This window comes from Planococcus sp. CPCC 101016 (assembly GCF_007859295.1).
In the GTDB taxonomy this organism is placed as follows: Bacteria; Bacillota; Bacilli; order Bacillales_A; family Planococcaceae; genus Planococcus.
Genome location: NZ_VOHB01000002.1, coordinates 1,959,810 through 2,075,152 on the forward strand (window position 1 = coordinate 1,959,810; position 115,343 = coordinate 2,075,152).

The window sequence follows — 115,343 nt, forward strand, 5'->3', positions numbered from 1 at the left end:
AATCGCCTTTATGGATGTATTGGAAACAATAGCCGGCAGCGTATGGATTGCGGCAATCCTTTATGTATTTGTCAGCGAAGCGTTGGGAGCCAGCGAAAAATGGTGGGGCTTCATCAATGGATCGTTCTTTCTTGGAGTGATCGCGGGGAGCCTCGTATGCCTATGGTTCTCTGCCTGGATTCACCAAAAACTCGGTCCAATGATCTTTTTTGGTGCAATCTTCAGCAGTTTGGCAACCCTTTTCTTCGGAATAAATTCCGTGCCGGTTCTGGCATTGCTTCTTTCTTTCCTGGTCGGTATTTTCAGTCAACTGAAGAACATTCCGCAGCAAACAGTCATTCAGACAAGTGTTGCAAAAGCCGAATTGCCAACCGTTTTTACGACCCTAGGCGCAATTGGAACCGGAACTTTCGGAGTGGCATCCCTTTTGATGGGTGTTCTGGCAGATGTATTCGGAATACGTGCAGTCTTTATGTTGTCCGGTCTGTTATTGGTTGGGGTCAGTTTGATTGCCTTCACGGGATTGGTCTATTTCAGGAAAATCGTTCAACTGTAACCATCAAGAAAGAAGCAACCAATATAGGCGGTTGCTTCTTTCTTCTGTCAGCTGGGCATCTGAATATGAAAGTACAATCTCTGCTTTACATGAATTGAAAAGGAGGTGGTCAAATGGTTGATTATCGCGTTCGCACAACAAGAGCCTATAGCGAAAAAATAGGAGAACTTGTTGCCATGCTGAACTACACAAGGCAGACCACATTAAGTGAAATTGCCGGACTGACACAGGCTGAACTGGATCACCTGCCGGAAAAAAATTCGAACTCGATTGCTTCTCTTTTGCTGCATATCGCTGCAATTGAGTTTGTTCATCAAATTATCTCAAATGAAAATAGAGACTTAACTGAACACGAATATAAAAAATGGAGTATTGCTCTAGAGCTTGGAGATAGAGCAAGGGCAAAACTAACAAACCTTACACTCGAGCACTGTTTGCATGAGCTCCAGCAAGTCAGAGGTGATACATTAAACTTGCTGAAATCCAAACAAGACGCCTGGTTGTATAAAGAAAATAAATGGGACAACGGAATTTCTTACAACAATTATTATCTTTGGTTCCATGTACTCGAGGAAGAAATCAGTCATAGAGGACAGATTAAAGCTATTATTCGAGTGATGAGAAGTAAAAAATAATTTCTATTCATCTATTCACCTTTTCTATTCACAATTATTCATTCAGGCTATTTTCACTATAGTACAAAATTGAATATCAAAGAAATAATTATTCAATAAATGCTATTCAACAAAAAGTACGGAATGATAATAAATGGTGTTTAGGGTGAATAATATTCATAAAAGTTATTATATGCTGATTAACCAAAAGAAATTCTAGTCAGCTGACTACTCATATTCATCAGGATAATTAATCTTGCCAATAAAAGCAGTTGAAAGAAAGGAATAGTTTCATGCCAGATCTGATCTTAATTGTCATTGTTGTTTTTATAGCCATATTAATAATCAACTTTGCTGTGAGTTTCCTTCTTGGTCTTCATGGAAAAACCCACTGGGTGATTTCTACGGTCATCTGCTTTTTATTCACGTTATTATTCATTGTGATGTTAGGATGGTAGCTTTAGAAATGCAAAAAGAACGGTTAAATGCGAGCTTGCATTTAACCGTTCTTTAGTTTTACTTCATGAACTTATCCATTCACTTTCTTCGAACCGCTCCAGTACATCTCTCTTAAGCGGAATTTCTGAAGCTTTCCTGTAGCGGTTTTCGGTAACGCCTCGACAAATTCTACCGATTTAGGTGCTTTAAAATGCGCCATATTGTCACGGGTATAAGCGATTATGTCCTGTTCGGTGACAGTTGCTCCCTGCTGTAGGACAATGATCGCTTTTGGCACTTCTCCCCATTTCTCATCCGGAACCGCTATAACAGCCACTTCCAATATATCCGGGTGCTTGTACAAAACACCTTCAATCTCTGTAGAGGAAATGTTTTCGCCGCCAGAGATAATCATGTCTTTGATGCGATCCTGAATTTCGATATAGCCATCCGAATAAGTTACGGCCAAGTCGCCTGTATAGAACCAGCCGTCTTTAATTGCTTCTGCTGTCTTTTCTGGATCTTTATAGTAGCCGCTCATCACAACATTTCCGCGTGTAATAATTTCGCCCAACTCTTTGCCGTTCCATGCCACTTCTTTGCCATCCTCCTGATTAACGACTTTGGTTTCACCGTTAAATGCCAGCTCAATGCCTTGCCGTGCTTTGATGGTCGCTTGTTCGTCCGAAGATTTATCATCAAATTCCTTTTTCCATTCGTTGTAGAGGATAAATGGAGAAGTTTCCGTCAGCCCATAGACATGCATCATGTTCAGACCCAGCAATTCCTGCGCTTTGCCGATCAAGGCAGCTGCAGGCGGCGCTCCCGCTGTCCCCATACGCGGATTAGTAGTAATTTTGATGGTTTTCGCTTTTGGTTCATTGACCAACATGTTTATAACTGTCGGTGCGCCGCAGAGAACAGATATTTTATGCGTTTCAAACAGGTCCAATATTACTGGCGGATCAACTTTGCGCAGGCAGACATGGGTCCCACCCGCTGCGGTAATCGCCCATATGCCTCCCCATCCATTCGCATGGAACATCGGCAGGGTATGTAGATAGACATCGTCGTGCACCACTTTCAAATGATAAAGAAAGTTAGCTGCATTTAAATAATTGCTCCGATGCGACAGCATAACCCCTTTTGGATTAGAGGTCGTCCCGCTTGTGTAATTTAGCGTCAGCATCTGGTTTTCATCAATTCTAACTTCAGGTAGAATAAAACCACTGTCAACCTGTATGAAATTTTCATAAGAAACACCATCAATTTTTGAATCCTGCCCCTCCACTTCTACGACGATGTATTTCTCAATCGGTAACTTCTCTTGAATATCTTCAATTATCTTGCCAAATTCTGCGTCGACGATCAGTGTTTTTGCGTCGCTGTGGTTGATGATATATTCCAGGTCTTTTGCCGCGAGCCGGTAATTGAGCGGCACCATGACTGCCCCAATCTGACTGATTCCGTAAAAACATTCCAGCATATAATGGGTATTGGGCAACATCACTGCGACATGATCGCCTTGCTGGATTCCAGCCGAGTGCAACGCGAAGGACAGCTGGTCTGTACGCTCTCCAAATTCTTTGTATGTAAAGGTTTTCTGTTCATCGATGATGGCCACTTTTTCTGGGTAATACTTAATGGCTCTGCGTTTCCAATCGAGTGGTGTTAATGGTGCAATCATCTTTTGGCTCCCTTCAACTTGAAATTCACATTCCTGTTATATATCAAGTATAGGTAGCACCCGAATCTGTGTCAATACAGTTTTCGGAATCGATTGATAATTCAGGCAATCATAGAAAAAACCGGCAACTTCAATTAAGTAGCTGCCGGTTGAATGAGCTTGTAGGATTCAGCTCAACAATTGCTTTCTGGAAGGCCTTCTAGTACCAGTCCACCGTTCTTGAAATCGAGTGATACTTCTTCCACCATGGTGCTGACGCGCTCATCTAGCGCTACCTGGATGCCGTTGACTTCTTTTATGACGTCACCTTGTTCCGGCGCGTCCATCGACAGCCCAAATTGCGGTCCACAGCAGCCTTGTCCCGCAAAATAAAAGCGGATGCCTTGTGCTTCATTTTCTTTCATCGAATCAAGCAACATGTCTTTAGCTGGTTGTGTGATATTCATAAATAAATCCCCCTTAAGTGGTTACGAGTTTCTTCATCTTTTCATAGCCGATGCTATTCTGTGCCTGCCATGGAATCAAAGCAGTCCGCTCAGCCAGTTCACTGCTGACTTTATGGATCCATGGCAATTCACTTCTGGCTTTTGCTTGCAGAAGCGATTCAGTTGTTCCGGTCCCGGCAAGGCTTTGATTGATAATCCAGTTTTTCGGGTGGATGCCTGCCCGCTTCAAATCTTGTTGCAGACGTGCCGCTTCATAAACAGGCGTCGCTTCCGGCAAAGTAACAAGCAAGACATCGGTTTCTTTCGGATCTCGCAGACGCGGCAATAAATTTTGAACACTTTCCGGAACTTCTCCGGTTGAACGTTCCAGTTCCCGGTGGTAAGTTTGCGTTGCGTCCAGCAGCAATAAGGTATGGCCAGTTGGCGCAGTGTCGATAATGACGATTTCATTGTCCGCTTTAGCGACAACTTCCGCAAAAGCACGGAATACGGCAATTTCTTCTGTACACGGCGAACGCAGATCTTCTTCGAGATAAGCCCGTGCCTCATCATCCAATGGCCCTGCCGTTCCCATGACTTGTGCTTTGTACAGTTCAACTTCCAGCTGTGGCTCGATGCGGGATACCGTTAAGCGGTCACCCCCCGTTCCTTCAAAGCGGTCTGCCAAGTGCGCGGCCGGATCAGTGGTCGTCAAATGGACATGATGCCCTTTTTCAGCCAAGCCGACGGCGAGCAGCGAGGCGACGGTCGTTTTGCCGACTCCGCCTTTTCCCATTGTCAGAATGACACGCGTTTCCTGCATGGAATAATAATTCACTAAGTCCTTCACACTGGCCAGTTTAGCAAGTAAATGATCCGACTCAGGAGCAGGACACCATTCAGGGTTCTGGAACAAGCGCCGCAGGTTGGCGATGCCGGTCAATGAGAATGCAACAAATGGCAACTTGTAAGCAGGCAGATTTTTTAGCTCAGCAGGCATTGCAGTTAGCGCTTGCTGGTGCTGAGATGAAAATGCCCGTGACACGAGGTCTTCCGTTTGAACCGGTGAATAAACACCATTCAGAATCAGCACTTGATTGCCAATGCCGATGCTTTGAAGTTCTTTAGACGCACGGGCGGCTTCTTTGAAAGACGCCGTATCCGGACGCGCCACCAAAACCAGCGTCGTCTGATCGGAATCGGACAAAGCTTTTACCGTTTTGGCATAAAGATCTTTCTTGGCATCGAGACCAGCAAGCGGCCCCAGGCAAGATGCACCGTGCGTGGAATCGTCCAGAAAACCGCTCCAGGCAGTCGGCAACTTCAAAAGCCGCAAGGTATGGCCGGTGGGTGCCGTGTCAAAAAGAATATGATCGTAATCATCCATAACTTGTTCATCCGCCAACAGTTTGGTGAATTCGTCGAATGCGGCAATTTCCACTGTGCAAGCACCAGAAAGCTGTTCTTCCATTTGATCGACAACCGCTTCCGGCAGTTTTCCCCGGTATGGGCCTACTACTGATTCACGATAAGTACGTGCGGCTTCTTCGGGATCCAAATTGCAGGCGAACAAGTTGTGGATGCCGCCAATTTCTTGAGGCTCATTGGTCAACTCTACTCCAAATACGTCTTGGAGGTTCGAGGCAGGATCCGTACTGACCAGCAGCACCCGTTTTCCTGAATCCGCTAACGCAACAGCTGTTGCAGATGCAGTTGAGGTTTTGCCGACCCCGCCTTTACCGGTGAAAAACAGAAACGGCGTTTTGTTGACATCCGATGGATTAAATATTCTGCCGGTCATTTTGCACCGGGTGAAGCGATTTTGACGTCTAGGCCGAGGCTTGGTTGTTTAACCGTCTGCAATTCAGATGCTTCTACGCCAAACCATTCAGCAAATTCCTCTGCAGCGGGATAATCGCCTATTTTAGCAATTTCTCCATCCACCAGTACTACAGGAAGCGAGTCGACGCCTTTATCAAACAACAAGGCATTGACCGTTTTGTTTTCAACAAAAGCCGCAGGATCGTTTCCTAAATTAAAGCGTTTGATGTCAAATCCTTTTTTCTCCAATGAAAAAACGGCAGCTGCCACAGCAGTCAATTTCGGATCCACTACAGGTCCGCAAACGCCGGTATCGCAGCACATTGCCGGATCGTATATCGTCACTTTTGTCATGCTATCCATTCTCCTTTAACAGTCAGTTTCCTGTTTCAGCGAAAGTCTGTATGCGAGTTCCAATCGAATCGCGAACCGTTTGGAAGACCGTCCATTTCTCTTCATCCGTGCCTTGCGCTTTTGCCGGGTCTTCAAAGCCCCAGTGCTCGCGTCTAACATGAGGCGGAGTCATCGGACACTTATCAGCCGCGTCGCCACAAAGTGTGACAACAAAGTCTGCGTTGTTCAATAATTCACTGTCTATGATGTCCGAAGTCTGATTGGATATATCGATGCCCACTTCGTTCATGGCTTTTACTGCATTCGGATTTAATCCGTGCGCTTCAATCCCTGCGCTGTATACATCCCATTCATCCGCTAAATGCTTCTTTGCCCAGCCTTCAGCCATTTGGCTGCGGCAGGAATTTCCGGTACATAAAAAATAGATGGTTTTTTTCGGCATAATGAGTTCTCCTTTTTCTCAGCAACTTAGGCTAATAGCTTATTTTATTCGTTCGTTATCATTTAATCTTTTGTATGCGTTCGTGTTCTGTTTTTTAACAGCAATCCACAGGTGCTTCTTTCGCGCGCAAGGCAACAAGCTGCGGATCTGAATCTTCGATATGACTTAAAATATCGTGCACCAATGGCGCGTGGACAGAATCTTTATTCATGGAATAAAACCGCCATTGTCCTCTTCTGTTTTCCTTTACGAGTCCCGCGTGTTTCAGCTTGCGCAGATGCTGGCTGATGGCCGGTTGACTCATGTCAAACATTTCAACAAATTGGCAGACGCATAACTCATTCGACTCCACCAACTTCATCATTAATAAGCGGGTTGAATCACTGACAGCTTTCAGGCAAACCGTAACGTCAGATGCAGATTGTTTTGCTAAAGTCTCCATTCAAATCCACTCCTTTGCGATTTAGTATATAACGAATTTGTTATATAAGTCAATTGTGATGTAAATCAACTAATAAATCAACTTTTTTTGATTTATTAGTTGATTCACATCCCGTTTCAGGTTATATTTAATTCATCAAATAAAATTGATTTAATGGAAAGCAGGGATTGAAATGGCTCAACAGCTGGAGAAAGAACTGGATTTCACGTTAGCTTTCGAGCGCACTGCTCAAAAATTCAAAGCGTTGGCAGATCCTAAACGATTGGAGCTCTTGAAGTTGATTTGCGAGAAAGGGTCAGTCTGTGTCTGTGACCTTGTTGAGGAAATGGATATGCCTCAATCGAAATTGTCCTATCATTTAAAAATTCTGTTGAATGCTGAATTGTTAACAAAAGAAACAAAAGGCACTTGGAGCTATTATGCATTGAATAATCCTGAAATAAAGCGGCTGATCGCTGCAGATATTTGTCGCCTGATTGACCCATCGTGCAGAACTCATTAATCTAGCAGCCAAACAAAATAAGAAAAAGGAGTGCTTTGAAATGACTACCACATTACCAGTAGCAATTATTGGAGGCGGGCCTGCCGGGCTTGCTGCTGCAGCTCATCTTGTCCAGTACAACCAGCCATTCATACTCTTTGAGGCAGGCCCATCACTCGGCAGCCATTTTCTTGAATATGGTGATGTCCGCCTATTCTCCACTTGGCGCTACAATATTGATGCGGCGTCCAAAAAGCTGTTCGAACACAACGGAGTCACTTTACCGGACGCGGATAAATTGCCAGTTGGCCGGGATATCGCTGAGCAATACTTGCAGCCTTTAGGCGCATTGCCTGAGCTGCAGCCGCATATTCACTTGAACAGCCGGGTCGTTCACCTGCAGCGACAAGGCTTGGACAAAGTGAAAACGGCAGATCGCGACGAAAGACCGTTTGTATTGACGGTCGAAAATTCAACAGGCGCGCGGCAAACGATACAAGCACGTGCGGTCATTGATGCGACGGGAACCTGGAAAAATCCCAATCCAGTGGTATCTGGTGGAATAAAGGACACCGCAGTTGAGTTGATAGACTATGGCATCCCTTCTATTTTAGGGACCGATCAAAAACACTTCGAGAACAAACGGATTGCCGTAGTTGGCAGCGGACATTCTGCCTTCAATTCATTGCTAGAACTTGTAAAGCTAAAAGACAAGTTCCCTGCCACTGATGTTACATGGATTATCCGAAAAGCAGTGCCTGACGAAGCACTGGGAGGCGGCAAAGCAGACCAATTGGCGGAGCGTGGTGCTCTCGGCACTCGGATTAAGGCATTGCTCGACCAAGGCGATATTACTGTTGAAACTTCGACTTTCATCCAATCAGTTACTCCATTAGATGATCGTCAGCTCCTGCTTGGTGCTGAACAAAATGGGCAAACAATTGAACTTGGACCATTTGACCGAATTATCGCGAATACCGGTTCCCGTCCAAATTTCGACTACCTAAGTGAAATTCGTTATGCATTTGATCCGGCACTTGAAAGCGTTCAGGCTCTTGCACCGCTTATCGATCCGAATATTCATAGTTGTGGAACGGTACGCCCGCATGGCGAGCGCGAACTGCGGCAACCAGAAAAAAACTTCTATATCATTGGTGCGAAAAGTTACGGGCGGGCTCCTACATTTTTAATGGCAACCGGCTTTGAACAAGCGCGATCTGTTGTAGCCTACCTTTCAGGCGATTATGAAGCAGCTGGACGTGTGGAACTGGAACTACCCGAAACCGGTGTCTGCAGCAGCCGCCCGCTAGTCTTCACTATCAACAGCGCCAAAACCGGAAGCAATTGTTGTTGAATGGAATGAATAATTTATATTCATTCAACAATTAAATTCATAAAATGAATAATTAATTTTTTTATTGCTTCATTTAAAATAAAAAATCACTTAATTTTATTCCAAACAAATAACCATTGATATTCATTGCATATAAAAAAGCCTGCATTCTTGAAAATGTAGGTTTTTTTTTGATTATTCATTTTTTTACTATATGAATGTCATTTAGACTGATCATCAAGTCAACCATCTGCCCTGCTGCCATGTTTTTGGCTTGTTGACTGGAAAAAGAACATTCCAGTTGATGATTGGCCGTTTTCAGTTTGCCTATATAAAATCCATGATTGAATATAAGCTGCTGAATTTCTCCGCGAATATGCATAGCGTCTGCCCCAGGTATTACGCCTTCTGGCATTAGCTGTATTGCCTCGGGGCGAAGGATCAAAAAACAGGAACCCTCTTCTATCAAATGAGGTACCGGAATTTCAAACTCTTCTAGCTTCGAACTGAAATAGCCATTTGTAACGGTCCCTTCAATAAGGTTTTTTAAACCAAGAAAAGCGGCGACTTTTGTGGTGTCAGGGTGGTCGCGAAGGTTTTGTGCAGTCCCTACCTGCAGCAGCTCTCCCTCACTCATCACACCAATCCGGTCAGATAAATAGAACGCCTCTTCCCGATCGTGAGTCACAAACAAAACAGTGACGCGGAATTCTTTTTGAATTTGTCTAAGCAGTTCCCGCATATCTTCTCGCAAGCTCGGGTCCAAGGCACTGAAGGGTTCATCCATCAACAATAATCGCGGATGGGCAACCAATGCTCTTGCTAAGGCCACCCGCTGCTGTTGTCCACCGCTTAGTTCGTCTGGATGACGGAAACCAAATCCTTGCAATCCTACATGTTCCAGCATGTTCCTTGCCTGATCCAATCGCATTTTTTTGCTGACTTTCTGCATTTTTAAGCCAAACGCTACATTCTCTTCTACTGTCATATGAGGAAACAGCAAGGATTTTTGAAACACCATGGCAAATCTTCGGTCTTCTGGTGGGACAGCCGTTAAATCGAAGTCGTCCATCCGAATTTCTCCGCCATCGGCTCTAATCAAGCCCGCCACTAGTTTCAACAGCGTTGTTTTGCCACAACCAGACGGTCCCAGCAAAGAGAAAAACTCCCCTTCCTTTATGGTCAGCCCAATTGGCTGAAGAGTAAACGCCGAATCATTTTTTGGCAATCTTGAGTTGTATTTTTTTTCGATGTTAATGATGCGCAAATCGTTCATTTCCCCACTCCTTCAGGCCTTCCCTGTGGCTGTTTTCTTTTTTTGATAGTATTTTTTCAAAGCGGCGTCCATACCCAATAAAGTCAGAATGGCTATTCCTGCAAACAGCAAGGAATAAGCAGACGCTATTGCCGGATCTCCACCGCTGATGAATGGAAATAACAAAATGGGCAGCGTTACCACTTGTCCCGAGCCAATAATGAACGTGATCAAATACTGGCTAAGAGAGATTAATATACTTAAACTGGCACCCGCTGCGATTCCCGGCATTATGTGTGGCAGCACCACATGATAGAAACGGGAAATTGTTCCTGCTCCGAGCATGCGTGCCTGATCTTCCCAATCGACTGATAAGGTATTGTAGCTGATCACCACTGCACGTACCATATAAGGCAGTGTTGGAGAGAGATGTGCCAAGACCACGCCAAGGACAGTCTCTGTCAAGCCGAGGCGCAAAAACGTCAAATGGATGCCCATTACTGCAACGAAAGGCGGAATAACGATTGGCGCGAAAATGATAGCTTCAAACAGCCATTTCGCGCGGAGCTGATTGCGCACCAGACTTTTAGCAGCCGGCACGGCGAGCAGAATATTGACTGCTGTCACGGTAACGGCAATCAGCAAACTGAATCCCACTGCCCGCCAAGTGTCCGAACTTCCCGTTAGCACATATTCCCACGAGCGGAAACTGAATGACTCAGGCAGGATATTTGGCCACTGCCAGCCAAAGGAGATACTTGACAAGACGAGCAAAAGGAACGGCAAGCCAATGAACAGCATTAAAACAACCACTAATATGATTTTGGTCAACCAAGAGGTTTTATTCATCAATCCCACCCCTTTAAGACATTCCAGCGCTTACTGAAATAATAAACGACAATCCCCAATAAGATCGTTATGGCTGCCAGGATGATATTCAACGCCAATGCTTCCGGTCGATCTGCTAATGTTCCACTTGTATACAATTGATAGGAATACACCGGCAACACACTCGGATACGTGACACCCAGTAAAAACGGCACTTCGAAAGCTGAAAACGTAAAGACGAACACAATGAAGGTTGCAATGGTCCAAGCCGGCAAAATAGCAGGCAGAACGATTTCATGGACAAAATCCCAGCTTCCTGCACCGAAAACACGTGCCACCTCACGCCACGACCGGTGTATGCGTGCCAGCACCGGATAGATCATCAATGAAATAAAAGGCGCTTCTTTCCAGGCATAGGTTAAAATGATTCCCCAACCGAATGGGTCATTGACCAGCACTGGGAAATCAGTAATTTCATCGATTATCCCTGCAGTGGCCAAAATTTTCGACAAAAACCCACTTTGCATAAACAGCAGGACGATGATATAGCCTCCTACCAGATGAGGAATGGTTAAGGGAAGCTGAAACAGCCGGTGCCACAGTTGAGAAGTTCCTGATTTTGTTGATTCGTTCAGCAGAAAAAGGGAAATTGCGATAATTGCCCCTAATACTCCTGCGAACAAAGAAGACAAGGCAGCGATTCGCAGGGTTAAGACAAGTGAAGCCCAAAACTCCGAGGATTGAAGCAGTTCTGTATAGGCAGCGGCTTCAAAGCGGGTCTCTCCAATTGCCGGGAAATACCCAAAGCTTTTCAGAAGTCCATCAAAAAGTCCTCCAAAAAACAGGAGGACAATGGTGCCGATGGCGGGAAGCAGCAAAAGGTAAGGTTTACTCTTTTGCCACATTTTCCATCCATCCTTTTTCTATGATTTCGATATAATCTGCGGACAGTTCCGGTAATTGATGATTCTCCAATTCTTCAAAAGGCAAAGTAGCTTCTCCTAAATCTACGTCATTCATAGCTTGCTGCTGTTCAGAAGAAAGCTTTTCAAAATCCAATGCCGTTAAATCGCCCCAATTTTCAGGTGACAGTTTAGCAGTTTGAGCTTCCGGCGACATCAGTTCATTGATCGTTACCATGGCTCCTGCTTTGTCTACTGAGTTGAATGGAATTGACAGGAAATGTGTATTCGCAAGCGTTCCTCCGTCAAGCACAAAAGTGCGGGTCGAATCAGGAAATCTGCCTTTTAACACTTCACTGGCTGCAAGGGCCGGATCGTAACTCATTGTCATACCGATTTCACCGCTCGCAAACAATTGATCCTGTTTAGCCAGGCTTTCCGGATAGGTTTCACCTTCACGCCATAAAAACGGTTCGATGCTGTTCAAATACTGCCACATCGGTTCAAAACGTTCCTCAAGGTCCTCAATTTCTGCTGCAGGCTGTTGGTATTGCTCATAGCCTCCGGTGGTTTCGTACAGTACCTGACGGATAAAAGCACTCCCGGTGAAATCAGGCAAAGCAGGATAGGTGAACTGGCCTGGATTTTCCTCAACCCATTGGGCCAGCTCTTCCATCGATTTTGGTGGATTTTCCGATCTGTTTTCGTCGTGTACAAATACAAATTGAGCTTTGCCCCAGGGCGCTTCCAGTCCATTGACAGGTTCTCCGAAATCAGCAGCGATGTCCGGTGCCTCCTGGTCAATATAGTCGTTGAAATTCGGCAATTGTCCACTAAAATCTCCCCACAGCAATTCATTGTCTTTGGCTGCTTTAAAATTTTCACCATTGATCCAAATGATGTCCATGCTGCCGTCTTCTTTGCCGACAGATTTTTCATCGACCAGCTGATTAATGATGTCTTGTGAATCGTTCACCGGCACCCGGTTTAAGTCGACACCATGTTGTTCTTTTAACCGAGGAGCCACCCATTCATCAAGATAGCGGTTGATGTTATCATTGCCGCCCCACATGTACATGTTGACTTCCTGTCCCGTGGCTGCTTCCGAGATTTCGTCCCAGTCGCCTGTAAGCAGGTTACCTGCTGCTACCGAAGAACCACTTTCAGTTTCCCCGGAACATGCTGCCATGGCGAGCACCAGCATGCCCGGAGCTATCAATGAATATTTTTTCATTTTTATTCCACTTCCTAAACTCTTGATGAACTTCTTATTCCTTATCGCGCGGCTGTTTCTTATTCCATTGATTTTTTATAACAATCGGAACTACGGTCAAGACTATGAAAACTACTATAGCCAAAACAATGATTTTCGGATTTCCGGTGACAAAGCTGCTGCCCAAAAAGTTGTAGGCGAAAGTGCCGGGGATGATGCCAATCAGTGTGGCCAAAGCGAAAGAAGTGAAACGGACTTTTGCAAAGGCCGCTGCATAGCTGATTAAATCAAAATTAATGACCGGAATAAACCGAAAAAGCAGGACATAGAAAAACCCGTTCTGTTCCATTTGAGACTGAATATTCCCTGCTTTGCCGGTCCATTCTTTTCGGACCAGACTCTTTCCCATCGTTTTGGCTACATAAAAAGACAGCATGGCACCGAATGTTGCACCGATGATCGTATAAAAAGTACCCATCCACGCACCAAATGCCAAGCCGCCGGCAATCGATAGGACTGAAGCCGGAAAGAAAATCAGCGGCCTAACCGTATACACAAGAATATAGATCACGGGAGACCATATGCCGAATGATAAAATCCAGCTGCGGAGATCGTTGGCATCGCCTTGGAAAACCAAACGGCCGAGCCAAATGGCCAGACCGGCCGCTACAGCAACCAATACCCACTTTCCAATTTGGATGCTGACGTTCTGTTTCATGAGTTGCGGGTATGCGCTGAGATGCTGAAGTAACGGCTTCTCATCTCATCATAACGCTTTCGGTTAACGCCCGCATCTGAATAGCCTACTCGTGAAGCTGATCGGAATTCGATTCGTTGAGCGGCATCATTGAAAAAGAACTCGATATCGTCTTTGAATTTCATTTTTTTGGATTTGGCCACTGCATAAACGTAATTCTCGTCGTTTTGTATAATCGTGATACCTTCGAATCCCTTCAGCATGCCGATCAGGTTCTTTTTCGCCTCTTTTTTGCTGCCATTGTAAGGCCATGCAGGTACGTGCTTATCTATAGACGCGGCTTGGGATGAAACAGCATTCGGGGTCGAAGGCATCTCTTTTAGACGGCCGTTTTCCACACCAAGTTTCGGCTTGCTGTTGTTTTTGATTGCCATGTTGGCAATGCCGATCCCCGCGGCTGCAGCAGCTCCGTAAATGGCAATTTTATCTGCAGGCAGTTCTCCCGCTTTCGCTTTATTAAAGGTTTTTACAACCGGCTGGTTCAAGAGATTATCCACGTAGACTTTTTTACCGATTTTCACCAGCACTTCACTGTAGGTCGGGTATGGGTGAATAACGCCCGACAGTTTCCCCATATTAATGTGCAGAGACTTGATTGTCTGGATTTGGCTGATGATTTCGCCTGCGCGGTCACCGAGAATGCTTGCCCCTAAAATATAGCCTTTTTTATCAAGGATGATTTTCACTTTGCCGATACTGTCTTTTTTTGTATTGGCACGATCCAAGTCAGCATATTCATGCTCATAAATCCGAATGGAATCGCCGTATTTCTCGCGTGCCTCCTTTTCGGATAATCCCGATCTGCCAAGTTCAGGATCTGTGTATGTACACCATGTGACATGTTCATAATCCATTTTTTTGTTGATAGGCAAAATAGCGTTTTGAGTAGCTGTAATGCCTTGCGCATTTGCCATATGCGATAATTGATAAGGCCCTACGACGTCACCAATTGCATAGATGCCTTTCGCCGATGTTTCCAAATGATCATCTACTTTAATGCTCTTAGAATCATAATCTACGCCTGCTTGTTCCAGATTATAACCTTTAACATTCGCTTGGCGCCCAAGTGCGATTAGAAGGCCTTCACCAGAAACAGTTGTCCCGGAACCATCTTTTTCAATCGTCAAATCGATTTGCCCGCCTTTTTGAGCTGCTTTAACAGCAGTGGCACCTGTATGAATCGTTATGCCTTCGTCAATCAGCCTCTGCTGAATCATCAAGACCAGCTCTTCTTCGTCTTTTGGAAGAATTTGTTCAGATTTCTCCACAAGCGTCACTTTCACGCCTATGCGGTTTAGCGCCTGGCTCATTTCGACACCAATAGCTCCACCGCCGAGAATCGTCATGGTTTTCGGGAAAGATTTTTGGGTGAAGATGGTTTCATTTGTTAAATAAGAAACATTGTCCAAGCCTTCGATTGGCGGGACCATTGGTGTTGAACCTGTCGAAAGGATAATTTTTTTCGCTTCGATTTGTTTGCCTTCGACTTCCACGGTATGAGGACCTACAAACCTCGCATAGCCGTTAACGAAATCAATACCGGATTGCTTTAACACTTCCGGAGATTCGCCGGCATATACTTTCTGGATAATGTCCTGTATATCTTTCAGCACAACCGATGTATCGACCTCTAGATTCGGGGTGTATTTTTTAGCATGATGGACTTCTTTAGCGATATTGATCAGCGACTTGCTTGGAATGCAGCCTGACCATGTACATTCACCACCTGGCAGATTTTTATCGATCAACACCACTTTTTTCGAAAATCCCGCTGCTGTGAAAGCTGCTGTAAGGCCTGCGGCACCTGCACCAATTATTGCAATATCATATTTTTTTACCATATTTACCATTTCCTTTCTTTTGCTCAATTACCTACATCTTAACAAAGAGTATAAAAAACTACCCTCTAAACTCCCTCGGTCAAGTAAAATCTTTTTACTTTTAAAATCGAATAGGCTGACTTAAGGGGGATTACGGGTGAGAAATAGCAACATATTATATACTGAAATCATCTCGAAAACGAAAAGGTGAAACAGATGTTGGATACACATGCACGTAAACACGTACAACCCCTTGTCGAAAAAACGGCTGATTTCTTGTTGAAAAAGGGCTTTACTGCCAATGGCATAACGAAAATCGCTTTTGCCATCGGCTTGTCTTCTGGTATTTTTATTTATCTCGATCAACCATTTTGGGCCGTATTCGCGCTTTGGTTCTCTGGATATTTGGATGTAGTCGATGGGACAATGGCACGAAAAACCAAACCTTCAGCATGGGGTACCTTATTGGACATTAGCTTTGACCGTCTCGTCGAGATCAGTGTTATTTTAGGACTGGCTTTTCGCTTTCCTGATTCGATGTGGGCGCTGCTGCTCTTAAGCACTTCTATTATTATTGCGATGACCGTATTTTTAACAGTCGGTGCCTTATCCGATAAAGAAGGCATGAAATCTTTCTATTACCAGGCAGGATTGGCTGAAAGAACCGAAGGGTTTATACTCTTTACCCTAATGATTGTTTTTTCAACATACTTAACTGCATTAACTTTGATTTTTTTAGTTGTACAAATTATTACAATTTGTCAGCGCATGGCTGAAGCGAGGCGAATTTTGAAATAGAGGAGAATGATGCCTGATGAAGACCCTCATACTTGTGGGAGGTGGACATGCACATTTGCATTGCTTAGAACAACTGAAGGAGAAACAACCGAAAAACTTTCGGATTGTTTTAATCTCCCCCTCGTCTTATCAATATTATTCCGGTATGTTTTCTGGTTACACAGAAGGCTTCTATAACCTTGAAGAGATTCGAATTAACTTAAAAAAACTTTGCGAAAAAATCGGTGTAAAATTTATCGAGGATGAAATCATTTCCGTCCATGCAGACATGAGAAAACTGACAGGCAAAAACGGAACGGAATACCACTACGACCTGGTTTCGTTTGATATTGGTTCCCGTGCAGATTTGCCCACTTCAATAAAAGACAGAGCATCGTCCATCAAACCGAATTACCGTTTTGCCGAACAGCTGCAGCGGATACGGAGTTCGACTCATCCGGTTGTCGTTGGAGGCGGCGCTTCAGGTGTGGAACTGGCTTTTTCCATTCTGGCTTGGAGAAAGCAGCAAAATCTTCCTGAAAATGTGTTATTGTTCAGCTCGACTTCTCTTTTGTCTGGCCAAGGGGATGCAGCTTCGAAAAAAATTGAAGCCATTGCTTCTCGAAAGGCTTTGTCTTTTTACACAGGTGTTTCCGTCAGAACAATTGCCGGATCTCGTCTTTTGCTCAGTACTGGACAATTCTATCCACAATCCGATGTTTTGTGGCTGACTGGACCGAAAAGCTCGGACTTGTTCCGCCATTCGGGACTACCGACAGATGACTCGGGATACCTGCTGGTCAATGATGCATTGCAGAGCGTCAAGCACCCTGAAATATTTGGTGCGGGCGACTGCATAAACATTGACCGCTATCCGTCACTTCCAAAGAACGGCGTATATGCCGTGCGGCAAGGTCCGATTCTGTGGACAAATCTAAACAAATGCCTATCGGAAGACAAACTGAACGTGTTCAACCCGCAAAAACGCTATGTCTCTATTCTGTCCACCGGCGGAGGTGAAGCATTTCTATCCTATGGAACATGCGTCATTCACGGTAAGATTCCATGGAAGCTAAAACGGCGCATCGACCGAAAATTCATGAAACGCTATCAAGCTATCTATCAATAGACAAAAGTTGCTGAGTGGCGGCTTTTTTCATAAGGTATACCCCAGCTACAACATCACTTATAAGAAAAGACAGCATAAAAAGCCAACTGGTTTAAAGCCAATTGGCTTTTATTCGTTGATTGATAAGATAACAAAGCAATTAGCTCTAAATCAGCTAAATTCAGAATTGGCATTAGAAGAAACGATTCTGTTTTTTCATCTTCAACGGAATAAAATAATGGTTTTCGTCTTCCCATCCAAGCTCCTGCATCAGAATTTGAAAAGTGGAATGAAAAAATTCCTGAATGGTCCCAGATGGATCTGGTGAAGTGACGATACTCTCCAAGTCCAGAAAATATTCGCTTACAGCTTTATCAAAATACGCTTGAGAGGGTTTTAAGGACTTGTTATCTAACTCTTTAAAAATAAAAGGATAAGGTAAAACAAAAAATGTTGGTACGTCTACTTTTTCATCACCCAACCAGAATCCATATTCAATCATCTGCTCGTCAAAAGCCGCTTTTTCAATGACTTTATCTTCTGGAAATGGTTCCATTTTGTCCTTGATAATCAGTAAAGACACATCAAAAGTGCCCCAAAACAGCACCGGCTTCATTTTTCTGCATCGCAGCGGCCCCACAAACTTCATCTGCTCACGCAGCGCAAATTGAAAAAGCAGAAGTCCTCTCATTGCATCCTCGTGGTGAAAGCTTAAAGTCGTTGTATCTTCATTGAGATTTCTCTTGTAAGTCATTTCCTGTGGTTTAGGATTGATGGTTAGCTCAATACCATGTGAGATTAAAGCTCCAATGATTTCTTCGTAGTATATTTTGATTGATTTGGATGGTTTTAGTCTAAAAGATTGCACATCTCCATCGACATTCACTTGAATTTGACTGTTCCGTATATCCAAATCGATTTGAAAAACCGCATTTTTCACAAACAATGTGCCAGTCGTAAAACCATTAGCTGTTACAGTCAATCCGACATGCGCCCACTGTGGTTCCTGTTGAGCTGCTTCTAATTTGATCTTGCCCAATATCTGTGAAATCAAATGCAAAGTGAATTTGGTGTCTGCCCACTCCGAATGACGTATAACATCCAGCTCCATTACGTTCGCCCCCTAAAAGTAAGTAAGCTTCCTTTTGATAATTGCAGTCTTATTCTCCTTTCATCTACAAGGCTTACTATTAGACATCTATAGAAATTCTCCTGCAAGTGATTTCAGCAATCATCACATTTACAGAAACTTCAAAGAAATTGAAACAAATTTTTAAAGTTTAAAGAACCTTTGCGAGTTAAGACAGAAAGCATTTACACTTAAATACATCTGATGTGTTAATCTCCTATGGATTATGGGTATAGGGTATCAAAGACATCATACAAATTAGAGGAGGAAACAGCATGGATTCATCTATATGGCTGTACATAGCACTTGCAATCTTCGTCTTGGGGCTTATCATTGCAATCATTGGCGTAGTGGTGATGATCAAAGGAATTAAAGAACCATTGAAGGAAATAAAAGGTTCGGCGAACAATCTAAAAGAACGCGTCGATAAACTGAATTTAGAAGCGACGACGCTTTCACATCAAGCGAACGAACTAAAAGAAGACGTACAGATGAAATCTGAAAAAGTCACCGTATTCGTCGATGCTGCTAAAGGGACGATGAACTCAGTCATTGACTTAAATGCGACAGTTCGCTCGATAACCGGTGATATCTCGACAAGAGTGGATCGGGACAAACGCAATATTGCACAAGTCAATCAGTACAGTAATACAGCAATGGGTGTGGTTAATTTCGTGAAAGACCGGAAGTCACCAAAAAGCAGCAACCACACTTATGCTCCAACTCCTATTCCTGACGTGAAAGAATATTAAGGAACCCACTTAAAACAAAGCACGCCAGTATCAGTTTTATCTGATACTGGCGTGCTTTTATATTTGTTGCTGTTTAATTCCACGCATTCATTGTAATCACAATTTAAGCATTGTAGTAGAAAAAGGTATGAAACAACACAGCGGAAAGCGAAGCTGCTGCTTTGTCTATCGCTTGCACATGTATCACATCGAGTTTCGAATTGATGATTCGATTAGACATGGATACGGCCCCAATTTCTTTGCCGTTGCATTTGAGATGACCTGTTCCTGCAAAGTCTTTATCAAAATAGTAATCTTGCTCATTGAGCCGGAAAGAATAGGCTGTTTCCATTAATTGAACTCTGCTTTTTACAATTTTTACTGATTCTGAAGAGACATGGTCAACCAGTAAATAGCGGAAACCTGGAAACCGGCAATCGATAACATAGACAGCCTTTCCATCCGGCTCTGCAATGCTGTATGTATAGGGTAATCCAGAACGCAAGATGGCATTCAAAATTTGCGCTAAAATCTTATGGCTTTGACGATTCAAAAAAAATATCGTTTCTCCGTACTCATCTTTTATCAACATTTGTTTCGGCCGGTATAAGGTTTTGAAGACTTGATAAGTAAATTTCTGCATCCTCCTCTTCCTTTCACTTGTTCTATTATAAGTAACAGAAAATGTTCACTTCGCTATCAAATTTCATGTCTTTGTTTATTACCTTACTACAGAAATCAGCTAAATGTTAAAAACCTCCTTCTTTTTATATGCTGTCTTGCTCTATTCAGAGAGAAGGCATTAAAAAACATTTTACATCAAATCTTCCGAACTCTTTATTGGTAACTCCCATTAAATTGAAATAGTCTAAATTTTTTATTTATATTTCACATGACACTATCATGTTTAAGGCTAATCCATTAAACTGATAGTACTTGGAAAATTATAACTTTTTTAAAAGAGTAGAAATGATATATTTCTCATTTATGGCATAAATTTTATAGGAAAAACACAAGCTTTTATTGAGAGGAGATCCAGAATGATGAAACCTATTTCAGAAATAATTGGACAAGATATATTATCTTCTACCGCTCTGTTTGACTCCATTAAAGATTCGGTTTTTTTAATGGAGCAAGAACATGATTCCTATCGGTACCTTTACGCAAATGCATCCGCTCTATCTATACTGCCGACTCATGAAGTTATTGGAAGTCGAATCGATGAAATTTTGCCTCAGGAACAAAGCCGCAAGTTAAACCATTATTATCAAAAAGTGCAATCTACACGAAAACCATTAGAGTTTATAGAAAAAATTTCAACTGACAATAGAGAATTCATCGGAGAAACAATACTTAATCCCATACTGACTGAAGATCATCAATGTTTATACATATTAGCCATCGTAAGAGATGTCACTGCAAGAGAACAGAAGAAAAAAGAACTTCAAAATACCAAACAAGAAGTGGAAATACAACGAGAACGTTTGAATTCATTGGTCGAAAACAATGGAAATGCGGTTTTTGAATTTGACCAGCAAATGAACTTTATTAGCATCAATAAGAAAGTCACTGAAGTAACGGGTTTTAGCAAAGATGAACTGCTTGGCCAATCCATTGTCTCTCTGGTGGCAGATATCTATCTTGAAGAAACCCTCTCCTGTTTCAAAGAGGCATTGAATGGAAATGCAAATGAGTTCCATACAGCTATTTATACAAAAAATAACAAACTGTCCTACTTTCAAGTCAACACAATTCCAATTATTGTCGAAGAGCGGTTAATCGGAATTTATGCCATCGCCAAAGAAATTACTGAACAAAAAGAAATCAGTCGCCTTTTGAAAGAAAGCCAACAACGCTATAAATCGCTTTTTGATAACCATCCACATGGCATTTTCTCTTTTGATCGAAACGGGAATTTGGAGAGCGGAAACACCGGTGCAGAAAACATCACCGGCTATTCCATGGAAGAATTACTGGTAAAATCGTTCATGGCTATGGTCGCTGAACAAGACATTGAAAAAATGAAATATTACTTTTACAAAGCCATCAAAGAAAAACAACCGCAACGCTATGAATTTTCTATTTACCATAAAGCTGGACAGTTAATTGATTTAGAGGCGATGAACATTCCTATTATCGTCAATGAACATTTGGTAGGGATTCATGGGATTGTAACGGATGTTACTGAGAAAAAACGCGCCCAAAAAGAATTGACTGAGACCAAAGAAAATCTTGAAATTTTTTGGGAAAATTCCACAGACCCCATCTTCTATATTGATACAAATGGCGATATCCTAAAAGTGAATCCGGCTTTTGAAGCAACATTTGGATTCACGGAAGCTGAAATGATTGAAGGAAAAGGCACGATCATCCCACAACATATGAGAACAGATCAGCTTAAAATTGTAGAACAGATTGTAAATGGCGAAACTGTTAATTCCCATGACACGATTCGTATAACCAAATCAGGAAAACACTTGAATATCATTTCCTCTTACTCCCCGGTACGGAATGTAAACAAAGAAGTCACTGGGGCTACTATCATTTATAAAAATGTGACGAATCTTAAAGAGGCTGAAAGAGAATTGATGAAAAGTCAGGAAAAGTACAAGCTGATTACTGAGAGTACGTTTGATATCATTACCTTGATCAATCTTTCAGGACAGATTGAGTATGTCTCTCCTGCTAATGAGAAAATACTGGGATATTCTGATCAAGCCTATATCGGCAGTCCCTTTACAACAAACGCACATCCGGAAGATGCCTTTAAATTGATCGAGGGAGTCACTTCCCTTATTGACGGCGGCAGGCATTCCACAATTGAGGTTCGTTTTTTGCATAGGGATGGCCATTATATCTGGATGGAAGTCTCTCCTACTCCTGTGATGGCGAATGGAAAACTAAAACAATTCTTCATGATTGCCAGAGATATCACAGAGAGAAAAAGGCTTCAGGACAAAATTGCGAAAATGGCTTTTTATGATTATTTATCAGGCATACCAAATCGACGAACATTTGATGATCGGCTGCAAAAAGCAATTCAACAAGCAGAGCGATCTGATAAAAAAGTAGCAGTTCTCATGCTTGACGGCCGTAAATTCAAACAGATTAATGACCAATTCGGCCATGATGCTGGGGATGCCGTCATTAAAGAAATGGCCACTCGACTTCAAGCTTCCATCCGTCCGCATGATACGGCAGCCAGATTAGGCGGAGATGAAATGGGCGTTGTTTTGCCCGACATCACTTCGGTGGAGTTTGCGGAAGAAACAGCAAAACGAGTTTTGACCTCGTTTCAGCAGCCATTCAATTTCAATGGTTCTGATATTAAAATGGGCGCAGGCATTGGCATTTCGATTTATCCCGATCACGCTACAGATGAAAAGTATTTGATAAAGTACGCGGATTTGGCGCTTTACGAAGCCAAAAAATCAGATCATGATGAATTTAAAGTTTACAGCTAGAAATACAAAAGCCTGAGAAAACCTTTAAAAGAGGTTCTCAGGCTTTTATTCGTACTGCGATTTCATGGATAAAACAGTTTGGATTTTGTCCATTTGACTAGAGCGTAGAATTTTTTGAGAAATTTTCCAATTTCAAGCGCTTACACTTGTTATACAGGTTTTACTCTTTGTTCAAGTGGTAGATAAAGAAAGTAATCATCTATCACTACGAACTGAGGAGAGATTTCAATGACAAATATTCCAAACCCAAGAACTCAATACACTACAGAGGATTTCCCTAAACAATACCAAGAACCGCCTGCACTTCAAAATAAAATGAGTCCTCTACCCGACTGTGGTGAAACAAGCTACACGGGATCTGGCCGATTAAAAGGACGCAAAGCTTTAGTGACCGGCGGCGATTCTGGAATCGGACGGGCGGCAGCTATTGCTTATGCTAGAGAAGGCGCAGATGTTGCCATAAATTACTTGCCAGTGGAACAGCCTGATGCAGAAGAAGTCAAAAAACTCATCGAAGCTGAAGGAAGAAAAGCCATCTTGATTCCAGGAGATTTGAGCGATGAATCTTTCTGTAAGGAACTTGTCGAAAAGGCGAACTCGGAACTGGGCGGACTGGATCTTCTTGCATTAGTAGCCGGTAAACAACAGGCTGTTGAAAGCATCATGGATTTGTCTACTGAACAACTCGAAAAGACATTCCAAGTTAACGTGTATTCACTTTACTGGACCGTAAAAGCAGCATTGCCGCATCTATCTGAAGGGGCAACCATCATTACAACGACTTCAGTTGAAGGCTTTGACCCTAATCCGATCCTGCTCGACTATGCAGCTACAAAATTTGCGATTATTGGGTTCACAAAAGCTTTATCAAAACAATTAGCGGAAAAAGGAATCCGTGTAAACTCAGTTGCTCCAGGCCCAATATGGACTGCTTTACAAATCTCCGGCGGCCAACCGCAGGAAAACATCCCGGAATTCGGAAAAGGCACCCCGGAAACTCCGCTTGGGCGTGCAGGGCAGCCGGTGGAATTGGCATCTACTTATGTTTTCCTGGCTTCAACCGATTCCAGCTATGTGACCGGCCAAATTTACGGAATTACTGGCGGCATGCCGACTGCATAAATAATAATTCAACTGTGTATAAAAAAAGCTTACTCCACTATTATAATTCGGTGGGTAAGCTTTTTTGCTATGAAGTGTGAAGTTGGAAGTACTAATCTTTTTACTCGGAACAGCTGTTTTAAATCCAGTGAAATTTTGGAACGCTTTACTTTTATTTCGATTATCAACCTTTATAAATAGGAAAAATGAGTAGCTTATGCTAAATTTAGAGTGACCGTTATATCTATAGTTGAAAGGAGCATCTTATGAGCCACAAAAAAGAAGATTTACTGATTGCTGCAGAACGGCTGTTTTATGCCCATGGATTTCATGCCATTGGATTAAAAGCGATCGTTCAAGAAGCCGGCGTGGCATTAATGACCTTATACAACCATTTTGATTCAAAAGAGGAACTCATTTTAGAAATATTAAATCGGAGAGAAGAAACTTACTATACTTTTTTGGAAAAGGTCTGTACCAAGGAAACGGGGTCGATAGAAAGAAAGCTCGCATTGGGTCACTTACTATGGCTGAAACAGAATCCTTCCAATGGCTGCATGTTCCTTCGTGCGAAAGAAGAATTCGAAAATGAAGCAAGCAGCTTAATTGTTCAAAAAGCACAATCCCATAAAGAGAACCTGCTCCACTTTTTCGAATCACAAGGGCTTTCGCGTGCTAACTCCATTCAGCTTTCCCTTTTACTTGAAGGTTCTACTTCATTAGCTGAAATTATGAATCTCGATGAAATTGAAAATGCATTACTATCTATGGTTGCCTGTATAAAGTAAGCTTACCGCTTACTTTATATTAAAAATAGAGTGAACGTTCTATCTAAGGGGTGTTGAAAGATGTGGAAAATCGTATTACCTGGTATTGCAATGATTGGCGTAACTTATGCTTTTGCTCGATACAGTTTTGGCTTATTCTTGCCTGCCATAATTACAACTTTAAATTTATCTGAAAGCCAGGCAGGCTATATTAGTTCAGCTGCCTATGGTGCCTATACAATTGCTCTGCTGACAGCTTCTTTACTGGTACATAAGTTTAGCGCTCGTCATGTTGTACTGTTGTCTGGCGGAACAGCGTTTATCGGAATGCTCGGTATGGCTGCTTCCCCAGGTTTTTATACTTTGCTTTTAAGTTCTTTTTTCGCCGGTTTAGGAAGCGGCTGGATTTCTCCTGCTTTCAGTCAAGTAGTAGGACAATCATTGAATGAAAATGTACGTGACAAAGCCAATACATGGATCAATTCCGGAACCAGCTTCGGAATTTTCTTTACTGGTCCTGTAGCCCTCCTTTTTACAGGGCATTGGAGATGGAGCTATGTACTCTTTGCCCTACTTGCTTTTCTTGTATTGTGGTGGAATGCCTCTGCTATTAAAGAGGGAAAGCAAAGCTTGCATCCGCCGTGCAAGAAAGTGCCTGTTGCAGATTTTTTTGCAAAGGCGAAATTTCTAGTTTTCGCTTCGATTGGTGTTGGCTTTAGTTCTTCAATTTATTGGACGTTCTCAAGAAGCTACATCACTCAAATACATGGCTTATCGGCAAACGAAAGCATTATTTTTTGGATGGCTATGGGAGGAGCTGGAATTCTTGGTGGAATAGCCGGAACCCTGATACAGTCTATCGGTTTGTCTAAGGCCTATAGACTTGGGGTTATGGCAACAGCGGCTTCAATATTCGGGTTGACGATTTCTTTCCAGCCAGCAATCTATCTATCCGCTGTATTTTTCGGCATATCTTTTATATTTATGACCGGTCTGTTTATCGTATGGGGCACGCGCCAGTTTTCTGAATCACCATCCCTTGGCGTCAGCATCTCTTTTTTCTCATTGGGAATTGGCCAGTCTTTTGGTTCACTGATCGCTGGCATTTTAATAGAAAGAGGTTCTTATCCCTTTGCGTTTATTTTCTTTTCAATTATGGGTTTGCTTTTTCTTTTATGCAAAATCTCCATCGTTTCAGCTTCGGCCCATCAGGAATAGAAGGAATAACCAAAACTTTCTGCACTTAATGATTTGTTCTCAAAATTCTATGGCAATACCTTTGTAATAGAAAATCTATGGTTTTGTAAAAAGCTATGTTAAAAGTTAATTTATCAACTTTTAGCACAGCTTCTTCAGTGTCAGAATTAATAACTTTATTTAGTTTTTCTGCAATTCCAGGTTTTTATGGATATTGACTTGATGCGGGAACGGAATTTCAATTCCATTTGCATCAAGAGTTTCTTTAATGGCTTTACGCAATTGGCGTTCCACTGCCCATTGCTCTCCGTTTTTCGCTTTTGCAATGATTCGCAACGTAACATCTGATGCGCCAAATCCTTGTACCCCGATAACTTCGGGACCTTCAACGATGTTCGTATCTGCGGCTGCAAGCTGCTCGCATCTTGTTTGTAGAATGCCAATCGCTTCATCAATGTTTTCATCATAGGAAATACCGATATCTACAAGTGCACGTATATTACCGCGGGAATGGTTACTGACGGTAGTGATATCCCGATTTGGAATGTAGTTGAGCGTACCATCAAAACTACGGATTTGGGTCGTTCTCAAACCGACTGCTTCAACTATTCCATCCAAAGTTCCTACCGTTACGTAATCATTTACATCAAGCTGCTTTTCCAATAGTAAAAAGAAACCCGTTACGACATCACTGACCAAGCCTTGAGCACCGAATCCTATTGCAAGTCCAACAATCCCAGCTCCGGCAATTAAACTTGCGACTGACAAACCGAATATGTTAAATAAGGTCGCCACAAGGATAAAAATTAAGGCATACGAAAAAACATTTTCTGATAAACTCCGTAGAGTCAATGCGCGTCCTTTCGTAACATCGCCTTTGATCAATAATTTATCGAAGAAGCGGTCGATCAGTTTTTTCCCAATCATTCTTACTAATGCAAAGGCAATCAGGATTCCAATTACTTGAGCTGCAATTACTCCTCCCTCCAGAAGCAGAGCTTCCCAATTAAAATTCTCAAAATTAAACACAAAATCATCCTTCCATTTTTTTAGTAAACCAACACAACACTCTATTTGTCTTCAGTCCTGTTCCTTTATAACATATATCGCCGATAAATTTCATTCTTGGAAAGTATTCACACTCTTATATCCATGCACCGATTCGAAAAAAAGAGAAAGGCTTTTTTATAAGCCTCCCTCTTTTGATACTCCTTCTCTAGCAACTTTTGTTAAAGGTCTTCACCATTCGTTTGAATCACTTTTTTATACCATTCAAAGGAATCCTTCTTAGAGCGTTTCATGGATCCGTTGCCATCATTATCACGATCAACATAGATCATGCCGTAGCGTTTTTTCATTTCGCCAGTCGTAAACGAAACGATATCAATAATTCCCCACGGCGTATACCCCATCAAATCGACGCCATCGTAATTGACGGCTTTTTCTACTGCTTCGATATGCGATTTCAAATAGTCGATTCTTTGCGTGTCATGGATTGCTCCGTCTTCTTCAACTGTATCAATGGCCCCAAAGCCGTTTTCAACAATAAACAACGGAATCTGGTAGCGATCATAAAAACGGTTCAACGTGTACCTTAAGCCTGTCGGATCAATTGCCCAGCCCCAGTCGCTTGATTTGATGTATGGATTTTCTACGCCATTTGCCAATCCTCCGTTAATGATGCTGCCTTTGTTGTCAGTTAGAATATCGCTTTTCACAGTAGTCGACATATAATAGCTAAAACCTAAGTAGTCAACTACACCATTTCTTAAAATTGCATCATCACCCGGCTTAAATTGAATATTATAGCCTTCTCTTTCGAATTCTTTAAGTACATAGCTTGGGTAGTAGCCGCGCACATGGACATCTGGAAAGAAATAGCGCTGCCTCATCTCTTCTTCTGCCAGCATTACGTCGGTCGGATTTGAAGAATACGGATAAATTGGTACGTGTGAAACCATGGCGCCAATCTTAAATTCGGGATTGATGGCTTTTCCTTTTGAGACAGCTAAAGCGCTGGCAATCAACTCGTGATGGCCTGCCTGGTACATCACTTCTTTTGCGTTCTCGCCTTCTTCGACAACGACTCCTGAGTTTGTCCAAAGAAAGAGCGGATTATTGACATCCATTTTGTTATTGATTTCATTGAAAGTCATCCAGTATTTTACTTTGTCTTGATAGCGGTTAAAGCAGACTTCTGCGAATTTGACAAAGTGGTCCACGACTTTACGGCTTCTAAAACCGCCGTATTCTCTTGCCAGGTGCAACGGCATTTCAAAATGGGAAAGCGTAATGACTGGTTCAATGCCATGCTTCAGCAATTCATCAAATACACGATCATAAAATTTTAGCCCTTCTTCACATGGCTCTGCTTCGTCGCCTTTAGGGAAAATTCGGCTCCAAGCGATGGAGGTACGCAAACAGCTTAATCCCATTTCAGCAAATAACGCAATATCCTCTTTGTATTTGCTGTAAAAATCTATGGCTTCATGGTTCGGGTAAAACCGATCCGATTCAATTGTCTCTGTGATTTCTCTAGCTACCCCATGTGCGCCAGCCGTCATGACATCAACTACGCTTGGTCCTTTTCCACCTTGATTCCATCCGCCTTCAAATTGGTGAGCGGCTAAAGCGCCGCCCCATAAAAAATTTTTTGGTAATTTTGCCATGTTATCTCTCCTCATTTTCCAATTATCAGTTTTTCGTCGTCTGAATTTCTGTTAATAATCGCTTCTTTATAGAAAGGGATGCCATGTATTCCTTAACCCTTTAGTAATGCTTCCGGTTGAGAAAGTTCCAGAAAAATTCTCTACCCAAGTACGGTCTAGCACTTCCCACATTTTTTTACTTGTTAACTGCTTTAAAATTTTTGTAGTTGTTTTGGATAATCTCCTGCACTGCCTCTATTTAGATTATCAATTGTTAATACCCTCTCATCATAATTGTACCGGTACAATTAATCAAGTACCTAACAATTAATCCCGTTGTGTATTTTTGAGTAACTGAGCTCATAGATTCTCTATGATATAATTTAGGTAGTCGATCAGCCATAAAAGCAAAGAGGTATGCATATGTTAAAATATCAGCACATAGCGGATGAACTGGAGAATTACATCGAAGAGAATAAACTTCAACAAGGAGATAAACTCCCTGTTCTGCAAGAATTAATGAACCAATTCAAGGTAAGCAAAAGTACAGTTACTAAGGCTCTGGAACTATTAGAGAATAGAGGAGTCGTTTTTCAAGTAAGAGGAAGTGGTATTTTTGTTAGGAGGCATAAAAGAAGCGGTTATATCAGCCTTATTTCAAATCAAGGATTTAAAAAGATGTTGGAAGAATTTCACATAACCTCGAAAGTGATTGAACTTGATGTACGCAAACCTACTAAAGAAGCTGCGTTAAATTTGAACATGGGTCTTGACGAAGATGTCTACTATGTTAAAAGAGTTCGGTATATTCAAGGACAAACACTTTGCCTGGAAGAATCTTATTTTAATAAATCGCTCATTCCTTATCTGAACAATGAAATCATTACAGAATCCATTTTTAACTACATTACCAATGGATTAGGGTTAAACATTGGATTCGGGGATACTTTTCTCCATGTCGACAAGTTGACCGCTGAAGAAGCAAAGTATTTGGAGCTGACAGAAGGCGATCCAAAACTTTATGTTGAATCTATCTACCACTTAACGAACGGCCAGCCATTCGACTTTTCCAAAATAACCTATAATTATGTTCAATCTCAGTTTTTCGTTCAAGCGGTTTTATAAAACACAAAAAAAGTCTGACTTCTACCGGAAGTTTGGCTCTTTTTGTGTTTTCCCTGCAGCCTACTATGGAAATAGCTTCACGCGAAGTAAACATTAGGTAGGGGAACAAAAGGTTTATACTCACTGATTCTGAAACTTTCAGAATCCCAAAGCGTATACAATAAAGAAACGAACTAAACGTTATTTCAAAAAAAAATGGAGGCCAATATGAAAAACACACTGGTCATTTGCTTGACTCTCTTGATTCTTGCGCTCGGCAATTGGGCAGCTGCTTCTGCTCTTCAACTTGCTTTCTTAGATATCGCGATCCCTTATGCTGGCCTGGCCTTAGTTATCGTCTACTTTTTTAAATCTAAAGGAGGCATGGCAAGCCGCCGTTTGGATATGTCTATTCAAGGACAAACAGGAATACGGATGGAACAGGAAAATGTTGTGCCAGAAAGATCTTATGTATTGATCGGTTCTCTGTTGTATTTGTTCATGGTACTCGTATTCACTTTCTTTGCCTTTAGAGAATACTTTCTAAACTAGCTTCATGAGTTCAACAATTTGCTAGAAATGTCTTAGGATGCTTAGTTGAATTAATTTAGAATGTTTGAGCTATGACAGAAATAAAAAGAAAGTCCGCCAACTACTCAGTAAAAACAGAAAGGGGAAATCATCTTGAAAAAAGGATGGATTTCGACCATAACAGGCTTAATTTTAGGAGTAGTCATCTCTTGCTTTGTTTTAGATTACAACGGGTGGACTTTGGTTTCGATTGGTAGAGATGGAACTACTGCTAATACCCTCAACGAACTAGATTTTAATTTAATTACCAATGCATTTGTTATTATTTTAGTCTGTATTGGGGTGGTTTATGGAGGTTTGACACTCTTAATTAACAAAAATGACTCCAATGAATAGTACTCCAACCAACCGGACATAATAAAAATTTGAAATTTGTAATCTACACTTTTTTTACTTGGCTGCAGATTAACTTCACTATATCCGTTTTTGTCATCTGGCCAGTCAATATTTTTTCTCCTTCAACACCGAGATGATCTTTAGGGATCCACCAGGAACGTAAAGAATCTTTTCCGAACGATTCAGCTTGAGGTCGCGAATTATGACGGACAACCGTTTCTTCAAATGACAAATTAAAATAACAGACACAGGTATTCTCATTATAAAAATAGATCAACTGATTAAGCATCTCTTGGTAACGCTTTTTCATAAAAATTCCTTCTAAAATAACGACATTACATTTTCCTTTTCCGTATTCAGTGATTTGTCTAATTAGATCGATAGAAAGATTCTCTTCTCTATCGCGAACCATTAACATCTCCCGTCTCACTGTATCTTGAGAAACTAAAAGAGTTCCTTCTCCAAAATATTCTTGCAGACTTTTGGCTATCGTGGTTTTCCCGCTGCCCGAATTTCCTCGTAAAATTATAAGTTTTGTTTCTATGATCATCACTCCTATCCTGTAAGTCAGCCATTGGAAACATTGGCCATAGTTCCTTCTAAATACTATAGAATTTATCATGGTCTGCCTGTCTTAACTATTTCTAAAAACTGGTGCGCTTCTTTTGGTGATTTTAAAATAATCACTTTTTTATTTTCAGGCAAATTTTCAAGTCTCCTCATGACAATTGGTCTTATCTTTTTAGGATAGTCCCAAACCCACTTTATGAAATTGAAATCTAGTCTCTCGTTTACCCCTTCTGCCATATCCGGTCTTTTTCGATTATAGTATTTAATCGCCCGTTTCAAAACACGGTATGTGCAGAGCACTCGATTAAAATCCAGGAAAATAATTGTATCAGCTGCCTCTAATCGTATGTCCATGGTTCCGTTATAATTGCCATCAATAATCCATTGCTCTCTTTTGATCAATCCTAATTGAATCCTTTTCTGCTCTTCTTTTGTAGTTGGCTCCCAGTTCGGTTTCCATAACAATGTATCCAGGTGATATACTTCTATGTTTAATTTTCTCCCTAACTTTTGTGCCAAAGTAGACTTGCCTGAGCCACCTGAACCGATAAATGCAATTCTCTTCACCGAAACCCTCCTTCATTTATATACTAATCAAAAATACTGTCGAAATTCGCGAAATTTTAGGTGCCTATTAAAAAATAGAGGTATTCTGTCATTTCCGATCTAAATTCGCTCTATTTATTTTAACAACTGAACTTTTTGAAATGGTAAAATAAGGGGAGTTATTACAAAATGGTCACAATTATCAAGGCAGGCAACTGAGTAAACCTAGGAGGTTACAACATGAGCTTACAATGGCTGGAATGGGCTAAACGGATTCAAGCCCTTTCACAATCAGGATTAACTTACTCAAGGAGCGTTCATGATGTAGAACGGTATGAGGAGCTTCGAAGCATCAGCGTGGAAATTTTGGCTGAACATACAGGGATGGATATGCAACAGGTTAAAGAGCTGTTTGCTGTAGAACAAGGGTATCAAACTCCAAAAATGGATGTACGCGGCGCTGTATTCCAAAAAGGAAAGATTCTGATGGTGAAAGAAAATAGTGACAGCAAATGGTCATTACCCGGAGGTTTTTGCGATGTAGGGTTGTCACCCGCTGAGAATATTACGAAAGAGATTGAAGAAGAGTCAGGTTACATTGTCGTTCCCACAAAATTGTTGGCGCTCTTAGATATGAACAAGCACCCTCATCCACCTCAGCCTTTCCACTATTACAAGATCTTTATACAATGTGAAATCGTCGGGGGTGAAGCTAAAAATGGCGTAGAAACACAAGGAGTTGCCTTCTTTCCTGAAGATGGCTTACCGGAACTTTCCTTGAACCGAAATATAGAATCACAACTACAAATGCTGTTTGAATTTGAAAGAAATCCGACCAAAGCGACATTATTTGAGTAAGCCAATGAAATACCAAAACCAAGAAGCTTTAGGTTTATTGATGTAAACAGGCCATATGCGTGTGCTTTTACAGCTCCAACTTCGGTCTTTTCAGCAGAAATCTGGGCGGAGATCCAAATCCTTGTTCCGCCTCAAAATAGGCTAATTGACCGGGGATACAGAAAATAATGGAAGGCATTCCAAATCCGACAGCATGTTCCAATGCTTCATGGAGCGGCAGTTTTTTGCCATCTATATCAACGTTATAAGACAGCGAATAACACATTTTTTCAGCACCGTTTCTTTTCAGCAGTTCATAAATATCTGTTGGATCAGAATTGGGGGGCGGAATTTCAACCATGTATTTCTCCCTTAACAGTTTTGTGTACTGATGACATAGCCGATTTAATGCATGGTGCCTTTTCTCTGGGGAAAACAATTCGTGAAGCACCCTATCCTGAAACTGTTTTTCAAAAAACGACTTTACAATTAGCTGTTCTACGTCCTTTTCCATCAGCTGTACCTCTCTTCATTTCTAATGAATTTAATTTTAAGTATTCTTCTTTCTAAGAAGTACGCTATCTTTTAATTATCATAGGCAAAGAACCGCAAATCATAAAGACTAATAACGTTCGGACTGCCTACAGCAAACTATTCACTCAACAATTACTTCTGCAGGTAGAAAATAGGGAAAATCGTCTGGAACATCAAAAGGGATGACCCGTACTTTATCGCCTTCCTCCAATTCTTCGTATGTGCTAATGGATCCTTTAAATATTGTTCCGTCCGTAAGGTGCATTTCATGAAAAATTGGTTCCTCTTCAGAGTTGTCGGAAGGTACTTCTAACATAAAGGAAGTGTCTCTCTTTTCTGTTACTGTTCCCTCGTAGTCCCCGCATGCAGACAAAAAAAGCAGGAGCACCGCAAGAATACTAAGCAATCGCTTCATTTCCCTCCACCCCTTTCATTTAACTTTAGCCAACTTTTAGAGCAGCATTATTTAACCGGAGCCAAATAAAAATACGGGCTCACGCTAAAGACTTGCCCATCTATTGGTACCACTTTGGTGTTAACTGGCTGAAGTAATCATGGTCTTCTAAGAACATGTAAATCCTCTTCAGCGCGTTGTCCATGTCGTCAGGAATCGTATTCAAGGTCCATATTATCGATGAGAACACACACATTGCTAAATAAAGCGAATAAAGCCTCCAAAACGTCTCGTCAGGTTCTGCATTATCGAAATACCCTTTGATTTGTCCAATTGAAAATTGAGTGCTTATTCCCCTGCTGAACATACCGATTTTGAGAAACTCATGATAAGGATCTCCCCAATCGTATCTATCGAAGTCGATAACTCCTGCGAATTTCTTATTTTGAACAATAAGATTGCCTAAATGAAAATCATCGTGCTGAAATTTATTCGGCCGTTGTTTCATAAGATGTATATTGTCGTTGATGAATTTCATTATTTTTTCGTCATTTTTAATTTTTACCCCGCTTAATAAATAAGCTTTTACATACTTCTCGTGTTTATCCACTTTCCTCGAATACCACGAAGCCATATATTCTGGAGCTGTAAGTTGATGCATTTTCCGCAGCTCCTTGCCTGCTTTAAAACCAATCGCGAATTGATCTTCATAAGATAGGCTTAAGATTGCTTTCTCTGCATCGGCTCCTTCCAAATAGGAAAGCACCATATACCCTTTTTCTTTCATTTTGCCAATTGCAATTGGTTTTGGGCAAGCAACCTCATAGTCTTGCATCTTTTTTAAAATAGCATACTCAAGATTTTTAGATTCAAATTGATCCAAATCAAATGTACGGAGAAAGAACTTTTTATTGTCATCAGGCATGCAAATTAAATACTTTTTATCAGATGAAAATCCTTTATTTATTTGAACGATCTGCTTGGTCTTGCTTATCTCAGGTATTTGATTGATTTGTACATCATTCACTGAACTGCTCCTTCGAATCGCTTTTTCAATAACTCATTTCCAGTATATTTTTAAATCTCTCTTCGTTCACTTCTATCCCAATCTTTTCGCTCAAAACATGATGGAGTCGCAGGATTTCCGGAATCATGTTTTTCAGAGTTATCATAATTTCATCGGCATTCTTGCCGCATTCCCAATTTCCCAAAAGAGTCAGCTGCCTTATATTCAATATGCTTCTTTTCCCTTGGACTTTAGACCAACTTCCATAAGAAGCGTCGAAGTGTTCATCTATTTCTTTAAACCAACCTGAAACCACAAGCCAACGTAATCTATCCAGATTATATTCCGCATAGAGCATTTCTTCTCTCATGACGGCTCGATATATTTCATGAGCGAATGCAAGAACTTTTGCTTTCCAAAGTTCCACTTCAGCCGCTTCAAGCTTATAAGAAAGATTTGATGATTTCTGTAAGACCTCCTCTAAACTTCCGCTCGGGTCGTATAGCAACTTTAGGTTCTTCAACCAAATAGAAGGCAATAATTCATCAAAAGTATGATACCAACTGTCCACTTTAACAAAACTCACAAAATGACTGACAACTACGGGGCCTTGTGGATTAGGGTCTTCATGAAAAAGAACCTGTCCCCATTTTTCAGTCCGCCTGCGCTTGTTTCTGATAAAGTCCATTTTCTTTTCTGATTTCACAATCGTATGTAAGTCTATATCTGAATAAGCATCATAATTCTCTTTAGCCAATGAACCTCCCAAGTATATTGCAAGCACATTTGAATCTGAACTTAGATCGAACACTGCTTTATCCAATAGGTTTTTGCGGTGTTTAGGTAAAGTCAGGTCCCTTTCTGCATATCTGCTTTTGTATCTTCTACACATGACATCAGCCTCTTTTCTTAATTGATTAGAAGCAAAAATTATTGGTTTTCATTAGAATTAATTCTTTTTCGCGTCACAGTTAGTAGTTCGAATTATCATGTGGTTAGCAGCTATTATTGAGGATCTTCTTTCGAATCTATCGCTTTGCAAACAGCAAGCGCTTTATTCGTTGCTGCATTAAGATAATCCAGAATTTGAGGCACAGTATATACTTGTAACTCACTTACTAACTCATTTTCTGCAAAGGCAAAATCTTCAATCACCTCTTCTTTAAACAGCTTTAAATCTTTAGCCTGAATTTCCTTTATTGTGAGGGACGTATAAGCAGATTCTATTAGTTCTTTTTTCAAGTTGCCACAGTCAAACCAATCAATCAGTATTTTGTTTAGTTTTTTGAAGTCATCATGCCATCTTACGAGTAAGTCTGGATCCGTATTTAATCGGTTTTTGAAATCATTTTTAAAATAAACTTCTTTTAACCAAACATCATCCGCAATTAAATGGGTTAAATAACCGAGCCCAAAATCGCTTTGAACTTCAAAAGGATATTTTTCTATAAATTGCTTATAGTTCGAAGTTCTTGTTCCATCATCTAAACTTCCTTCGTAAAAATGTGACTTTGCCTTCTTTTTAACAGTAAACGCTGCATCCGGTGCAATTCCTCCCACAAGAAACCATGCCTTATTTTTGACATTAAGTTTCTTTGAGACTTTTGCTGCGATAATCAAATGCATAATTCTTGATCCCATACAAAGCCTCCTTTTGTTTCAATGCTAGATGTCGTTTATTATTACGCCAGTCGTTTTAGTTTTTCGAATGTACAGCTGATCCGTCCCTAATTGCGGAAAAAGCCCTAGCCTATTTTTCTACTGTAATAATTCCACCACAATGAGAAACTGGATGAAACTTACAATCATAAAATGTGTTTAATGACGATTGAAATTCTTCAAATACAAAATAAAACTCGTCTGGATCCCAGTAGGGTCTGCTTTCCGCTCTGCACAACTCCAGATTCTCCCGGCTTTCAAAAGCGATATCCCCAATAACAATTTTTCCGTTCTCATTAAGGAGCGAAAACAAGGTTTTTATCAACTCGGTTTTATCTTCATCTGTCAGGTGATGCAACGTATATGTGCTGATAATGAAGTCGTATTTACTTTGTTTTATAGTATTCGGTAACCCATTTGAAATATCCCATTCCATTAAATTAGCATTTGGCATTTTCTTTTCTTCTATAGCAAGCATTTCAGTTGAAAAATCCAAGCCATCTATTTGATGGCCATTTTCATATAATTTACTTGCCAATACACCTGTGCCGAAGCCAATATCCAATACGCTCGACTGTTTCTTTCCCATCACTTCATTAAAAATTAAATTTAAAATATTTTTATATCCAGCAAAAGGATACAAGTTATTTTCTTCACTTACTTGGACAGTCCTATCATAGTCGCCTGCCCATAGGTTAAAACCTCGATTATCCAGCATGGTTGATCCCCCTTGTGTACTTATACAAGTTTCTGTGACATCTTTTAGTTAACTACTTCATATTACAGACGCTGATAGGTCGATAAACTCTTTTGATTTTACCGGATTATATATACTTATATTACCATTTATACAAGCTCATCAACTGGATAAATTTACTTTTAACAGAATTTTTTGTTTTTTATTTATTTCTCTTTTAAACATTCAACTTACTAATCATAAAAATAATTGGTACTTCACGTTAAAATCAACTTAAAAGAAATAAAAGCCGTATGGTATTAAGGAGGTATAAGACAGTGGAAAAGATGCGTTTGATCTCTTCAAAATAAAAATTTGAGGAGGAAAAATAATGACTATTACTTACATTGAAGATAGACATATTGATAAGAAGGATTTAAAAATGCTGTACACTGACGTGGGATGGTATGCCTATACTCAAGATATACATCAACTGGAACAGGCGCTATTGAATTCATTATATGTCTTGTCGGCATGGGACGAGGACCGGCTAGTAGGATTAATAAGGCTTGTAGGGGATGGCCTTACGATAATTTATATACAGGATATATTGATTCTGAATAGCTATCAAAATAAAGGCATCGCAACTGAATTGATGATGCAGGTTTTTCAAGAATTCAACGAAGTACGCCAGAAAGTACTATTAACTGAAGAGGCACCAGCGGTCCGTCGTTTTTATGAAAGAAATGGTTTTCAATCATGTGATAAAGGTACACTAGTCGCTTTTGCAAACATGAATTAAGAGTAGTTAAATGGTTTTTTAATTGTTGAGTGTATTCGATACCATTTGAATGCACTCAATAATTTACCATATTAAAAAAGCCTTACAAGATCATTCTTTAGTTTTTCAAATAAAACAAATTCATCTGCTGTTACTTGTTTTACTAGAAATGCAGAGCACAGGATTTGCTGGTCATTTTTCTCGGTTATATATACTTAAGCATCTGGATCTTGATGTACTTTTACACTTTTAATTTATCCAGAGGAACCTGAAATTATGAACAAATCTTTCTGATCAAGTCCTCTACTGTTCCTATTACTTTTTCAACTTCTGGCAAGTGATAAAAAGTGCTAGTCAACTCGAAATCATTGATGTCACCATTAGGTGAATAAAGAAAAACTTTTTTGCCAGCAGCTAAAGCTATACCCAATTCAATGTGAGTTCCTTTTCCACCGGGCAGTAAAATAACTACAATATCTGAATCCAGTACAGCATGTTTCTCTTTAATACCTATCGCTTTTAAATCTGCTAAAGTTGTAGGCCGTTCATTTTTTGTCCAGTTATATGTAAGAATAAATCCACATCTAATCAATTCTCTACTAACATACTGTACATCCTTTTTGTTAAGAAAACCTGAGGCTACATAAAATTTCATAATTCATTCTCCTAATCTAAAAATATCATAAAGTCTTATATTACCAATATGCACATTTTTATAATCTTTTTTAGTGATCATTGTTAGATTGTTCTATTTAAAATTAAGCAGGTGTGCAGAAAATTATATAAACTCATTCTTTAATATTAACATTTGATTTCATCAAAAAAGCCACTCATACGAATGGCTTTTCCTTAAATTCTTAACTTCCTTCTTCGTCTTCTTCTCCTTCCTTCGGTTCATCTTCCGGAATAATTTCCTCTTCGTCTTCTTCCGGCGTCACATCGATGTCTTCGTCAACAGGTTGTTCCTCTTCTGCATCTCCGCAGGCCGCCAGCAGCCCCATAGAAAAAAATGCAGCTGCCCCTAGTTTCATCCATTTATGTTGCGGCATTACAAACCCTCCTTCCCTTTATATAGCTTACTTTCCAAATAATTGTTTCTTATCTTTTTACTCTATATCTCCTAGCTAAACACTTAAGCTCTTGATGATTTGGTCTTCTCTTCTCCTATTCCGTCTAACGCATCCTTTGACATGACGTCTTCTTTTTTTACGATAGATAGGGAACCATCTCCTTCAAGAACGATTGCTTCCACCTTCTCGAAAGAGCTTATTCCTTGTTGGCGTACTTTCGCTCTTAGATCTTCTATTCGAAGACGATTTTGCTTCATTATCTCTTCATTAAAGTGATTGCTGTGATATAGAAAAGTCGGAGAGGCTTTTATAAAATCTGAAAACCTTTTCGACTTTACTGATAATCTTGAAACCATGTACTGGAGTAGAGTAAGCATAAACAGAATGGCTGCGCCATCTGCAAAAGAGACTTTATCACTTGTGATAATACTGGATAAAGTGGCGCCGTATGTAACAGTAATGATGAAATCGAAAATACTTATTTCTGAAAGGGTCCGCTTTCCAAACAATCTTAGTAACAGAATCAAAAAAGGATAAGCTAATATACACATAAGGACTACACGAAAAATACTTTTCCACCCATCGAATAATAAAGTTTCCACTATTTGTTCGCTTCCCTTCTGAAGTGGATTTTTTAATTGAGTTTATACTCAAAAATACCCTTCAGACTTCTATCTAAACAGTGCCAGTTGCTATCATCAAACATGAACCAGATACAACTAAAACAGGAATATGTATGTTTTAAAATTTAACTCGAGACCAGTGTGCCTCTCCAAGAAAGTCTTCTCTGGTAAGCGGTTCTTCTAAAATAGTTTGGCGATAAGAGGTAATGGTTCCATCATGTGAAACGATGTAGATTTTTTCGCGTTTAAAACTTTTACAATACGCAATGAATTCTTTAGTTAGCTTTCGATATTCAGTTTCCGGTAAAACGTTTATTCCTTCTGACCATAATACGGAAGACAAATTCTCTGCCATTTCAAAAGTAGGGAAATCGTCTTTAAGTTTGTCTGTATCCATTAATTCATCGCAAGGAAGAGTTTTGGCAGCTGGACGTACTGGGAAAATGCGAGGTCCAACCAGGGGATGCGCAAATTTCAGGCAACATGCTTTTTCGCTCCAGATCCAGGCAGTTTGCAGGGTTCTAAGTGTAGGACTGACAATTAATACATCCTCAGAAGTTAACGGCAGTTTGGATCTCAACTGTTCAACCTGCTTTATTCCTTCTCTTGTTAAAGATGGATTCGTCTTCTGGAGACTATCTGGCATGCTTTCTGTATGGTCTCCTTGGCCGTGGCGAACGAATATCAATTCCATTATTTTTCCCCCTCGAGAAGATTTTCATCTTAGAGCTTAATTCTCGTTTATTAGTATCAAATTTTCTGTCTGTCCACCCCAGGTAATTTCCACTTTGATAGCCTCATCTTCTTGAATGACGGCACAACCACTACAAAAACCATTTCCGATTTTTCCAACTCCATCAATTAATGTGATTCCTGTACCTTCAGAACCTCCAGAATTCGTTTCAATTTTGTAATCCACTGTTTCCGGCGCCTCTTCTCCACCCGTAAACTTAATTGTTCCATTTTTTTCTTCTCTATCGCCATTGGAGATATTTACAATATAAAATACATCCCACTTGTCACTGCTGCCTGAAAAATTATACCGTGCGCTATTATTACCGCAACCGCTCAACATAACGATAACGCTGACTAATACGATAAATTTTTTCATGCCAATTCCTCCTTTGTAAAAATCACTTTTATGTCTCACCAATAATATACCAAATAAACCCAGTGGCATTGTAAATAAAAAGGAATTTTTTTAAAAAGACAAAAGGAAGAGCATTTGCTCTTCCTTTTTCTCTAAGCTATTCAAAGCTATTACGCCAATTCACCTATAAACCATAACTCTCGTTCGATAGATTCTTCCTCATCGATCAATATTTCTTTAAATCCAGCTTGCTGAAAATTTTCTGGAAGGACGAATCCCCATTCACGCTGAATATTTCTCTCATTCGGCAGTGGAATCCAGTTTTGGAAGTCGCTATCTCTTGTGAAAAAACTGTTAAAATAGGCATTCCCTTTAAATACGATGAGTTGAGATCTCCAATTAGATAAAGGGTTAATTAACACAACCACTCGATATGTATCACCGTCCTGTAGTTTCATTTGACTCAGATGATACGCACAGTTTATAAGAGTCTGAAAACAAAGCCGTTTGATTTTTATAGGAGTTTTAACAGAGTCAATAAATCCTTCAGAGACCGGAAGCAAAAGATTCCAATAGCCGTTATAAAAGTGAGTTGGAAAATCCAGCGTTTCTTCTTCAATACGTTTCACCATCATTTTGCTTTTACGTTTCATGCCGCGTACTTTTTTCTCTCGCATTCAATCTCTCCTTAAGAAATTAGCTGCTGCTTATCATGTATTTATTTCCTTAATATACTAAATAAAAAATTCGAAAGCCAGAGAATTTACCTGCTATTGCTCTTCTCAACTTACTATTTATACTGAGTACGATCTATCGTTCACAGTTACTCAAAAAAAGAACTGCATATTTTTATGCAGTTCCTGCCTTTAATTTTCTTCTGCTAATCTAAACGCTTTACGACTTCTAATGCTAAGCACGCCCCATAAGAGCCCATTGAAGAGGATGAAAAAAGCCCCGAGAACTGAAATGCTCATAATAAACGTTTCGGTTCCATATGCTGAAGACATCGATTCCCTGAATCCAAGAAGTGCATAGCTCATTGGAACAAAATCATGTACTTTCTGGAAAAACCCATTTGTCAGTTCAACCGGAAACATGCCTCCACTCGCTCCAAGTTGAAGGACCAATAGGATCATTGCCGCAAAGCGACCAGGGTTTCCAAAAGTTATCCCAAGGAACATGATCAGGAACATATAAGTTAGCGAAGTAATGATGGATACCGCGATAAACTCACCTATATGCTCTACTTGGAGATGAAAGCCGAACAGCATGATGGCATCAACGATCAGTGCAGCCGAAGTTGCCTGAACAAAGCCAAGCGAAAATTTACTGAGCCACCAGGCTGTTCCAGAAGTCGGACGCCCTGCTGGTGCATTGATCGGAAATACTAGGTTGAAAGACAAGGCACCGACGAATAACCCCAGCGACAAAATATATGGTGCCAACGCATGGCCATAATTCGGCACTTTGCTGCGTTGACTTTCTGTTGTAGTTGCTGGTGCAGCAATCATTTCAACATTAGCATCCGCTATTTGTGCACCATTCACTTCTTCTGCTCCGTCTGCCAAGTTAGCAGCCAGTTCAGCTGAACCTTTTGTCAGTTGACCTATTCCATTTTCCAGTTCGCCCGATCCGCTTGCAAGCTCATTTGACCCCTTATGAAGTTCGGCAGCACCGCCTGCCAGTTGAACGGTACCACGGGAAAGCGCAGGTATTCCTTCAACTAAGCGATTCGTTCCACCTGCTAATTCAGCGGCTCCGGAATTCAGTTTTTCAGAGTTTGCAACCAGTTGATTGGCGCCTTGTTGAAGAGCACCTGCTCCTTCTGCAGCTTTTGAAACTCCTGCTGTGTAGGAAGCGGCCCCTTGTTCAAGCTCCAATGATCCTTGCTGCAGCGCACTCGCTCCTTCGGCAAGTCCATGCGATCCTGTCGCTAGTGACGACATACCCTCATTCAATGCAGAACTGCCTTGTGCCAACCGGTCTACTGCCTCCGCAAGCTGCGGAAGGTTTTCTGCAGCTTTTTCAGTTCCTGCGAGCAATGTTTTACTGCCTTGTACGGCTTCCTCTGCTCCTGAATTTAGAGAAGCGGCTCCTGGGATAAGCTGGCCCTCCAGCGCATTGCGGACCATTGAATAGCCATCGAGGGCCTGTCCTGCTTGAGGATTCACTTGAGCGACAGCATTGTTCAATTCTGTGATATTCTCCGGTAGTGAACCTAAAGATTGGAACTCCGGAATGATTTTCTCATTCAAGTTGGCTGATACAGCTGCAAGGTTTCCTTGCAGTGTTTCAAGAGCCGCTTGCTGCACGGTCGCTTGCTGTTCTACGCTTCTGCTGACAGCAGCTGACAGCTCAGTCTGCTGTTCTTCCGTCAGACTGCCATAAGCTGGCGCTGCCTGCAAAGCTTCAACTGCTGTACTTGCGGAAGCCGTTTGCAGCTCCTCTAAGCTTTGCTGTGTGGCATTCAAGTTCGCTTGCAGGCTCGACGCATCTTGTACACCACCTGTTGCAGAAACTGCTTCATTCAATTTGCTGATGCTGTCTTGAATGCCGGTGAGACCTTGTTTTAAAGCTTCGATTTGATCGGCCGCAGGCAATTCGTTGTTCAATGAATTGAGTCCAGACTGCAGCGCAGCGCTGCCCGCCGATAGTTCAGCTAGGCCCTCGCCTAATGCAGCTTGACCAGAAGCTAATTGTTGAATACCTGAAGAACTGTCTGTCAGCTTGCTGGTTTGCGCCTGCAGCTCAAGCAGTCCGTTATTCAATTGGGCACTACCGCGCTCCGTTTCCGTGAGCCCAGCACTTAATCGTTCTGCTCCAGGGACGAGAGAGCCAATGCCTTCTGCGAGGTCTACTGAACCTTGGACAAGAACCGCTCCGTTATCATTCAACTCAGCGGTCCCTGCAGCCAGACCGGCAACTCCATTCTGCAGTTCGCCTACGCCTTCGGTATATTCAAAAATCCCTTTGTTTAACTGACTGGCACCTTGGTTTAAATCTGAAGCCCCGCCAGCAAACTGCTCGACGCCGACTTCCAATTGCTCGGCACCTTCCTGAAAAGTCAAACTGCCTTCTGAAAGTTCGCCTAAACCTGCAGTTAATTTAGTGTTTCCATCTTGCGCTTGTCTAGTTCCTGTATCAAGCTGTTCTGCGCCTTGAGCTGCTTCTTGTAACCCTTCTCCAACTGATTCGACTTGCGCAAAAATTGCTTTCACATATTCTTTCGTTACATTTTCGGCTACCTCTTCTTTGATGGTCATCGTTGCCTGCTTGCTGACAGCTTCAATAAAGAAACCGCGTCCAGGGTTTGTTTCATAGTGTAAATTCATGGGTTTAGGCTGATCATCCATAACAGAGGCGGCATTCGCCGAAAAATCCTCCGGTATGGTCAAAACCATAAAATACTTGCCATCGCTCATTCCACGCTCAGCTTGATTGGCATCGGTAAAATGCCAATCAAGCGTTTCGTTTTTCTTTAAATTCTCTTCCAGTTCCGCTCCAACTGCAAACATCTGCCCTTCATATTCAGAAGCGACATCTTCATTTACGACCGCTACTGGCAATCGATCTGTTTTGCCATAAGGATCCCATGAGGAACCAAGAAAAAAACCACCATAAATAATTGGTATGAACATCATGACAATCATTGTGCCCAATAAAAGCGGTTTAGCCAGCAATTGCTTCCATTCCTGTTTTAACATTTTCATTTCGCATCATCCAGTCCTTTATCCAGTACGTCACTCAATGTCTCTTGATTCCAGTTCAAGGTCGGCAATTTGGACGTTCCTAAACCTTCTTTTAGCAGATCCGCTGCAGTCATTTTGGAAAGATATTCAATCAACAGCCGATCTCCTTGGTTAAACACCTCGCGCAGAAGTTCTTGTCCTTTCTGCGCGTACTGCCCATCTTGGAACGCCAAACTGATCAGACCGGTATCCGGATACATTTGAATCGGCCCTTCCATTGCTTCGATCACATCAAGCATTGTAATTTCGGTAGCCGGTTTCGCAAGCGAAACGCCGCCGTTGTTTCCCGAAACCGAAACAGCAATTCCCTGGACAACCAGTTTTCTTATAATTTTTTTCATGTAAGAAGGTGAAACTCCCAACCTTTTGCTGATTTCATCTGAAGCAAGTGGAGCACTGCTTTCCTGTGTCGCAAGCAGGACAATGATACAAATCGCTTGCTCTACCCCTTTTGTCAATTGCATAAATAGCACCTCTTTTTATCTACTTACAACATCCATTATGGACATTGTATATCCAAATAAAAATACTACTCTTTTTTTCCGAAAATGCAAGAGGTAAAATGAGTATAAAATAAAAAAGCCAACAACTGGAAATCTTCAGCTGTCTGCTTTTAACTATTTCCTTTAGATTCAGTTATTGCGGCTTCTGGTACTATCTTCTATAAACTGCCTTTTTCGCAGCAGCATCTTATTTTTTCTTCCTTTTAACAATCCACCTTACAAGCAGTATGAAAAATAAAATCAGTGCACCATATATTAAGAATGTAACAAGTACATCTCCCCAGTTAATATAATTCTCTTCTAACAACAAAATCTCCGCCTTTCTTCCACCCTTGTCTTTTATTTTAATATACGGATTGCTTTAGGGAATTGCTACTTATTTATGGAAATATAAGTATATTTTCTTTCCTGCTACTCAAATAAGGACAGTTTATTTTATTTAATTTGTTTTAATGTCATGCGCCTGGAAAGCTGCGCTTAGGTGAACTCCTATTAAATGCCTTGCTTTCCACCAGATGCTTCAATTTCTATAGACAGTCGCAGCTATGAGTAAATCGACAGTATTCGGGTAGTCATTTAAGAGGATAAAATTTATCGAGGAGGATTAAGATGAAAATACAAGCTGCAGTTACACATGATTTAGGAGAAGATTTTAAATTTGAAGAAGTGGAATTAAGTGAGCCCAAAGCAAGTGAAGTGCTGGTAAGAATTGTCGCTTCCGGAGTTTGCCACACAGACGCAGTGGCAAGAGACTTAGGCTTATCTCCTTTCCCGGCAGTTCTTGGACATGAAGGATCTGGAGTAGTTGAAAAAGTAGGTTCTGCAGTAACGACTATTCAAGCCGGCGATCATGTGGTATTGTCATTCGCCTATTGCGGCCATTGCGAAAACTGTCTGACCGGACATCCGACCGTTTGCTTGAACTTCAACGATTTAAACTTCGGAGGAAAAATGCAGGACGGTACGAATCGAATTCATCACCATGATCATGCCGTGTCGACATTCTTTGGACAGTCGTCATTCGGAACCTACGCAGTGACAAATGAACGTAATGTGGTGAAAGTAGACCCGGATGTCGACTTGACATTGCTCGGTCCCTTAGGCTGCGGTTTTCAAACTGGTGCAGGTACGGTATTAAATCGATTCCAGCCTGAGTTTGGTTCTTCTATCGCCATTTACGGCAGCGGTGCTGTCGGCTTGAGTGCTATTATGGCCGCAAAAATCGCCGGCTGTCTTAACATTATTGCAGTGGACATCCATGATAACCGGCTGGAATTGGCCAAAGAATTAGGTGCAACGCACACGCTGAATGGAAAAAATGTTGACGTTGTTGAAGAAATAAAAAAAATCACCAAAGGCGGCACCCATTACGCAGTGGAGACGACTGGAGTCCCACCTGTCGTTAAACAAGCCATCCACGCATTGCGTCCATTGGGCTCATGTGCAATTGTCGGTGTAACCCCTGAAATCACTTTTGATGTCCACAATGACATTATGGCAGAAGGCAAAACAGTCATGGGCGTTATTGAAGGCGACTCGATTCCGCAGGTGTTCATTCCCCAGCTGGTGGATTATTACAAGCGCGGCATGTTCCCATTTGATAAATTGACCAAAGTCTATGATTTTGAGCAGATCAACGAAGCGTTCGAAGACTCCAAACAAGGAATTACCATTAAGCCAATCGTAAAAATTGGCCAGTAATAAATTATTCTACTAAATATAGGAACCAAGACTGCAAACAAACTCCATTAAATCGAGTTTGTTTGCAGTTTTTTATATGCGGAAACATTTATTGAAGTACATGTAAACTATCAATTAACTCTGGCTCTTTAGATGATCTTTAAAATTGATGAAACGAATAAGGATTTTTAACGTAAACAATACTACTAAGATAGAAAAGAACTTTTTTAGGCAACAGTTGATTTTGATGGTCGCAGACTTTGACAATAGTACCGCAATAATTGAATTATTTGAGGAGGAGATAGAATTGAAAAGAAAGCTGAACTTATTATTTTTTTCAATAGCAGCAATGCTCTTTTTAAATGCTTGTAGTTCTAGTTCAAATGCTTCGGATGCTGATTTGTTTCAGTACAAAGGTTCTTATGTGGGAGATAATAGTGCAATTGTTAATACAATTATCCACCTAAATGGAGCGAAACAATTTAAGAGCTTAGAATTGCAGACAAAAGAAGAACCCTATGGGATAACCGTAGAATATGACATGTCAGAATCACAAATAGATAAACAACAAATAGCTATCAACAATGCTGCTTATCTATTTACATTGATACAAAATTTAGATTGGGTGAGCTTCAATTTCCAAATGGCTGATGGGAAGGATGAGATTAAAATTACTAGAAAAGCATTGGAGAAATGGTATGAAATAGAGTTAAGCGAGATAAAAACTGAAAAAGACTTAAAAGAACTTATACAAGATCATTTTGAAGACGAACAAAAAGCAGTGCAGCTTATAAATTAAAAGCTGCACTGCTTTTCTACTGAAAGGATAATTCCTTCTACTGCTTCCCTACTTCAAAACTTGTAAATTATTAAAGAAATAATGTTTTACTTTCTTACCCCAGGCAGTTACTTGTGCTAATACTTATTGAAACCCTCTATAGCAGCAAAATAGGTTTAAGAAAAATAATAAAGTCGCTGAGTATTAATTTTTGATATTAATACTCATAATTTACAAAATAATGCTTTATTTTACTAGTGTTTTCCAGCATAATAAGTAGGAAATGATCAGATTCCCATTAAAATTAGCAGTCAAAAGGAGTACACACATGAAACAAGCTATTCATTTATTGGAACCGAGCTTATTGACACCAGATAAATACTTTAAAGTTTATTCGATGGATCCCTCTCTCCTGTTCGTTAAAATCGGAGGACAGTTTTACGATGAGACAAGTGATGATGAGGCGCCTCTTGTATTGGGACTTGTTATGATGCTGTTGAGGAAACTTTTTCTTAACAAGCTAAAAGATCAACGGGAGACGGAAATAGACAAACAAGTAAATGACGACCCCCAGGTGTTACGCAATAAAAAACAGAACTTTGATATTCCTTTGCAAGCCATCAAAAAAGTCGAGCTGAAAACGAAATCGACCAAACACACAAATGGGACTGACAACGGCGTGCTCTTTTTATACATGGAAGACGGAACTGAAAAAAAATATACAATTCCATCATTCGTCACTAGAAAAGCTGTCATCAACTTTTTCGAAAGCCAAGGCATCGTTGTAGCAACCGTATAAAATCCTTTGAATATACAAAAAGAACAAAAAACATCGTATTTCCTCTATATTTGTAGCAGAAAAACTAGACCTTCAAGCTTTTCGCTTCGGGTCTATTTTTTTTGTAATGGAATAGCTTCTTTCTCTTCCCCTTTTTGCATACTTGCAAATAACCAAAGTTACTCAATTCCCATTAAATAACCGTATCTTTCGCTGCATATTTGGAGCTATTCACATTAACTTAACTCCACGTCCATACTGCTGAAATGTTCTTCCTTTATCCTAAGACTGGGCAGTAGATCTTGCTTAAAAAATTTGAGGAGGAACAAGAACATGAAAAGCAGTTTTAAAAAGAAGGCCGCTGGAGTGTCAATCGCAGCCGCTGTTGCAATCTCTTCTTTCGGTTTTGCAGCGAATGGAACAGTAACAGAAGCAAAGGACAAGAAAAATGAGCCGACTAACGTCATCATGATGGTGATGGATGGAACAAGTGCCGGTGCTACTACTTTGGCAAGATGGTACAAAGGCGAAGATCTTGCTATGGATGAGATTCTTGTAGGAGGTATGCGCACACACTCTGCTGAATCTGCAATTACCGACTCTGCACCTGCAGCTACTGCTTTAGCGACCGGAAACAAATCGAACGATAAAGTCATCGGTCTTCTTCCGAAAATCGTCAATACACCAGGAGTCGAGCCGATTGATCCTCAAGATACATATAAACCAGTTGCCAACGTCTTGGAGGGAGCAAGATTACTAGGGAAATCAACAGGTATCATTTCCACTTCCGAAATTCAGCACGCAACACCTGCTGGTTTTTCTTCTCACGCAGTCCATAGAAGCAACTACCAGGATATTGCTGAACAGCAAGTTTATCAGGAAATCGATGTTGTACTAGGCGGAGGTAAAGAAGCGTTGGAATCAGGTACAACAAAAAATGCACGTGTTGATGGTGAAAATTTAGTAGAAGTAATTAATGAAAATGGCTATGATTTCGTGGAAACAAAAGACGAGCTTTTGAATTCAGACGCTGAAAAACTATGGGGATCTTTTGCTCCTTCCGCCCTTGCATATGACTTTGATCGTCAAACAACAAACCCTGAACAGCCTTCTCTTGCGGAGATGACGAAAAAAGGAATCGAGACCCTATCAAAAAATGAAGATGGATTTTTCATGTTTGTTGAAGGAAGCAAGGTAGACTGGGCAGCACACGCCAATGATACAGTAGGAATTATTAGCGATGTATTGGCTTTTGATGCAGCTGTGAAAGAAGCAGTAGACTTTGCAAAAGCAGACGGTAACACAATGGTAATTGCCGTTAGTGACCATGGGAACAGTGGTATTACGATGGGGAACTTGAATACAAATTCAAACTATCCTGAAATTCCGGTTTCTACCTACATCGATCCTTTGAAGAAAGCGACGATGACAATTGAAGGCGCTCTGAAGACATTGAAGTCCGATCGCTCTAACTTGAAAGAAGCGGCAGCACTTTACGGCTTGGATAACTTGACTGAAGAAGAAGTCAACACATTGAAGAAATCGAAAAACCTGCAGGCTGACATGACCAAAATGCTGGCACAACGCGCGAACATCGGCTTTACAACTGGTGGACATACGGGTGAAGATGTCTTCTTGTACGCTTACGGCCCGTCTAAACCGTTTGGTTTGGTCGATAATACGGATATTGCTGAAGCAATGGCTGAGTTCATGAACTTCGATCTTGAAGAAACAACCGACACACTGTTCGTCAATGCGAAAGAGGCTTTTGAAAAGAAAGGCTATAAAACGCGCATAGATGTAACAGATGTGAATAACCCAGTATTTGTTGCAGAAAAGAACAAGAAAGTAATTCAGTTGCCGATCAATAAAAATATTGCTAACATTACACAGAACAAAAAGTCATTTACTAAAACACTTCCAGGTGTAACGGTATACAACGGAGAAGATTTCTTTGTTTCGAAAGAAGCATTGAATCTTTCAAAATAAGAATGTCTTAAAATGCCTTTATCCAGTGTTTTCATCTGGACAAAGGCATTTTTTATATGAAAATTCTTTACTTTACAAGGATCTCCCTCATAGACCTAATAAGCTTCTTTCACCCCCCTCTAACTCGGACGTGAAACCCAACGGTAAAAAATAAATAAAAAATATGAGCCCGGTTGAGTATTGGACTCATATCTAGAATGCAGTTTATTTTTTGTTTAACTTTATCAAATCAGTTCATTGAAAAGCACAAGAGAGTCTTCCATTTCAAAATTTTTTATTTAACTGCTGTATTTTCATTTCTAGACAAATTGTTTATTAAACAGTTATAAGCACTATAAGTTTAAGATAGTTATAGCTAAAAGTTTGCTTCGCTCAAATAATGACTCAACTACTGCGTATTCGTGCGGAGTATGATTTCCTTCCCCTACAGGCCCTAGCGCACAAACAGTCGGAACTCCGGCTAGCGTGGAATAGGCAGAGTCCGAGCTTCCTTGGCTGACAAATGCATTTGGGGTGTCAATCTCCAGTTCTTCTGCTGTTGATTGAATGATACGAAACAACTCCTTATTTCCTTCAGTTACCTCCATAGGGTCAAAGCCCCCTTGATACGTTAGCGTCGTTTCTGTACCTTCAATAAATGTTTGGGAAGCAATTTCTTTCAACTTCTCATGCATCATGTCTTGCTGTGCCTTTGTTTGGCAGCGTGTCCCAATTGTCGCCTTCGCATAATCTGGACAGGTATTGACTGCAGAACCCCCTTCCACAAGCGTCACATTATATGTAAACCCTGATTCAAAGTCGGAAGCTGCATCGATTTCAATCATTTTATGAGCCAGTTCAATAATCGCATTCCGGCCGCTTTTCCAAGCAATCCCTGTATGGCTGGATATCCCTTGGACTTCCAATTCGTAAGCGGAACCGCCCGCCCGGCCAATTGCTAAATTGTTTTCCAGGTTGCCGGTCTCTGGATTGAATGCATACAACCCATTACGCATTTCCTCTAAAAGCATCGATTTAGCATCCGAATGGATATGCGCACTTTCTTCGTCTCCGACAATAATGACTTTAAGCGGGTGTTTATTATAGCCTGCTGCCCTTAGCGCTTTAACGACATAAAGGATGGCTATGACCCCACCTTTCATATCAAGAATGCCTGGTCCAAACGCTTTTCCATTTTCGATTTTAAAAGGATGCTCCTCCAGAAACCCTTTTGGAAAAACAGTATCTACATGTCCGATGAAAATGATCGGCTTGGCCTTTTCCACATCTCCGAATTCAGCTACCAATGCGTTTCCCGCCCGTTCATAGAGAACTTGCTTAGTAAGGAAGCCTTCCTTTTTCAAAATCTCTTCAATATCCGTAATTAATGCGTCGATTCCTTCTTTATGGTCTTTGCCGCTTTCTACGTTGACGAGCTCCCCCCAAAGAGTCAGCATTTCTTGTCTGCTAGTATCGATATAGTCGATTAATTGTTGTTTCATAGCTTCGCCCTCCACCTTCATTTCTACGAAGAAGTGAATCTCCTTTTTTTAAAATGGACCATAATCCATCCATACGGCCGCTGCGACAAACACACCGCCAAGGACTACCCAAATGAGCAATAATGGGAAAACGAACTTTACCCATTTCACATAGGAAACTTTCGCAATCGCCAGACAAGCCATTAATGTTCCGGACAAAGGCGTGATGATGTTTGTAACGGCATCCCCCATCTTAAATGTAATGAATGTTGATTGTCTGGTGACTTCAAGCATATCTCCGATTGGCACCATAATCGGCATGACAATCGCAGCCTGTCCAGTTCCTGATGTGATAATGCCATTGAATACTAGGTTAAACCCATACAACAACACCATTGAAACGACCGGGGTAAAGTTGATAAGGGCAGCTACCACTCCATTTACGATGGTATCTACCACTTGTGCTTGATCCAATAAAACAATAATAGCTCCGGCAACCCCGACAAGCAATGCCCCATACATGACCTGGCTGGCACCACCCATAAATACCTTAACAAACTGATTGGGCGTAATTTTTGCTACGAGCGCAACTGCAATACCCAGCATAAGAAAGACTGCTGAAAGTTCATTGATTGACCAGTCTAGCTGCAGAGCCCCGTATAAAAAACCACCAATCGTGACAAAGAACAACAAGATGATTACTTTATGCGCATTCGTAAAGCGGGCTGTTGCATCTATTTCCTTTTCTTCCGGATGATCCTTGAAAGAGTCTGCCCCCATTAAGCTTTTTGAAGGATCTTGACGGACCTTCTTCGCGTAAATACATATGTAGGCAATTGTGACTGAAAGAAAAGCTACAAAAATGACCATCCGGTAGAGTGCACCGGAAAACAGAGGAAGTCCTGCAATCGTCTGGCCCATTACGGTTACGACGGGATCAAACACACCACCGGAAAACCCAGCATACGCTCCTAAGAACACCATAGATACTCCGACAATTGGGTCCAGCTTCAATGTCCGAGCCAACATAATGCCGATCGGCACAAACGCAATCGCCAAGTTTGGCGCAACTCCCAGTGAGGAAATCAGCGCAAAAATCGAACAGAAAGTAAAGATCAGCAGATTGTGATTTCCTTTTGATTTTTGAATAAGGGAATGGATGCCTGAACTTATTGCCCCCGTATGCTCAATCACCCGGATAATTCCACCCACAATAATGATCAAGAAGATAATGCCTCCTGCACCAGCCAATCCTACTTGGATTGATGTGAACACATCCATGATTGATAAGGATTCTGTATCTATATATTGGAAACTATTTGGCACCACTTGCATAATCCCATTGACTTCTGCCCGTTCGTAAGTACCGGCAGGAAGAATATACGATGCGAGAAACGCCAGCAGTAAAAAACCAAATAAAATCACATACACGTCCGGCATCGCCATTTTCTTTTTACCTTCAGAAGTTTTCAGATTTTCTTTTTTCTCTGTTGAGTTGACATTTGACATATTTACACCCCTTTGTATAGTGATTCACTTCGGTCCGAGCCGCCAATCTCTTTAACTACTTAAAGACATTATAGTTTCGTTCTTAAATCCCACAACTCAGGGAAAAATCGTTGATCTAATACCTTCTTTAAATAACTAACACCAGATGAACCACCAGTTCCAACTTTAAATCCTATAATTCTCTCGATTGTCTTCATGTGTCTAAAACGCCATTGCTGTAAACGATCTTCCACATCTACTAGCTTTTCTCCAAGTTCATACAAGTCCCAATATTGATTTGGGTTTTGGTAGACTTCTATCCAGGCAGCTTCCACCGTTTCATCAGACTCATAGGCCTTTGTAATATCTCGATTTAAAACCGATTCAGAAATATGAAATCCTGCTCGATTTAATGCTTGTATGGACGCATCATAGATGCTTGTGGCATTGTATTCAGCTTCTAATTGTTTTAACAGCTCAGGATCTTTTTCATAAATTTTTAAAATGAATTCAGTTTTATATCCGAGTGCGAATTCTATCATTCTATATTGGTATGATTGGAAACCTGAAGAACTTCCTAACTTATCTCTAAACTCTAAGTATTCTGCTGGAGTTAACGTCGAAAGCACATCCCATGCTTGTATTATTTGGGACTGAATTTGGGAAACACGGGCTAGCTTCTTAAAGCTCATAGACAAGTCTCCCGTTTCAATGGCTTGTTTGGCAGCACTGAGTTCATGAAGAATTAACTTCATCCATAGCTCACTTACCTGATGGATGACAATAAAAAGCATTTCGTCATGATGACCCGATAATCTTTTTTGACTGGAGAGGATAGTGTCTAGATGCAGGTAATCGCCATAAGTCATCTTCTCCTGAAAATTCGTCTCAATATTCTTTTCTCCACTTGTTGGATTTTCCATTTCAACACTCCTAATTCATCTATTTTTTTAGTTGCAAATCCTCATTCAATAGCGTTCATCTCAAAGCAGAAACTTAGAAGTGTCTATCCTTTAGAAGAACCGCTCATTTATTTAAACTCTTTCCTACGCTATAACATCACGCTTATTAGCAAAGTTTTTGTACGTTTCCTCCGCCATAATGCGCTTCATCACTTGCACGGTTTTCCATATATCAGAGTAGGAATTGTACAAAGCAACAGGTCCAATCCTTATAAAGTTTGGCGCTCTAAAGTCTGGTGTAATACCTTCTGCCTTCAGCGCTTTGCATATACTTGCAGCATATGTATGCTGCACTAGCAAATGACCACCGCGTTTCTTATGTTCTAAAGGACTAGCGATGTTAAAATCATATTCACTTAATTCATGATTTATTAGCATGATCATATAATCGGTAAGCTTAAGTGATTTCTGTCTGATTTGATCGATTCCGGCTTCATTAAACATAGCCAGTGAACCAAGTAGCGGCGCCATACTAAGTATATGTGGAGTTCCTATTTCGTAAGCTCCTGCATCTACATCGGGAGTCAACTCATGGCTCATGTCAAACTGGACTTCTTTCTTTGAGCTAAACCAACCGGCAAGCCCAGGCTCTTGACCAAAATGTTTACTATTGACATAAAGCCCACCGACTGCACCTGGACCACCGTTTAAGTGTTTATAAGTACACCAAACCGCAAAATCAACGTCCCATTTATCAAGCTGGTGCGGAACCGATCCGATGGAATGACATAAATCAAATCCAATAATAATATTGCGTTTATGTGCTTCCGCAGTGATTCTTTCCATATCTAAGACTTGCCCACTTCTATAAAGTACGCTCGGTAAAAATATGAGTGCAACATCTTCACTCATACTACTAATAATTTCTTCCTCTGCAAGCATACCATTTTGGCTTTTGACTTTTACTAATGCACTTGATGGGTCATAACCTTTTAATTTCAACTGACTTTTCAATGCATAAATATCTGATGGAAACGTGGCATCATCGGCTAAAATCTTATATTTAGTTGCTGTTGGTTTATAAAACGTCGATACTAATTGATGAATATTTGTCGTCGTTGACCCAGTGACTATAACTTCTTCTTTTTTTGCCCCTATTAGTGAAGTCGTCATCTCACCTAATTGCTGAGTCATATAGAACCATGAGTTTTCTCCGTTAGTCCAACCATCTATTCCTAAGGTTTTCCAACTATTTAATACATCGATAAGTGTTTTTTCTGCTCTTTTGGAGAGCAAACCAAGTGAATTTCCATCTAAATAAATCATGTCGCCATTCAAATAGAACTCATCACGATAGGAATGTAATGGATCTTGGGCATCTCTCTCTTTTGCATAATCTGCTGAATACTCTTTTGTTTGTGTCATCTCAAATCACCCCTGTTTGATATTTTTATTTTTTCTGAATTGTTATTAAACTAATAATATCATTACTTGACACCATGTCAATGACATAGTGTCAACAAATATCTATCCTTTTTTACCCATTTTATGGTACGGTTATTATATTAAAGATTGTAGGGGAGTTAAAATGATTACTAACAGAAAACAACAAGCAAAGGAAACAAAGCAAAAATTACTTGATGCAGCTCGAGATGTCTTTTTTGAGAACGGATTTCAAAAATCTACAATCAGTCAGATCAATAAGAAGGCCGAGACAGGCCATGGCACAGCTTATGTATACTTTAAAAATAAAGAAGATTTTCTTATTGAGCTGATGAAGGAAACAATGGAATCCTTCTATCAAATTGCGACTATTCCTTTTCGTCCTGTATCGCAAAGTGAAGCACATGAACTCATTTCCCACCAAGTTAAACAATTTTTATCATTGGCACTTGAAAAGAAACAAGTTATGAAGATTTTTAAAGAAGCGATTGGTACTTCTCCTATTGTAGAATCGAATTGGCAAAACATTCGTAAGCAATTTATTGAAAGTATTACAAGAGATATCATCTATGCACAAAAACAGTTATTGGCAAATCAAAATTTAAACCCTTTTATAACTGCTAGATCATGGTTTTATATGAATGAAATGTTCATGTGGGAACTTGTTGGTGATCAATGTACAGATGATATTGAAGAGATTATCAAACACATGACTATTCTTTATACAAACGGACTGTATACAGAGAAATCCCACAAATAACTAGTCGTTTCCAAGTTAAGATATGCTTTATCTACTCCTCTTTGTGCTTTTGTGTGGCTTCTCCTTCAATCTTCCAACATGAATCTCACTAACAAAAAACCCTCACAAATGCTGCCGAATTTGCGAGGGTTTTTATTTTGTTAAAAGAACTCTGCGCACTATAGAAACAAAAAACTTTCTGGATATTTATCAATTTCTAAATTTTTTTATTATTCTTTTATAACAATATTTTTTAATCTGGGACCATCTACTGTTCGAAGCAGAATTGGTTTCTCTCCGGAGGCAAGGTATTCATTTAATAGAAAGGCGCCTTCTGATGTTTCGATTTGAATATCTACTCGAAACTGATTGTTTTTCAACTCAGCTTCTATCATTCGAGCAAAATTAAGGGTGAAGTTTTTCGAAAAACGAATCACTATATCTATATCACTCGTTTTTTTTGTTGTCTCTTTTCCACTCGCCAGTTCAAATCCAATACTTCCTGTAGGTCCCCATTCCAGTGAATGATAATCCAATACTTTTCCGATCTCTTCCAGACCCCTAAAGATTTCTTTAGACTTTCCATTCCATTTTCTCTCTCTTGTCAGCTGCTCTGGCGTTATTCGTCTTAAAATCCGGTCTACAGGTACGAAAGCAGCAAACCGCTCGTTCCTTTCTTTACCACGTATACCAACTGCGATCCACCCTTCACTTGCCCGGGCCCGCCTCACTACTACAAAAGGTGCTTCAGCAATAGAGGATTTCACCCACTCCGGAATATCAGAAAGGCTAGTCAATTCCTTTGCACTTTCAATTTCCAATAAATCGTGCGGATTTAGTTCCATTGCTCTTTTAACTTTTCTCTTACTAAAATTGAAGCCGCTCTGCCTCCGGACTTCGCATAAGCGGAGTTTAATCTGCTACTTAAATCTCTTGTATGATCAGTCAATACATCGTCAATTGCGCGGTCTATTTCTTTGTAAATAATATTTCTGTCTTTCTTCTCTGGAGAATTAGCTTCAACTCCATCTACTAACGAGAACAAAGCGCCTAACTTTTCGAAAGACTCAACATCGTAAGCCATTGCAGGCACTTTCTTTGCAGCGATTTCCAGTTCTTCCATGGTTCTTTGTGTAATTCTAGCAGCAGATTGCTTTGACATGACATGTACATTAACGCCTTCATCCCTTAATGCAATCAGTCGATTCGCTTGCATACCGTGGGACAAAAAAGCGCCGGAGATTGCATTCCCCGGTATAAATGAAATCACTGGGTGACCTTCCAATCTTGCAGATGCATATGCATCTACTGCGGCTGCACATGCTTGGTGAATGCCAAGCAGTTCCTCATGATAGCCGTAAGCCTGACTTGGAACATCGACAATGGCTACAATAGCACGCTTTTCACTATTTTGATCTGCTTTGATGGCTTCTCTGACATGCTTTGCGATTGACCAAGCTTCCAGCAAGCCAACCTCCCCTTTTCGTGCGCGTGGAAAACGATTTTGATTGTCCGGTACTACTGCAATAAAACGGACTTTCTTCTCGCCAATCATTCCATCTGCAACTCTGACAGAAGGTATATCGCCTATCTCCAAGAATTCCCCACGGAGCAAGTCAAACCATGTTTGTCCGCGCCCTGCAGAGTTATCTCTATTTAAAGAAGTCGTTTTTTCTTCAATTGCTGCATTTTCTGACTGTGCCCAAAGTAATCGCACCTCATCAGCAGATAGCCGCTCTTCTGGTTCGACTAAATTCAAAAGGGCGTCATACCTGTCTCCTTGAAGTGTTCGAGAAGAATAGACAGCGTCATCCGTCATCATAGAGAAAATTTCCTCTTTTATAGCATCTGCATCATCTGCAATCAATACATCTGCAAATCCAGTGACTGTACGCTGTTCTCCCCCAATTGTGCCCCAGATAAGCTGCTTGTCTTTTGAATCGAACTCTCGTATGCCCGCTTCCTGCTCTATTACCTCGGGGCCATTTAACCCTAACCGTGCTCCACGAGTCATAATGATTTTACTGCAGAGACCTGCTGTGATGGACATTCCTCCAAAAGTTCCAATCTTTCCTGGAATGACTGCAATAACTGGAACATGGCGCCGAAGAGCAACAATGGCTGCACCGATTTCAGCAATGGAAAGTACTCCATAATTCGCTTCTTGAAGCCTGACGCCTCCTGTGTCAAACACCAGTACTGGAATTGTTTTTATTCCAGATTCGCATTCTTTCAATGCCAGCTCCAGTGTACCGGCAATTTTCGCACCTGATACTTCTCCAATTCCACCGCCTTGAAAATTCCCTTCAATTGAAATGACAACTGCTGGATGTTCGTTAATTGTTCCTTTTGCAACAATCACTCCGTCATCACTTTGCGGAACAATTCCCTGTGGTTCCAAATGAGGGGATTCCATATTATCCTGAGGTCCAAGCAATTCTTTATATGAATGAGTGTCTAATATGCTGTGTGCCCGTTCACGTCCGCTCAATTCTACAAAACTGGTTTTCAATACTGTTCTACTCATCAGCAGCCACCTCCAGAGCTTGTTCAAGGCGCAGCTTTACTACACCTGGCGTTGCACCGAAATCATTGATTTTCACTTTCGCAGCAATATCATGCTGTGCGAAAAACCGCTGGATTAGAGATTCCCACGTAGCTCCAAATCCAATAATGCCTGTTCGAATGATCACTTCAGTCTGCAATTCACTTGAAGGTTCTATCAGAACTTCCAAGTCACCAGAGCCGACGACGCCGACATGTGCAAATCGATTAATTTGATTCGTTGCCGGAAATGTAAATGTGAAATTCTCCAAAAACCGCACCTCCATTTAGTATATAGATTGATATTTTTCTTTATCCTTAGCTAATATTTCTTTGTTTTGCAGTCTATCCAAAAATAACGTGGCCGCTAATAAATCGGCACTGCCTCCTGGTGAGATATTTCGATTGATAAACTGAGCGTCCAGTGCGTACATATCATCGGTCGATCTGTTTTTCAGCCAAAAAGTTGCCTCCTTTTTGGCAAATTCCAATGCTTCAGGACCACCACGGTGTAAGATACATGTATCATCCAAATGAGCAATCAATGCAAGAAGCGCATTTAATCTGGCTTCTTCTTCAGTTTGATTGGACATTCTTGAGTAATTGAGCATTGGCAGTGAGTATCGAAGAACATGTGGAAATCCTTGCTGCGCTTCGCCTCTTGCTCCAGAGACACCATACTTCGCTGCTACATTCATGCCGTTTGTAACGGTGCTAGGACTATGTCGGTCAGTATAGCCTGCTAATTCTCCTGCAGATGCTGTGACTTCTAATATAGTACCCTCGCCCCTTCCCATCGCTCCCGCGGAAACGAGCAAGCCTATCGCCCAAATTGCCCCTTTATGGGTATTCACTCCGTTTGTAACTTGAAGCATCCTTTTTTCTCCGGCACGGCCAATTAATGCAATTTCTTCCCGTAAAGACTGGGAGGGTCTACGTCCATAACTCACCAAAGCAATCTGCTCAAACGTATCTCTCAATGATTCTGCAGACGCTCTCATCAGCTGTATGGTTAAGTCTTGATGTGCCCCGGTATTTCTGCTGTCAACAAGACCAGGTTTTGGCGTAAGCTCTACTTCTTCTATTAACGAATGAACTGCTGTTAAAGCTAGTTCGCGGCTCAAAAACTGTTTTACTTTTTCCATTTCACTCCTCCTACTTACCAGCTTCTGAATTTTGCCGGAGGTTCATACAAACCGTCTGACCATTCGACGATTTCTTCAACATTTTTTGCCGCAAGAAGTGATCGCTTTGCATCTGATCTGCGAATTCCTAGATCTTCAGGAAACGCAACAAGGCCTTCCTTCCGTAGTTCTTCTGTTTTCTTTGGATCGTGCTTCAACCCGACAGGTGTGACTCCGGCAATTGCTGCAATCGCTTCTCTTCGTTTTTCCATATCATCTGTTTTATATAGATAGGCAATGCCTTCTTCTGTAACGACATGCGTAACATCCTCTCCATAAATCATGACCGGTGCTACAGCAAGCTCAGAATCATTTTTCACATCAATTGCATCGAGTGATTCCACAAAAACAGGCTTATTTCCTGTCTGAAAAGTTTCCACCACCTGCACTACCAGCTTTCTTCCTCGTACTAGAGGTTCATCCGAAGTCATCATATTTAACCAGGCAGGTGTTGAATGGCGGCGACCACCAGGATTATGTCCCATATTCGGTGCCCCTCCATAACCGGACAGCCGGCCTCTTGTTACAGTCGAAGAGTTACCATCTTGGTCGATTTGCAACGAGGAACCAACGAACAAATCAACTGCATATTGTCCAGCTAACTGCGATAGGGTCCGGTTTGAACGCAAACTCCCGTCACGTCCAGTAAAAAATACATCTCGCCGAGCGGCAACATACTTTTCCATACCGACTTCTCCCCCGAAACAGTGAATACTTTCAACCCAGCCGCTTTCTATCGCCGGAATCAATGTCGGATGCGGATTTAAGGTCCAATGCTTGCAAATCTTCCCCTTCAAACCAAGGGACTCCCCATAAGTAGGTAATAATAATTCAATAGCGGCCGTATTGTAGCCGATGCCATGGTTTAAAGATTGGACATTGTGTTTTTCATAAATACCACGGATAATCATCATTGCCTGCAAAATTTGAATATCGGTTATATGCCGGGGATCGCGTGTAAACAAAGGTTCAAGTTCATAAGGTCGGTCTGCCACCACAATGTAGTCAATCCACGATCCCGGGATATCAACACGTGGCAAATCATCTGTCAATTCATTCACTTGTACAATGACAATTCCATCACTGAACGCAGCAGCTTCTACAAGTGTTGGTGTCTCTTCGGTGTTCGGTCCTGTATACAAATTTCCGTAACGATCTGCTTTATCGGCCGCAACAAGTGCCACAGAAGGAATCAGATCTACGAATAAACGACCATACAACTCAATATAGGTATGGATTTCTCCCATCTCCAGTTGCTTGTCTTCAAGCATTTGAGACATTCTCAGGCTCTGTGGCCCTGCATATGCAAAATCTAATTTTTTTGCAGTGCCCCGCTCGAATAAATCGAGATGTTCCGGTCTTGATATACTGGACATTATCATATGTAAATTAAATAATTCCTTTGGATTAGTCTGAGCTAACGCTGCTGACAGAAACGAAGCCTGCTTTTGATTGTTTCCTTCTAATACGACACGGTCTCCTGACTGGATCAGCTTTTCCATTACTTCTACAATGCGTTCAGTCGGAATTACCATTCCTTCAACCAGGTCTTTGACGCTTTCTGTTCGCTTGTTTTTGGCATCGAAACGTTTTGTCCATGACTGTTTTGTTTTCGTGTTCTGGTTAATCTTTTCCAACATGCATGCCCCTTTCATTACTTTAATTTTTCACGTTTTGCTATAAACTGACAATCGTCAAAACCATTTTCTGCTACCGACAATACTCTTGCATCCGGAAATGCTTTTGCCGCTAACCGGGATAGCACTGCTCCAGGTGGCATTTCGATAAACAGGCGAACCCCTTTTTCGTACAATACAGTAGAAGCATCATGCCATTTTACTGGGGAAGAAACGCTTTCAGCGAGATCCTGTCGAATGTCGAACGGATTGGATAAAATGCGTGCATTCCGATTACCTGCATAAGGTATCGAAGGCGGATAAATTTTAACTTGCTGAAGTGCTTCTGCAAGTTTTTCAGCAACTGGCAAAAGCAATTGGCAATGGGAAGGTGTACTCACATTCAATAATTCTGCGCGGCGTGCTCCGTTTCGCCGGGTTTCAATCAGCACTTTCTGTATAGCCGATATCGCTCCCGATATTGTCAATTGATCTGGTCCATTTTGATTTGCTATAAACACTGGATATTCTTTGTCAAAATGCTGGTCAATAATCGATTGTACGTTATAAGAATCCATTCCAAGTACGACCCCCATACCGTATCCCGTCGGATATGCACTTTCCATCAATTCACCGCGTATTTTCACTATTTTTACCGCTTCTCCAAATTCGAGAACCCCTGCCGCAACGGCTGCACTGAAAGCTCCAACAGAATGACCTGCTACAAAATCCGGCTTTACTCCTTCAGACTCAAATGCTTTAAAAGCAGCTACTCCAGCACTCAAAAGAGAAATTTGCACTGCGGTAGTTGACCTTAGCGCATCTGGAGAATGGAAGTTGAAGATATTTTCATTCAATGATTCCGTCGCTGAATCAAGCACTTTTCGTGTGGCTTCAGATTCTGGCAGTTCACTTAAAAGACCAGGCATTTGGGAACCTTGGCCTGGAAATAAAAAAGCAAGCTTCAAAATAATAGCCTCCTACATTAAGTTTGTACCTAAAGCTTTTTTTGAAAGTTGGATACGACATCTTTATTATGATTTGATAATACAACTGTAAGTTCTGTCATATTTTGTTCTCTCAACAATTTAATTATAAGATTATGCTCCATAATTGATTTTTCAATATTTCCTTCTTGAGCAAAAGATATACTTTGAATCTTTAATAAGGGTAGACCTAGTCGTGAATACATTTCCATGATGATTTCGCTTTTACTCATTTTAATAAGACAAGAATGAAATGCATAATTTAATTGGGTATAAGAATAGACATCTTCAGCTTTTTTCATTTGGTTCAAAATTTGCTCCATTTCTTCCAATAATTCTGGATCAGGGGCATGCTTTGTAATTCGGTCCATACTCATTTTCTCGAATACATTCCTTATCTCAAGCAAATCAAGGATTTCACTTTTTGTATACTCTCTAACAATGGCCCCTTTTCTCGGAATTCTTTCAACCAGGCCTTCAACTGCAAGCAAATAAATTGCTTCACGAACTGGGGCTCTACTCGTGCCATATTCTTCAGCATAAATATGTTCTACTAATTTTTCACCGGTTTTAAGAGCTCCTGTCATAATCTGTTTCGTAATATCTTCTGCAATTAAATTAGGCAAAGCGTTATTCATGAGATTCGGTTTCATTTTATAATCTCCATTCAATTTACATTTGGTCGACTGTCGATTTTAATTATACGAAAGAAATTAAGTATTTTCAATTTTTTAAAAACAAAATTAGTTTTTTCGTTTTGGTTATTTTTGGTATAACCTTATTTTCTGAAAACTTATCGACCAGGTTTTTGAAAGCAGTGCTTTGTTATTTTCTTGCATTGACGTTAAATATGCGCGAAAGAGAGACTAACAAAAGTTTTAGTTCTTATTTACTTAAGGTGGACAAATTAAGAGACCCAGCAACTTATTAAAAAAAGTTGCTGGGTCTCTTAATTGATAGAACTAGTATATTGCAGAACTCAATAAATAATGACGTATAAGCTGTTTTTTCTTTCCATCTTAAAATCGGGAAAGTACATAGACGATAGCTATTTAATTATTGACCATTATATTGGTTAGTTGTTTCGGCTTCTGACTTCTCAAGCTCCGGAGTGCTCCATATGTTGTGCTAATTAAGAATTACTTTCTTCTTTTTGCCATATACCTCATAAGCAAAATAGCCGACAAGCAAACCTATTCCCGCTCCTAGACTTATAGCAGAAGAAAAAGTGAATGAAAAAATCATACTGATAATCATGCCAATAACACAACCAACAAGCATGCCAAGCGGGATTAAACTATCCAACAGACTTTGAGCAGCTGTTGATTTTTTCTTCCCCAATGTCCCTCGTTGATGGTTAAGTTTAAGTCTTGTCACAACAAATATTGCAATCCCCCAAACAATTAATAGCGGCAACACAATACGGGCAATTTCTATTGCTGATACCATTTGAAATCCTCCTTCCGTACTATAAATTTCCGCAAGATTTATTGGTCGGTTTAGGCAAGAAAAAGGAGCTGCCGCCCATTATTGCTCCTCCTATTACTGATAGTAAAGCGCCTGTTATAATCCATTTCGTTGATAAAAGAGTTGAAAGATAGACTCGTGAAGTCAACAGGATGGACCCCAGCATGAAACAAATGGTCCATTTTTTCATTTTTCTCCTCCAGACAAAGTTTTCTCAAAAAATTCATTGGTTGTTATCAGGACTTCATGAAAAAGTAATCCCTGGAATAAAGCAATCCAATCGCAAATAATAACAAAGCAATATAAGCCGGCAAAATATGTATGAACGTCGTATAGCCAATAATGTAATGAATGGTTATTGCCGCACTAAACGCTGGAATTCCCCCAAACAAGAACGTGTACCAAACCCACCTCTGCCCCTCTTGAAAACCCCAGAGGGCAAGCATCAAAACAAGCAAGCCCACACTGATCAAAGCGCTCCCTAATCCTGCACGATCATGTGCTATGACAGGAAGCAGCCGATTATTTATTTCTGTTAATTGTTCAGGAGTCATGCAAATATAAGCAATATCCGTTTGTACGAAAACACCCGTGATGCCTATAATGGAAATGACAAGTCCGCCGATGGCCAGTGCAAAACCGAGCGCTACGAATGCGAGTTGACCCCATAGACTTTTTTTCCAAGCCTTATGGTTCGATCGGTTACTGGAAACCGAGTGTTCATTGTAATTTTTAGTAGCCAAGTAGCCTTTCCAGAAAAACGGCAGTAAAATGAGCCAGAGGATTCCATGCAGCCAATCAAAATAACCGAATCCCAAAAATAAGAGAATACCAAGAAAGCCTATTACACCGGCAATGTGAACTGCTCTTTTCGCCCATTGCAACCCTTGCCGGACGCCATATCTGGCCAATTGCATATAAAGGGCTCCACCGGACATCATCGTTCCAGCAACTGTCATCCGGTCATGTTGCATAAATCGGTAGATATTCGGATTTATTGCAAGGATTTCTTCTCGCGTCAGCTTTAGAAACCACTCGTCATATGGCATGATGACTATGGTCATGCTGACCAGTAAGGTGATAAGCCCGCTGATCAACATGAAAAAACCGAATAACCAATACCAAACCCAACCGCTGTATGTGTTCTTCAAGTGCTCTTTGCTATCCAATAGACTTTCATTGATCCGTTTGGGTAAGCCTGGACCTGTAAATACATAACCCGCTGTCAACATGACTGCATCTGCGCCAGCCTGAAATAAAGCCAATGCATTCTTTGGTTCGGCAATGCCTCCAGATACAATAATTGGAATACTGCTTTGTTTTCTAATTTCCGATACTTTTATCGATAAACTGACTGTCTGGTCCTGTGAATATGCCCATCCTGCTTCGCTCTCTATTGCCGCTTCATCAATAACAATACCGTCTATAGAGCTGGCCGAAATTAACTGGCCGATATAACGACAGTCCATTTTATCCGAAGCACATGCATATAAAAAAGGCATGCTTATACTTAAACTCTTCACTAAATTCCATTCTTTCTCGCTGAGTCGATCTTCCAAAATAATTGCTTTGGCATGGACGGACAATGCTTTCACCAATGTTAAGGTTTCATCAAAACAATTCGCCTTTCCAATTCTGATAAAAATCGGCTTTCCGAATGCTTGTAGTTTCTGCAGCTGGTCGAGAGTTTGTTCAACACCAAGAGATTCCAACGGATAGGGGAAAATAAGATTATCCTTAGTTTGTGTGAACTTTGGAACGCCTGCATCCTTCGGTTTTGAAGTGATTGGCCCAACTTCAATAAAACCCAGTCCCAAATAGCTGAATGCTCTAGTACCTGTTAGCCTGGGATCAATTTTTCCGCTTAATCCAACCGGATTGGAGATCTTCAAGCCAAAAATTTCAGTTTCCAACTCGACAGACGGAGTGGTATGTCCGAGGTATTCGATTAATTTAGGTCCATATGGAACCGCAGAAACCATAGACATGGTTCTGTGGATAAATTCTCTTCCTACTGCCGCCGGCAATCGAAATAGGATCGGTTTGAATACGGGGTGGTAAGTCCAATCTGGCACAGGGATCACGTCCTAATTTTTCTTACTTTATTCAAGTATGTATAGATGTAGAATTTCATATCTATCAGGTTTTTTCATTCATAACGATCTCAGTTGGCTTAGGATAAAGCCAATGCTCTCCTTTTACCTCTATTTGAAAGGAACCTGCTAATTTTATTAGTTTAGAAGAAAAATCAATTATTTATTTTCGTACGATGTACAAAATAGTATTCTTTCTAATTGCTATCTTCATCGGGTAACTCCAGTAGGTTTTTACAAATGTATCCCACAATATATTCTTTCTTTGTAGTTGCTTCAATATCTTGATTTTCAATCAAGCGAACTTTTAAACAAAAGAATATTTACTACTAGACGAATGAAACCTCATTTCATCTTATCTGCCCCGGATCCTGCGCTCCAGGCGGACGCGTTCCACGGGCTCGCGCCGAACTAACTCGGACTGGCGCCCGAGTGGATTTCGGCACTTCGCTTTCCCGCAGGAGTCGCCGCCTTGCGCTCCGGATCCTCGAGTGAAGGGTTTTTTCACCAGCCTTAATCAGGCTCTATTTATCATGAGCTGACTAGCAAGCTTCTACCTTTGATTGAAACCATACGATCCCGACCGGTCTGGCCACGTAGACTCCTGTGGAGTCAGCGAAAGCTGAAGACCCCGCAGGAACGCAGTGACGAGGAGGCTGAAGCTGAGCCCACGGAAAGCGAAGTGGCCAGACCGGTTGGATTATACATCCTATTAATTTTAATTTGACTTTGTCTACAGTCTGTCTTGATTTTCAATCAAGCTTTCTATTAGTTGATTTACTTTTTTCCATAGTTCTGTATTTTCAAGTTCCTGATATGGATGAGCCACCATACGTACCTCCTTGTGTCTAAAAATGATCTTCTATATCTGATTACACTTGTTCAATAATGCAGTGCAAGCAAATCTACTTACTGGTCTATCGTATCAAGCCGAATTTATTATTCTGAATACTAAATCTCCATTTCATTCCTTAGCTGCAGCCCTTTTAGTAAAAAAAACTCGCTCAAGGAATAAAAAATGGAACCGCTGACTAAAATCCAGAACGATGCATTGAATTCAGATAAGAAAAAAATAGAATACACGGCGTGTCCAAAAAGAGCAAACGTATAAAATTCATGGCCTATCATTCTAGACTTATCTCTGGTTTCAATTTGGGTTGGTGTCATATTTTGAAAAAACATTGGTTTCTACCTCGCTTTTAATATTTTTATATGTGGAGGTATCGCCATGAAAGGCCCAATTCAATAAAACTACTTCTAGGACTGCTGTACTCGGAAATAGTTCTTTCCTGTGCTAGCTGATATCTTCCTCTTAAATATACTAATTGAAGTTAAAGATAGCTAGTTAATATTGGAAATAAAGTGAATAACTATACTCACTAAAAAAAGAGAAAAGAAACTTCAAACTCAGTTTCTTTTCTCCTTATACATACTTAATTTTTCTTTCTCTTCAGAAGTCGATAAGCGATAAAGGCAATCACAAGTAACGCAAGTACAAGAAAAACTGTAATCATTGGATTCCCTTTATCTTCCGAAGTTTGGACAGCTTTTTCTTCTTCTACTGGTACTTCTTCTATTGCTGGTTCCGACATTTCCGTTTCTGTTTCTTGTGTTTCCTCTGGCGTAATTTCGTCTTCAGCAGAGTCAACATTTAGTGTAAAAGCAACTTCCCCTTCGATCGGGTGGCCGTCTGCACCAATGATTTCCCAACGAACTGTATAGTCAGTGTTAGGCAACTCTTCTGTTATAGTTCCTGTCATGACACTATCCGAAACAACAATTTCGTTAAATTCGTAACTCGCATTTTCACTTTCAAGTGTCATTGAACTTCCTTGTTCAATGACAGTACCGAAAGTCAACACTACTTCTTCCAACGGTTCATCTACTATTGAGCCTTCTGCAGGCGTAGAAGAAGATAAGGTGGTATGCGCCTGTCCTATTAAGGGCATTAAAAAAATAGCGATTGCAAATAACACTATTATTCTTTTCATCCTTGCTCCTCCATTTCTTTTATTACTTTTTTTAGATACGTTTCGTCTTCTGATTCCAGATCAATTTCTTTCTTTAAGAACATTGCGAAGGACTAGGCTTAAAAACAATGCTGCCAGAATCGGCACGTAAGCTGTCTGTTTATGGAAGTTGTTCTGTTTCACGACGCAGCCTGACTCTTCGTCAAATACCATGGCCAATATCCTTGCTCTCATATCAGAGGAGAATGCTCTTGCATCTACGAGGTATGGAAGCTTACTCATTACTTCAAAAAATTCTTTGCGCTCCCAAAAATAGGCTAACTGTTTATCAACCGATTCTTCTCTTTTTTGTTCAAACGGCAGAGATCGATTGATGCCGTCCATCACAAGATCACATTGCCTTTTCATTACTGGTTCCTCCTACTATGCATTTTAAGAAATACTTACTTGCAACTCAAGCAAACATAAAAAATTAAATACTGCCTATGCCTAATTCGTTTAGTACTATTCACAGTGGTTGCGGCAAACAAAAAGCTAGCCGGCTAGGCTAGCTTTTTATTATCATCAGCGAAACTTACTGTTTGCGTGTACGAACAGCAACTGCAGTGGTAAGCGCCGCAAGCATCAAGCCAGCCAATACCCACATGAATGGGAATGAATCTGTATCCGCTGTACCGCCCATGCCTGTTGCTGGCATCTCAGATGGCATTTCCGTTGCACCGAATTCTTCTGGGAACTGGTCTACGATGGCCGCTGACAAGCCAGCTGCCGGCATCGTCATATGTGCATAGGCTTCACGAATCGAGCTGTACGCTGTTTCGTAATCGCCTGCTACGTAGGAATCAAATGCCGTCAATAATTGTTCAACATGCGCTGTTAACCCTTCTTCTAGCGCATCAGCCGGAACGCGTCCTTCTGTTGCTGAATCAAGAAGAGCCGCTTGGTCAACAATGTACTGGTCCAGTTCTGCACGTGCCTGTTCCTGTCCTTCAGCATTCTCTTCACCTGTCGCAACTACATAATCAACAAAGTAACCGATATGTGATTTCCATGTTTCATCAAACTGTGCACCCGCTTCTTCTCCGTAAACAGAAGTTACAGCAGCCGTCAGGTCATCTGCATTCGCTAACAATGCAGCAGACGCCTGATCAAAGCTTTCCGCACCATCTGCACCGTCTTGCATCGCCATGGCGGCTAATCCCGCATGCTCTGTAAATGTGGCATTCAACGTAGCGCGAAGATCGATTGCTGGTGTGTCCGGGTTGGTGTTGTCAAATTTCTCCGGGAATTGAGTCGTAATGGCAATTGATAAGCTTTCTGCAAACATGCTCATATGGTGGATCGATTCACGCTCCAGCGAATAAGCTGTTTCAAAATCGCCTTCTACATAAGCGTCAAAAGCTGAAATCAACTGATCGACGTGCATATCCAATCCTTCTTGAACTGCTGCAGCCGGAAGCAATCCACCCGTTGCGGTATCAAAGAATTCTGATTGTTCGACTTTGTATTCTTCCAATGCCGCTAAAGCCTGGTCTTTGCCTTCTTGGTTATCTTCAGCAGTAGCGGTTACATAATCTACGAAATAACCGATATGCGATTTCCAGATTTCATCAAACTGGGCAGCTCCTTCTTCGCCGTAAACCGAACCGACTGCAGCTGAAAGATCGTCAGCATTCGCCAATAATGCTCCAGAAGCCTGATCAAAATCTTCTGCGCCATCAACACCTTTTCTCATGGCTTCAACTGCCAAGAATGCATGCTCTGTCAATGTGGTATCTAGTGCAATGCGCAATTCCGCTGCCGGCGTTGCCGTGCTGGATTCCATCGCTGATTCGCTTGAAGCGGAATGGCCGCCGTGGCTGTCCGCCAGTGCCGCTGTTGGCACCAATAAAGATAGGCTAAGTGGTAAGGCTAAAAGACATTTGTTTAATTTCATAAATTATCGCTCCCTTTTTTTTGGTATACAGACATAACGCACATGAAAATCATTTAGATCACTTTATTTTAAAATTAAACAAATTTTTCAATTATCATAGAAAGTAAGCCCGCCTTTTGGTTCAAGTCCATATACAGACTAGTCTCCTTAAAAAAGATGACTTATATAGAAAGAAATCTAATCCAACTCTTTCACCTTTGTATGTTAAAAAAGATGGGACCATCAGCAGCACATATTGCCGAAATTGAATTCAATGCAGAAACAATCTGGACCAGCCTCAGCTCTATGGAGCAATTAAGTAGTACTCAAATTCAATAAGTAATAATTTCTACTATAAAAGCAGCACAGGCAATAATAAACTATGCCCGCGCTGCTATTTTTATTTATTGAAAAAATTATTGAATTTAGAGACACTCTGAGTTCATCTTCCAATCACATACACTAACTTGCTCTTGTACACCTGCTAGATTAACTATGACAATTTCCCCTAGACATAATCGTTATTTCTTCCTTGTCAGTTTTAATGTACTTTATTCCCTTAAACCACTATTAGGCGTTCTAAAACTGCAGGTTCACCTGTTCGAGTGCAATTTCTTTATCGCTATGGGGAAAATAGCGGCTGCCAATAAGGATCGTATTTTCATGTCCTTTATCCGTTAAGAGGACGATATCGTCTTTCGTTGAAAGATTGATGGCATGACGTATAGCTTCCGCCCGGTCGCCAATGCAGACATATCGGTCATGCTGCATACCTTTTTCAAAATCCTTAAGGATACCTGAAATCGGCTCTTTCCCTGGGTTATTGACAGTGATGATGACATAATCCGCGACGGATGCCTTTTCGGCCATCATTGGCCGTTTTAAACGGTCACGGAAATTCCCGCTCCCAATCACCACAATCAACCGTTTCTTTTTGAATGGCAACAAGCTGTTAATCGCTTTTTCGATTGCGTCAGGTGTATGGGAATAGTCAATATAAACAGCAGGTCCTTTCGAATTAGACAGTTTTTCCATTCGCCCTGCTGCAGGTTGTATATCAGCCGTATATGGCAGCATATCCTCTACACTCAACCCATATGCGTATAAAGCCGCAATCGCTGCAAGCATATTGTACACATTGAATTCTCCAATAAAGGATGTAGAAACTACATAATTATCCTGGGGGCTATGTAAAAGAAAGACGGTTCCATTTTCTCTATATTCAATTTGATCGGCATAAAAGTCTGCCTGCTCAGACAGCCCATATGTAATCGTTTCAAAAGGTGTCATTCGTGAATATGCTGCAGCCCATGGATCATCATGATTCAGCACAGCAAACTTTTCTTTTGCTATGTCCTGGCCGAGCTGAGCGAAAAGCAACCCTTTCGCATAACCGTAATGTTCCATTGTCTTATGATAATCGAGATGATCATGTGTTAGGTTCGTGAAGATCGCGATATCCAGATCAATCCCCCACATCCGGCCGTTAATGATTCCTTGTGAAGAAGTTTCAAAAACGATAGCCTCACAGTTCTGTTCTATCGCTCGTTGCATCATGTTCAAACTCGAGAGGATATCACTTGTAGTATTCTGTGTCGGTTCAGTGATGACATTTGTCCGAAAACCAAGCGTCCCAGATGCAGCAGATTTCCGTCCATTTGCCTCAAGCAAGTTGTAGATGATATGGGAAACAGTTGTTTTCCCGTTCGTCCCCGTCACACCAAAGATCGCCAGTTTGGAAGAGGGATAGCAATAAAAATGTTGAACGAAGCGGGACAAGACTTTCACCGAATTTTTGACTAGAACAAAACAAGCAGAGCCAGAAATAACTTCCTGCTTTTCGGCAACAATGAGTGATGCTCCTCGCCGGATAGCCTCTTCGATAAAGTTATGGCCATCCACATTACTTCCAACGACACAGATAAAACAGTTTCCCTGTTTAACTTTTCGTGAATCCATCTGGATTCCTGTAACTTTAGAAGGAATATCTCCATAAACTTTTTTTATTTTTAGCAGATCTAGCAATTCGATTGTTTCCAATGTCCTTCTTCCTTCCATTTTTAAATGACACCTTCTTTACTTTAAAATCAAATTCCGTAATTACCTATACCACAAAAAGATGATTATGAAGCGAGTAGGAGAACATCAAAATCAAACCTGCTATTATGTGTTTATATATTTTTATTCTCTCTTTGAATCACTATACAAATGGCAATACTAGAAAAACGCCTTTCCATAGAAAGGCGTTTTGATATTTTCATTATGGTTTTTCTTCATGATTTATGACCTTATTTCATTTTTTTCTGGCATACCAACACCAAGTTGTTCAATTGCTATTTTCAAAGTAGCTTCCATTCTTTCTCCCTTTAGAGAGTGTGCAAAATGAGGCACTTTTAAAGCAACTAACGGCGAAATTCCTGTAATGATAGGAGTAATTCCCATGATTTTCAGGGTTTTGATTAAATCGAGCAAATTTGTTTCAATTTGTGAATCAACTTGTGTGACTCCCGAAAAATCGATAATGAGAAATTCGATTTCCTGGCCTACTTTCTGAACCACGTCTTCTACTAGTTGTTGTGCTCGAACCAGAGTAATATTCCCAATAACGTTTAAGATAGAAATTTGTTCTGACAACGGCACAACGGGAGAAGAAAGCATTTGTATTTCCTTTCGGGCTTTTTCCAATTCGAGAATATAGGTTAACAGCGAGGACATCATCTCAAACATTTCCTGATGTTCTTCAGTGAATGTAAAAGGATGATTATCCAATCCACAGATAGTGCCATAAACTTTTCCGTCTTCATAATATATCGGTATACCCATGAATGATCCGTTTTCAAATTGAGAAGCAATTTCTAGTTTGGCTGCATCTTCATCAGTTGAAATTTTTTCTATTTTCAACGGCTTCTGGCCATACTGGATGGTGAGACTGCAAAATGTTTGATTGAGAGGCGTTAGGCTGTCTTCAGTTACCAATTCTTCATTTCGGTTAAAGGCTTTTTTGATGGTATTGGTCTCTCCATCATTCTGAGCTATGAATAATGTATTGATATCCATTTGATCGCTTAGCATCTTGAGTATTTGATTGGCTGCCTCATTAAAGTTCTGAAATTTTCGGAACGGGCCATTAGTCGTCTTCCCCACATTATTCCTCCTCTTTCAGAAGTTGCACATTCTATAAATTTGCAACACTTTTTTAAACATACTACAACCCGTTTAAAAGATGCAATAAAAATCGACCTTCAGTCTCATCCACTTCTTCCTTTTTTCACGGATCTTTATTTAGAAGGCTGAGCAGTTAATTTTGCTTTTTCGGCTTTATAGAGTTTGTAGCTTTCAACGAATTCCGCATATGTCAGTTGGCGTCTTGTAGATGCATTTCCGGTTTTTATTCTCTTTTTCTTAGGAACAGTCATTTAAGCAATCCTCTCTTTCCATTGAATATACTTGTAAGTTTACATACTGTTGAGCTGCCAATAAATCATTGAATAAACTTCTCCCGCACTGCTTCTCGGTGAAAAGGAGTCAAACAATAAAGTTCTCTTGGAGATACTTTTGAGAGATTCACTAAAGCATGAAAAACTTCCTCTGTCACTGTGTATTCCTGCATTCCGTTCGGCAAACTTTTCATACTTTCTGTCGCTTTTTCCAGCTGAATGTCCTCTATATCGACCCAAATCGTGTCTACTTTGCTGTAGATATTTATTCCATCATCATATGTAATCTCTCTTGTTAAGCGGGCAAATAATGTAAGTATCGATATGTTGTTTTCTGTATTTACATCTTTGGATCTGTTAAAGAAATAAGCAACTGACGTTTTTGGCATGTATTGATTTTGCGGCATTTTCGCTCTCCCCCTCGTAATTTATAGCAAGTTAAAAATGATTGCTGGATGGATATAACTCTAAAAACGATACTTTTTTCTTGTAATCTTTTTAAGAAAGTTTTGAAAGAATCAGCAAAGGAAACTATAATATAATCACTTGTACCTAATTGCATATAGTATATATTACCTTGAAAAAACAACAATAAACCTCTTTTTGAAATAAACTGAGTAATTTGTATAATTTCTTACAATTTTTCCTTATTCAAGTTTTACTTTTTTGTGTGTTTAACCATTTTATTTGCATGCCGTTATCCTACAGCCTTTTTAAATTCTATTAACAGCGGGAACTTTGTAAAAGAAGCTTTGACCAAATTCATGAACAATCTTTGCAATTTGAAAAACAATCCAACTTTTCTTTAATTTCCTTCTAGGAGCTTATCTTTAAAAAGGAGATTGACAATCTTGATATATGCGGGTAGCTTGTTATTTAGCAGAAACAAAAAACCTTTTTTTGATTAGATTTTTTACTCAAGAAATTTTTTACTCCTCGTGTCTGTGTTGACGCACATACCATGTATATCAAGATAGGACAGGTCCAATAGCTAATACTATGGTATCGTCGTAGGCATAAATGCACTAAATCGGTGTAAGATCCATGTTAAAACTTAAGACTTGTACCATTTTATTTGTAATGGTCTCTGTATCATGAATAAAAACGGAAATGAGGCGCACAGATGGAAAAACAATTTGTCATTATTGGATTGGGCCGCTTTGGCAGCAGCGTGTGCCAAGAACTTCATGCTCTCGGACATGAAATACTAGCTATCGATTTGTCAGAAGAACGTGTAGAGGCAATGTCTGAATTTGCCACCCAAACAGTAATGGCCAACGGAACGGACGAACGAGATTTGAAGGCATTGGGTGTGCGGAACTTTGAACACGCAGTCGTGGCATTTGGCGAAGACTTGCAGGCAAGTGTATTGTGTACTCTTATGTTGAAAGAATTAGGAGTGTCCAATGTTTGGGTAAAAGCAAGTAACCAACAACACCAACTTATATTAAATAAAGTAGGGGCAGATCGGGTCATTCAACCTGAAAAAGAGATGGGTATTCGGGTTGCCCACCTCTTAGATTCTGACAAAATAGTCGATTATATCGAGTTATCAAAAGACTATAGCATCATAGAGTTAATTGCTTCATCCAAGATGTCTGGCAAAACCTTAAAACAATTGAACATTCGCGCGAAGTATAATTGCATGGTTTTGGCTATCAAACGACTAGAAGACGTAAATATTGCTCCATTACCTGAAGACGAAATTGTAAAGGGCGACATTTTAATTACAATGGGGCATCAAAAAGATTTAAGACGCTTCGAGGAGAAGGGTTTGACAGATTAATATGTCTGGCTCCTTTTAATCAACAACGAACTAACTAAATTACTTACATACTGAAAAAAGAGAGCGTAGACGCTGATAGAATCACGTCTACACTCTCTTTTTTCCATACAGTGCCGGTACATTGGCATGGAAAGGATTTGTGGATTAAATCTTAATCTGATCTATTCTAATTAATATAATTTTTCCCGGTAGCTCTTCTCTAGAAGTTTTCCGACGGCCTCTTCGTCCACATTCGTCAATTTGGCGTGTGCCGCTAAGATTTTCGCACCTTTTGGCAGCTCTTCTTTAGTCATCCAGGTTTCCGGGTTCCAAAGTTCTGACCTGCGAAACGCTTTGGCGCAATGGATAAAGCATTCTTCCACATCAACACCGATTCCGAGAATTGGCCTTTTACCGTTTACCGCCATTTTTTCCAACAGCTCTTCATCACGAATTACGCTGGCTTTTCCGTTGATACGCAATGTCTCCCCCAGTCCCGGAATCAGAAACAGTAAACCGATATTTGGATTTGATAAAATATTTCGCATGGAATCCATCCGCTTGTTCCCAGGCCTTTCAGGAATGATCAACTGCTTTTCATTCATCACATGAACAAACCCCTTTTCGTCTCCTCGTGGAGACACATCGCAAAATCCAGTTTCATCAGCTGTGGATATCGTCAGAAAAGGAGACTGCGAAATAAACCCTAAGCAATGTTCATCTAAATATGAAATGACTTTATTATTCACGAGTTCACTTGGCTTTCCAGTGATTTCAAGAAGTTCTTCTACAGTCTTAACTGTTTTTTGAAACGCAATTTCAGTTTTCAATGCTCTTAATTCCTCTCTTATTAAATTTTTCTTTTTCGTATTTATTTGGTTATTCACTCGATAAGCCAATGAAAGGGATCTGGTATGTATCAGTTAACGCGAATGACTTTAGCACCACGGGCGATTTCAAGAACCGAATGGGAGCGGAAACTCCGCAGCTCTACATCTACTTGAACCAACGGGAAGTCAGTATAAGGAAATAGCTAATCCTTTGCAAAGCGCATAGCAATCGACTATTTCCGGTTTATTTTCCCAATCAGTATGATACTTAAAAAAGTTTTCCTGCTTATATTTAAAAGCACAAGTCCTTCAGTGGTAATATCACTTCCAAAAACATCTTCGTCAAAATAACTAATTCAGATGTCATTTAGAATAGTTTTTTCTTTATTTCCTTAATGTACCAAGTAACTACGATGAAAGCGAGTGAATTTAATTGCAAAACTGGTTGTGAAAAGGACAAAACGAGAAATAATTGAAGGGCCGAATGAAGGAACAGTTGAAAAAGACAGTATATCGCTGCGGTATGTATTCCTCTTGAGATGGAAAGATTATTCAAACAAAACGGGTTTACTATATTAGAAACCTATAGTTCATGGGAAAAAGAGCCTTTAGAAAATTCTAGCAGTGAAATGATTTATATCTGTATAAAAAATAAAATATAACTACCACTGGTATTTTCAACTGTAACGGTCGCATCTACTTCCATCCTTAAGTTCTTTTTTCATTATTAATTGACAAGGTAATCTACTACTTGTAGATTTTTAACTCATCATGATAAAATGAATTATTTTCAACAAAAACAAATAAAAAATTTTTTTGAAAAAGGTGCTTACAAATGCATAGAGAAAAATGTCAATGCTGTGGTTATCCGACACTGAAAAAAAGATTATATGATGAAATTTGTATGCTTTGTGATTGGGAGGATGGATCTTTTAGTAAGTATACTCCTGAGAAAATCGATGGAGGTCCGAACGGGGACTACTCTTTAAAAGAAGCAAGAAGAAATTTTGAAGCGCATCTAACGATGTATCGTAAAAAACCAAAAAGCCTTAACTCAACACTCTTGGAGAAAAAAAGAATGCTAATAAAGGCTTATAGCTCCCTGTCCTCGGAGGAAAATAATGAAGAACCCGAATCGGCCAAGTGGGAAAGAATTCTTAAATTAGAACAAAGCTTGCTTTTGGAAGGATGGGAATAGTGCTTTAAATTAGCCATGTCCTTCACATTATACACAGCTTATTAGCTAGCAAGTTGAACCTCATTTTCTACTCGCTTTAATGAAAAGCCTTTATACCAAGTTGTGTGAGAATGCCAATAATTGTTCCATAAATAGCGATGCCAATACCCGAAGCCAGGAAGAGCCGCTTAACGTCCATGCCAATTATTTTACCCACTATCCCAATTGTCCACGGACCAAAAACAGGGGTCATAATCAGAATAAAAAAGAATCCACCACTATTTAATTTTTACTAGCTTTAGAATTTGCCATTTTAATAAAATAGCTATTGATTATATTAATTTTGGTAAGCCAAACGTAAGAATAAGCAATAAAAGGAATAACAAAAAAGCTTCCGAACCAAGACCAAAATACCGAAGAAAACACATCCAATCCCAGCCCTACAGAAGCTGGAACAGCCAAATATATTTCAAATAAAGGAGTAAACCCCATAAGCCATGCAGTTGCTGCTAAAGCAATATAGTTTAACATATTTTCATCACGCCTCTTCTACTTATCTTCAACTTTATCCCTGATCTACTATTGTTCTCGATTCAACGTTATTTCATACTAAAAAATCTAGTAACAGACCATTTCATGTCAGGAGAAACTCTTTAACTTTCCCTAATAAAATCCATTTTGACCAATTGACTGTTATAATTTTAATAACAGCATCCACGTCAATCGACATTTGAAAAGTATTCATTCTGGTACTTGCTATCCCATTAATCCTTCGTTTACTCCTCTGAAGAATAAATATACATATCCGTTGTAATTGTCGTTCCAGTAAAATAGCAAAATTCAATAACTTCTTTATTAAAATCCATGTAAGGTTGTTCGTCTCCGTAAATACTAGGAACTATTACAAGGACAAAATTCACGTCGTATTGTTCCTTAATTTTATGGAGTATAGGGATTTTATTTTTCAGCTTTTTAATAGTATCTCTGCATTGAGCTTTTACGTCTAGTCTCTTTATATCAGATTTCTCTGCATTCCATGAAGAAAACGGAAAAATGGATCCGTCTGCTCTTTTATCACCATAAGCCCAACTGGTAAAAGGTTGGATTCCCAACAAAGCCGTCATATCTTCAGGGCTAAAAATTCCTTTTTCGAAAGCAACTAACCCTTTACCGTCTTTTGATTCTCCATTGCTCTCTATTGAAAAATAAGTATAGCTAGTTGTTTTTTCCATGTTTCCTCCCGCAAATTATGTTTTTGACCGTCTTTTTTTATTGTTTCCCTATACAGATTACAGCAAAAATAAGGGTTTAATTGGCATTAACCTCTTATTTGTAATCCAGCAGTATCAGGCAAGTTATCTTATGCAGTATCCTTACTGTATAAGATAACATTTCGGATTCCCCAATTTTATAAAATATTTGAACGTAACCTATCTTGAATATTTCTTGAAACTTCTTCTTTGGAAACTCGTAAAGATTAGAGGCAGCATAAAAAAGCCACATCTTTATATGATCCAAACAAAGAAATAGGGGGATGACATGTTTTTTTCAAAATGGACTTTGTTTCAAGGGGGAGTACTTGCATGTATGGTTTTTCTAGTAATTCTCGCTGAATGGTTTTCAACTCAAATAACTAATGTATTGTCTTCGGGTCCATTTGGTTCATTTTTATTAGTAATGACATTTATTTTACTTGCATCAAGCTTAATCAGTCTTTTTTTAATTTTTCACAGCAAAAAAAGCGAACGGTTCTTATCTCATCCTTTATGGGAAAAAATGAATATTCTTCTTGCCTTCCTCTTTATTCTATCTATTATCGCTTTTATAAGCGTTGCTTTTTTTACTTCTTTAAATGATGCAATGTCTGCAAATCGATGGATTTTATATATCTTTGTTTATTATTTTTTATTTCTCTTCAATCTTTTTGTGTTGTCACTTGTACATAAGATAAAGAAAAATGCTTCTAAAGAAAAAAAGATTGAGTTATCTTTTGTTTGGACCTTCCTTAGTCTAGCTGTACTGATTTATTTATTCCCTTCCTTCTGATCAACACCTTTATTTATAATATACAATTTATTATTGTTTTCTTATTAACTTAACTGAATGGATCTATCTTATAGATTCTTTGATGAAAGGGAGATACTATGAATGAGAAAAAACCATTCGATGATGGCAATGAATTTGTACAGAACCACCTTGGAGTACCTTCTGGAGAAAAAATCAAACATTTACCTTTTCCTTTAAGAATTATAAAATACTGTATCATCGGATTTATCGGCTTTTCTTTTATTATGCTAATCTTTGCCTATATGATTCATTTTTTTAATTAAAAATCTATAACTTTTACAAGCTCAATATACTGAATATTTAGATCTAGGAAAGAAAACGCCTTTTCAATTTAAAGTTGAAAAGGCGTTTTCTTTCATTAAATATTCATTTCTTTATCAAGAAGCAATAGCAGCTTTTTTTGTGCTTCTTTTCTCCGTACCATCTTTTTTACCCGAATTGAGCTTTGTAGATAGTATCTAATACGCTTGTTCACAAAAAACAAACGATGGTATTTCTCGTCTTCGTAAACCTTCTCAAACCACTCATATTCCTTTAACTGTTCAATGTGTCTGTCAATTTTTTACGTATTTAAAGTATTGCTGTATCCTGCATTGCTGAACACTCCAGCCAGCAGGTCAAATAATATGCTAACCATCCTTACTCCTATCTAATTCTTTTTATAATAAATTTATCCTTCTGCTAGTTATTTTTGCTTTTGTTCGACTTCTTTTTTCCCATGCCTTCGTCTTCCAACCAAAATTCAGGACCTGTTACATCAGACAACCAAAATAACACATCTTGTTTATGTTCATCGGTGCTTAAACTACTGATTGGTCCTGGTCTAAACATGTAGTCTCCTTGTTGGATTTTCTTTTCAGGCACGTAGTCCTTAAAATGATAAGCTCCATAACCTTGTACCGTATTTGTCTCGGGTTTTGGAGATTCCTCTCTAATTAACGTATGGACCTCTGCAAGATAAGTAAAGAAACGCGAAAGTGACAAATACCCTTCAGAATTTCCGACAAAAGACACGCCTTCATTCGTAACTTTGATTTCCAGTTTTGCTTTTTTCGAAAAATGTGGATCGAAATCGTAATCTACCTTTTCCTCTCTTTTTATTCGCTTCTTTTTCTTCTTCTTCTTTTTGGACATCGCTTATGCTCTCCTTAAAAAATGACTAGAATAAAATGCTGAAATTTCTATGGCTATTTGATTGGCCATAAGTTGCCCTCGGAGTTACGAAGAAAATTGACTTTAAAAGATGATCTTTAATAAGTGTAAATTGTTTAAAATGCTTTCATCACTTTCTTTCCCTGTCCACACCTGTTGCATTTATAGATAAATAAAGCAGGCATCTCCCTGCCTCTATCAACTTGTTCGAACTTATGTAATCCAATTCTGCACAACAGACTTTTTTCTTTACGCGTAGCTAGCAATGAAACCAACAATGAAATTAAACCGATTAGAATGAATACGTAGGGAATATTGTATACATTGAACGTTTCATCAACTTCTGCCAAAAGAAGGACGACTCCGATCAAAATGAACACGGCAGCAACGAACTTAATTTTAAAAAACAAAAAATTCCTCCTCTCAATATATAATTACAGAAGCCACACTTGAAATCTTTTGTTTATACTAGATTTTATATAAAGTCTTGCTTTGTTCTAAGCTATATCTCATAAATTACTTTACTTTATCAAAGCGTACCACTAAAAGTTAATGGTATATATTGTTGAGAGCATTTCATAAGGCCTTTCAGAAGATATGATTTCTCAAAAAAGAAAAGAAATTTATAAAAAGTCCTTACTATTTGTATCACTTAATTATTAGTATGCACGAAATGAAGCGCCTCTAGCTATGTTTATTCATTAATTCCTCTATAATCTTTAATTGTCTTTCACGTTCATTTGTTGAAGCAGCTAAGGAATTTTTAGTTATCAGATTCTGTACTTTTATTGCATAGTCACTGCTAACCAATGCATGCCCCCGCATATGGCCTGTAGCAATGGCTTGAGCAAATGACCGGGCAGAATACTTACTAACATCAGATTTGGATTCTTTAGCCAATTCATTTACAACAAATCCAACATTTCTTAACTCATATGCACTTATGCTGCCATCTATTCGTTTTTTTAAAGTCTCCTTCCCTAAATTTATGCGAGGGTCATTTCTCAAATGACTGTCTAGATGGGTCAAGTTTGCAGCTGCTACTTTTAAAGCCCATTGAGCAAGAAATTTTTGTGGCATTTTTTCAAGAGCTACTTCTATTTCGTTTCTTAATTCCACATTATCTATCATTTTTATTTTTGGGCTGCTATATTTATATTCCTTTTGCTCTGCTTTCATTTTTTGTTCATGTTTGTTCCACGCGTATTCTTCTAAATTCATTAAAATCACCTCTGAATTACTTTTAGTGAAAGCTATAGTAGTCACTATATAGTCAGTTCTGTAGCCATAACCTATTGATTTCCTAAACTTTCTTTTGGGTGAGCCGCTTTATTGGTGCACAGCAACCTTCTAGTCAGATCCTCCCTTTTCAGTCCCAAACAGCCATTGCGCATTCTTCAATCTCCATCCAGAATCTATAAAGATGGTTGTTGCTCAAGTTGGATAAATGGATTCTTTCCTGACTGGTTTCCGGCAGTTTGTAAATCACCTTCTGGGAATCCTGTAACCAGAAAAAGCTAATGCCATACTCTGATGCGAATAAGAAGTCTTCAATCTCTGCAGTGTAATTTTCAGAAGAAATCCGCAACAGCTTAAATGAATTGTTTTCTTTAAGAAATTCCGCTTTCTCTAATATTTTGTAGACTGGAAGACGCGGTAGGCATAAGATCAACGAATACTTTTTATTGATTAATTTATCACGCATCTCTAGGTATGGAATATCTGTTATTTCTACTAAAAAATTTGGCATTTCAGTTGTTTCATAAGAAAGTGAAAAGTAGTTTTCATATCGGTCATCCAACTGTTTTAGGTCATTCTTCGTATAGCATACTTCCATAGAGTCCTCCTGCCACCGCATTTAATTGACTTTATCCTTAATATACTAAGAAGGAGCCAGAAAAACCAGTTTCTCTCAGTAACCAAGGCGTTCTAAAACAGATTTCTACAAGCAAAAAGGAGAAAAAAGGTGCTTTGTTCAGCTCCTTCTTTCTCCTTGTATTCAAGTACTTTTAACTCAGTATTCATCATTATAAATCACTTATTAAATAATAAACATGTTAACTGCAGATTACGCTTTCTCTCTTGTAGTACTCATTTTTCATACGCCTCAGCTCCAGAAAAGCTTTCTTTCGTATCCAATCGATAACTGGCGAATGCTAGGCCGGAAGCAATCAACGCGCATAATGCGCCAACCCACGAAAGTTGGATTAAACTGCCGTTTGCTACGACATATCCTCCCACTGTAGCACCCAGCGCTATACCTACATTGACTGCTACTGGAGTTAAAGATGAGGCGAAATCTTTAGCTGCGGGAAAATAAACTGTGGCTAAATTCATCAAATACAACTGAATTGTCGCATTCATTGCATAGATCATCACTGCCATTAGCATGAGGCTAATAAGTCCGGCATATGTCGATTCCATTGTAAAATACAAAGACCCCAAAATAACGGCCTGAACAATGAACACGTATCGAAGTTTGCTTACACCGTTGCGGCTGGCGATTTTCCCCGCCAACACATTACTGAAAATCGAAAACGCACCATACGCAAGCAAGATGACACTAACATATCTCGTGGGAATGGCCAATCCTTCTTCCAGTATTGGTGTAATGTATGTGTATATCGTATACGTCCCGGCAATTGAAAATGTTGGAATAAAGAAAGCCAAAATCATGCGCGGGTTCGTCAACAAACCAAGCTGCTCTTTTGCCGATGCTTTCTCTACTTTCAGTCCTCTTGGCAAGATGAAGACGCTCATGATTAAACTAATGACGCCAAGCAGTGTTGTAAACCAGAAAGTCAGCTGCCAATTGCCAAGCTGGCCTATAAGTGTTCCCAGTGGTACTCCAATGACATTGGATATTGTAAATCCGGCGAAGATTAGCGCAATAATTGGTCCCTTTTTGCTTTCGGGCATAATGTCGCTGGCGATGCTCATCGACAGTGCAACCAATACACCACTGACAACCGCTGTAAGAACTCTGGAAACAATTAAAAGTTCATAAGTTCCGGATAAAGCACTGATCACATTTCCGATAATGAAAAAAGAAATCAAGACCAGCATTAGTGGATATTTGGGGAAACGGCTAACATAAGCAGTCATCAACGGTGTTCCGATGGCATAAGCGATGGCAAAGCCGGATACTAAGGTTCCCGCTACAGCAAGACTTATATTCAAATCTGAAGAAATTTCCGTCAAAAGTCCAACGATCACAAATTCACTTGTCCCCATTACAAAAGTTAAAAGCGTCAGCGTAAAAGCTAATACTTTTTGTTTCGTGGTCATTAATTCTTTAGTTACATTTGAGGTCATGAAAAATTCACTCCTAATTCCTTATTTTTCTTATCATACGAATGAATTCTTTCATCCCTACTTAAAACTTCACAATAATATAGATATATCTAAATATGTCGATATAGGAAATAAAAAAAGACATGGCGTTGTCTTAAATCTCTTCGTTGATGAACTTTGTGATTTTCGCCAATGTCTCTTCATTTCGCCTGTAATAAGTCCATTGTCCGTAACGCACCGCTTCCAGCAAACCGGCTTTTTGCATGAGTGACAAATAATGGGAAACCGTTGATTGAGATAAATTCACTTTCTGTTGAATATCCCCTACACAAACACCACCTTTGATGCTTACCTCCTTCGGCAGATGCGCTTGTTGCTTCGGAAAATTCTTCTCTGGTTCTCTTAACCATTTCAATATATTAAGGCGAGTTTCATTAGACAATGCTTTGAAAACTTCTAAAACATTTAAATTATCCATTTGCCTATCTTATATCGATTTAGTTCGATATGTCAAACCGCATGAATTAAAGAGGAGCTATACCCAGAGATGAACACAAATATTCACTAGGGAGCTTGGCTTACTAATAGAGGCAATACATGATTTATAAGTCATTAGATTTCGAAAAGGAACTTACTAAAACTTAAGTTTCACTTAAATTCAGTAGATCTGTCACATTATTTTACTGGCTTATTTTTCTACATTTTAACGTACATTCTATAACAGTTCCCTTCCCTCTAAATAAAGGAATACACTTTTTTTGATTAAGGCAACAAAATGAATGTATCTTGATTGCTATTGACACACATTTGAATTCCAATAAAAATTGTTTTAGATTTTGTTGTATGTGGCAATCCATAAAATGGTATTTTATGTTAGAATTGATTAAGTAAAAATATTCCAAAGAGGAGATATTGTCTATGACTGTGGGTATCCTTTCTATAGCCTCTATGCTTATCTGGATTGCTGTCACACAAGAACTTGGTAAGCCTTCAGAAAAGCAAAATAACCGAAAAGTAATGGCTTTTACAGCTTTAGGTATGATCTCAATTGCAGTCATAACTATTTCACTTTTTCAGAACTTACTTTCTAATTAAAGAAGATTCCTTCGAAATCGAAGGAATCTTTTTTATTTTAAGATAATGAGATTAGTAATGTCCTACAACTAGACATCACTCTTTTAAATCTTTCAAAAAACCATATAATTCCTCAACCTCATAAGTCTTAAAAAGTAGTTTTTCTTCATCAAATACGAGAATTATCGGGAAGTGGTTGATTTCAAATTCTTCTTTATAATCCACAACGTAGTTTTTGTTGTACTCTATCCAGCTTGCTGAAACTGACTTGTCCATCTTAGCCGCAATATCGTGAGCTTTATTAAACATCGGTTCCTGCATTTCATGAGGCAGATTATTTGGATCTTCATAGATTACACTTATATGAAGACCTTCTCCACCTAAAAACTGCTCATACTTTTCCTTATAGGTCATTTCTAATAAAACAATCTCATCAGCCTGATCTTTAAAATCATTTTCTCTTGGTGGATTTATCAATACTTTTTGTCCTTCTTTAATGGCTTTAACAGGTATTTTCGTTCCATCTTCGTGTTTTATGACTGTATTCTCTGTAATGATTGCAGCATAACCTTGACTTTCCTCAGTAACAGTCGAGTTTGGATTGTCGCGATTCTCCCATTTAGAAGTATTAATCCAAAGAATCCCTTCATCTTCTAAGAATATTTGAGCAACTCCAATCATTTTATCGTCTTTATAAGGACTAGCAGTAGACTCATCATTTTCATTTCCTTCCCTTGTTAACTCTTCATTCGTATTCATGTTTGTTCCACATGCAGAAATGAAGAGTATACAAAAGAGAATTTCTAGTAAAAAAGAACTTTTGTGTTTCATGAAATCCCTTCCTTTCGTCCCTATTAGGCGTTTCATTCCATAGTAAGTTACAGGCATTATGTATGGAGTTCATACCAAGGGAAAAGAAAGAGCAAATTCTATGAAAGTGAAACTTGGCTTGGAACCACTCTTCTTTGTAATGTGTATGTAAGATATTTTCTTTCAATCTTTTTATATAGAATTTTCAATCTATGGTTAAGCTACTAGTTTATTTAGTTTTATATTTATTTATGACAATTTTCAATGTTACAAATTATTATGACCATTGATGAAAATCTGTATCTGCGGGGGTGACTGATTTGATATATACTATGTCTTCCTCACGGAGATTCGGAGCGAAAAACTCTGTCCCCCAATGTTCAGAGTGAAGCAGAGGAGTCTCATTTTTGCTTAAAAAAATCGAAAACCATTTCAATTTCCCGTTTGTCTTTATATTCTCGTACAACAAATAGTTTGATAGATAGTCAGTATTGCTTGCTTTGATAACAGTAATATCTCTTCCATTTACTATTTTAAAAGAGTCTTTAAACAACAAGGTCGTTTCCTTAATAACATCTTTCTCGTCATTCCAGCAATGGATTTCTATGATATTTGATTGCTCAATAAAATAGCTTAATAACGGAACCCAATAATCATAATTTTCATTTTCAGGGATTGGAAACGTATCCAAGTCCTCAGTAAATATAGGGATAGTAAAATGTAATTTATATTTCATTTTTAATTTCCTTTCTTTTGAGATTAAAAAGCAGAATTGTTTTGCTTCTTATCTCATCACAAACTGTTAACTATTAGTTTGCGTGATAAGTAAACTGATCATGCCATGCATTAGATTTTTTCATATTTTATATACATTTCTATTTTGAATCTATATGCTTTCCTTCAAATAACCCAACTTGTAAATTTGTTAATTCATCATATTTCCCATCTCTAGTCGCCTTTCTATATTTACTATCGCCTTCCTCTATGGCAATTGCTTCCTCTGTGTTAATTCCTTCAATCGAAAAATATTTAGTTCCTTTTTTGTATTCATTTGAAAAGTTTCCACTGTAAGTTCCTTCTTTATCCGAGTACTTAGTTACTTCACCTATCTCTTCGCCAACTTTATCTAGGTACTCATCGCTTATTTGATAAATGTACCCGTCCCAAACGACAAATGATGAGACCCAACTCTTACTCGAGCAACCTGCAAATAAAGTCATGAGAAAAAGAAGTGCAATAAGGAGTAAATGGTTTAGCTTCATTTAAATCTCTCCTTTGCTAACTTAGTGTTTGAATAAAAAAAGTTTCAAGAATAATCTCATAGGTTCCAAAAATACAGCTATATTTTAATACATCGAATAGTGTTTAAATGTTTTACATTATCCAACTGATTCAGCTAATTCCTTAATGCAAATATTCTAACTTTCTATTTCCTTAATATACCAATAATACGTATTGAAAGCTAGGTGTTTTGTATGGAAAAGCGTTCATACAAGTGCAATTGAAGGAACAAAAAAAGAAGCAAGCTAAAACCTTTAGCTTCTCTACTTCTTATAACTGATGATATGTCATTTGCTTTTCCGTTAAAAACCTTCTTACAGAACCTTTAGCGTCTGTGATTTGAAAGTAATTTAATATATTAAATGAACCGGATAATTTTCCCATTAACTCAGTAGCTTCAAAGATCTCAATGTAACTTAATTGGAGATAAGTTATCACAATTTAAGCAGGCGGATTCATTTCTTTGAACTAATTAATTACTTCTGTTGTATGAACTCGTTTCTTTCGGCGTTTATTGCCGATACTTAATATAGCACCTGTGATATAGCAAATTAATATAACCAGAATGAAAGTTAACAGATTGAAAAAAATAGAATTAGAAAAGGTATTCCATAAAGGGATTTGAAAGATGCTTTCAAAGTTCTCTTGTTTCTGGACAATTACCAGTCGCAATGCATTTGCTTCAACGACAGTAAAAATAATTATACTGATTGCGCTTACCCCACTAAATACCAGGCTAATTACTAGAGTGCTTCTTTTTTTATAGTTGTCTACTAATCGCATAGATAGTTCTGATGTACCGTATAAAAAATAAAAGAAGAATGGCATGATAAAAACCAGAACAAAAATAGCTGGGTTTCCATTGCTACCGCCCGTATTGTCTTTTTCAATAGTCTCTGTGAATAAGTTCATTCCGTAGAATCCAATAAACACCAGCAGCAAAGAAACAATATACAAAAAAAATAGTAGCTTTCTCATAAAGATCCCCTCCATTTTAAATGCATCGCAGCTTAATCGGAACATGTGCTTGATTACTCGATAATGGATGTAACTTGATTAGTATTAAGTTACATTCACTTTATCTGATTTATATCCCTCGATCTTTATCAAACCATTCTTCCGCATTCCACTCAGGGACCATCCCACCTATGGCAGGGATCGTTATTTTCGGATCACTTGAATGAATAAAACTCATTAATGCTTTTCCTTTAAGTAAGAATCTCCAGGAGTTTAGTTGGATGATTTCTAATATATCAATTGCCAATTCAGGATGTTTCGCAAGGAAGGACTCGTAATGAGTGAATACCAATAAAATGCCTATATGATTTATTGGTAAATCCGACAAACAATCATCAAAAGCATTAAGATTTGCCCCGTAGTAAACTGGAAAACTTAACTTCTCCGCAACTTCTTGATGGAACATGCCCCCATCCCATTCCCTACAATCAAACCGGATTATCTCAAATCCTTCAGCTTCAATTTTTCTACTGTTCTTATCTAGAATGCGTGTTTTGCCATACAAAACTATACTTCCGTTGAGCATCATGTGTTTCCAAGCCGTTGATTGCACAACCAATTTTTTCACCTCTTTTCTCACTTAATCTAGAAAGCATTTTTAAAAGTGTATCCCTAGCATGCTACTCGTCCAGTTTCTTAAGAATTAAGGTTTTGAAAGTAACTTAATTCACGATAATTTACTTTCAAAACTGATATGAACCATCGCTTACATCAGTCTACTTTTGTATTCTTTTCAATCTCCAGCACAATGAATAGTTTCAACACCTGGCATTTTTAATTTGAGGATTAAGCCATCCACTTGATTTTGATATTCTTTAGGAATAAACATACGAACATTCTTGAAATCCTCTATTAGGTTTTCAACTTCTTGTCGATTGTATGTAACATTAGTTAAATAAAAGTCCTTAAGTTTTCTTAAATAATGATAACTTCCCCAGTTATTATTTCTAATAAATAAAGCGTCATGAAATTCAGACTCTATTTCCGTATGACCTATTTCTTGTCCTTCTTTATCATAGAAAACGATATCAATTCCCATATCAAACATCCCCTTATTTACTCTTGGATTTGAATTTTCATTCAAAATGTATGTTAATCATATAAAGATTTTTTTAATGGATAACACAGTCTCCCATTGTTTTTGAAGCTAGCAATTCGTCAGGTAACTTCATCCATTTGGAAGCAATTTGATCAACGAACTTTTATAGTTGATTTTGAGATGGTTCAACAGCTTTTAACTTAACTTTATATATATCGTCTATTTTCCAATAATCCTCAACTTTAATGATGGAAGTATTCATATTGTAGGTTTCAGTCAATTCGACAAAGGACGATGAAAATTGCGTTGCTTTTTCTTCACTAGTGGCCTCAATAAACAGAGTGATTAACATATTTATCTCCTTTTATCTTTTTTGAATGTAACTTAACTGCACTTTTGCTACATTCAATTCCATGAATCCATTACCACTATTCCATCCAGCAAATCTAGTTATTTAATATGAAATTAGATTCATTGTACCAAAAAATTACATTTGATAAATTGAAATAAATAGAGTCTAGAAAATTAAACTGCTCGTAAAAGCACACTTATATGCACAAAAAAAGAAGAGGCTCGCTATCAAGTCTCTTCTCTTCCGATAACCTCTCATATATAAATTACTGCTTTTTATTATTGTTCCTGTGTCTTTCCTTATCTATTTTTATAAAATCTATCCTTTATTCTCGTGCATTACGCATTTTCCTGTTTCAGACTTTCAATGATATTTGCATTCTTTATTTTGATAATTGAATACAGCATTGCTGCTCCGACAATCAGGAAAATTACCACAATCGTAAAAAGAATACTCATCCACGGGAGAGAAAATTCATACTGGAACGTGTAGCCTAACGAACGGTGCATGATCAGCATCAATCCTATACTGATAGGCAATCCATAAGCCAATGCTTTTCCTCCATAAAAAAAGCTTTCGTAGCGGATCATCTTGTTAAAGCCTTTCGGAGTCATGCCGACCGATCTCAGCATCGCAAACTCTCTTTTCCGAAGGGAAATGCTTGTAGATATCGTGTTAAAGATATTCGCGATGGAAATGAGTGAAATCAGTGTAATAAAACCGTAAGTAAAAACGGACATCAGTATAATCATCTGCTCTTCTTGTTGGCGCTGTTGATAAATATTATAGATTTGGATATTTGTTTCGTTTTGTTCTTCGATTACTGCTTGAGTTGCCATCGGATCAGAACTGGTTGCATAGATGGAAGTCGATCCTTCCTCTTCAGTAAAATTCAATTGATTCAATGTCTTTATTGGAACGATAATGGTGAGACCACCAAGTCCTGTTTGCTGGACACCCATTGGCACTTTTTCAGTCAAAGCTGCAATTTTAAATGTAGTCAATAACTCTCCTTCAAGCGGATCCCCTGTTTCACTGTAAAGGCTCTTATGCACTTCGAGCCCATCTCCAATTTCCGTATTAATGGTTTTAGTTTCGACAAATTTACCGGAAGCTGCGTCTTCGTAAGATATCTGTTCGATGACAATGGCCTTCAAATTATCTGCAAACAGATCCGCTTCCGTGCCTATTTCTTCAGCATAAGCTTTGAAGCTTGCCTCGTCCAAGCCCTGAATATCGACGTAATAACGGTATTTCCCATCTTCAAGGACCGTTTCATTGTTTTCCCATTGCGCTGTCAGTTGGTCAGGGAGCCGGTCAGATTCAATAAATGCTTCTGCTTGTGCATTTTTGATCAATGATGTCTTTTTGACTTGCTCTAACTGTGCATAATTCATCAAGTCAACTTCGTCCAACTCACTTCCGCTGATTTGAAGATCGAATTGATTGTTGCTTTGAGACATTTCCAAGGATTTTTTCAAACCCTCAGTAAAATAAGTCACAGATAAAAATAAAACGATGCTGATGACAAGTGAGAACACCGTCGCCAAATAACGTTTACGGTTTCGTTTGACATTTTTCAACCCAATCTCCGCTTCAAGACCGAATACTTTCCGAACCCATTTGGACGTCTTGACATTTTTTTCAGCCAGTTTGATGTCCTGAGTTTGACGCATGGCATCAATTGCGGATATTTTGGATGCTTTTTTTGCCGGAATATAAGTAGAGATGAAAATGGTTAGAATCGAAATTCCGCATGCTGTAATCAGAGAAGCCGGTGTAATAACTAATTCCAACTTTTCCGTAATATTGAGTGCATTTTCGATGAGTGGATTGATAAAGACAAATGTCAGTCCAATTCCTCCAAGCCCCGCTAACAGGCCAATCGGAATACTGATAATTCCAATCACTGCGCCTTCAAAAAATACAGAATTGCGTTTTTGCTTTTTCGTCGCTCCTACGCTCGATAACATGCCCAGATGTCTGGCTCGCTCAGACACACTGATCGCAAATGCATTATAAATTAAGGCTACTGAGCCGATTAGAATAATCAACATGATAATGGCTGCTAAAGAAAAAAGGGTACTCCGCAGATTGTCATTATCTGTCAAGCCGTAGTAGCGAAGCAGATCAGAATTGAACTGAACGCCATCAATCCCATTTGTATTCGCTAGTATATTGGCATGATCAAAAAGTTCTGATTCCAGCTTGGAAACAAGCACAAAAACGTCAAGTGCCTGTCCCTCAGCAGTGCTGGCTTTATCCACAAATCCAATCACCGTATAGCCAGGCGACCAAGCTGGTTCCCAATCAGGCCGTTCGATTAAACCTACAATTGTTACGGTTTTCGTCTCTAAATTTTCTAGCTCTTCTAAGACTTCGCCTTCGTTAATTTGAAACGAATCCATTTGCGATAACAGCTTGCTGTCGTTTATCTGGATTCGTTCACCGACTTCCACAGTCAGCTGATCTCCGATTTCATAAGGCACGTCAACATTGTCTTGAATCACTTCTGAAATAGCGATTTCTTCTTCCGTGTTCGGCAAACGCCCTTCAGAAACGGTTAGTGGAAAATGCGCCATTCCCTCTTTATTGTAGTTTTTGAAATACAAATACGGCTTGTACTGATTTTTGGAATCTTCCAGGTTCGCGTACCCGTCGCTTGAAAAAACCACTTTTTTTGTGTTGCGATCCTGTTCAATCACTTCAATCTGCTCTTCTGTCACATTCTCATATTGGACATGCCATTCGCCATTTTTCTCGATCTCCTGGCGAACCATTAAATCAAGAAACGATACTCCGAGGGTGGCTACCGCTGTGATCATTGCAACAGAAATGATGACCCCGATAATCGTCACAAGCGAGCGGCGTTTGTTCTGCTTTAAATGACGGATGGTGACTTTATTGATGATATTCATGGCCGGATGACCTCATCTTTTGCTACTTTACCGTCTTCTATGGAAATAATGCGGTCGGCTTGCAGAGCGATGCGCTCATCGTGAGTGATTACGATCAAAGTCTGGTTGTATGTCTTATTGAACATTTTCAACAGATCCATTATTTCTTCGCTGTTTTTGCTGTCAAGGTTGCCAGTCGGTTCATCTGCCAGCATGATTGATGGATTGCTGATAAGTGCCCGCCCGATCGACACTCGCTGCTGCTGGCCGCCGGAGAGCTGATTAGGTAAGTGGGACAACCGGTTTTCAAGCCCTAATGCGTTCGAAATTTTGTTGAATTGCAGCGGATCCACTTTTTGCTCGTCCAGCAACATTGGCAAGGTAATATTTTCTTCGACGGTCAAAATCGGAATCAAATTGTAAAATTGGTAGATCAAACCGATTTGCCGACGCCTGAAAATGGCAAGTTGGGTTTCGTCCAACGCGTAAATGTCTGTTTGGTCGATGGATACATTTCCACTCGTCGGCTGATCGACTCCGCCCAGCAAGTGGAGCAATGTCGACTTTCCCGAACCTGATGGACCGATGATGCAAATAAACTCACCTTTGTTCACTGAAAACGACACATCATCAAGCGCAGCCACAGCTGTTTCGCCTTCACCGTATACTTTTGATAGATTCTTCACTTCTACAATCGTCATTAGAAAACCTCCATTATGTCAATCTCTAGTTTCAGTATAACGAGACTACATGACTGCGAGGTGACTCGAAGGTGACAGTCTAGTCACTTTGTAGAACAACTAAAAAAGCAGGAGCAATTTAAACTACCTGCTTGTAGAACTTAATATGAAAGACCGTGCCCATCTCCGGTTCGCTCTTCACTTCGATATCTCCTTGTTGGCTAGTGATGATGCTATAGGCCATGGCAAGACCAATGCCGACACTTTCATCGCTTGCATTCCTGCCTTTGTAAAAGCGTTTAAAGATATGCGGCAAGTCCTGTTTTGATATGCCGCTCCCATTATCCTTGATAATGATTTCAGTATAAAGTACATTTTCGGTGTAACAAATAGTCAGCTTTCCACCAGGGGCTGTATGTTCGACGCAGTTTTTCAAAATATTGATTAACGCTTCAATGGTCCAGTTCAGGTCTCCTGAAAATGCAGTAAGAGGGTCCCCTTGGATGTCTATTTGCTGCATTTTAATATCTATGGGCACTAAAAGGGGTTCGATCGCTTTTTCGATGAGCTTCCTAACCGTTATTGGCTCTTTCTTGAAAGTAATCGTACCGGCATCCATTTTTGATAGCTTGAGGAGCGACGAAACAAGCCATTCCATCCGTTTCAACTGAATGTTCAAATTGCGAGTGAATTCAGTGCGTTTTTCTTCACCAAGACGGTTGTCACTTAACAAATCTGCCATGACCATCATGGAGGTGAGTGGCGTTTTCAATTGATGGGAGATATCAGAGATAGCGTTCGTCAGTTTTTCTTTGTCTTCATGAAGTATATTGCTTTGCTCTGATAATCTTGTCGTTACTTTGTAGATTTGGCTCTTAAGCAAGCTCAATTCTCCTTCAGTATTGTCCCGAACATCCAACTGGTAATCGCCATTGCTGATTTTTTGCAGATAGCCTGACAGCCGATCGATCTCCTTATAGCGCCACCACGTGAAAATTCCAGTAGTTGCAATCAATACAATGGAGATGGCAAACACACTCCAACTGGCTGCAGCAGAACCGAAAATAGCTGCAAGCAACACACCAGCTAAGCTAAGAAAAACAAGTACAGTTAAGAATAATTGAATTTCGCGATTTCGCAGCAAGCTCAATCACCTGCCTTGTAGCCCATCCCTCGGATGGTCTTGATAAGAGTGGGCTGTCCGGGATCAGCCTCAAGTTTTTCACGCAATCGCTTGATATAAACGGTCAACGTATTGTCGTTGACAAAATCTCCACCGACATCCCAGATCCGATCGAGCAACTGAGTTCTCGTGATAACCTGTCCGATGTGGTTAACAAAAATCAATAACAGCCGATACTCTAAAGCCGTTAAAAAAATTTCGCTGCCGCCTTTATGTACTTTCCCGTTCACTGTGTCCACTTGAACATCTCCCAGTTGCATGACAGATTTAGATGGACTCTTGTGCTGGTAGCGGCGCAGCACCGAATTGATGCGCGATTGAAGTTCACGTATGCGGAATGGCTTCGTGATGTAATCATCGGCTCCCATATCTAAGCCCATGACCACGTTCACTTCATCATCAAACGCCGTAAGAAAAATGACAGGAATGTCTCGCTTCGTCTTAGCCAGCGTGCATAAATCATAGCCGCTTCCATCGGGCAACGATAAATCGAGCAAGCATAAATCAATGTCGCTAAGCTGTTGTTCGATTGCAACTTTTGCTGAAGCCGCTGTATGACACACTATTGTGTGGAAACCTTCTTGTTGCAGCGAATAGGTTAATCCGGAAGCGATGGTGCGATCGTCTTCGACAACTAGGATATTCATGTGATTCCCCCCATCATTTCATCTTAATTTTTAGTAAATTAAAAAGCATGTATCGTAAATTCCTATCGAATCTACGATACATGCTTTTGCTTTCTATGACCAGAAACTTCTTTTTGTTTCGAAGCAATTTAGTTAGGAGTTCTTCTAGCAACTCAATTTTAAGGTAGCATCTCCTTTTGTTTCCTTTGACATACCATGTAAGTTTTACTGAATGAACATAAGTATATTGTAAAATGTAAATTAAAATTTAGTCCAACATCGCACTTTAATATAAGCGTTCGCAAAAGTACACGTTAACAAACAAAAGGAAGAAAAGGACCTTAATGCCCGGTCACTCTCTTCCTTAAGCTGTCATATATAAACTCAAATTGGTTTGATGCTCTTCTGAAAAAAGTAAACCGAATAGTGTTAGCCTTTTTATTTAGAATTTTAATTGTTCGCAAAATGTAATTTAAACAAACATATAAAGGTAGTAAGTTCTTTTTCTAGAATATTACGATGTTAATTAGATAACTGCTAAAGAATCGCGTTTAAATACGTCGTTAAACTTTCTTCCGCGCACTGTGCAATCAACTCAATTTCAGTAGAATCGAAGCTAAATACCTAAATACTATTTATTTTATTACATGCCTATTCCATTTGTTCGTTAAATTGGTATTTTGCGAACATATATAATAACTAGCTAAAAGTAAATCTGCAATAACAAGCTATCCTTCCTTCCTCTCCAACCTTTTATTTCAATTAGAATTACCTTATCACCAGGACGCCTTAACATAAAAACTTCCAGAAAAATGCCTTTATTAAAACGTTTCAACTAATATCAAGTCGAAGAAACTCAAGTATGTTAATTTCAACTTGATAAAACAACGCTCATATCGAGGAGGAAATAATTGAATATACCGCTATGAGAATGAAGATCGCATTATATAAAAAATTAGGCTACTGATACCCAAAAAGTTCGGGGCTCAAGCAGCCTGAGGTAATATTATAGATATGCCTCAACTCACGAAATTAGTCTCGAGTAATCTGCACTTTCTAAAAGTAAGATTGATGAAATTGACCCACCTTATTTAAAATAATCATTGTTTAAAAGTTGTCCGGTTTAATTAAAAGATTAGACACAAAAGCAATAAGTTTTGAGTCACTGAGTTACAGTAAGAGAAAGGAGATTTAATTATCAATAAAAGAAAGACCGCTTTTCAGATTTGAAAAGAAAGTGGCATGTTTGAATTCTGTATGCAAAGAAATTGCTTTTTGAGCTAAGTCAGGACGCATGCCCGTAAAAACAACTTCAATACCAAGTAATTTTAAAGTTTGCCCTAAACTTAGCAAATAAGAAGCTGCATTCTGTGAAATGTCTGTAATCCCAGATAAATCGATGACTAAATGTTCAAGGTCAAGCCTTTTGCTTTCCATCAAAATCGTTTCGATCATTTGATTACTTCGTTTAGCATCAATATCTCCTATTACTGGAAGAACGCCAACTCGAGCTGAGACAAGAACGACGGGGGTAGAGAGTTTCAGTACCTCTTGGTAAGCATTATCCACTTCTAGTATATAGGTAAGCAAGTCAGCCATCCTCTTAAATAACGAGATGTCTTTTTCTTGAAACTCGAATGGCCGATCATCCATACCGCATAGTGTACCGAACTTCTTACCTGTCTTAGAAATGATGGGAATCCCAATCAAGGATCCCCCTCCCCACCCTTTAGTGACTTCCATGTTTTTGGTTAAATCGTTTTCATTTAAATTTGGTATAATGAGCGGTTCCCGACCACTCCGAATAATATGTATTCAATAAGATTGATTGAATTCCGTTTGAAATCCTTCTTCCAACAACAATTTTTCTCGGTTGAAAGCTTTTAGCACATCCACTGTATAGCCATCATTCTTTGCGATAAAGAACGTATTTACTCCAATACTATCTTTTAAAATGTTGAATACAGTTTCAGCAGCTTCCTCAACATTTGCATATTCAATATCGAGCGTTGACACAAAATCCCCTCCTAACTATTTGTTTTTATTCTATGTATAATTTTTCTTCATTAAAAATTTACCATACTTTCGTAATATACCCTTGCTAACGTGCTTTAATCCTGCTTCCGATAAGCGGTCATGTGTAAACTGGGCTACCTTCTTCTTGCCTCTGGAAGGAAAAGCTAGTTGACTAGCTTATTTTTCTCCATGCCAGTAATAATCGCTTAAAACATCGGCCAACGCGTCAACTGTCCGGTGAAGTTCTTCTACCGTATTATCGACGCCGCCAATTTCAACAATGACCGAGTTTGGAGACAGATTTTGATTGTAGACACCGTTCCCTTGACTGCTATCTTTTTCAAGTATTCCTTTGGACAATCCGGGATAGTGAATTTCAAGCTGTTGATGTAATCCTTCTGCGAAAGCTAGATTCTTTTCGAATTCCTTGTGGCCCGTTCCAACAACAAACAGCAGCCGCGCATATCCTTCCTCATTTTTTTCTATAGTGGTAGAATCTTTGCGCAATGAATCTCGGTGTATATCCAAGAAAATTTCGAGATCACTGTTTACCTTTTGGGCTGCCTTAACATGTTCTCCAGAAACAAAGTAAGAACTGCCATAGTCTAATTCTCTTGAATTCAACTCTTGGACGATGTCGTTAAAATTGACTGTCGTCCCTAGTCCTCTTCTTTCCAAGGAATTTCCGAGCATTTCGCCAACCAGTGTAATGTTGGCTCTTGAATGATAGGCCTCTTCAGGTTGATCTGTGTTTTTTAAATACGGCAAAAAAGCTTCTCTGCTGTGGGAGTGATAAATGTAAATGACTTCCCTTCCGAAAGTCGAGTGTCGGGTTTCTGGTTTATTAATTGATTTTATATTTTCAAATAGATCTACGGTATTCTCAGGAGCTAGATTTCTTTCTTTAAACAAATCTTTCATAGTAGGTTGATATTCATCTCTTGACGGCTGTTCCGTATCCAGTATGGACATTTTATCAGGAGTGAGAATAGCATCTGAAGAATCAGTGGTTCCATCTGCCGGCTTAAGGAGTTCAAAGTGAGAACTTGGTGAACTCAACTCGGATGCTGCTTGATATTTCAGATCATCCGACTCGGAATTTTCACGCGCTAAATGTTCGATATTGAAGTAGATATACGCCAAAGCGGCGACCAGTAAACACGTGGAGAGAATAATGGTCAAATAGTATAAAGCCGTTAATGCAGGTGTTTTCTTCTTGCTTTTTTTAGTGTTTGTTTGCGTTCTTGGCAACATGATTTGGCCTACCTTACCTTAAAATCGATTAGGAGAAAAAACAACCGGCATTTTCTTCTATGCCGATTATTTACAGGATCACCTAATATATGGAGCTGGATTTACAGCATTTGAACGCGCACCGTTCCAAGGCCCTACGTGAACTTCAAAGTGCAGATGCGTTCCTGTAGAACGCCCCGTATTGCCCATGCCGCCAACTTGTTGTCCTTGTGAAACAGACTGGCCGACTGAAACTCCAATGGAGTTCAGATGAGCGTAAACAGTGGCATGCGTCTGTCCATTAATCGAATGAGTAAGAATCACCACATTTCCATATCCACCCATTATGCCCGCATAGGACACATACCCCGCGGCCGCGGCCAGGATCGGTGTACTCGTTACATTCGCAATGTCGTATCCTAAATGCGTTTCAGCTCCATCTCCGATGTCTCGTCCGCCAAAGCCGGATGTGTGCCGGCCCGCTGCTGGTCTGATAAAGGGAGAGCTTGTCGAAGCTGCAGGGGCTGTATAATTCGACTCCGGCTTCTGTGCAGGGCTTGGTGTACTTGAAGCACTCGCGTTTTCAGATTTTTTTAAGGTACTTGCCGCTTTGCGGTCTGCAGCCAAACGATTTTCCTCCGCGTTCTTTTCAGAGGTTGCTTGGCGCTGTTTTTCGGCTTCAACCGCCGCTAGCCGCTGACGTTCTTCTTCGGCAGCTAATGTCCGTTTACGTTCTTCTTCCGCTATCCTTGCCAACTCAGCGAGACGGGCTTGTTCAGCCACGATTTGTTGTTCCAACCCAACACTGATTTCGATTTCTTCTTCAAATCGATCTTCCAGTTCGGATTTTGCATGTGCTAATCGGTTCTGTTCGGCTGTCAGCTCTTTTACCAGTCCATCCTGCTCGCTCTTTTGAGCGTCAAGTGAATTTTTAAGTACCTGAAGCGCTGCTTGACGGTCTCTTTGTTCGGCAAGCTTCGTTTCCACTTCCGCTTTCTGTTTTGCTAAAAGCTCTTTATCTTGCGCTTGTTGCAGCATAATGTCTCGATCTGCTTCAATCAATGTATTCACGGCAGAGAAACGATCGATAAAATCAATAAAACTACTCGCACCAAGCAAGACATCTATATAATCCACCGACCCGCCACTCATTTGAATGGCACGGGCACGCTCTTTCAGCAATTCCGTCCGTTCCGCAATTTTTTCTTCAAGTTCTTCAATTGATTTTTTCAGTTCATCAATTTCAATTTTTGTTTGGTCGATTTCTTCTTGAACACCTGCAACTTGGCGTGCAGTTTCGGTGATTTGGTTATCCAGTTCCGTAATTTTTGCCATAATTCCGGTTAGCTTCGTTTGATTTTTGCTGATCGCATTTGATTTCTCTTGAATTCCAGAATCCAATTCACTCTTTTTTTGTTCGGTTTCCTGTTGCTTCTTTTCAAGTTCGCTTATTGTATTTGCATTTGTTGCTGGCAAATACATGGTGAAGGCTAATACAGATGAAACGCCCGTCACCATCCATTTTAATTTCAAGCTCAATTTCTTGTTCCCCTTCCGGATGTTCATTCTTTAGTGAGTTGTCATTCTACAGCTAATAACTTACCAGCTTTTTCTTAAAGGTTCTTCTTACTGTGTATGTGTAAACCTGCCATAGCATAAAATCATTTTCTTTAATTTTCTTCTTCTTTCAAAAATCCTTCTCAATAATATGAGATAGTTGTGGAGAAACTATGGAGAATGAAATAAACAGATAGATATTCACAGATCATAGGGAGCTATAGTAAAGCCATTCTCAATATGATTTCTTTTTCAAAAACCTTGCCATTTCTCTGAAAATTTCTACACTTGCATATCCCAGTTCACCGTAATTAGCTTTAACACTAGTATTGGGTTGGCGGTTAGAATTATTAATTCTTGCTCTCATTATGGAGCTTTTACTCCTTCTTATATAAAAGAGCACAGCTGGCCAATGTAAGGCTACCTGTGCTTCTTTCATGTCTGAGCTTTTCTAAAGACTTGATATCACTGTATGCTGCATTTCGCTCGTTCTTTATGATTCAATTAAAATCCAATTAGATCGATTAAGTGAAAGTCATTTAAGGTAACTTGATCTCAGCACCCCTGCAAGTGAAACTTAATTCAAAAGCGAGAGTTTCAGCAAATGGATTTTCCATTATCTCCTTCTCTAAGATTTCTTTTAGTTTCTTATTGGAAGTGGCTTTGTCCAATTTATCGCTGAAAACCTTCTTTTGAGTTCTCAATAACCTCATTCTTCCAATTCGTACCTAAGAGAAATTTCAGATATAGAGTTCAGATAGCTACTTTTGCCTCTTTATTGCTAGGGAGCTGCTTCTATTAAAACATCTTCTCTTGTATGCCAAGCCAAAACTCCTTTATTTATTAATTTTTTAATAGACTAACTATAATGTTGTTAGGATAACGGATTTTTTATTCGATTACTTTACTAAATTTGACTTTAAATTCAAATGGAGGAGTGAAATATATAAAGGAACTGGCAGATAAAAAGAAGCAGTAGATGGAAGCAAATTTAGAAGAACATATTGTCTTAAAAAGTTTGCATGAAACCTTATAAAAGAACGCTTCTTATATTTAATGTTTATTTAAAGAAAAAAGAGAGTTCCTCCTTCCCCTATTTGCAGGAGGTTAAAATTCATAAATCGAATGAATTGTTGCAGAATACCATTTCTTCCATTATAACAATCGAGCAAGATTGGGGCTTAAGGATAGTGAGCCTTTTCTATAAGATTTGCTAAAACAATCATAGGAAAGAAAAAAGAGAAGAGGTAGGTTTTTGTTCATTTTCTCCACACCCCTATGATGCCCTTTCGTCGATAAATAATTTGTTGATCTTCGAGAATGTTCAGTATTTTGGTAAGTGTAGATGTGGGCATATTTAAATCAAAAGTCATTTCTTTAATAGTCTTAATTAAAACCCCGTCTGACGTAGAATTCTTCAAGAAGTATTTCATAAATCTTTCTCCATTTTTGACAATTCCGATGTTTTCTTCAACCAAACAATTCCGTACCTCATTTAATATTTTGGTCTCTATAACCAATAAATATTGCCCATTTTGGTTTTTCGGAAACATAAAAAACCTCCTCTAGTTCTTGAATTAAAATCTTACAGTTGAGCCAATTCTTTAGCTTTCAATTTATAAAACTTTTATCGAGAAACTGTGGAGAAACTGTAGAAAAACAATCCAAACCCAGTTAATTTTATTAGAAACAAGGATTGGTTAACTTATATAAGTAAAATAGAATGAAAAGTAAGCTTCATTAAGTTTGTTAGAAAAGTAGGCACTTTACATGTCAATTTTGTTCATGGGAGTAATTCTTGTCTTATTAAATTTTTAAGTAAGAAAAATAGCCGGTTCTAATCCGAATAAATGGTTAAGTTCTGGCGCTGTAACTATAATCGGAATCTCACTTATCAGCTATCTATTTACTCTTAATATAATCGAAAACTATTCGGGTGACGGTATTGGGGCAGTTTTGCAGGATTAGTCTTTGCATCTATAACGTTCATTAATAAATTGATTCTCTTTTTTAGCGGTCTTTTCTTAAAAAAATTTCAAGGTTATTAAAGAGTATTCGTAAGTGCCTTATTAAAAGACACTCTTTTATTTCTCTTGTCCTTTTGCCGGAGCACTTATTAAGGAGACCACAAGTAACCTCTCGTAAATTTAGCGGCAGAAGGTCTTGAAGCAGAGTTTTCCTTCGAATAGCCGATTCGCAATCTGTTACGTCAATTACGTCTCCTTTCAAAGTGTTCGTAACAGTACACTTTTACAGACAAAAGAGAGAGAAGGTGTGCTTTGATTAGCTTCTTCTCTCTCTTTGTATTTAAACAGCTTCCGATAATTCGGTCATATGTAACCCAACTACTTCACTAGAAAATTGTTTTGTCAGGTGAAAATTGTAGAAAATGGTATTCAAAAATGTCGCTCCCAAAGCATCTTTCACACTTGTTTAATTTTGCAGTAAAGACTCGTATATCCGCTAGCTTAGCCGTTTAAAACTACCTCTGCCTCTATTTCAGTCACTTCATACTAATAATCCTAAATGCTCGCGAAAAGTATTTCCATCATATTGTTTTCTGAAGATGTCTCTTTTTTGCATTTCAGGAACAATGAGTTCCACAAAGTCCTCTAAACTGTCCGGTAATGTAGGAGGCATAAGATTAAATCCGTCAGCTACACCCGCCTCTAACCATACTTCCATCTGATCTACAATTTCCTCGGGAGTACCAATGAGCGTGAAATGCCCACCGCCTGCATTAAGATATCCTAACAGTTCTTTTACTGTAGGTTGCGTATCATGAATAATTTCCAGTATGGTTTCGTATCGTCCAACTGGACCTGTAAATTCTTCTGCCGAGGGCAATGGAGGTACTTTTTTTTCGATTTCCCACTTAGAACAATCTTGTTGAAGAAAAAAACTCAATCGTTTTAAAGCCGTTTCTACAGGTAATTTCTCATCTAAAGCGGATTTTTTTGCAAGTGCTTCTTCATGAGTACGACCTACATACGTGACTAATCCTGGGAATACTTTAATGTGGCGATCGAAGCCTTTGTTTTGCTTGACTTGTTCATCCAACTTTTCGCGGAACTTTTTTGCTTGGTTTAAGTTCCATGATACTGAATAGACTGCATCTGCATATTTCGAGGCTAATGCAATACCTTGTCTAGAGGCCCCTGCTTGCATTGCAACTGGTTTTCCTTGTGGGCTTCTTGGCGTTGTGGATGGGCCCTTTACTTTAAAATAGGTACCATTATGGTTAACAGGCCGTATATTTACAGGGTTGATCAACTGTCTTTCTGATCGATTAGATAAAAACTCATTACTGTCCCAGGATAGAAATAACTTATTCATCAAGGCAGCAAATTCTTCAGCTTTTTCATACCGTTCATCATGAGAAGGCAGTTCTTTCATACTATGATTTAATGCTTCCCAATTCGTCATTGAGGTAACAAGATTCCACCCAACACGTCCATTTGTAATATGGTCTAGGCTTAACAGTTGTCTTGAAGCAGTGAAAGGATTCGAAAAGGTGCTTGAGATTGTAGAAACTAATCCAACATAATTTGTCACTTGAGAAATAGCGGTTAAACTGACTATTGGATCTAGCCAAAATGCTGGCATTTCATTGACATCGTTAGCTGGGAATGATTGATTGTCGGCAAAAAAAACTGCATCAAAGCAACCCGTTTCGGCTAACTGTGCTAAGGATTGATAGTAGGAAATGTCTCCAATGCGTTCCACGCTCGAATCAGGCATTAACCAAGCAGCTTGATGATGTCCACATCCATACAGCAAAACACCTAAGTGTAGTTGTTTGCCTTGATTTTTTTTCATTGTTACACCTCAATGTATGTCATGATTGACTGTTTTAAATATTCTTTTTTAAGTGAAGTTCCTAGTTCATTGTCAACCCACCATCTACAGTAATATTCTGACCTGTAATACCATCCGCATACTCTGAAGATAAATAAGCGACCATATTGGCTACATCTTCAGGAGTCGTCACTTTCTTCAATGGCGTTGATTGAGCAATTAAATCGAATACTTCCGGGGTTGTAACAGAACTGGCATCGGTCGTTTTCAATAAGCCACCTGAAACTACATTTGCTTTTATGCCGTACTGGCCCAGTTCCGAAGCGAGATTGCGGGTAAAACCAATTAATCCAGCCTTAGCTGTTGTATATTCATGGTAAGGTACCACAGGATTTTGATATAAATTGGTACCGATACTTATAATGCTTCCATTTTGTCTTTCCATAAATTGTGGCATCACGCTTTGAACGACATTAAATGCAGCCTTTAGAGTACCATCTAGCTGTTTTTGGTAATCCTCCCAAGTAAGTTCAGTAAAGGATTTCTGTTTGTTTGGATCAAATTTGAAGTCTACCAATGCGTTGTTGACTACAACATCTATTTGACCGAAATATTCCGTTGCTTTCTTTACCAAGGCATCAACTTCTTTACGATTTGTGACATCGGCACAAATTGCAATAGCATTCTCCTTTCCGAGCTCAGAAACAAGCTCTTCAGCGGCGCCTTCGCTCTTATAGTAGTTGATAACCACTTTAAACCCTTGTTGTGCCAATGTTTTTACAATTGAGGCTCCCAAACCTCTGCTACTGCCTGTTACTAATACTGTTCTGTTCATATTTAATCACTCCTAATTTTTAACTTCCCTAAACTTTTAAAAAAGTTGATAGATAAATAATAAAATGCACAACCTCAATAAAAATTACGATAAAGGCACATTAACCTATATAACGGTGGTATAAAGTTTTAGCTTCAGAAATGCTTTTCGTTCCATGAATTAAAACACGGCCATCCTTAAAAATGACAAGGCGATGCGCTGCGGTCGAGAAAGATAGCAGATATGGATTGCGTGAAACCTTTCCTGGCTGTCTGGACAAGGCTTTCTCCAAGCTTTCTAAGTCTCTGTCTATCGGTTGGGAAGGACGGATCTGAACCGTATCCCTACCGCATAAAACGGCAGTTTTTGTTTGGTTTGAGAAAGAAAGATAAGGATAAGAACGCTCCGCCCCGCAAGAAGGGCAATCTTCTTTTTTAATCTTATCGACGTTGATAGATGATTGATGGTTTTTCCATAGATCGAAGGAGACCAGCTTGTTTCTTAAATGAAGTCTATCTTCGACCAAAATTTTTAAGGCCTCTGAAATTTGAAAAGACAGGACCATTTGGACAGCAGGGCTGATGATCCCCACCGTATCACAAGTTACGCCTCCCATCGGTACACTCTCCAGCAGGCAATTCAGACACGGTGTATCTCCCGGAATGATTGTATAGCTGATACCATAACTTCCAACACATGCACTGTAAATCCAAGGGATCAGATTTTTTTGGGAAATATCATTGATAATCATCCGGATATCAAAATTGTCGCTTGCATCAAGAATCAAATCAACGTCTTCCACCAATTGCTCCATTTCTTCGACTGAGACATCCATGACATGACAATGGATTTCCACCTCAGAGTTAATAGCCGTTAGTCGTTTTTTAGCCGCAACTGCTTTTGGGGTCCGTTGTTCCGCCTCCTCTTCGGTATAAAGCTGCTGGCGCTGAAGGTTGCTCCACTCTACATAGTCCCGGTCAACGATAGTCAGTTTACCTATTCCTGCCCGAACAAGCATTTCGGCACTGCCAGTTCCCAATGCGCCAGCTCCGACAACTAAGACATGCTTTTCCTTCAATTTTGCTTGCCCTTCTATCCCTATCGGTTCAAAAAGCTCCTGTCGAGAGTACCGTCCGTTCAACTGATGCTCATCCCTTCAAGCGGACTGCTGGCAGTAGCATACCGTTTCTTCGGAATCCGCCCTGCTTCAAATCCGAGTTTGCCTGCCTCAACTGCCAGCTTCATAGCTTCCGCCATTTTCACCGGATCTTTCGCACCAGATACAGCGGTATTCAGCAAAACTCCGGCCGCTCCCATTTCCATTGCAACAGCAGCATCAGAAGGTGTTCCAATGCCGGCATCAACGATCACAGGAACACTTGCCTGTTCGATGATGAAGGAAAGATTCAATGGATTGATTATTCCTTGGCCAGATCCAATCGGAGATGCACCAGGCATAATAGCGTGACAGCCTAACTCCTCGAGACGTCTTGCCAGCAGAACATCGTCGGATGTATAGGGCAAGACTGTAAATCCTTCTTTTAATAGTTCTTCTGATGCTTTTAATGTTTCAACTGGGTCCGGCAGCAACGTTTTTTGGCAGCCGATCACTTCTACTTTAATCATGTCGCAAAGACCTGAGGCCTTAGCCAATTTTGCAATCCGGACTGCCTCTTCAGCGGTCTTGGCACCGGCTGTATTTGGAAGTAACGTGTACTTTGCTACATCCAAATTCTCCAGAAAATTTGGCTGACTGGCCTCAAATATATTCATTCGACGGACCGAAAACGTCAGTATCTCTGTTCCCGAGACATCCACCGCCTCTTTTTGGATAATAAAATTAGGATACTTGCCCGTACCCAATAATAACCTTGATGTAAATTCATATTCGCCTATTTTCAACATGTTCATCCGCCTCCTACAAAATGTACTAATTCGATTTTATCTCCATGAGAAACCTGGGTATCTGTATGTTTCGCTTTTTCCAATATCTCAGCATTTCTTTCAACAATGACTACTTTTTGATTCAGTTCAAAATGCTGCAGTAATTCTGCCACCGTTTTCACTGTGTTAGGGATTACTACTTGTTCTCCATTAACTGTCAAATTCACTTTCATCACCTCCTTAGTGGATTTGCTTCTTTAGTCGTTCGATCAATGCGAAAAGAAGAAATATCAGCTGAAGGAGATTTCCCTTCAATTAAATCAGCCATTACCTCTCCGGTTATCGGCGACAGCAAAATTCCATTTCTGTAATGGCCTGTTGCTATAAATAAACCTCTATAATCGGGATGTTCACCAAGATAAGGCAAGCCATCAGCCGTTTGCGGACGAATTCCGGCCCAAGCACCTTCCCACTCGGCTAGCGATATGGAAGGCACCAGTTTTTTTGCATTCCCCATCAATAAAGAAATTCCTTCTACAGTGACTTGTTGATTGAATGTATTCGGTATGACGGTTGCACCTACAATGATTCTTCCGCCTTTTTTTGGAACAAGGTAGCAACCTGGCGTGAAAATTGTGCTAGATAATAAGGGAACCTCTGTCCGAACAGAAAAGCACTCGCCTTTCACAGGATACATTTTTAGCTGTAAGCCTATCTTCATCAACAGCTTCTCGCTCCAAGCCCCTCCTGTTACTACAACGTTGCTGCTCATAAAATCGCCTTCATTCGTAGCGACGCCTGTAACTTTTCCATTTGAGAAATGAAAGGAATGAACTTCTACATATTCTTTAATCACGCAGCCAAGTGCTGAGGCAGATTTTAAAAATCCTAAAGCCAGCTGGAGAGCTGCTACTTGGCCATCTTTTTCAAGATACATGGCGCCAATTACCTCGTTAGACAATGCGGGCTCTCTTTTTCTCGCTTCTTCGCCTGTAAGCAACTCCGCTAATTCCCCATTCTGTTTATGGATTTCACTGATTCGATGGTGCTCCTGCTGCTCCCAGTCAGTTAAGGCAAGCCTTAACATCCCCTTATTCACAAGTCCAATATCAATACCGCTCGTCATTTTCAGTTCATCTGCTAAATCGGTGAACATCCCCCTGCTCGTTCTGGCTAATTGAAAAAGCGGCCCCTCTCCATCCAACTCAGCTTGGGCGCCCAGCATCCCAGCTGCCGCTCCAGATGCTTTACTTGCAAGCCCGTCTTTTTCCAGTAACAAAACCTTCATTCCTCTTTTCGCCAAATTAAAAGCTATTGCTCCGCCGTTGACTCCGCCGCCGATTACAATGGCATCGTATGTTTTTTTCATTAACATCTCCCCTTAACCGTTGAAAGTACAAATATCATCTTGATAAATAGGAACGGTATTGCTGGACCGCCTCCAATGGGTCTTCCGCTTCCAATATCCCCGACAATACAGCGATTCCTTTTGCTCCCGCTTCGATTACATCCCTACTATTAGTCGATTTTATTCCACCAATCGCTATGACGGGGATAGAAATTGATTCAGAAATGGATCTCAACTGTTCCAATCCTTTCGGAATTAGTCCAGGTTTTGATTGAGTTGAATAGACATGGCCAAAAATCACATAATCAGCACCTTGCTGCTCGGCAATTTGTGCTTCTTCAAGGGAATGGACGGAACAGCCAACTGTCAAATCTTCAAATTTTTGTTTTACAACTTCAACAGGCAATGAATGAAAGGCTAAGTGCACTCCTTTCACATTTGAAACATAGGCAACATCCGCCCGGTCATTAATTATTATTTTTGAAAGAGGAACATTTTTGCTTGTTAAAAGCTCCACCATTTCATATACTTCTTTTGCTGTTTTCGTTTTTTCACGAAGATGAATGAAATCGATGTCAAAATGAATCCTGCCGATAATATCTGCTAATTGTTCCGGTTTTTGCCTTCCTGTTGAGATAATATGCAACTTTTTAGTTTTCATGTATTTTCTCCTTCACTCCATCCCTAGCGCACAAAAAAATAACTGCCAAATAAAAAAACCACTCCAGCGATGGAGTGGTTTTGGATATATTTTAGGAATAGATAAAATACATAGCAACCACTTCCCTACGCTAGTTTCAACTAGATCAGGTTCAAAGGGTCCGGATTGCTCCATCTCAGTCTTAAAAGACTCCCCTAGTGTTTTTATATTCAGTTTTCGGAATATCTAAAGTAAGCGTATCATCTCTCGCGAAGTTTATCCAGTTTATTCTAAATATTGTTAATTAAATAGCACCATTCGTAAAAGTACACTTGTACGAATTAAAGGAGAGAAAGAAACCAACGTTCGGCTTCATTCCTTCCGATAACTCGATGAGATGTAAACTCTTGTTACTTACTATCTCTTACTCCTTTTTTTTATTGAGTAAGCATTCTCCTGCTCGATTCAAGGGTGGGTTTCGCTCCTCGACTTTCCGTTATGCAAAATCCTTTTTATATTGGACTGCCAGGTAAATTCCAGCTGCTAAAAACGCCAGTGTATATTTGAAAAGGAAAAAAATGGTCCACATATACTCTTTAGGAAAAATCATGTCACACAATATGATCGCTCCCAGCATATAAAAACTACTTTTTAAAAAGATTTGATTTGTCCGTTCGTCACCTTCTCCAATCTTCCTATAAACTGCATAGAGAAAAATTGCACTCCCCATAACCAGTAAAAAACCAACTCCAATAAGCATGTTCCAATTTCCCGTAGATTGTTCAGCCCAGGACCTTAAAGGGTTAAAAATAGCGTTATGGATGTCTGAGATAGAATTAGTTATCATTCTGATCATTTCCTTTCACATAAGTAAAAATAGCGTTTACATCAACATCAAAAAAATCGGCAATTCGAAAAGCCAACAACAGAGTCGGAACATAATTTCCTTTTTCCATAACAAAGATGGTTTGTTTGGAAACCCCGACCTTTTCCGCTAATTCTTGCTGAGACATTCTGGCAAGTACTCGATATTCATAAACTTTATTGGATATCGCATCACCAAAATCTTTCTTCATAATCATCACCTCTTGAACTAAATTATAAATTATTCATTTATAAAAGTAAAGTAAACTTATACTAAGTATATAAAAAAATATACTTTTAGCTAAAAAATGAAAAAATTTTTTAGAATATATTAATAATCTGACAAAATTCACTATTCCGGTATGTTCACACATCAATCTGATAAAATTTATTCTTATGCTCTTAATTTTTTCTATTCAATGGTGAAGCCGTTGGTAAAAGTACACTTTCACAAACAAAAAAGAGAGGGAACTTTATACTAAGTTCCCTCTCTTCCGATAAGCGGTCATATGTAAACCTGATCCTTTTCAAATGAGAGCTTACGAAGCTTGGAAAGTAATACTTTAAATACTAATTATTAACCAGTCAGTTTTTTCTGCTAAAGCCATTTCAGTGCTCGTCAAGAAAATACATAAATGCCTTTCCGCTAATAATCAGAAAGGTAATTTCTAGTCTATTCAATTTTATTCCATTCCTTTAATATCAACGATTAGTAACACAATAATAATGAAAAGGCTATAAATAAACACATACCAGGAAGACGGTCTCGGAGATATATCTAACTGTATTTGGTAGATGATATCTGCAATGGAGTAGATAAAGGCAAGGATTGCCAGCACTAAAACAAAGATTATTTTTTGTTTTTCAGATACCTTCATAACGCTTGGGTGTTTATGTTGCTCATAAGCATCCTACCTCCAATTATAAGGTGTTCCTGCATTCGCGTCACAAGCAGCGATTGTTTTGTTGAAATACTAAACTAGTTAATAACAGCACAAATAATTCCAAAACCAGGTTTACATGTTATTTCTTTCGACAACTCTTGATAGGTAAACAAAGATCCTTTTGAAATGCGGGTTGTAAACCCTTATAGCCCCACCTTTTGAATGTATCATTTTTTCTAATGAAATCAGTTTCGATGGATTTACTAATAAAGCGCATAAAACTGGGAGATTGAATGTAACTTAATTGGAGTTAAGTTACATTCAAACTGAGTAGAAATTTTCTTGAATTCCCTATCGGCTGTTCATCCGAATACAGACCCATCCCAGGCTGGAGACTCGTTGCCCTATTCCTGTTGCAGCAACTCCTCAAAATCGTTATAGTGATTTTCTGTGATGAAAACGCGTGTGAGCATCTGATAATTACTTCTCTGAAAATAGGATTGTGAATGTAACATAATTACTATTAAGTTACATTCACAATCCGATTTATGATTCTATCCATTATATTTTTTTCGGGTATTTGACTTTATAAATAACGGTTCACGATTGGTTTGAAAACCTGTACTTCATGTTCCGAAACAGCCAGAAATAAATACTCATGGCGAGAAAAAATCGCTCTGGTAGTATAGGCGAACGCTCCAGGATATTCCGAAACCTGTCCCGTTGTTTCAAATTCCCATAACCACAGCTTATTTTCTTCAAGAAACACCCCAAATTCATAGGTAAGGGCAAACGCGATGACATTGCCCGCATCAAAAGGAACGTTCATTGTTCTTTCTCTTTTTAGCTGCGCGTCTAAGAAGAACAGCTCATTGGTTTCCATACTAAAACCAAGGCAGGCATAGGGTTTATAACGAGCAAAAAGAGACTCATATAACAGCTGGTTCTGGATAGCGATGTCGTAGTAGGATTCTGGCTGCTGAAAGGGTGCAGCGTAAATTAATCGGTTTTTGCCGAGCTTCTTGCCGAACACGCCTTCGTCGCCATAAATACACAGCACGCCTTGTCGATAAGGGAATAATTCAAAGACATCGCTGCCGACCTCGCATTCAAAAACAAATTCCCCTGTCAGGGTATAAAAAGATAAGGTCGTGTGGTTCAAGAGACAGAAATGTTCGGTTGTAAAACGGATTTTAGAAAATCCAGTTGGGCCCGTAAAAATTGTTTCGCCGTTTAACTGGACCATATTTTCTCCCTTATCTTTCAACAGAACAATCACCAAATTGCCCTTGCAATCTGCATCAATAATGGGCCACTGGGTACTGCTGAAAAGCGTTTCTTCTTTCAAATACATCAAGATCATGTCCCTTCAATTCAGGAATTAGGCAGCGTATTTTCAATATTTCCATCTGTTTTTATAGTTGCTATCACGGGTTTTGAATGTAACTTAATCACAATAAGTTACATTCGATTAAGGTAAGTATATAGCTTTTAAATAACTAGGAAATTTTAATTTAGAGACCTTCATAAACTGTGATTTTCCACGGCAGCCACATCAAATCTTCTTCCGCCCCAACCAGGTCCTTGAGAACATTATTCGTATAGCAGGCTAGCTCTTCAACTGTTTGCTGCTCTGGAAACAAACCGAATTTATTGATGGAAAGGTTAGGATTAAAAGCCAGGTAATCCTGGAGCAAGTCATTACCCAGGAAAGAAAGGAACCTCCCACCCAGTTCATACCCCGCAATGTCGTAGCCGGCGAATATCCCTTCCCTGCTGGCTGGCTGCTTTTTCTCCAAGCAAAGGACGACTCCTTCGCCGTTTTCGTTATTGCTATGATCCCTCCAGTCGTGAAAGTCCAGAAGGTGCTTCTCATCCAGACTGATCCCTATCAAGATAACGGATGGATCTTGAGGCTTCGCTTCCCGGAAGCCCTCCAATGCTTCCTTCAACGTTCCGAACACCATGGATACCAATACCTTGTCCAGCACCTGGTTAGATAAAACCGGTGTCGGTCTTTCGGTTTTTCGATTCGCCCAAATGTCGAAGAGATTGGGAAAGACACCACCCACTTTTTCGTCCACCGAAATCAGCTTTTCGACGTAAAAATCACCGTTCACTACTGGTTTAAGATAATAAGCTTGATTGGTGCTTGCTGCAGACAGAAGAAAATAACCGCCACTGTATTCCATACGTTGCACCCTCACTTTTAAACTTTAATTTCAAAAACATAGCCAGTGCTATGGGTTGAATGTAACTTAACTGCACTTAAGTTACATTCGTTTCCGCTGAAATAGCGACCTTTATTTGTTCCAGATTCTAGCCCACAAACTTCGGGTGTCTTTTTTAGGCGTTACTTTCTCAGGTTCGCTTTCTTCCTGCTGTGAAGATGATTCTAAAGCATCTATCTTTGGTTCTTCGGACGTTGGTGCAGCTAGTTGCTTCTGATGGTCTTCTATCCGATCTAATTTATGCTTCATCTCTTCTAAGGCTTCCACAAACAAAGAGTCACGTTTTCGCATCTCTTCTTTCAAACTTCGGTTCTCTTCTTCAAGGACTTCCAATTTCTTCAAAACAACGGATGCCGCGACGTCGTCATGACGCCGAGGCGGTGTGCTTGTGACGCCTTTCTGGCGTTATTGTAGATGCGCCTTTTAACCCCTTAGCAGCTTCCCTGACAGCATTCTCGAACGTTATGTCACCGCTTTTCGTGACCGTCACAGACTCCCTTAGCGCCGCGACCTCTGTGACGGTGTAAATTCGGCTGTTACTTTTGTTTCTTTGGAAGAGAATACCTTCAGATTCGAAGCGAAGGCTGTATTTTCTTAACATCGAAGAAGAAATATTCAATTGCTTGCAAACTTCACTAGGTGTCATCATCAGTTGCTCACCGCCTCTTTGATTCCATGTTATAAAAGTACAATCGTTCGTGCATCTTCTTTCTCAAATTTAAAAGTCCTGTTAATTCTTATCTAAAAATAACCCGTTACAAAAGTTAAAGGAGAAAATAGGGAGGATATGGAATAATATGTAGTGCACTTAGATATACAACTAGCCAACAAACCTAAAAAAATCGGTTAAGTCAAATTCTTTTGGAGGAGGAGAAAAATGTCAGGAGATCAATTAGGGTCAATTTTATTTTTAATTATTTGTTTTATCGCCGTTTATATGTCATTTTTTTATATTCGGAAAGATCGGTTCTTAAATACCGACGATTTTGCCATCTTCAGAGATGGTCTTTTTACCCCCGTCATCAATTTCTGGTTAATGAAAATTTTTATAGTTGTTGGTAGCTTATTTATAACATATTTTGGTATTTTGTTAGTAATAAGAGAATTCAGTTAATTTGGCGACCTATGATATTAAGAACAGTAAAGCAGGCTACAAGAAGACTGCTTTACTGTTTTCTTGAATAGAACTGATTTAATTCATCGTATCTATTAAGAAATATAAGAGGAGGATTGTCATGACCAAAAGGATTTTATCTGTAGGTTCAGGACTTTTTCTTTTACTATCGTACTTGCAACCTTTTACTGCTCTTTTTACCGATAGCTTTTTTGTATTTGGTATTACTCCTTCAGTCGTGCCTGTATTTTTCCCCTTAATATTTGCCATTATTTCGCTCTTGTTGGGGCTTTTGGGAGTCAAAGGGAAAGTAAGAAATACGCTGGCCGCAATTAGCATAGCAAGTATTATTCTTCATCTCAGTTTTAGTCTTATAATAGTTGGAGGAGCCTAAAACTAGATATCATTAAAAGGAATCGTCGTTAAGAACTGAGTTTACATATCACAGGTTATCAGAAGTAATTAAAAAAGGAGAAAATCTAATAACTGGATTGAAAAAAATACAAGACGATCGAGTGAGAATATAAGGAAAATCTGGCCAAATAAAAATAGAAATGTATATAAACACAAAGCTAAAGATATAGAAACTGCCAATCGCATAAACTAGGAGGAATAATATGCCGTTTTCTGAATTTCTCGTACATACTAATAAAGATAACTTAGAGTTCCGTAGACAGGTAACTGGAGAAATATACTTTTCTATAAGAAGTGAGAACTTCTTCTTTCCTGAGGAAAACTGGAATGATTTTATTGTTATTGTGTTGACTTGGTGGCATAATTCGCTCATTCGTATAAAAAATAGCAAATCGAAAATTATAGAAGAGCTAGATTTTATGGATGGTTCTTTCGCAGTAAAAGTTATTAAAATTAATGATGAAATTGCAGCATTAGCATTTATTCATGAAAAGTTGTCTTCTTCAGAAATAGAACATACATGTACTGTAAATATTTCGCAGATGATCGAAAGTTTACTGCAAAGTACAAATGAACTCCTTAAGGTAATACATCAGAATCAATGGTATTCAGAGGAAATAGAAGAATTAGAGAAAGTATATGAAATACTGAAAGGCTAAAATGTAAGAAAAACAGAAAAAGAACGTTCGCGACTGGTCTTCTATTTCAAGCTGATTTTCCGAACGAATTATTGCTGTTTTTTCATTTTTGTCTATTTGTTTTTACATTCGAAGACGACAAGTGACTCCCTTTCCCTACCCCGATTTTGGAGTGGTGTAAACTGGGCACTATCAGGTTTTCTCTTCCAATTTTGATAAAATTAACGGTTTAAAAGTGATGAAAAATCAGAAAAAGCATTTAATACATCATCACCTAATGGATGACCAAATTCTTGAGTTTTTAAAGGGAATATTCCTTCCTTCTCAAGTTGTTGCAGCTACTTTTGAAATCCTGTATCAAGAGCTTTCATATATTCTCTTAGCTTAAATTGATAGTTAAACACAGTACTTTCCAGATGTTGTTCGTTATGTTCGATTAGAAGGTTGGTACCGTATCTGGAAAATATATAGTAATCAGAGTTTCCATGACAATCCAATTGTGCCTCACTAATTTCTTCCTTATAAAGTAAAGAAAGCGTTGAAAGTAAATGTGGGACTGCAACAAAACCTATACCAGATTTAAAACTAAATAACTGTATATCATCCGAAACGTCAATTTGAATATCTCCGCCGTCAAATTGAATATCAATAAAACATTCATAATTAGAATACATAAAATCTACCTCCATAACATTTTCTTGTTTAACTAACTGCCCCGTTAGCTTAATAAGAAACTCGATTATCTACATCCACAAACCTTCGAATTGATCGCTGAACTATTTTGTATAGTCAATACACCTAAAGTTAACATAACGCCGGTTATCGGACGAAAACAAAACGTTAGAAGATAAATATAAAGACCTCATGGTGAAGTTTCTAACGAGTTACCTATCTGTGAGTTAGCGAATTCCAGATTTTCTTGTTTCAGCTGGCTATTTTCTTTCTGCTGCCGTTTCGTTTTAGTTTTTTCTTGGTCCAGTTTTCGATTTCTCACATATTCAAAATCCTGTAAGATATAATATGGAAAATATGAAACGAGGAGAATTAACTCATGCCACTCCATTTAGGTTTACAACTTATGGAGAAATCCGGTGGATTAAAGCTAACAAGAGAAAATTATATAAGAGCAAGCAATAAAAGCTCATTTGGTACAAGAGAGATTTACCCTGAGTCATATATAAAATTGCATACTAAAGACTGCTTGGAAAACTTTGACTTGAATATGGAGTATTATCATTTATTGTCTAAACAGGAATTTAACGAAGAACTTACGCGGTTTCTTGATAAAACTAAAGTATTTAATGAATTTATCGACCTTTCTCTTTTAAAAGGTTCTCCTGGATACTACGTCATGGTACTGGATGAATACTCTCAAGTATATATTGGTATAAGTGGAGATATAACAAGACGTATCCGAGTGCATTGGAGTGCACAAAAGCAATTCGACCGCTTAATATTCGGAGGAATAGACGACTCAATTTTATCAATAGACAGTTTCAGAGCCTACGATACTACTAGAATATTCGCCTATGTAACTAATGACTTTCAAAGTTTCGAAAACGAGTACATCAACTATTTCGATCCTGAGTACATGTTAAACAGAACTGTCGGTGGAACATTAAGTGGTTTAACCGAGGCTATACTTCATAGAAAAACAAGAAAACTCCGGTAAGTCGTTTCTGATTATGAGAGTCCGATCAATCATGCATCTTCTTTTTCAGTAAAAGGTTGCCAGAAAAATAAAAAAGAAGATGTTGCAGGCCAGCATCTTCTACAGTTCTCTTTTATAGACTGCCGATAATTCGGGATATGTAAACTATTAAAGATTATTAGTAA

General features: G+C 39.5%; 120 protein-coding genes and 1 riboswitch (1 of these 121 only partly in view). Of the genes, 30 read left to right on the forward strand and 90 right to left on the reverse strand.

Annotation, left to right across the window (positions count from 1 at the left end; translation table 11 throughout):
• Together FQV26_RS09255 and FQV26_RS09260 are read left to right on the forward strand one after the other, a co-directional pair.
• A protein-coding gene (locus tag FQV26_RS09255) for an MFS transporter (RefSeq protein WP_146557197.1) crosses the window boundary here: on the forward strand, nucleotides 1-556 show its end. Its footprint begins 650 nt before the window's first position; only the last 556 of its 1,206 coding nucleotides appear in the window; the start codon falls outside the window, past its left edge; the stop codon is at nucleotides 554-556.
• A gap of 113 nt (nucleotides 557-669) precedes the next feature.
• On the forward strand, nucleotides 670-1,191 hold the full coding sequence (locus tag FQV26_RS09260; RefSeq protein ID WP_146557198.1) for a DinB family protein: 522 nt from the start codon (nucleotides 670-672) through the stop codon (nucleotides 1,189-1,191).
• 508 nt (nucleotides 1,192-1,699) lie between these two features.
• Here FQV26_RS09260 and FQV26_RS09265 read toward each other — a convergent pair.
• The 6 genes from FQV26_RS09265 to FQV26_RS09290 all read right to left on the reverse strand — a co-directional run bounded on the left by FQV26_RS09265 (nucleotide 1,700) and on the right by FQV26_RS09290 (nucleotide 6,779).
• On the reverse strand, nucleotides 1,700-3,295 hold the full coding sequence (locus FQV26_RS09265; RefSeq protein ID WP_146557199.1) for a long-chain-fatty-acid--CoA ligase: 1,596 nt from the start codon (nucleotides 3,293-3,295) through the stop codon (nucleotides 1,700-1,702).
• Between the two features lie 173 nt (nucleotides 3,296-3,468).
• Nucleotides 3,469-3,741 carry an iron-sulfur cluster assembly accessory protein gene (locus FQV26_RS09270; RefSeq protein WP_146557200.1) on the reverse strand — a complete coding sequence of 91 codons (273 nt, stop codon included), beginning with the start codon at nucleotides 3,739-3,741 and terminating at the stop codon, nucleotides 3,469-3,471.
• A gap of 13 nt (nucleotides 3,742-3,754) precedes the next feature.
• Entirely contained in the window at nucleotides 3,755-5,521 is a 1,767-nt protein-coding gene (arsA, locus tag FQV26_RS09275; protein ID WP_146557201.1) for an arsenical pump-driving ATPase, read from the reverse strand.
• Nucleotides 5,518-5,895: an arsenite efflux transporter metallochaperone ArsD gene (gene arsD / locus FQV26_RS09280; RefSeq protein WP_146557202.1), complete on the reverse strand. Its 378-nt coding sequence runs from the start codon at nucleotides 5,893-5,895 to the stop codon at nucleotides 5,518-5,520. The genes arsA and arsD overlap by 4 nt, the downstream gene beginning before the upstream one ends.
• Nucleotides 5,896-5,917: 22 nt before the next feature.
• Nucleotides 5,918-6,337 carry an arsenate reductase (thioredoxin) gene (arsC, locus tag FQV26_RS09285; protein WP_146557203.1) on the reverse strand — a complete coding sequence of 140 codons (420 nt, stop codon included), beginning with the start codon at nucleotides 6,335-6,337 and terminating at the stop codon, nucleotides 5,918-5,920.
• A 94-nt stretch (nucleotides 6,338-6,431) separates the two neighbouring features.
• A complete protein-coding gene (locus FQV26_RS09290) occupies nucleotides 6,432-6,779 on the reverse strand; it encodes an ArsR/SmtB family transcription factor (RefSeq protein WP_146557204.1) in 348 nt (115 codons plus the stop codon).
• A 172-nt stretch (nucleotides 6,780-6,951) separates the two neighbouring features.
• On the opposite strand from FQV26_RS09290, the gene FQV26_RS09295 reads away from it, so the two are divergent.
• Both FQV26_RS09295 and FQV26_RS09300 read left to right on the forward strand, forming a co-directional pair.
• Complete coding sequence (locus FQV26_RS09295; RefSeq protein ID WP_146557205.1) at nucleotides 6,952-7,281, forward strand: ArsR/SmtB family transcription factor; 330 nt, start codon at nucleotides 6,952-6,954, stop codon at nucleotides 7,279-7,281.
• A 40-nt stretch (nucleotides 7,282-7,321) separates the two neighbouring features.
• Nucleotides 7,322-8,614, forward strand: coding sequence for an NAD(P)-binding domain-containing protein (locus FQV26_RS09300; protein ID WP_146557206.1), 1,293 nt, complete (start codon nucleotides 7,322-7,324; stop codon nucleotides 8,612-8,614).
• A 178-nt stretch (nucleotides 8,615-8,792) separates the two neighbouring features.
• On the opposite strand, the gene FQV26_RS09305 is transcribed toward FQV26_RS09300, so the two are convergent.
• The 6 genes from FQV26_RS09305 to FQV26_RS09330 are packed head-to-tail and all read right to left on the reverse strand — an operon-like array spanning nucleotide 8,793 to nucleotide 15,389.
• Nucleotides 8,793-9,869: an ABC transporter ATP-binding protein gene (locus FQV26_RS09305; protein ID WP_146557207.1), complete on the reverse strand. Its 1,077-nt coding sequence runs from the start codon at nucleotides 9,867-9,869 to the stop codon at nucleotides 8,793-8,795.
• A gap of 12 nt (nucleotides 9,870-9,881) precedes the next feature.
• Entirely contained in the window at nucleotides 9,882-10,697 is an 816-nt protein-coding gene (locus FQV26_RS09310) for an ABC transporter permease (protein ID WP_146557208.1), read from the reverse strand.
• Nucleotides 10,697-11,581, reverse strand: a complete 885-nt coding sequence (locus FQV26_RS09315; protein ID WP_146557209.1) for an ABC transporter permease — start codon at nucleotides 11,579-11,581, stop codon at nucleotides 10,697-10,699. Before FQV26_RS09315 ends, FQV26_RS09310 begins: the two co-directional genes overlap by 1 nt.
• A complete protein-coding gene (locus tag FQV26_RS09320) occupies nucleotides 11,565-12,812 on the reverse strand; it encodes an ABC transporter substrate-binding protein (protein WP_146557210.1) in 1,248 nt (415 codons plus the stop codon). Before FQV26_RS09320 ends, FQV26_RS09315 begins: the two co-directional genes overlap by 17 nt.
• Before the next feature lie 34 nt (nucleotides 12,813-12,846).
• On the reverse strand, nucleotides 12,847-13,509 hold the full coding sequence (locus tag FQV26_RS09325) for a TVP38/TMEM64 family protein (protein WP_146557211.1): 663 nt from the start codon (nucleotides 13,507-13,509) through the stop codon (nucleotides 12,847-12,849).
• A complete protein-coding gene (locus FQV26_RS09330; RefSeq protein WP_146557212.1) occupies nucleotides 13,506-15,389 on the reverse strand; it encodes an FAD-dependent oxidoreductase in 1,884 nt (627 codons plus the stop codon). Before FQV26_RS09330 ends, FQV26_RS09325 begins: the two co-directional genes overlap by 4 nt.
• 195 nt (nucleotides 15,390-15,584) lie before the next feature.
• On the opposite strand from FQV26_RS09330, the gene FQV26_RS09335 reads away from it, so the two are divergent.
• Together FQV26_RS09335 and FQV26_RS09340 are read left to right on the forward strand one after the other, a co-directional pair.
• Entirely contained in the window at nucleotides 15,585-16,166 is a 582-nt protein-coding gene (locus tag FQV26_RS09335) for a CDP-alcohol phosphatidyltransferase family protein (RefSeq protein WP_146557213.1), read from the forward strand.
• Nucleotides 16,167-16,182: 16 nt separating this feature from the next.
• A complete protein-coding gene (locus tag FQV26_RS09340) occupies nucleotides 16,183-17,274 on the forward strand; it encodes an FAD-dependent oxidoreductase (protein ID WP_146557214.1) in 1,092 nt (363 codons plus the stop codon).
• Between the two features lie 172 nt (nucleotides 17,275-17,446).
• On the opposite strand, the gene FQV26_RS09345 is transcribed toward FQV26_RS09340, so the two are convergent.
• Entirely contained in the window at nucleotides 17,447-18,364 is a 918-nt protein-coding gene (locus tag FQV26_RS09345; RefSeq protein WP_146557215.1) for a DUF5996 family protein, read from the reverse strand.
• Between the two features lie 293 nt (nucleotides 18,365-18,657).
• Here FQV26_RS09345 and FQV26_RS09350 point away from each other — a divergent pair, with 293 nt between their 5' ends.
• Complete coding sequence (locus FQV26_RS09350; protein WP_146557216.1) at nucleotides 18,658-19,134, forward strand: DUF948 domain-containing protein; 477 nt, start codon at nucleotides 18,658-18,660, stop codon at nucleotides 19,132-19,134.
• Between the two features lie 103 nt (nucleotides 19,135-19,237).
• Here FQV26_RS09350 and FQV26_RS09355 read toward each other — a convergent pair whose 3' ends face one another.
• Nucleotides 19,238-19,756: a tubby C-terminal domain-like protein gene (locus FQV26_RS09355; protein WP_146557217.1), complete on the reverse strand. Its 519-nt coding sequence runs from the start codon at nucleotides 19,754-19,756 to the stop codon at nucleotides 19,238-19,240.
• Between the two features lie 397 nt (nucleotides 19,757-20,153).
• Here FQV26_RS09355 and FQV26_RS09360 point away from each other — a divergent pair, with 397 nt between their 5' ends.
• From FQV26_RS09360 to FQV26_RS09375, 4 genes are all read left to right on the forward strand, one after another.
• The gene (locus tag FQV26_RS09360) at nucleotides 20,154-22,577 is read left to right on the forward strand and encodes a PAS domain S-box protein (RefSeq protein WP_261384296.1); all 2,424 of its coding nucleotides are present in this window, start codon (nucleotides 20,154-20,156) and stop codon (nucleotides 22,575-22,577) included.
• A gap of 228 nt (nucleotides 22,578-22,805) precedes the next feature.
• Nucleotides 22,806-23,699 carry an SDR family oxidoreductase gene (locus FQV26_RS09365; RefSeq protein ID WP_397430800.1) on the forward strand — a complete coding sequence of 298 codons (894 nt, stop codon included), beginning with the start codon at nucleotides 22,806-22,808 and terminating at the stop codon, nucleotides 23,697-23,699.
• Nucleotides 23,700-23,944: 245 nt separating this feature from the next.
• Nucleotides 23,945-24,466, forward strand: coding sequence for a TetR/AcrR family transcriptional regulator (locus FQV26_RS09370; protein ID WP_146557219.1), 522 nt, complete (start codon nucleotides 23,945-23,947; stop codon nucleotides 24,464-24,466).
• 60 nt (nucleotides 24,467-24,526) lie between these two features.
• On the forward strand, nucleotides 24,527-25,663 hold the full coding sequence (locus FQV26_RS09375; protein ID WP_146557220.1) for an MFS transporter: 1,137 nt from the start codon (nucleotides 24,527-24,529) through the stop codon (nucleotides 25,661-25,663).
• A 159-nt stretch (nucleotides 25,664-25,822) separates the two neighbouring features.
• On the opposite strand, the gene FQV26_RS09380 is transcribed toward FQV26_RS09375, so the two are convergent.
• Together FQV26_RS09380 and bglA are read right to left on the reverse strand one after the other, a co-directional pair.
• Nucleotides 25,823-26,671 (reverse strand): mechanosensitive ion channel family protein, encoded by an 849-nt coding sequence (locus FQV26_RS09380; RefSeq protein ID WP_146557221.1) that lies wholly within the window; start codon nucleotides 26,669-26,671, stop codon nucleotides 25,823-25,825.
• Between the two features lie 200 nt (nucleotides 26,672-26,871).
• Entirely contained in the window at nucleotides 26,872-28,311 is a 1,440-nt protein-coding gene (gene bglA, locus FQV26_RS09385; protein ID WP_146557222.1) for a 6-phospho-beta-glucosidase BglA, read from the reverse strand.
• A 402-nt stretch (nucleotides 28,312-28,713) separates the two neighbouring features.
• Between bglA and FQV26_RS09390 the strand changes: the two genes are divergently transcribed.
• The 3 genes from FQV26_RS09390 (at nucleotide 28,714) to FQV26_RS09400 (ending at nucleotide 30,321) form a co-directional block, all read left to right on the forward strand.
• Complete coding sequence (locus FQV26_RS09390) at nucleotides 28,714-29,415, forward strand: GntR family transcriptional regulator (protein ID WP_146557223.1); 702 nt, start codon at nucleotides 28,714-28,716, stop codon at nucleotides 29,413-29,415.
• Between the two features lie 207 nt (nucleotides 29,416-29,622).
• Nucleotides 29,623-29,946: a hypothetical protein gene (locus FQV26_RS09395; RefSeq protein WP_146557224.1), complete on the forward strand. Its 324-nt coding sequence runs from the start codon at nucleotides 29,623-29,625 to the stop codon at nucleotides 29,944-29,946.
• Nucleotides 29,947-30,078: 132 nt separating this feature from the next.
• Complete coding sequence (locus FQV26_RS09400; RefSeq protein WP_146557225.1) at nucleotides 30,079-30,321, forward strand: hypothetical protein; 243 nt, start codon at nucleotides 30,079-30,081, stop codon at nucleotides 30,319-30,321.
• A gap of 43 nt (nucleotides 30,322-30,364) precedes the next feature.
• Here the strand turns inward: FQV26_RS09400 and FQV26_RS09405 are convergent, their stop codons facing one another.
• Both FQV26_RS09405 and FQV26_RS09410 read right to left on the reverse strand, forming a co-directional pair.
• Nucleotides 30,365-30,871, reverse strand: a complete 507-nt coding sequence (locus FQV26_RS09405) for a kinase (protein ID WP_261384297.1) — start codon at nucleotides 30,869-30,871, stop codon at nucleotides 30,365-30,367.
• Nucleotides 30,872-30,939: 68 nt separating this feature from the next.
• On the reverse strand, nucleotides 30,940-31,458 hold the full coding sequence (locus tag FQV26_RS09410) for a DNA topology modulation protein (RefSeq protein ID WP_146557227.1): 519 nt from the start codon (nucleotides 31,456-31,458) through the stop codon (nucleotides 30,940-30,942).
• Between the two features lie 219 nt (nucleotides 31,459-31,677).
• On the opposite strand from FQV26_RS09410, the gene FQV26_RS09415 reads away from it, so the two are divergent.
• Nucleotides 31,678-32,295 (forward strand): NUDIX hydrolase, encoded by a 618-nt coding sequence (locus FQV26_RS09415; RefSeq protein ID WP_146557228.1) that lies wholly within the window; start codon nucleotides 31,678-31,680, stop codon nucleotides 32,293-32,295.
• 67 nt (nucleotides 32,296-32,362) lie between these two features.
• Here FQV26_RS09415 and FQV26_RS09420 read toward each other — a convergent pair whose 3' ends face one another.
• The 6 genes from FQV26_RS09420 to FQV26_RS09445 form a co-directional block, all read right to left on the reverse strand.
• A complete protein-coding gene (locus FQV26_RS09420; protein ID WP_146557229.1) occupies nucleotides 32,363-32,788 on the reverse strand; it encodes a hypothetical protein in 426 nt (141 codons plus the stop codon).
• A gap of 141 nt (nucleotides 32,789-32,929) precedes the next feature.
• Complete coding sequence (locus FQV26_RS09425) at nucleotides 32,930-33,223, reverse strand: hypothetical protein (RefSeq protein WP_146557230.1); 294 nt, start codon at nucleotides 33,221-33,223, stop codon at nucleotides 32,930-32,932.
• A 100-nt stretch (nucleotides 33,224-33,323) separates the two neighbouring features.
• Nucleotides 33,324-34,229 carry an aminoglycoside phosphotransferase family protein gene (locus FQV26_RS09430; RefSeq protein ID WP_261384298.1) on the reverse strand — a complete coding sequence of 302 codons (906 nt, stop codon included), beginning with the start codon at nucleotides 34,227-34,229 and terminating at the stop codon, nucleotides 33,324-33,326.
• A 25-nt stretch (nucleotides 34,230-34,254) separates the two neighbouring features.
• Entirely contained in the window at nucleotides 34,255-34,965 is a 711-nt protein-coding gene (locus FQV26_RS09435; protein WP_397430807.1) for a hypothetical protein, read from the reverse strand.
• A gap of 248 nt (nucleotides 34,966-35,213) precedes the next feature.
• Nucleotides 35,214-35,849 carry a zinc dependent phospholipase C family protein gene (locus FQV26_RS09440; RefSeq protein WP_146557232.1) on the reverse strand — a complete coding sequence of 212 codons (636 nt, stop codon included), beginning with the start codon at nucleotides 35,847-35,849 and terminating at the stop codon, nucleotides 35,214-35,216.
• 109 nt (nucleotides 35,850-35,958) lie between these two features.
• Nucleotides 35,959-36,585, reverse strand: coding sequence for a class I SAM-dependent methyltransferase (locus tag FQV26_RS09445; protein ID WP_146557233.1), 627 nt, complete (start codon nucleotides 36,583-36,585; stop codon nucleotides 35,959-35,961).
• A gap of 349 nt (nucleotides 36,586-36,934) precedes the next feature.
• Between FQV26_RS09445 and FQV26_RS09450 the strand changes: the two genes are divergently transcribed.
• Nucleotides 36,935-37,345 carry a GNAT family N-acetyltransferase gene (locus FQV26_RS09450; RefSeq protein ID WP_146557234.1) on the forward strand — a complete coding sequence of 137 codons (411 nt, stop codon included), beginning with the start codon at nucleotides 36,935-36,937 and terminating at the stop codon, nucleotides 37,343-37,345.
• A gap of 253 nt (nucleotides 37,346-37,598) precedes the next feature.
• Here FQV26_RS09450 and FQV26_RS09455 read toward each other — a convergent pair whose 3' ends face one another.
• From FQV26_RS09455 to FQV26_RS09490, 8 genes are all read right to left on the reverse strand, one after another.
• Nucleotides 37,599-37,979, reverse strand: coding sequence for a TIR domain-containing protein (locus FQV26_RS09455; RefSeq protein WP_146557235.1), 381 nt, complete (start codon nucleotides 37,977-37,979; stop codon nucleotides 37,599-37,601).
• Nucleotides 37,980-38,181: 202 nt separating this feature from the next.
• Nucleotides 38,182-38,373, reverse strand: coding sequence for a hypothetical protein (locus tag FQV26_RS09460; protein WP_146557236.1), 192 nt, complete (start codon nucleotides 38,371-38,373; stop codon nucleotides 38,182-38,184).
• An 83-nt stretch (nucleotides 38,374-38,456) separates the two neighbouring features.
• Complete coding sequence (locus FQV26_RS09465) at nucleotides 38,457-38,996, reverse strand: DUF421 domain-containing protein (protein ID WP_146557237.1); 540 nt, start codon at nucleotides 38,994-38,996, stop codon at nucleotides 38,457-38,459.
• A 139-nt stretch (nucleotides 38,997-39,135) separates the two neighbouring features.
• On the reverse strand, nucleotides 39,136-39,711 hold the full coding sequence (locus FQV26_RS09470; RefSeq protein ID WP_146557238.1) for a histidine phosphatase family protein: 576 nt from the start codon (nucleotides 39,709-39,711) through the stop codon (nucleotides 39,136-39,138).
• A 36-nt stretch (nucleotides 39,712-39,747) separates the two neighbouring features.
• Nucleotides 39,748-40,128 (reverse strand): hypothetical protein, encoded by a 381-nt coding sequence (locus FQV26_RS09475; RefSeq protein WP_146557239.1) that lies wholly within the window; start codon nucleotides 40,126-40,128, stop codon nucleotides 39,748-39,750.
• Between the two features lie 149 nt (nucleotides 40,129-40,277).
• Nucleotides 40,278-40,784 carry a DUF3916 domain-containing protein gene (locus FQV26_RS09480; protein ID WP_146557240.1) on the reverse strand — a complete coding sequence of 169 codons (507 nt, stop codon included), beginning with the start codon at nucleotides 40,782-40,784 and terminating at the stop codon, nucleotides 40,278-40,280.
• Nucleotides 40,785-40,973: 189 nt separating this feature from the next.
• Nucleotides 40,974-43,817 (reverse strand): YhgE/Pip domain-containing protein, encoded by a 2,844-nt coding sequence (locus tag FQV26_RS09485; RefSeq protein ID WP_146557241.1) that lies wholly within the window; start codon nucleotides 43,815-43,817, stop codon nucleotides 40,974-40,976.
• Nucleotides 43,814-44,320 (reverse strand): RrF2 family transcriptional regulator, encoded by a 507-nt coding sequence (locus tag FQV26_RS09490; RefSeq protein WP_146557242.1) that lies wholly within the window; start codon nucleotides 44,318-44,320, stop codon nucleotides 43,814-43,816. Before FQV26_RS09490 ends, FQV26_RS09485 begins: the two co-directional genes overlap by 4 nt.
• Before the next feature lie 648 nt (nucleotides 44,321-44,968).
• Here FQV26_RS09490 and FQV26_RS09495 point away from each other — a divergent pair.
• The 4 genes from FQV26_RS09495 to FQV26_RS09510 all read left to right on the forward strand — a co-directional run bounded on the left by FQV26_RS09495 (nucleotide 44,969) and on the right by FQV26_RS09510 (nucleotide 49,584).
• Entirely contained in the window at nucleotides 44,969-46,060 is a 1,092-nt protein-coding gene (locus FQV26_RS09495) for an NAD(P)-dependent alcohol dehydrogenase (protein WP_146557243.1), read from the forward strand.
• A 286-nt stretch (nucleotides 46,061-46,346) separates the two neighbouring features.
• Complete coding sequence (locus FQV26_RS09500; RefSeq protein ID WP_146557244.1) at nucleotides 46,347-46,838, forward strand: DUF4825 domain-containing protein; 492 nt, start codon at nucleotides 46,347-46,349, stop codon at nucleotides 46,836-46,838.
• A 307-nt stretch (nucleotides 46,839-47,145) separates the two neighbouring features.
• Entirely contained in the window at nucleotides 47,146-47,616 is a 471-nt protein-coding gene (locus FQV26_RS09505; protein WP_146557245.1) for a hypothetical protein, read from the forward strand.
• A gap of 312 nt (nucleotides 47,617-47,928) precedes the next feature.
• Nucleotides 47,929-49,584 carry an alkaline phosphatase gene (locus FQV26_RS09510; RefSeq protein WP_146557246.1) on the forward strand — a complete coding sequence of 552 codons (1,656 nt, stop codon included), beginning with the start codon at nucleotides 47,929-47,931 and terminating at the stop codon, nucleotides 49,582-49,584.
• Nucleotides 49,585-49,916: 332 nt separating this feature from the next.
• On the opposite strand, the gene FQV26_RS09515 is transcribed toward FQV26_RS09510, so the two are convergent.
• The 4 genes from FQV26_RS09515 to kynU all read right to left on the reverse strand — a co-directional run bounded on the left by FQV26_RS09515 (nucleotide 49,917) and on the right by kynU (nucleotide 54,859).
• Nucleotides 49,917-51,065 (reverse strand): M20 family metallopeptidase, encoded by a 1,149-nt coding sequence (locus FQV26_RS09515; protein ID WP_186759716.1) that lies wholly within the window; start codon nucleotides 51,063-51,065, stop codon nucleotides 49,917-49,919.
• A gap of 48 nt (nucleotides 51,066-51,113) precedes the next feature.
• Nucleotides 51,114-52,553 (reverse strand): YfcC family protein, encoded by a 1,440-nt coding sequence (locus FQV26_RS09520; RefSeq protein ID WP_146557248.1) that lies wholly within the window; start codon nucleotides 52,551-52,553, stop codon nucleotides 51,114-51,116.
• Between the two features lie 68 nt (nucleotides 52,554-52,621).
• On the reverse strand, nucleotides 52,622-53,455 hold the full coding sequence (gene kynA, locus FQV26_RS09525) for a tryptophan 2,3-dioxygenase (RefSeq protein WP_146557249.1): 834 nt from the start codon (nucleotides 53,453-53,455) through the stop codon (nucleotides 52,622-52,624).
• A 123-nt stretch (nucleotides 53,456-53,578) separates the two neighbouring features.
• Entirely contained in the window at nucleotides 53,579-54,859 is a 1,281-nt protein-coding gene (kynU, locus tag FQV26_RS09530) for a kynureninase (RefSeq protein WP_146557250.1), read from the reverse strand.
• A gap of 163 nt (nucleotides 54,860-55,022) precedes the next feature.
• Between kynU and FQV26_RS09535 the strand changes: the two genes are divergently transcribed.
• Nucleotides 55,023-55,637 carry a TetR/AcrR family transcriptional regulator gene (locus tag FQV26_RS09535; protein WP_146557251.1) on the forward strand — a complete coding sequence of 205 codons (615 nt, stop codon included), beginning with the start codon at nucleotides 55,023-55,025 and terminating at the stop codon, nucleotides 55,635-55,637.
• A gap of 209 nt (nucleotides 55,638-55,846) precedes the next feature.
• On the opposite strand, the gene FQV26_RS09540 is transcribed toward FQV26_RS09535, so the two are convergent.
• The 16 genes from FQV26_RS09540 to FQV26_RS09615 form a co-directional block, all read right to left on the reverse strand.
• The gene (locus tag FQV26_RS09540) at nucleotides 55,847-56,461 is read right to left on the reverse strand and encodes a malonate decarboxylase holo-ACP synthase (RefSeq protein WP_146557252.1); all 615 of its coding nucleotides are present in this window, start codon (nucleotides 56,459-56,461) and stop codon (nucleotides 55,847-55,849) included.
• Nucleotides 56,452-58,143 (reverse strand): biotin-independent malonate decarboxylase subunit beta, encoded by a 1,692-nt coding sequence (locus FQV26_RS09545; protein ID WP_146557253.1) that lies wholly within the window; start codon nucleotides 58,141-58,143, stop codon nucleotides 56,452-56,454. The genes FQV26_RS09540 and FQV26_RS09545 overlap by 10 nt, the downstream gene beginning before the upstream one ends.
• On the reverse strand, nucleotides 58,136-58,432 hold the full coding sequence (locus FQV26_RS09550) for a malonate decarboxylase subunit delta (protein ID WP_146557254.1): 297 nt from the start codon (nucleotides 58,430-58,432) through the stop codon (nucleotides 58,136-58,138). The genes FQV26_RS09545 and FQV26_RS09550 overlap by 8 nt, the downstream gene beginning before the upstream one ends.
• 15 nt (nucleotides 58,433-58,447) lie before the next feature.
• Nucleotides 58,448-59,305: a triphosphoribosyl-dephospho-CoA synthase gene (locus FQV26_RS09555; protein ID WP_146557255.1), complete on the reverse strand. Its 858-nt coding sequence runs from the start codon at nucleotides 59,303-59,305 to the stop codon at nucleotides 58,448-58,450.
• Between the two features lie 14 nt (nucleotides 59,306-59,319).
• Entirely contained in the window at nucleotides 59,320-60,972 is a 1,653-nt protein-coding gene (gene mdcA / locus FQV26_RS09560; RefSeq protein WP_261384324.1) for a malonate decarboxylase subunit alpha, read from the reverse strand.
• Nucleotides 60,973-60,998: 26 nt separating this feature from the next.
• Nucleotides 60,999-61,928, reverse strand: a complete 930-nt coding sequence (locus FQV26_RS09565) for an ACP S-malonyltransferase (protein WP_146557257.1) — start codon at nucleotides 61,926-61,928, stop codon at nucleotides 60,999-61,001.
• Between the two features lie 29 nt (nucleotides 61,929-61,957).
• Nucleotides 61,958-62,599: a GntR family transcriptional regulator gene (locus FQV26_RS09570; RefSeq protein WP_146557258.1), complete on the reverse strand. Its 642-nt coding sequence runs from the start codon at nucleotides 62,597-62,599 to the stop codon at nucleotides 61,958-61,960.
• Between the two features lie 475 nt (nucleotides 62,600-63,074).
• Nucleotides 63,075-63,395 (reverse strand): hypothetical protein, encoded by a 321-nt coding sequence (locus tag FQV26_RS09575; protein WP_146557259.1) that lies wholly within the window; start codon nucleotides 63,393-63,395, stop codon nucleotides 63,075-63,077.
• A 19-nt stretch (nucleotides 63,396-63,414) separates the two neighbouring features.
• A complete protein-coding gene (locus FQV26_RS09580; protein ID WP_146557260.1) occupies nucleotides 63,415-63,603 on the reverse strand; it encodes a hypothetical protein in 189 nt (62 codons plus the stop codon).
• Between the two features lie 46 nt (nucleotides 63,604-63,649).
• On the reverse strand, nucleotides 63,650-65,488 hold the full coding sequence (locus tag FQV26_RS09585; protein ID WP_146557261.1) for a beta/alpha barrel domain-containing protein: 1,839 nt from the start codon (nucleotides 65,486-65,488) through the stop codon (nucleotides 63,650-63,652).
• A gap of 1,451 nt (nucleotides 65,489-66,939) precedes the next feature.
• Nucleotides 66,940-67,497, reverse strand: coding sequence for a copper resistance CopC family protein (locus tag FQV26_RS09590; protein ID WP_146557262.1), 558 nt, complete (start codon nucleotides 67,495-67,497; stop codon nucleotides 66,940-66,942).
• 60 nt (nucleotides 67,498-67,557) lie between these two features.
• On the reverse strand, nucleotides 67,558-67,884 hold the full coding sequence (locus tag FQV26_RS09595; protein ID WP_146557263.1) for a hypothetical protein: 327 nt from the start codon (nucleotides 67,882-67,884) through the stop codon (nucleotides 67,558-67,560).
• A 166-nt stretch (nucleotides 67,885-68,050) separates the two neighbouring features.
• Entirely contained in the window at nucleotides 68,051-69,412 is a 1,362-nt protein-coding gene (locus tag FQV26_RS09600) for a copper amine oxidase (RefSeq protein WP_146557264.1), read from the reverse strand.
• A gap of 558 nt (nucleotides 69,413-69,970) precedes the next feature.
• Nucleotides 69,971-71,431 carry a UDP-N-acetylmuramoyl-L-alanyl-D-glutamate--2,6-diaminopimelate ligase gene (locus FQV26_RS09605; RefSeq protein WP_146557798.1) on the reverse strand — a complete coding sequence of 487 codons (1,461 nt, stop codon included), beginning with the start codon at nucleotides 71,429-71,431 and terminating at the stop codon, nucleotides 69,971-69,973.
• 240 nt (nucleotides 71,432-71,671) lie between these two features.
• Complete coding sequence (locus FQV26_RS09610) at nucleotides 71,672-72,535, reverse strand: STAS domain-containing protein (RefSeq protein ID WP_146557265.1); 864 nt, start codon at nucleotides 72,533-72,535, stop codon at nucleotides 71,672-71,674.
• 337 nt (nucleotides 72,536-72,872) lie between these two features.
• Nucleotides 72,873-73,235: a hypothetical protein gene (locus FQV26_RS09615; protein WP_146557266.1), complete on the reverse strand. Its 363-nt coding sequence runs from the start codon at nucleotides 73,233-73,235 to the stop codon at nucleotides 72,873-72,875.
• Nucleotides 73,236-73,951: 716 nt separating this feature from the next.
• On the opposite strand from FQV26_RS09615, the gene FQV26_RS09620 reads away from it, so the two are divergent.
• Nucleotides 73,952-74,614: a potassium channel family protein gene (locus FQV26_RS09620; protein ID WP_146557267.1), complete on the forward strand. Its 663-nt coding sequence runs from the start codon at nucleotides 73,952-73,954 to the stop codon at nucleotides 74,612-74,614.
• Nucleotides 74,615-74,784: 170 nt separating this feature from the next.
• Here FQV26_RS09620 and FQV26_RS09625 read toward each other — a convergent pair whose 3' ends face one another.
• Entirely contained in the window at nucleotides 74,785-75,423 is a 639-nt protein-coding gene (locus FQV26_RS09625) for a pyridoxamine 5'-phosphate oxidase family protein (protein WP_146557268.1), read from the reverse strand.
• A gap of 835 nt (nucleotides 75,424-76,258) precedes the next feature.
• Here FQV26_RS09625 and FQV26_RS09630 point away from each other — a divergent pair.
• The gene (locus FQV26_RS09630; protein ID WP_146557269.1) at nucleotides 76,259-76,621 is read left to right on the forward strand and encodes a CPCC family cysteine-rich protein; all 363 of its coding nucleotides are present in this window, start codon (nucleotides 76,259-76,261) and stop codon (nucleotides 76,619-76,621) included.
• A 261-nt stretch (nucleotides 76,622-76,882) separates the two neighbouring features.
• Here FQV26_RS09630 and FQV26_RS19030 read toward each other — a convergent pair whose 3' ends face one another.
• Both FQV26_RS19030 and FQV26_RS09640 read right to left on the reverse strand, forming a co-directional pair.
• Complete coding sequence (locus FQV26_RS19030) at nucleotides 76,883-77,131, reverse strand: hypothetical protein (RefSeq protein ID WP_261384299.1); 249 nt, start codon at nucleotides 77,129-77,131, stop codon at nucleotides 76,883-76,885.
• A 245-nt stretch (nucleotides 77,132-77,376) separates the two neighbouring features.
• Nucleotides 77,377-77,832 (reverse strand): DUF4279 domain-containing protein, encoded by a 456-nt coding sequence (locus tag FQV26_RS09640; RefSeq protein WP_146557270.1) that lies wholly within the window; start codon nucleotides 77,830-77,832, stop codon nucleotides 77,377-77,379.
• A 307-nt stretch (nucleotides 77,833-78,139) separates the two neighbouring features.
• On the opposite strand from FQV26_RS09640, the gene FQV26_RS09645 reads away from it, so the two are divergent.
• Together FQV26_RS09645 and FQV26_RS09650 are read left to right on the forward strand one after the other, a co-directional pair.
• Nucleotides 78,140-78,646 (forward strand): hypothetical protein, encoded by a 507-nt coding sequence (locus tag FQV26_RS09645; protein WP_146557271.1) that lies wholly within the window; start codon nucleotides 78,140-78,142, stop codon nucleotides 78,644-78,646.
• A gap of 98 nt (nucleotides 78,647-78,744) precedes the next feature.
• Complete coding sequence (locus FQV26_RS09650; RefSeq protein ID WP_146557272.1) at nucleotides 78,745-78,930, forward strand: amino acid transporter; 186 nt, start codon at nucleotides 78,745-78,747, stop codon at nucleotides 78,928-78,930.
• A 418-nt stretch (nucleotides 78,931-79,348) separates the two neighbouring features.
• On the opposite strand, the gene FQV26_RS09655 is transcribed toward FQV26_RS09650, so the two are convergent.
• The 6 genes from FQV26_RS09655 to FQV26_RS09680 form a co-directional block, all read right to left on the reverse strand.
• Nucleotides 79,349-79,801 (reverse strand): hypothetical protein, encoded by a 453-nt coding sequence (locus FQV26_RS09655; RefSeq protein ID WP_261384300.1) that lies wholly within the window; start codon nucleotides 79,799-79,801, stop codon nucleotides 79,349-79,351.
• A gap of 134 nt (nucleotides 79,802-79,935) precedes the next feature.
• Entirely contained in the window at nucleotides 79,936-80,229 is a 294-nt protein-coding gene (locus tag FQV26_RS09660) for a hypothetical protein (protein ID WP_146557273.1), read from the reverse strand.
• A gap of 274 nt (nucleotides 80,230-80,503) precedes the next feature.
• Nucleotides 80,504-81,040, reverse strand: a complete 537-nt coding sequence (locus FQV26_RS09665) for a putative immunity protein (RefSeq protein WP_146557274.1) — start codon at nucleotides 81,038-81,040, stop codon at nucleotides 80,504-80,506.
• Between the two features lie 148 nt (nucleotides 81,041-81,188).
• Nucleotides 81,189-81,656 carry a hypothetical protein gene (locus FQV26_RS09670; RefSeq protein ID WP_146557275.1) on the reverse strand — a complete coding sequence of 156 codons (468 nt, stop codon included), beginning with the start codon at nucleotides 81,654-81,656 and terminating at the stop codon, nucleotides 81,189-81,191.
• 254 nt (nucleotides 81,657-81,910) lie between these two features.
• Nucleotides 81,911-83,134, reverse strand: coding sequence for an MFS transporter (locus FQV26_RS09675; RefSeq protein WP_146557276.1), 1,224 nt, complete (start codon nucleotides 83,132-83,134; stop codon nucleotides 81,911-81,913).
• Nucleotides 83,135-83,267: 133 nt separating this feature from the next.
• On the reverse strand, nucleotides 83,268-83,591 hold the full coding sequence (locus tag FQV26_RS09680) for an ArsR/SmtB family transcription factor (protein ID WP_146557277.1): 324 nt from the start codon (nucleotides 83,589-83,591) through the stop codon (nucleotides 83,268-83,270).
• 440 nt (nucleotides 83,592-84,031) lie between these two features.
• Between FQV26_RS09680 and FQV26_RS18775 the strand changes: the two genes are divergently transcribed.
• Nucleotides 84,032-84,208 carry a hypothetical protein gene (locus FQV26_RS18775; protein WP_186759718.1) on the forward strand — a complete coding sequence of 59 codons (177 nt, stop codon included), beginning with the start codon at nucleotides 84,032-84,034 and terminating at the stop codon, nucleotides 84,206-84,208.
• A 75-nt stretch (nucleotides 84,209-84,283) separates the two neighbouring features.
• On the opposite strand, the gene FQV26_RS09685 is transcribed toward FQV26_RS18775, so the two are convergent.
• The 28 genes from FQV26_RS09685 to FQV26_RS09820 form a co-directional block, all read right to left on the reverse strand.
• Entirely contained in the window at nucleotides 84,284-84,946 is a 663-nt protein-coding gene (locus tag FQV26_RS09685) for a hypothetical protein (protein WP_146557278.1), read from the reverse strand.
• Nucleotides 84,947-85,274: 328 nt separating this feature from the next.
• Nucleotides 85,275-85,733: a hypothetical protein gene (locus FQV26_RS09690; protein WP_146557279.1), complete on the reverse strand. Its 459-nt coding sequence runs from the start codon at nucleotides 85,731-85,733 to the stop codon at nucleotides 85,275-85,277.
• Between the two features lie 139 nt (nucleotides 85,734-85,872).
• The gene (locus tag FQV26_RS09695; protein ID WP_146557280.1) at nucleotides 85,873-86,259 is read right to left on the reverse strand and encodes a hypothetical protein; all 387 of its coding nucleotides are present in this window, start codon (nucleotides 86,257-86,259) and stop codon (nucleotides 85,873-85,875) included.
• Between the two features lie 487 nt (nucleotides 86,260-86,746).
• Entirely contained in the window at nucleotides 86,747-87,256 is a 510-nt protein-coding gene (locus tag FQV26_RS09700; protein WP_146557281.1) for a hypothetical protein, read from the reverse strand.
• 109 nt (nucleotides 87,257-87,365) lie between these two features.
• Complete coding sequence (locus tag FQV26_RS09705; RefSeq protein ID WP_261384325.1) at nucleotides 87,366-87,848, reverse strand: barstar family protein; 483 nt, start codon at nucleotides 87,846-87,848, stop codon at nucleotides 87,366-87,368.
• Nucleotides 87,849-88,028: 180 nt separating this feature from the next.
• Nucleotides 88,029-88,334 (reverse strand): hypothetical protein, encoded by a 306-nt coding sequence (locus FQV26_RS09710; RefSeq protein WP_146557283.1) that lies wholly within the window; start codon nucleotides 88,332-88,334, stop codon nucleotides 88,029-88,031.
• Between the two features lie 163 nt (nucleotides 88,335-88,497).
• Nucleotides 88,498-88,686, reverse strand: a complete 189-nt coding sequence (locus FQV26_RS18935) for a hypothetical protein (RefSeq protein WP_146557284.1) — start codon at nucleotides 88,684-88,686, stop codon at nucleotides 88,498-88,500.
• A gap of 338 nt (nucleotides 88,687-89,024) precedes the next feature.
• Complete coding sequence (locus FQV26_RS09720; protein WP_146557285.1) at nucleotides 89,025-91,604, reverse strand: ABC transporter permease; 2,580 nt, start codon at nucleotides 91,602-91,604, stop codon at nucleotides 89,025-89,027.
• Nucleotides 91,601-92,284: an ABC transporter ATP-binding protein gene (locus FQV26_RS09725; protein WP_146557286.1), complete on the reverse strand. Its 684-nt coding sequence runs from the start codon at nucleotides 92,282-92,284 to the stop codon at nucleotides 91,601-91,603. Before FQV26_RS09725 ends, FQV26_RS09720 begins: the two co-directional genes overlap by 4 nt.
• Before the next feature lie 118 nt (nucleotides 92,285-92,402).
• Nucleotides 92,403-93,407 carry a sensor histidine kinase gene (locus FQV26_RS09730; protein ID WP_146557287.1) on the reverse strand — a complete coding sequence of 335 codons (1,005 nt, stop codon included), beginning with the start codon at nucleotides 93,405-93,407 and terminating at the stop codon, nucleotides 92,403-92,405.
• 2 nt (nucleotides 93,408-93,409) lie between these two features.
• A complete protein-coding gene (locus FQV26_RS09735; protein ID WP_146557288.1) occupies nucleotides 93,410-94,093 on the reverse strand; it encodes a response regulator transcription factor in 684 nt (227 codons plus the stop codon).
• 1,170 nt (nucleotides 94,094-95,263) lie between these two features.
• Nucleotides 95,264-95,887, reverse strand: coding sequence for an STAS domain-containing protein (locus tag FQV26_RS09740; protein WP_397431022.1), 624 nt, complete (start codon nucleotides 95,885-95,887; stop codon nucleotides 95,264-95,266).
• Nucleotides 95,888-96,088, reverse strand: coding sequence for a hypothetical protein (locus FQV26_RS09745; protein ID WP_146557290.1), 201 nt, complete (start codon nucleotides 96,086-96,088; stop codon nucleotides 95,888-95,890).
• 177 nt (nucleotides 96,089-96,265) lie between these two features.
• A complete protein-coding gene (spoIIP, locus tag FQV26_RS09750; RefSeq protein ID WP_146557291.1) occupies nucleotides 96,266-97,342 on the reverse strand; it encodes a stage II sporulation protein P in 1,077 nt (358 codons plus the stop codon).
• A 78-nt stretch (nucleotides 97,343-97,420) separates the two neighbouring features.
• Nucleotides 97,421-98,860 carry a murein hydrolase activator EnvC family protein gene (locus tag FQV26_RS09755; RefSeq protein ID WP_146557292.1) on the reverse strand — a complete coding sequence of 480 codons (1,440 nt, stop codon included), beginning with the start codon at nucleotides 98,858-98,860 and terminating at the stop codon, nucleotides 97,421-97,423.
• 1,277 nt (nucleotides 98,861-100,137) lie between these two features.
• Entirely contained in the window at nucleotides 100,138-100,431 is a 294-nt protein-coding gene (locus FQV26_RS09760) for a replication/maintenance protein RepL (protein WP_146557293.1), read from the reverse strand.
• A gap of 955 nt (nucleotides 100,432-101,386) precedes the next feature.
• On the reverse strand, nucleotides 101,387-102,697 hold the full coding sequence (locus tag FQV26_RS09765) for an LLM class flavin-dependent oxidoreductase (protein ID WP_146557294.1): 1,311 nt from the start codon (nucleotides 102,695-102,697) through the stop codon (nucleotides 101,387-101,389).
• A 61-nt stretch (nucleotides 102,698-102,758) separates the two neighbouring features.
• Nucleotides 102,759-103,511: a 3-oxoacyl-ACP reductase gene (locus FQV26_RS09770; RefSeq protein WP_146557295.1), complete on the reverse strand. Its 753-nt coding sequence runs from the start codon at nucleotides 103,509-103,511 to the stop codon at nucleotides 102,759-102,761.
• Between the two features lie 100 nt (nucleotides 103,512-103,611).
• Complete coding sequence (locus tag FQV26_RS09775; RefSeq protein ID WP_146557296.1) at nucleotides 103,612-104,631, reverse strand: thiazole biosynthesis adenylyltransferase ThiF; 1,020 nt, start codon at nucleotides 104,629-104,631, stop codon at nucleotides 103,612-103,614.
• Entirely contained in the window at nucleotides 104,628-105,395 is a 768-nt protein-coding gene (locus tag FQV26_RS09780) for a thiazole synthase (RefSeq protein WP_146557297.1), read from the reverse strand. The genes FQV26_RS09775 and FQV26_RS09780 overlap by 4 nt, the downstream gene beginning before the upstream one ends.
• Nucleotides 105,396-105,397: 2 nt before the next feature.
• Nucleotides 105,398-105,601: a sulfur carrier protein ThiS gene (gene thiS, locus FQV26_RS09785; RefSeq protein WP_146557298.1), complete on the reverse strand. Its 204-nt coding sequence runs from the start codon at nucleotides 105,599-105,601 to the stop codon at nucleotides 105,398-105,400.
• Nucleotides 105,602-105,606: 5 nt separating this feature from the next.
• Nucleotides 105,607-106,743, reverse strand: a complete 1,137-nt coding sequence (thiO, locus tag FQV26_RS09790) for a glycine oxidase ThiO (RefSeq protein ID WP_146557299.1) — start codon at nucleotides 106,741-106,743, stop codon at nucleotides 105,607-105,609.
• Between the two features lie 34 nt (nucleotides 106,744-106,777).
• Nucleotides 106,778-107,383: a thiazole tautomerase TenI gene (tenI, locus tag FQV26_RS09795; protein ID WP_146557300.1), complete on the reverse strand. Its 606-nt coding sequence runs from the start codon at nucleotides 107,381-107,383 to the stop codon at nucleotides 106,778-106,780.
• Between the two features lie 105 nt (nucleotides 107,384-107,488).
• Nucleotides 107,489-107,589, reverse strand: a riboswitch (TPP riboswitch).
• Between the two features lie 269 nt (nucleotides 107,590-107,858).
• Nucleotides 107,859-108,209, reverse strand: coding sequence for a DUF2178 domain-containing protein (locus FQV26_RS09800; protein ID WP_146557301.1), 351 nt, complete (start codon nucleotides 108,207-108,209; stop codon nucleotides 107,859-107,861).
• Nucleotides 108,199-108,438 carry a helix-turn-helix transcriptional regulator gene (locus tag FQV26_RS09805; protein WP_146557302.1) on the reverse strand — a complete coding sequence of 80 codons (240 nt, stop codon included), beginning with the start codon at nucleotides 108,436-108,438 and terminating at the stop codon, nucleotides 108,199-108,201. Before FQV26_RS09805 ends, FQV26_RS09800 begins: the two co-directional genes overlap by 11 nt.
• A gap of 1,258 nt (nucleotides 108,439-109,696) precedes the next feature.
• Nucleotides 109,697-110,467 carry a hypothetical protein gene (locus FQV26_RS09810; protein WP_146557303.1) on the reverse strand — a complete coding sequence of 257 codons (771 nt, stop codon included), beginning with the start codon at nucleotides 110,465-110,467 and terminating at the stop codon, nucleotides 109,697-109,699.
• 157 nt (nucleotides 110,468-110,624) lie between these two features.
• Entirely contained in the window at nucleotides 110,625-111,302 is a 678-nt protein-coding gene (locus FQV26_RS09815) for a hypothetical protein (RefSeq protein ID WP_146557304.1), read from the reverse strand.
• 111 nt (nucleotides 111,303-111,413) lie between these two features.
• Entirely contained in the window at nucleotides 111,414-111,644 is a 231-nt protein-coding gene (locus FQV26_RS09820; protein ID WP_146557305.1) for a hypothetical protein, read from the reverse strand.
• A 574-nt stretch (nucleotides 111,645-112,218) separates the two neighbouring features.
• Here FQV26_RS09820 and FQV26_RS09825 point away from each other — a divergent pair.
• From FQV26_RS09825 to FQV26_RS09835, 3 genes are all read left to right on the forward strand, one after another.
• Entirely contained in the window at nucleotides 112,219-112,455 is a 237-nt protein-coding gene (locus FQV26_RS09825) for a hypothetical protein (protein ID WP_146557306.1), read from the forward strand.
• Between the two features lie 121 nt (nucleotides 112,456-112,576).
• The gene (locus FQV26_RS09830) at nucleotides 112,577-112,849 is read left to right on the forward strand and encodes a hypothetical protein (RefSeq protein WP_146557307.1); all 273 of its coding nucleotides are present in this window, start codon (nucleotides 112,577-112,579) and stop codon (nucleotides 112,847-112,849) included.
• Between the two features lie 223 nt (nucleotides 112,850-113,072).
• Complete coding sequence (locus FQV26_RS09835) at nucleotides 113,073-113,528, forward strand: hypothetical protein (RefSeq protein ID WP_146557308.1); 456 nt, start codon at nucleotides 113,073-113,075, stop codon at nucleotides 113,526-113,528.
• 317 nt (nucleotides 113,529-113,845) lie between these two features.
• Here the strand turns inward: FQV26_RS09835 and FQV26_RS09840 are convergent, their stop codons facing one another.
• Nucleotides 113,846-114,181, reverse strand: a complete 336-nt coding sequence (locus tag FQV26_RS09840) for a hypothetical protein (RefSeq protein WP_261384301.1) — start codon at nucleotides 114,179-114,181, stop codon at nucleotides 113,846-113,848.
• A 377-nt stretch (nucleotides 114,182-114,558) separates the two neighbouring features.
• Between FQV26_RS09840 and FQV26_RS09845 the strand changes: the two genes are divergently transcribed.
• Complete coding sequence (locus FQV26_RS09845) at nucleotides 114,559-115,179, forward strand: hypothetical protein (protein ID WP_146557309.1); 621 nt, start codon at nucleotides 114,559-114,561, stop codon at nucleotides 115,177-115,179.
• Nucleotides 115,180-115,343 lie beyond the last annotated feature (164 nt).

Excerpts from the sequence above, each read along its gene's own strand:
- FQV26_RS09260 (WP_146557198.1), top strand. The coding sequence starts at position 670 with ATGGTTGATTATCGCGTTCGCACAACAAGAGCCTATAGCGAAAAAATA.
- FQV26_RS09265 (WP_146557199.1), bottom strand. The coding sequence starts at position 3,295 with ATGATTGCACCATTAACACCACTCGATTGGAAACGCAGAGCCATTAAG.
- FQV26_RS09270 (WP_146557200.1), bottom strand. The coding sequence starts at position 3,741 with ATGAATATCACACAACCAGCTAAAGACATGTTGCTTGATTCGATGAAA.
- arsA (WP_146557201.1), bottom strand. The coding sequence starts at position 5,521 with ATGACCGGCAGAATATTTAATCCATCGGATGTCAACAAAACGCCGTTT.
- arsD (WP_146557202.1), bottom strand. The coding sequence starts at position 5,895 with ATGACAAAAGTGACGATATACGATCCGGCAATGTGCTGCGATACCGGC.
- arsC (WP_146557203.1), bottom strand. The coding sequence starts at position 6,337 with ATGCCGAAAAAAACCATCTATTTTTTATGTACCGGAAATTCCTGCCGC.
- FQV26_RS09290 (WP_146557204.1), bottom strand. The coding sequence starts at position 6,779 with ATGGAGACTTTAGCAAAACAATCTGCATCTGACGTTACGGTTTGCCTG.
- FQV26_RS09295 (WP_146557205.1), top strand. The coding sequence starts at position 6,952 with ATGGCTCAACAGCTGGAGAAAGAACTGGATTTCACGTTAGCTTTCGAG.
- FQV26_RS09300 (WP_146557206.1), top strand. The coding sequence starts at position 7,322 with ATGACTACCACATTACCAGTAGCAATTATTGGAGGCGGGCCTGCCGGG.
- FQV26_RS09305 (WP_146557207.1), bottom strand. The coding sequence starts at position 9,869 with ATGAACGATTTGCGCATCATTAACATCGAAAAAAAATACAACTCAAGA.
- FQV26_RS09310 (WP_146557208.1), bottom strand. The coding sequence starts at position 10,697 with ATGAATAAAACCTCTTGGTTGACCAAAATCATATTAGTGGTTGTTTTA.
- FQV26_RS09315 (WP_146557209.1), bottom strand. The coding sequence starts at position 11,581 with ATGTGGCAAAAGAGTAAACCTTACCTTTTGCTGCTTCCCGCCATCGGC.
- FQV26_RS09320 (WP_146557210.1), bottom strand. The coding sequence starts at position 12,812 with ATGAAAAAATATTCATTGATAGCTCCGGGCATGCTGGTGCTCGCCATG.
- FQV26_RS09325 (WP_146557211.1), bottom strand. The coding sequence starts at position 13,509 with ATGAAACAGAACGTCAGCATCCAAATTGGAAAGTGGGTATTGGTTGCT.
- FQV26_RS09330 (WP_146557212.1), bottom strand. The coding sequence starts at position 15,389 with ATGGTAAAAAAATATGATATTGCAATAATTGGTGCAGGTGCCGCAGGC.
- FQV26_RS09335 (WP_146557213.1), top strand. The coding sequence starts at position 15,585 with ATGTTGGATACACATGCACGTAAACACGTACAACCCCTTGTCGAAAAA.
- FQV26_RS09340 (WP_146557214.1), top strand. The coding sequence starts at position 16,183 with ATGAAGACCCTCATACTTGTGGGAGGTGGACATGCACATTTGCATTGC.
- FQV26_RS09345 (WP_146557215.1), bottom strand. The coding sequence starts at position 18,364 with ATGGAGCTGGATGTTATACGTCATTCGGAGTGGGCAGACACCAAATTC.
- FQV26_RS09350 (WP_146557216.1), top strand. The coding sequence starts at position 18,658 with ATGGATTCATCTATATGGCTGTACATAGCACTTGCAATCTTCGTCTTG.
- FQV26_RS09355 (WP_146557217.1), bottom strand. The coding sequence starts at position 19,756 with ATGCAGAAATTTACTTATCAAGTCTTCAAAACCTTATACCGGCCGAAA.
- FQV26_RS09360 (WP_261384296.1), top strand. The coding sequence starts at position 20,154 with ATGATGAAACCTATTTCAGAAATAATTGGACAAGATATATTATCTTCT.
- FQV26_RS09365 (WP_397430800.1), top strand. The coding sequence starts at position 22,806 with ATGACAAATATTCCAAACCCAAGAACTCAATACACTACAGAGGATTTC.
- FQV26_RS09370 (WP_146557219.1), top strand. The coding sequence starts at position 23,945 with ATGAGCCACAAAAAAGAAGATTTACTGATTGCTGCAGAACGGCTGTTT.
- FQV26_RS09375 (WP_146557220.1), top strand. The coding sequence starts at position 24,527 with ATGTGGAAAATCGTATTACCTGGTATTGCAATGATTGGCGTAACTTAT.
- bglA (WP_146557222.1), bottom strand. The coding sequence starts at position 28,311 with ATGGCAAAATTACCAAAAAATTTTTTATGGGGCGGCGCTTTAGCCGCT.
- FQV26_RS09390 (WP_146557223.1), top strand. The coding sequence starts at position 28,714 with ATGTTAAAATATCAGCACATAGCGGATGAACTGGAGAATTACATCGAA.
- FQV26_RS09395 (WP_146557224.1), top strand. The coding sequence starts at position 29,623 with ATGAAAAACACACTGGTCATTTGCTTGACTCTCTTGATTCTTGCGCTC.
- FQV26_RS09405 (WP_261384297.1), bottom strand. The coding sequence starts at position 30,871 with ATGATCATAGAAACAAAACTTATAATTTTACGAGGAAATTCGGGCAGC.
- FQV26_RS09415 (WP_146557228.1), top strand. The coding sequence starts at position 31,678 with ATGAGCTTACAATGGCTGGAATGGGCTAAACGGATTCAAGCCCTTTCA.
- FQV26_RS09420 (WP_146557229.1), bottom strand. The coding sequence starts at position 32,788 with ATGGAAAAGGACGTAGAACAGCTAATTGTAAAGTCGTTTTTTGAAAAA.
- FQV26_RS09425 (WP_146557230.1), bottom strand. The coding sequence starts at position 33,223 with ATGAAGCGATTGCTTAGTATTCTTGCGGTGCTCCTGCTTTTTTTGTCT.
- FQV26_RS09440 (WP_146557232.1), bottom strand. The coding sequence starts at position 35,849 with ATGGGATCAAGAATTATGCATTTGATTATCGCAGCAAAAGTCTCAAAG.
- FQV26_RS09445 (WP_146557233.1), bottom strand. The coding sequence starts at position 36,585 with ATGCTGGATAATCGAGGTTTTAACCTATGGGCAGGCGACTATGATAGG.
- FQV26_RS09450 (WP_146557234.1), top strand. The coding sequence starts at position 36,935 with ATGACTATTACTTACATTGAAGATAGACATATTGATAAGAAGGATTTA.
- FQV26_RS09455 (WP_146557235.1), bottom strand. The coding sequence starts at position 37,979 with ATGAAATTTTATGTAGCCTCAGGTTTTCTTAACAAAAAGGATGTACAG.
- FQV26_RS09460 (WP_146557236.1), bottom strand. The coding sequence starts at position 38,373 with ATGCCGCAACATAAATGGATGAAACTAGGGGCAGCTGCATTTTTTTCT.
- FQV26_RS09470 (WP_146557238.1), bottom strand. The coding sequence starts at position 39,711 with ATGGAATTGATATTCGTTCGCCACGGCCAAGGAGACCATACAGAAAGC.
- FQV26_RS09475 (WP_146557239.1), bottom strand. The coding sequence starts at position 40,128 with ATGAAAAAATTTATCGTATTAGTCAGCGTTATCGTTATGTTGAGCGGT.
- FQV26_RS09480 (WP_146557240.1), bottom strand. The coding sequence starts at position 40,784 with ATGCGAGAGAAAAAAGTACGCGGCATGAAACGTAAAAGCAAAATGATG.
- FQV26_RS09485 (WP_146557241.1), bottom strand. The coding sequence starts at position 43,817 with ATGAAAATGTTAAAACAGGAATGGAAGCAATTGCTGGCTAAACCGCTT.
- FQV26_RS09490 (WP_146557242.1), bottom strand. The coding sequence starts at position 44,320 with ATGCAATTGACAAAAGGGGTAGAGCAAGCGATTTGTATCATTGTCCTG.
- FQV26_RS09495 (WP_146557243.1), top strand. The coding sequence starts at position 44,969 with ATGAAAATACAAGCTGCAGTTACACATGATTTAGGAGAAGATTTTAAA.
- FQV26_RS09505 (WP_146557245.1), top strand. The coding sequence starts at position 47,146 with ATGAAACAAGCTATTCATTTATTGGAACCGAGCTTATTGACACCAGAT.
- FQV26_RS09510 (WP_146557246.1), top strand. The coding sequence starts at position 47,929 with ATGAAAAGCAGTTTTAAAAAGAAGGCCGCTGGAGTGTCAATCGCAGCC.
- FQV26_RS09515 (WP_186759716.1), bottom strand. The coding sequence starts at position 51,065 with ATGAAACAACAATTAATCGACTATATCGATACTAGCAGACAAGAAATG.
- FQV26_RS09520 (WP_146557248.1), bottom strand. The coding sequence starts at position 52,553 with ATGTCAAATGTCAACTCAACAGAGAAAAAAGAAAATCTGAAAACTTCT.
- kynA (WP_146557249.1), bottom strand. The coding sequence starts at position 53,455 with ATGGAAAATCCAACAAGTGGAGAAAAGAATATTGAGACGAATTTTCAG.
- kynU (WP_146557250.1), bottom strand. The coding sequence starts at position 54,859 with ATGACACAAACAAAAGAGTATTCAGCAGATTATGCAAAAGAGAGAGAT.
- FQV26_RS09535 (WP_146557251.1), top strand. The coding sequence starts at position 55,023 with ATGATTACTAACAGAAAACAACAAGCAAAGGAAACAAAGCAAAAATTA.
- FQV26_RS09540 (WP_146557252.1), bottom strand. The coding sequence starts at position 56,461 with ATGGAACTAAATCCGCACGATTTATTGGAAATTGAAAGTGCAAAGGAA.
- FQV26_RS09545 (WP_146557253.1), bottom strand. The coding sequence starts at position 58,143 with ATGAGTAGAACAGTATTGAAAACCAGTTTTGTAGAATTGAGCGGACGT.
- FQV26_RS09555 (WP_146557255.1), bottom strand. The coding sequence starts at position 59,305 with ATGGAAAAAGTAAAACAGTTTTTGAGCCGCGAACTAGCTTTAACAGCA.
- FQV26_RS09570 (WP_146557258.1), bottom strand. The coding sequence starts at position 62,599 with ATGAAACCGAATCTCATGAATAACGCTTTGCCTAATTTAATTGCAGAA.
- FQV26_RS09575 (WP_146557259.1), bottom strand. The coding sequence starts at position 63,395 with ATGGTATCAGCAATAGAAATTGCCCGTATTGTGTTGCCGCTATTAATT.
- FQV26_RS09580 (WP_146557260.1), bottom strand. The coding sequence starts at position 63,603 with ATGAAAAAATGGACCATTTGTTTCATGCTGGGGTCCATCCTGTTGACT.
- FQV26_RS09590 (WP_146557262.1), bottom strand. The coding sequence starts at position 67,497 with ATGAAAAGAATAATAGTGTTATTTGCAATCGCTATTTTTTTAATGCCC.
- FQV26_RS09595 (WP_146557263.1), bottom strand. The coding sequence starts at position 67,884 with ATGAAAAGGCAATGTGATCTTGTGATGGACGGCATCAATCGATCTCTG.
- FQV26_RS09600 (WP_146557264.1), bottom strand. The coding sequence starts at position 69,412 with ATGAAATTAAACAAATGTCTTTTAGCCTTACCACTTAGCCTATCTTTA.
- FQV26_RS09615 (WP_146557266.1), bottom strand. The coding sequence starts at position 73,235 with ATGCCGCAAAATCAATACATGCCAAAAACGTCAGTTGCTTATTTCTTT.
- FQV26_RS09620 (WP_146557267.1), top strand. The coding sequence starts at position 73,952 with ATGGAAAAACAATTTGTCATTATTGGATTGGGCCGCTTTGGCAGCAGC.
- FQV26_RS09630 (WP_146557269.1), top strand. The coding sequence starts at position 76,259 with ATGCATAGAGAAAAATGTCAATGCTGTGGTTATCCGACACTGAAAAAA.
- FQV26_RS19030 (WP_261384299.1), bottom strand. The coding sequence starts at position 77,131 with ATGTTAAACTATATTGCTTTAGCAGCAACTGCATGGCTTATGGGGTTT.
- FQV26_RS09640 (WP_146557270.1), bottom strand. The coding sequence starts at position 77,832 with ATGGAAAAAACAACTAGCTATACTTATTTTTCAATAGAGAGCAATGGA.
- FQV26_RS09645 (WP_146557271.1), top strand. The coding sequence starts at position 78,140 with ATGTTTTTTTCAAAATGGACTTTGTTTCAAGGGGGAGTACTTGCATGT.
- FQV26_RS09650 (WP_146557272.1), top strand. The coding sequence starts at position 78,745 with ATGAATGAGAAAAAACCATTCGATGATGGCAATGAATTTGTACAGAAC.
- FQV26_RS09655 (WP_261384300.1), bottom strand. The coding sequence starts at position 79,801 with ATGTCCAAAAAGAAGAAGAAGAAAAAGAAGCGAATAAAAAGAGAGGAA.
- FQV26_RS09665 (WP_146557274.1), bottom strand. The coding sequence starts at position 81,040 with ATGAATTTAGAAGAATACGCGTGGAACAAACATGAACAAAAAATGAAA.
- FQV26_RS09670 (WP_146557275.1), bottom strand. The coding sequence starts at position 81,656 with ATGGAAGTATGCTATACGAAGAATGACCTAAAACAGTTGGATGACCGA.
- FQV26_RS09675 (WP_146557276.1), bottom strand. The coding sequence starts at position 83,134 with ATGACCTCAAATGTAACTAAAGAATTAATGACCACGAAACAAAAAGTA.
- FQV26_RS09680 (WP_146557277.1), bottom strand. The coding sequence starts at position 83,591 with ATGGATAATTTAAATGTTTTAGAAGTTTTCAAAGCATTGTCTAATGAA.
- FQV26_RS18775 (WP_186759718.1), top strand. The coding sequence starts at position 84,032 with ATGACTGTGGGTATCCTTTCTATAGCCTCTATGCTTATCTGGATTGCT.
- FQV26_RS09685 (WP_146557278.1), bottom strand. The coding sequence starts at position 84,946 with ATGAATACGAATGAAGAGTTAACAAGGGAAGGAAATGAAAATGATGAG.
- FQV26_RS09690 (WP_146557279.1), bottom strand. The coding sequence starts at position 85,733 with ATGAAATATAAATTACATTTTACTATCCCTATATTTACTGAGGACTTG.
- FQV26_RS09695 (WP_146557280.1), bottom strand. The coding sequence starts at position 86,259 with ATGAAGCTAAACCATTTACTCCTTATTGCACTTCTTTTTCTCATGACT.
- FQV26_RS09700 (WP_146557281.1), bottom strand. The coding sequence starts at position 87,256 with ATGAGAAAGCTACTATTTTTTTTGTATATTGTTTCTTTGCTGCTGGTG.
- FQV26_RS09710 (WP_146557283.1), bottom strand. The coding sequence starts at position 88,334 with ATGGGAATTGATATCGTTTTCTATGATAAAGAAGGACAAGAAATAGGT.
- FQV26_RS18935 (WP_146557284.1), bottom strand. The coding sequence starts at position 88,686 with ATGTTAATCACTCTGTTTATTGAGGCCACTAGTGAAGAAAAAGCAACG.
- FQV26_RS09720 (WP_146557285.1), bottom strand. The coding sequence starts at position 91,604 with ATGAATATCATCAATAAAGTCACCATCCGTCATTTAAAGCAGAACAAA.
- FQV26_RS09725 (WP_146557286.1), bottom strand. The coding sequence starts at position 92,284 with ATGACGATTGTAGAAGTGAAGAATCTATCAAAAGTATACGGTGAAGGC.
- FQV26_RS09735 (WP_146557288.1), bottom strand. The coding sequence starts at position 94,093 with ATGAATATCCTAGTTGTCGAAGACGATCGCACCATCGCTTCCGGATTA.
- spoIIP (WP_146557291.1), bottom strand. The coding sequence starts at position 97,342 with ATGTTGCCAAGAACGCAAACAAACACTAAAAAAAGCAAGAAGAAAACA.
- FQV26_RS09760 (WP_146557293.1), bottom strand. The coding sequence starts at position 100,431 with ATGTTTCCGAAAAACCAAAATGGGCAATATTTATTGGTTATAGAGACC.
- FQV26_RS09765 (WP_146557294.1), bottom strand. The coding sequence starts at position 102,697 with ATGAAAAAAAATCAAGGCAAACAACTACACTTAGGTGTTTTGCTGTAT.
- FQV26_RS09770 (WP_146557295.1), bottom strand. The coding sequence starts at position 103,511 with ATGAACAGAACAGTATTAGTAACAGGCAGTAGCAGAGGTTTGGGAGCC.
- FQV26_RS09780 (WP_146557297.1), bottom strand. The coding sequence starts at position 105,395 with ATGTTGAAAATAGGCGAATATGAATTTACATCAAGGTTATTATTGGGT.
- thiO (WP_146557299.1), bottom strand. The coding sequence starts at position 106,743 with ATGAAAAAAACATACGATGCCATTGTAATCGGCGGCGGAGTCAACGGC.
- tenI (WP_146557300.1), bottom strand. The coding sequence starts at position 107,383 with ATGAAAACTAAAAAGTTGCATATTATCTCAACAGGAAGGCAAAAACCG.
- FQV26_RS09800 (WP_146557301.1), bottom strand. The coding sequence starts at position 108,209 with ATGATAACTAATTCTATCTCAGACATCCATAACGCTATTTTTAACCCT.
- FQV26_RS09805 (WP_146557302.1), bottom strand. The coding sequence starts at position 108,438 with ATGAAGAAAGATTTTGGTGATGCGATATCCAATAAAGTTTATGAATAT.
- FQV26_RS09815 (WP_146557304.1), bottom strand. The coding sequence starts at position 111,302 with ATGGAATACAGTGGCGGTTATTTTCTTCTGTCTGCAGCAAGCACCAAT.
- FQV26_RS09825 (WP_146557306.1), top strand. The coding sequence starts at position 112,219 with ATGTCAGGAGATCAATTAGGGTCAATTTTATTTTTAATTATTTGTTTT.
- FQV26_RS09830 (WP_146557307.1), top strand. The coding sequence starts at position 112,577 with ATGACCAAAAGGATTTTATCTGTAGGTTCAGGACTTTTTCTTTTACTA.
- FQV26_RS09835 (WP_146557308.1), top strand. The coding sequence starts at position 113,073 with ATGCCGTTTTCTGAATTTCTCGTACATACTAATAAAGATAACTTAGAG.
- FQV26_RS09840 (WP_261384301.1), bottom strand. The coding sequence starts at position 114,181 with ATGTATTCTAATTATGAATGTTTTATTGATATTCAATTTGACGGCGGA.
- FQV26_RS09845 (WP_146557309.1), top strand. The coding sequence starts at position 114,559 with ATGCCACTCCATTTAGGTTTACAACTTATGGAGAAATCCGGTGGATTA.